At 43.5% G+C, this 96,826-nt stretch carries 89 protein-coding genes and 2 pseudogenes; 48 read left to right on the top strand and 43 right to left on the bottom strand.

What is annotated here, in order from left to right; all coding sequences use genetic code 11:
- Positions 1–216: 216 nt before the first annotated feature.
- The 3 genes from AB6E51_RS15810 to AB6E51_RS15800 form a co-directional block, all read right to left on the bottom strand.
- Positions 217–1,938 carry an ATP-binding protein gene (locus AB6E51_RS15810; protein WP_372058657.1) on the bottom strand — a complete coding sequence of 574 codons (1,722 nt, stop codon included), beginning with the start codon at positions 1,936–1,938 and terminating at the stop codon, positions 217–219.
- Complete coding sequence (locus AB6E51_RS15805) at positions 1,938–3,122, bottom strand: FIST signal transduction protein (RefSeq protein ID WP_017063855.1); 1,185 nt, start codon at positions 3,120–3,122, stop codon at positions 1,938–1,940. Before AB6E51_RS15805 ends, AB6E51_RS15810 begins: the two co-directional genes overlap by 1 nt.
- 114 nt (positions 3,123–3,236) lie before the next feature.
- Complete coding sequence (locus tag AB6E51_RS15800) at positions 3,237–3,602, bottom strand: hypothetical protein (protein WP_372058656.1); 366 nt, start codon at positions 3,600–3,602, stop codon at positions 3,237–3,239.
- Positions 3,603–3,854: 252 nt separating this feature from the next.
- On the opposite strand from AB6E51_RS15800, the gene ccoN reads away from it, so the two are divergent.
- The 10 genes from ccoN (at position 3,855) to uspE (ending at position 12,859) form a co-directional block, all read left to right on the top strand.
- Positions 3,855–5,288, top strand: a complete 1,434-nt coding sequence (gene ccoN / locus AB6E51_RS15795) for a cytochrome-c oxidase, cbb3-type subunit I (RefSeq protein ID WP_009846707.1) — start codon at positions 3,855–3,857, stop codon at positions 5,286–5,288.
- A gap of 11 nt (positions 5,289–5,299) precedes the next feature.
- Positions 5,300–5,920, top strand: coding sequence for a cytochrome-c oxidase, cbb3-type subunit II (ccoO, locus tag AB6E51_RS15790; protein WP_017059643.1), 621 nt, complete (start codon positions 5,300–5,302; stop codon positions 5,918–5,920).
- 9 nt (positions 5,921–5,929) lie between these two features.
- Positions 5,930–6,103 (top strand): CcoQ/FixQ family Cbb3-type cytochrome c oxidase assembly chaperone, encoded by a 174-nt coding sequence (locus AB6E51_RS15785; protein WP_004733679.1) that lies wholly within the window; start codon positions 5,930–5,932, stop codon positions 6,101–6,103.
- Positions 6,103–7,077 (top strand): cytochrome-c oxidase, cbb3-type subunit III, encoded by a 975-nt coding sequence (gene ccoP / locus AB6E51_RS15780; protein ID WP_017063857.1) that lies wholly within the window; start codon positions 6,103–6,105, stop codon positions 7,075–7,077. Before AB6E51_RS15785 ends, ccoP begins: the two co-directional genes overlap by 1 nt.
- A gap of 108 nt (positions 7,078–7,185) precedes the next feature.
- Entirely contained in the window at positions 7,186–7,665 is a 480-nt protein-coding gene (locus AB6E51_RS15775; RefSeq protein WP_017059641.1) for a FixH family protein, read from the top strand.
- Positions 7,666–7,670: 5 nt separating this feature from the next.
- Positions 7,671–10,043, top strand: a complete 2,373-nt coding sequence (locus tag AB6E51_RS15770; RefSeq protein WP_372058655.1) for a heavy metal translocating P-type ATPase — start codon at positions 7,671–7,673, stop codon at positions 10,041–10,043.
- Positions 10,043–10,279 carry a cbb3-type cytochrome oxidase assembly protein CcoS gene (gene ccoS / locus AB6E51_RS15765; protein ID WP_017059639.1) on the top strand — a complete coding sequence of 79 codons (237 nt, stop codon included), beginning with the start codon at positions 10,043–10,045 and terminating at the stop codon, positions 10,277–10,279. Before AB6E51_RS15770 ends, ccoS begins: the two co-directional genes overlap by 1 nt.
- Complete coding sequence (locus AB6E51_RS15760; RefSeq protein ID WP_371722254.1) at positions 10,269–10,943, top strand: sulfite exporter TauE/SafE family protein; 675 nt, start codon at positions 10,269–10,271, stop codon at positions 10,941–10,943. The genes ccoS and AB6E51_RS15760 overlap by 11 nt, the downstream gene beginning before the upstream one ends.
- An 86-nt stretch (positions 10,944–11,029) precedes the next feature.
- The gene (locus AB6E51_RS15755; protein ID WP_017059637.1) at positions 11,030–11,776 is read left to right on the top strand and encodes an FNR family transcription factor; all 747 of its coding nucleotides are present in this window, start codon (positions 11,030–11,032) and stop codon (positions 11,774–11,776) included.
- 132 nt (positions 11,777–11,908) lie between these two features.
- Positions 11,909–12,859: a universal stress protein UspE gene (gene uspE / locus AB6E51_RS15750; RefSeq protein WP_017070547.1), complete on the top strand. Its 951-nt coding sequence runs from the start codon at positions 11,909–11,911 to the stop codon at positions 12,857–12,859.
- A 103-nt stretch (positions 12,860–12,962) separates the two neighbouring features.
- Here uspE and ttcA read toward each other — a convergent pair whose 3' ends face one another.
- The 4 genes from ttcA to AB6E51_RS15730 form a co-directional block, all read right to left on the bottom strand.
- Positions 12,963–13,856: a tRNA 2-thiocytidine(32) synthetase TtcA gene (ttcA, locus tag AB6E51_RS15745; protein WP_017059635.1), complete on the bottom strand. Its 894-nt coding sequence runs from the start codon at positions 13,854–13,856 to the stop codon at positions 12,963–12,965.
- Between the two features lie 319 nt (positions 13,857–14,175).
- Positions 14,176–14,826 carry a DUF2987 domain-containing protein gene (locus tag AB6E51_RS15740; RefSeq protein ID WP_048612083.1) on the bottom strand — a complete coding sequence of 217 codons (651 nt, stop codon included), beginning with the start codon at positions 14,824–14,826 and terminating at the stop codon, positions 14,176–14,178.
- A 122-nt stretch (positions 14,827–14,948) separates the two neighbouring features.
- Positions 14,949–15,797, bottom strand: coding sequence for a glucosaminidase domain-containing protein (locus AB6E51_RS15735; RefSeq protein ID WP_372058654.1), 849 nt, complete (start codon positions 15,795–15,797; stop codon positions 14,949–14,951).
- Positions 15,790–16,617 carry a hypothetical protein gene (locus AB6E51_RS15730; RefSeq protein ID WP_372058652.1) on the bottom strand — a complete coding sequence of 276 codons (828 nt, stop codon included), beginning with the start codon at positions 16,615–16,617 and terminating at the stop codon, positions 15,790–15,792. Before AB6E51_RS15730 ends, AB6E51_RS15735 begins: the two co-directional genes overlap by 8 nt.
- Before the next feature lie 329 nt (positions 16,618–16,946).
- Between AB6E51_RS15730 and potA the strand changes: the two genes are divergently transcribed.
- The 5 genes from potA to AB6E51_RS15705 all read left to right on the top strand — a co-directional run bounded on the left by potA (position 16,947) and on the right by AB6E51_RS15705 (position 22,105).
- Positions 16,947–18,062: a spermidine/putrescine ABC transporter ATP-binding protein PotA gene (potA, locus tag AB6E51_RS15725; protein WP_017059631.1), complete on the top strand. Its 1,116-nt coding sequence runs from the start codon at positions 16,947–16,949 to the stop codon at positions 18,060–18,062.
- A complete protein-coding gene (gene potB / locus AB6E51_RS15720; protein WP_017059630.1) occupies positions 18,046–18,903 on the top strand; it encodes a spermidine/putrescine ABC transporter permease PotB in 858 nt (285 codons plus the stop codon). The genes potA and potB overlap by 17 nt, the downstream gene beginning before the upstream one ends.
- Entirely contained in the window at positions 18,903–19,673 is a 771-nt protein-coding gene (gene potC, locus AB6E51_RS15715; RefSeq protein WP_017059629.1) for a spermidine/putrescine ABC transporter permease PotC, read from the top strand. Before potB ends, potC begins: the two co-directional genes overlap by 1 nt.
- Positions 19,674–19,822: 149 nt before the next feature.
- Positions 19,823–20,857: an extracellular solute-binding protein gene (locus tag AB6E51_RS15710; RefSeq protein ID WP_017059628.1), complete on the top strand. Its 1,035-nt coding sequence runs from the start codon at positions 19,823–19,825 to the stop codon at positions 20,855–20,857.
- A gap of 210 nt (positions 20,858–21,067) precedes the next feature.
- Positions 21,068–22,105, top strand: coding sequence for an extracellular solute-binding protein (locus AB6E51_RS15705; RefSeq protein ID WP_017059627.1), 1,038 nt, complete (start codon positions 21,068–21,070; stop codon positions 22,103–22,105).
- 94 nt (positions 22,106–22,199) lie between these two features.
- Here the strand turns inward: AB6E51_RS15705 and cobB are convergent, their stop codons facing one another.
- From cobB to AB6E51_RS15650, 11 genes are all read right to left on the bottom strand, one after another.
- Positions 22,200–22,934, bottom strand: coding sequence for a Sir2 family NAD+-dependent deacetylase (gene cobB, locus AB6E51_RS15700; protein ID WP_017063867.1), 735 nt, complete (start codon positions 22,932–22,934; stop codon positions 22,200–22,202).
- Positions 22,935–23,190: 256 nt separating this feature from the next.
- Complete coding sequence (locus AB6E51_RS15695; RefSeq protein WP_102320202.1) at positions 23,191–24,411, bottom strand: ammonium transporter; 1,221 nt, start codon at positions 24,409–24,411, stop codon at positions 23,191–23,193.
- Positions 24,412–24,787: 376 nt separating this feature from the next.
- Positions 24,788–25,204 (bottom strand): hypothetical protein, encoded by a 417-nt coding sequence (locus tag AB6E51_RS15690; protein WP_017059624.1) that lies wholly within the window; start codon positions 25,202–25,204, stop codon positions 24,788–24,790.
- The gene (locus AB6E51_RS15685) at positions 25,188–26,261 is read right to left on the bottom strand and encodes a formate dehydrogenase subunit gamma (protein ID WP_102333340.1); all 1,074 of its coding nucleotides are present in this window, start codon (positions 26,259–26,261) and stop codon (positions 25,188–25,190) included. Before AB6E51_RS15685 ends, AB6E51_RS15690 begins: the two co-directional genes overlap by 17 nt.
- Positions 26,262–26,274: 13 nt before the next feature.
- On the bottom strand, positions 26,275–26,883 hold the full coding sequence (fdh3B, locus tag AB6E51_RS15680; RefSeq protein WP_004733723.1) for a formate dehydrogenase FDH3 subunit beta: 609 nt from the start codon (positions 26,881–26,883) through the stop codon (positions 26,275–26,277).
- 11 nt (positions 26,884–26,894) lie between these two features.
- The gene (locus AB6E51_RS15675) at positions 26,895–29,750 is read right to left on the bottom strand and encodes a formate dehydrogenase subunit alpha (protein ID WP_017063869.1); all 2,856 of its coding nucleotides are present in this window, start codon (positions 29,748–29,750) and stop codon (positions 26,895–26,897) included.
- Between the two features lie 10 nt (positions 29,751–29,760).
- Positions 29,761–29,961 (bottom strand): twin-arginine translocation signal domain-containing protein, encoded by a 201-nt coding sequence (locus tag AB6E51_RS15670; RefSeq protein ID WP_008217926.1) that lies wholly within the window; start codon positions 29,959–29,961, stop codon positions 29,761–29,763.
- A gap of 78 nt (positions 29,962–30,039) precedes the next feature.
- Entirely contained in the window at positions 30,040–30,678 is a 639-nt protein-coding gene (locus tag AB6E51_RS15665) for a molecular chaperone (RefSeq protein WP_017059621.1), read from the bottom strand.
- A 9-nt stretch (positions 30,679–30,687) separates the two neighbouring features.
- A complete protein-coding gene (locus AB6E51_RS15660; protein WP_372058650.1) occupies positions 30,688–32,355 on the bottom strand; it encodes a 4Fe-4S dicluster domain-containing protein in 1,668 nt (555 codons plus the stop codon).
- A 299-nt stretch (positions 32,356–32,654) separates the two neighbouring features.
- Positions 32,655–33,350 carry a DUF3306 domain-containing protein gene (locus AB6E51_RS15655; RefSeq protein ID WP_372058649.1) on the bottom strand — a complete coding sequence of 232 codons (696 nt, stop codon included), beginning with the start codon at positions 33,348–33,350 and terminating at the stop codon, positions 32,655–32,657.
- On the bottom strand, positions 33,340–33,801 hold the full coding sequence (locus AB6E51_RS15650) for a DUF3305 domain-containing protein (protein WP_102393730.1): 462 nt from the start codon (positions 33,799–33,801) through the stop codon (positions 33,340–33,342). The genes AB6E51_RS15655 and AB6E51_RS15650 overlap by 11 nt, the downstream gene beginning before the upstream one ends.
- Before the next feature lie 424 nt (positions 33,802–34,225).
- On the opposite strand from AB6E51_RS15650, the gene fdhD reads away from it, so the two are divergent.
- The gene (gene fdhD / locus AB6E51_RS15645; protein WP_102333408.1) at positions 34,226–35,047 is read left to right on the top strand and encodes a formate dehydrogenase accessory sulfurtransferase FdhD; all 822 of its coding nucleotides are present in this window, start codon (positions 34,226–34,228) and stop codon (positions 35,045–35,047) included.
- 222 nt (positions 35,048–35,269) lie between these two features.
- Here the strand turns inward: fdhD and AB6E51_RS15640 are convergent, their stop codons facing one another.
- On the bottom strand, positions 35,270–36,853 hold the full coding sequence (locus tag AB6E51_RS15640; RefSeq protein ID WP_009846736.1) for an ABC-F family ATPase: 1,584 nt from the start codon (positions 36,851–36,853) through the stop codon (positions 35,270–35,272).
- 462 nt (positions 36,854–37,315) lie between these two features.
- Here AB6E51_RS15640 and AB6E51_RS15635 point away from each other — a divergent pair, with 462 nt between their 5' ends.
- Both AB6E51_RS15635 and AB6E51_RS15630 read left to right on the top strand, forming a co-directional pair.
- Entirely contained in the window at positions 37,316–39,661 is a 2,346-nt protein-coding gene (locus AB6E51_RS15635; RefSeq protein ID WP_102428858.1) for an ATP-binding protein, read from the top strand.
- Between the two features lies 1 nt (position 39,662).
- A complete protein-coding gene (locus AB6E51_RS15630; RefSeq protein ID WP_017063876.1) occupies positions 39,663–40,550 on the top strand; it encodes a mechanosensitive ion channel family protein in 888 nt (295 codons plus the stop codon).
- A 127-nt stretch (positions 40,551–40,677) separates the two neighbouring features.
- On the opposite strand, the pseudogene AB6E51_RS15625 reads toward AB6E51_RS15630, so the two are convergent.
- The 3 genes and pseudogenes from AB6E51_RS15625 to AB6E51_RS15615 all read right to left on the bottom strand — a co-directional run.
- Positions 40,678–41,241, bottom strand: a pseudogene (locus tag AB6E51_RS15625) (methyl-accepting chemotaxis protein); the annotation flags it as partial.
- A gap of 281 nt (positions 41,242–41,522) precedes the next feature.
- Positions 41,523–43,550, bottom strand: a complete 2,028-nt coding sequence (locus tag AB6E51_RS15620) for a cache domain-containing protein (RefSeq protein WP_372058648.1) — start codon at positions 43,548–43,550, stop codon at positions 41,523–41,525.
- Positions 43,540–45,003, bottom strand: coding sequence for a sigma-54 dependent transcriptional regulator (locus AB6E51_RS15615; RefSeq protein WP_065584417.1), 1,464 nt, complete (start codon positions 45,001–45,003; stop codon positions 43,540–43,542). Before AB6E51_RS15615 ends, AB6E51_RS15620 begins: the two co-directional genes overlap by 11 nt.
- Positions 45,004–45,305: 302 nt before the next feature.
- Here AB6E51_RS15615 and AB6E51_RS15610 point away from each other — a divergent pair, with 302 nt between their 5' ends.
- The 6 genes from AB6E51_RS15610 (at position 45,306) to AB6E51_RS15585 (ending at position 50,790) form a co-directional block, all read left to right on the top strand.
- Positions 45,306–46,112: a substrate-binding domain-containing protein gene (locus tag AB6E51_RS15610; RefSeq protein WP_017059611.1), complete on the top strand. Its 807-nt coding sequence runs from the start codon at positions 45,306–45,308 to the stop codon at positions 46,110–46,112.
- A gap of 322 nt (positions 46,113–46,434) precedes the next feature.
- Positions 46,435–47,133, top strand: a complete 699-nt coding sequence (locus tag AB6E51_RS15605) for an ABC transporter permease (RefSeq protein ID WP_017068184.1) — start codon at positions 46,435–46,437, stop codon at positions 47,131–47,133.
- A 10-nt stretch (positions 47,134–47,143) separates the two neighbouring features.
- Entirely contained in the window at positions 47,144–47,863 is a 720-nt protein-coding gene (locus AB6E51_RS15600) for an energy-coupling factor ABC transporter ATP-binding protein (protein WP_371725352.1), read from the top strand.
- On the top strand, positions 47,841–48,425 hold the full coding sequence (gene mobA, locus AB6E51_RS15595) for a molybdenum cofactor guanylyltransferase MobA (RefSeq protein ID WP_004733776.1): 585 nt from the start codon (positions 47,841–47,843) through the stop codon (positions 48,423–48,425). Before AB6E51_RS15600 ends, mobA begins: the two co-directional genes overlap by 23 nt.
- On the top strand, positions 48,425–50,242 hold the full coding sequence (locus AB6E51_RS15590) for a bifunctional molybdopterin-guanine dinucleotide biosynthesis adaptor protein MobB/molybdopterin molybdotransferase MoeA (RefSeq protein ID WP_065584419.1): 1,818 nt from the start codon (positions 48,425–48,427) through the stop codon (positions 50,240–50,242). Before mobA ends, AB6E51_RS15590 begins: the two co-directional genes overlap by 1 nt.
- Before the next feature lie 281 nt (positions 50,243–50,523).
- Positions 50,524–50,790: a DUF2960 family protein gene (locus tag AB6E51_RS15585; RefSeq protein ID WP_004733780.1), complete on the top strand. Its 267-nt coding sequence runs from the start codon at positions 50,524–50,526 to the stop codon at positions 50,788–50,790.
- Between the two features lie 188 nt (positions 50,791–50,978).
- On the opposite strand, the gene nagK is transcribed toward AB6E51_RS15585, so the two are convergent.
- Positions 50,979–51,887 carry an N-acetylglucosamine kinase gene (nagK, locus tag AB6E51_RS15580; RefSeq protein ID WP_108214618.1) on the bottom strand — a complete coding sequence of 303 codons (909 nt, stop codon included), beginning with the start codon at positions 51,885–51,887 and terminating at the stop codon, positions 50,979–50,981.
- A gap of 163 nt (positions 51,888–52,050) precedes the next feature.
- Entirely contained in the window at positions 52,051–52,797 is a 747-nt protein-coding gene (locus AB6E51_RS15575) for a tRNA-uridine aminocarboxypropyltransferase (protein ID WP_017080483.1), read from the bottom strand.
- 68 nt (positions 52,798–52,865) lie between these two features.
- On the opposite strand from AB6E51_RS15575, the gene AB6E51_RS15570 reads away from it, so the two are divergent.
- Positions 52,866–53,675, top strand: coding sequence for a sterol desaturase family protein (locus AB6E51_RS15570; RefSeq protein ID WP_017070845.1), 810 nt, complete (start codon positions 52,866–52,868; stop codon positions 53,673–53,675).
- Positions 53,676–53,790: 115 nt separating this feature from the next.
- Here the strand turns inward: AB6E51_RS15570 and AB6E51_RS15565 are convergent, their stop codons facing one another.
- Positions 53,791–55,836, bottom strand: a complete 2,046-nt coding sequence (locus tag AB6E51_RS15565) for a methyl-accepting chemotaxis protein (protein ID WP_372058646.1) — start codon at positions 55,834–55,836, stop codon at positions 53,791–53,793.
- Between the two features lie 104 nt (positions 55,837–55,940).
- On the opposite strand from AB6E51_RS15565, the gene AB6E51_RS15560 reads away from it, so the two are divergent.
- Positions 55,941–56,426: a C40 family peptidase gene (locus AB6E51_RS15560; RefSeq protein WP_065584422.1), complete on the top strand. Its 486-nt coding sequence runs from the start codon at positions 55,941–55,943 to the stop codon at positions 56,424–56,426.
- Between the two features lie 107 nt (positions 56,427–56,533).
- Here the strand turns inward: AB6E51_RS15560 and AB6E51_RS15555 are convergent, their stop codons facing one another.
- Entirely contained in the window at positions 56,534–56,878 is a 345-nt protein-coding gene (locus tag AB6E51_RS15555; protein WP_010440912.1) for a DUF3802 family protein, read from the bottom strand.
- A 585-nt stretch (positions 56,879–57,463) separates the two neighbouring features.
- Here AB6E51_RS15555 and AB6E51_RS15550 point away from each other — a divergent pair.
- Together AB6E51_RS15550 and AB6E51_RS15545 are read left to right on the top strand one after the other, a co-directional pair.
- Positions 57,464–58,330: a fructosamine kinase family protein gene (locus AB6E51_RS15550; protein WP_048611040.1), complete on the top strand. Its 867-nt coding sequence runs from the start codon at positions 57,464–57,466 to the stop codon at positions 58,328–58,330.
- Between the two features lie 111 nt (positions 58,331–58,441).
- Positions 58,442–58,645, top strand: a complete 204-nt coding sequence (locus tag AB6E51_RS15545) for a CPXCG motif-containing cysteine-rich protein (RefSeq protein WP_004733789.1) — start codon at positions 58,442–58,444, stop codon at positions 58,643–58,645.
- 185 nt (positions 58,646–58,830) lie between these two features.
- Here the strand turns inward: AB6E51_RS15545 and AB6E51_RS15540 are convergent, their stop codons facing one another.
- Positions 58,831–59,439: a riboflavin synthase subunit alpha gene (locus tag AB6E51_RS15540; protein WP_372058645.1), complete on the bottom strand. Its 609-nt coding sequence runs from the start codon at positions 59,437–59,439 to the stop codon at positions 58,831–58,833.
- 161 nt (positions 59,440–59,600) lie between these two features.
- On the opposite strand from AB6E51_RS15540, the gene AB6E51_RS15535 reads away from it, so the two are divergent.
- On the top strand, positions 59,601–60,971 hold the full coding sequence (locus AB6E51_RS15535; RefSeq protein ID WP_017059598.1) for an MATE family efflux transporter: 1,371 nt from the start codon (positions 59,601–59,603) through the stop codon (positions 60,969–60,971).
- Between the two features lie 101 nt (positions 60,972–61,072).
- Here AB6E51_RS15535 and AB6E51_RS15530 read toward each other — a convergent pair whose 3' ends face one another.
- The gene (locus AB6E51_RS15530) at positions 61,073–61,915 is read right to left on the bottom strand and encodes a DNA ligase (protein ID WP_065584423.1); all 843 of its coding nucleotides are present in this window, start codon (positions 61,913–61,915) and stop codon (positions 61,073–61,075) included.
- 311 nt (positions 61,916–62,226) lie between these two features.
- Between AB6E51_RS15530 and AB6E51_RS15525 the strand changes: the two genes are divergently transcribed.
- The 17 genes from AB6E51_RS15525 to AB6E51_RS15445 all read left to right on the top strand — a co-directional run bounded on the left by AB6E51_RS15525 (position 62,227) and on the right by AB6E51_RS15445 (position 82,071).
- The gene (locus AB6E51_RS15525; RefSeq protein ID WP_102333326.1) at positions 62,227–62,556 is read left to right on the top strand and encodes an STAS domain-containing protein; all 330 of its coding nucleotides are present in this window, start codon (positions 62,227–62,229) and stop codon (positions 62,554–62,556) included.
- Between the two features lie 62 nt (positions 62,557–62,618).
- On the top strand, positions 62,619–63,455 hold the full coding sequence (locus tag AB6E51_RS15520) for an OmpA family protein (RefSeq protein ID WP_102428867.1): 837 nt from the start codon (positions 62,619–62,621) through the stop codon (positions 63,453–63,455).
- Positions 63,452–65,551 (top strand): SLBB domain-containing protein, encoded by a 2,100-nt coding sequence (locus tag AB6E51_RS15515; protein ID WP_372058644.1) that lies wholly within the window; start codon positions 63,452–63,454, stop codon positions 65,549–65,551. The genes AB6E51_RS15520 and AB6E51_RS15515 overlap by 4 nt, the downstream gene beginning before the upstream one ends.
- A complete protein-coding gene (locus tag AB6E51_RS15510) occupies positions 65,551–66,240 on the top strand; it encodes a chromosome partitioning protein ParA (RefSeq protein WP_171732995.1) in 690 nt (229 codons plus the stop codon). Before AB6E51_RS15515 ends, AB6E51_RS15510 begins: the two co-directional genes overlap by 1 nt.
- 554 nt (positions 66,241–66,794) lie before the next feature.
- Positions 66,795–67,787 (top strand): ABC transporter substrate-binding protein, encoded by a 993-nt coding sequence (locus AB6E51_RS15505; RefSeq protein WP_017063893.1) that lies wholly within the window; start codon positions 66,795–66,797, stop codon positions 67,785–67,787.
- A 147-nt stretch (positions 67,788–67,934) separates the two neighbouring features.
- Complete coding sequence (locus AB6E51_RS15500) at positions 67,935–68,834, top strand: proline/glycine betaine ABC transporter permease (RefSeq protein ID WP_017059591.1); 900 nt, start codon at positions 67,935–67,937, stop codon at positions 68,832–68,834.
- Positions 68,827–70,059, top strand: coding sequence for a glycine betaine/L-proline ABC transporter ATP-binding protein (locus tag AB6E51_RS15495; RefSeq protein ID WP_017059590.1), 1,233 nt, complete (start codon positions 68,827–68,829; stop codon positions 70,057–70,059). The genes AB6E51_RS15500 and AB6E51_RS15495 overlap by 8 nt, the downstream gene beginning before the upstream one ends.
- Positions 70,060–70,453: 394 nt before the next feature.
- Positions 70,454–70,858, top strand: coding sequence for an Hpt domain-containing protein (locus AB6E51_RS15490; protein WP_017066737.1), 405 nt, complete (start codon positions 70,454–70,456; stop codon positions 70,856–70,858).
- A gap of 223 nt (positions 70,859–71,081) precedes the next feature.
- A complete protein-coding gene (locus AB6E51_RS15485) occupies positions 71,082–72,593 on the top strand; it encodes a sigma-54-dependent transcriptional regulator (RefSeq protein WP_372058643.1) in 1,512 nt (503 codons plus the stop codon).
- Positions 72,574–73,680, top strand: a complete 1,107-nt coding sequence (locus AB6E51_RS15480) for a glycosyltransferase family 4 protein (RefSeq protein WP_102320216.1) — start codon at positions 72,574–72,576, stop codon at positions 73,678–73,680. The genes AB6E51_RS15485 and AB6E51_RS15480 overlap by 20 nt, the downstream gene beginning before the upstream one ends.
- A 252-nt stretch (positions 73,681–73,932) precedes the next feature.
- Positions 73,933–75,309, top strand: a complete 1,377-nt coding sequence (locus AB6E51_RS15475) for an O-antigen ligase family protein (RefSeq protein ID WP_372058641.1) — start codon at positions 73,933–73,935, stop codon at positions 75,307–75,309.
- A gap of 92 nt (positions 75,310–75,401) precedes the next feature.
- The gene (locus AB6E51_RS15470) at positions 75,402–76,187 is read left to right on the top strand and encodes a DapH/DapD/GlmU-related protein (protein WP_017063898.1); all 786 of its coding nucleotides are present in this window, start codon (positions 75,402–75,404) and stop codon (positions 76,185–76,187) included.
- Positions 76,180–77,298, top strand: a complete 1,119-nt coding sequence (locus tag AB6E51_RS15465; protein WP_372058640.1) for a glycosyltransferase — start codon at positions 76,180–76,182, stop codon at positions 77,296–77,298. Before AB6E51_RS15470 ends, AB6E51_RS15465 begins: the two co-directional genes overlap by 8 nt.
- On the top strand, positions 77,295–78,719 hold the full coding sequence (locus tag AB6E51_RS15460; protein ID WP_372058639.1) for a GumC family protein: 1,425 nt from the start codon (positions 77,295–77,297) through the stop codon (positions 78,717–78,719). The genes AB6E51_RS15465 and AB6E51_RS15460 overlap by 4 nt, the downstream gene beginning before the upstream one ends.
- 398 nt (positions 78,720–79,117) lie before the next feature.
- The gene (locus AB6E51_RS15455) at positions 79,118–80,218 is read left to right on the top strand and encodes a glycosyltransferase (RefSeq protein ID WP_017070860.1); all 1,101 of its coding nucleotides are present in this window, start codon (positions 79,118–79,120) and stop codon (positions 80,216–80,218) included.
- A complete protein-coding gene (locus AB6E51_RS15450) occupies positions 80,215–81,402 on the top strand; it encodes a glycosyltransferase family 2 protein (RefSeq protein ID WP_017059581.1) in 1,188 nt (395 codons plus the stop codon). Before AB6E51_RS15455 ends, AB6E51_RS15450 begins: the two co-directional genes overlap by 4 nt.
- Before the next feature lie 9 nt (positions 81,403–81,411).
- The gene (locus tag AB6E51_RS15445) at positions 81,412–82,071 is read left to right on the top strand and encodes a sugar transferase (RefSeq protein ID WP_017080501.1); all 660 of its coding nucleotides are present in this window, start codon (positions 81,412–81,414) and stop codon (positions 82,069–82,071) included.
- A 253-nt stretch (positions 82,072–82,324) separates the two neighbouring features.
- Here the strand turns inward: AB6E51_RS15445 and AB6E51_RS15440 are convergent, their stop codons facing one another.
- The 13 genes from AB6E51_RS15440 to artP form a co-directional block, all read right to left on the bottom strand.
- A complete protein-coding gene (locus AB6E51_RS15440; protein WP_372058638.1) occupies positions 82,325–82,840 on the bottom strand; it encodes a GNAT family N-acetyltransferase in 516 nt (171 codons plus the stop codon).
- A gap of 78 nt (positions 82,841–82,918) precedes the next feature.
- On the bottom strand, positions 82,919–83,200 hold the full coding sequence (locus AB6E51_RS15435) for a hypothetical protein (RefSeq protein WP_017059577.1): 282 nt from the start codon (positions 83,198–83,200) through the stop codon (positions 82,919–82,921).
- A gap of 194 nt (positions 83,201–83,394) precedes the next feature.
- On the bottom strand, positions 83,395–83,799 hold the full coding sequence (locus AB6E51_RS15430) for a DUF1801 domain-containing protein (RefSeq protein ID WP_102320222.1): 405 nt from the start codon (positions 83,797–83,799) through the stop codon (positions 83,395–83,397).
- A gap of 104 nt (positions 83,800–83,903) precedes the next feature.
- The gene (locus tag AB6E51_RS15425; RefSeq protein WP_102333316.1) at positions 83,904–84,356 is read right to left on the bottom strand and encodes a hypothetical protein; all 453 of its coding nucleotides are present in this window, start codon (positions 84,354–84,356) and stop codon (positions 83,904–83,906) included.
- A 26-nt stretch (positions 84,357–84,382) separates the two neighbouring features.
- Positions 84,383–84,805, bottom strand: coding sequence for a hypothetical protein (locus tag AB6E51_RS15420; RefSeq protein ID WP_102333315.1), 423 nt, complete (start codon positions 84,803–84,805; stop codon positions 84,383–84,385).
- A 198-nt stretch (positions 84,806–85,003) separates the two neighbouring features.
- Positions 85,004–85,495 carry an ATP-binding protein gene (locus AB6E51_RS15415; RefSeq protein WP_102333314.1) on the bottom strand — a complete coding sequence of 164 codons (492 nt, stop codon included), beginning with the start codon at positions 85,493–85,495 and terminating at the stop codon, positions 85,004–85,006.
- On the bottom strand, positions 85,492–85,698 hold the full coding sequence (locus AB6E51_RS15410; protein WP_102333313.1) for a hypothetical protein: 207 nt from the start codon (positions 85,696–85,698) through the stop codon (positions 85,492–85,494). Before AB6E51_RS15410 ends, AB6E51_RS15415 begins: the two co-directional genes overlap by 4 nt.
- Positions 85,699–86,341: 643 nt before the next feature.
- Positions 86,342–86,767, bottom strand: coding sequence for a hypothetical protein (locus AB6E51_RS15405; protein ID WP_372058637.1), 426 nt, complete (start codon positions 86,765–86,767; stop codon positions 86,342–86,344).
- Between the two features lie 144 nt (positions 86,768–86,911).
- Positions 86,912–87,943 (bottom strand): DUF5677 domain-containing protein, encoded by a 1,032-nt coding sequence (locus AB6E51_RS15400; protein ID WP_372058635.1) that lies wholly within the window; start codon positions 87,941–87,943, stop codon positions 86,912–86,914.
- A 311-nt stretch (positions 87,944–88,254) separates the two neighbouring features.
- The gene (artM, locus tag AB6E51_RS15395) at positions 88,255–88,923 is read right to left on the bottom strand and encodes an arginine ABC transporter permease ArtM (RefSeq protein ID WP_017068344.1); all 669 of its coding nucleotides are present in this window, start codon (positions 88,921–88,923) and stop codon (positions 88,255–88,257) included.
- Positions 88,920–89,606: an arginine ABC transporter permease ArtQ gene (gene artQ / locus AB6E51_RS15390; RefSeq protein WP_017078229.1), complete on the bottom strand. Its 687-nt coding sequence runs from the start codon at positions 89,604–89,606 to the stop codon at positions 88,920–88,922. The genes artM and artQ overlap by 4 nt, the downstream gene beginning before the upstream one ends.
- Positions 89,607–89,609: 3 nt before the next feature.
- Complete coding sequence (locus AB6E51_RS15385) at positions 89,610–90,341, bottom strand: lysine/arginine/ornithine ABC transporter substrate-binding protein (protein WP_017070691.1); 732 nt, start codon at positions 90,339–90,341, stop codon at positions 89,610–89,612.
- Positions 90,342–90,461: 120 nt separating this feature from the next.
- Positions 90,462–91,190, bottom strand: a complete 729-nt coding sequence (artP, locus tag AB6E51_RS15380; RefSeq protein WP_032545343.1) for an arginine ABC transporter ATP-binding protein ArtP — start codon at positions 91,188–91,190, stop codon at positions 90,462–90,464.
- 563 nt (positions 91,191–91,753) lie between these two features.
- Here artP and AB6E51_RS15375 point away from each other — a divergent pair.
- Positions 91,754–92,620, top strand: a pseudogene (locus AB6E51_RS15375) (ABC transporter transmembrane domain-containing protein); the annotation flags it as partial.
- A 418-nt stretch (positions 92,621–93,038) separates the two neighbouring features.
- On the opposite strand, the gene AB6E51_RS15370 reads toward AB6E51_RS15375, so the two are convergent.
- A complete protein-coding gene (locus tag AB6E51_RS15370) occupies positions 93,039–93,923 on the bottom strand; it encodes a hypothetical protein (protein ID WP_372050078.1) in 885 nt (294 codons plus the stop codon).
- Between the two features lie 124 nt (positions 93,924–94,047).
- Complete coding sequence (locus AB6E51_RS15365; protein ID WP_372050077.1) at positions 94,048–94,797, bottom strand: hypothetical protein; 750 nt, start codon at positions 94,795–94,797, stop codon at positions 94,048–94,050.
- Between the two features lie 206 nt (positions 94,798–95,003).
- Here AB6E51_RS15365 and AB6E51_RS15360 point away from each other — a divergent pair, with 206 nt between their 5' ends.
- On the top strand, positions 95,004–96,455 hold the full coding sequence (locus AB6E51_RS15360) for a P-loop NTPase fold protein (RefSeq protein WP_372050076.1): 1,452 nt from the start codon (positions 95,004–95,006) through the stop codon (positions 96,453–96,455).
- Positions 96,456–96,826: the final 371 nt, after the last annotated feature.

Below are 96,826 nucleotides of genomic sequence, written 5' to 3'. Positions count from 1 at the left end.
TGTATGAGCCTAGAAAGCCCCTCAAAATCAAACTAGCCTAAGTGCGTATTATGTATATTATGTTAAATGGTGTTTGGTATTTATAAGGCAGGTATCTTTGTGCGATGCCCTGCCTCTTGTTTATCTACCAAATCGATGTTCTATTTAACAGTAAGGCTATTTACCATAAAATACCTAATAAACATATTTCCTAATCTTCGATTAAGAATACGTTTATTAGACTTCAAGCATTAATCGATCAATTGCTTCTGTGATCTCTTTAGTTCTTACTGGCTTGGTCACGAAATCATTCATGCCGACATCTAAGCACGAACATTTGTCTTCTACTGATGTGTGTGCTGTTAGCGCAACGATTGGTGTTTTGATGTTTGCGTCTCTCATGTATTTGGTTGTGGTTAATCCATCCATGACCGGCATCGACACATCCATTAAGATAATGTCTATTGATTCGTTGCCTCTTTCAATAAAGCCAATCGCTTCTTCACCATTACTTGCGATGAAAACCTCGTGGCCTTGTCTTGTAAGGATTAACTTTATCACCATTTGATTCGTTGGATTGTCTTCGACAACTAACACTGAATAACGGCTTCTTAACTCTCGTGAAGATTCGTCTTCTTTGTTAGCCAGATTATTCGTAACTCTAGTAAGCACTGGCAACTGTACTTCGAATTTGGAGCCTTTTCCAGGCTCACTCTTTACCGATATGCGCCCGCGCATCAGTTCAACCAGTCTTTTAGTGATGGCCAAGCCTAAACCTGTGCCACCAAATCTACGTGTGATTGTGCTATCAGCTTGCACAAATGGACTGAACAGCGACGAAAGTTGTTGCGAGCTAATGCCAATCCCTGTGTCTTCCACCGTTATATAGAAAGAGCTCTGCTGGTACTTTATAGAAACATGGACATGCCCACGCTCAGTGAACTTAATCGCGTTACCGATCAAATTAAATAGGATCTGTGCCAAGCGACTTGGGTCGATGTAATGAAGTTCACCTTCAGGGATATCGCTAGTTACTGTTAGCGGCAAACCTTTATCGTCTGCTGTCTTCTTTTGTTCAGATAATACAAAAGTTACAGTGTCTCTTACGTTGCTCCATTGAGGAGCCAACGAGAAACACCCAGATTCAATCTTAGAAAAATCCAATACGTCACTGATAATTGCCAGCAATAGCTCAGATGATGTGCTCATATTAAGCAGTATAGACTGTTGTTCTTCGTTCAATGATGTGGATTTTAGGGTGTCTATTAGGCCAATTATGGCATTTAGCGGTGTTCTTAATTCATGACTCATCATCGCGAGGAATTCAGACTTGGCCTTGTTGGCTCTTTCTGCGTCTTTTCTTGCTGTGACAAGCTCTGCGGTACGTTCTCGAACGGTTGCTTCAAGCTTTTCTTTGTTCTCAATATCGAAAACAGCACGCTCTATCAACGGTCGAAAACGGTTTAGTGTGGCCTTAGTTTCAATACTAAAGTGCTTGGTATTCGAGTGGATAAAGATGATGACGGATTGTGTTAGTCCGCTATCGATACCAGTAATTAGAACAGAGTTGATTTGATCGAGGATAATGGGATGTAAGGAATTGAATTCACCCAGAGACTTGGGTTCAAAAAGGATGGCGCATTCTCCATTGATCACTCGAGATAACTTGCCACAATCACTCCAATTCATCTGTTCGAAGACTTTGTTATTGCTTAGCAGGGTTTTGAAACTGCCTTCGTTCCCTACCCTTGATACCACGATAAAGTCATCAAACTTAATGTATTTTTTGAGCACGAACTCGAGACTGGAGAATATCTCAGATATGTTACTTGCCTTACTGATCGCAGAGATGGTTGATAAGATCACCCTGTTCTCTTCAGCCAGCTTTCGCTCACGGGTTTTTAGTTTTTGCAGTTCAATACGTGCTTCTTGCAGCGCTTCTTGACCTTCAGAACCCATTACTTTTTCAACCTATAAAACGTTGCAGACGATACCATTAAATTCCCGTGTGCATTCTCGCCACCAGAGAGCCTGCCTTGTTCACCAAACGTAAATGGACATATGTATGGGAGCCCATTAAGTGCTTGATTTATTTGGTCACAAACCTCATCCATATCTTGTTTAAGGTTCAACATTGGGCCTGCACAAAAGATATTGATCGCCCCTAGTTTCTCTTCAAGATCCATGTCGTTGTAGTATGAGGAGTGAATGATATTCGCGGCGCGGCTAATCAACTGCTGCTTAGACCCTTGCATCAGGTAGATGGTGTCGCCTTCACTGATGTCTGTGAACAGCTCAATCCCATTACACTCCGTCTCTCTGATCGAATGAGACAATTTGAAATATGGGTAATCGTAAGAAGAGCCGACTTTCCTGCCTAATGGGTAGACTGACGACTTTTCGAATATGTAGCCATCATCACTGCCATCTAAGTGGAAATTAGTCCATTCGTTGTAAACGGTGACGGCTGGCCTGTGGTCTATCTCCAACAAAATTCGGTTTCTTACTTTGGTCACGGTGCCTGAATACCGCGTAGGCGTATGACCCGCGCTGAAAGAGGAATAGATGGACTGAGACGCAAACACTACCGTTAAAGACACACCATTTATAGACAGCGACTCTTCGGTGAAGATACTCCAATTTCCGGAAACCTGGTTGTCTGCAGCACTGCCACCAATAATTGGCACTTCAGTACCAAATTTCTTATCGATAGCCGCCATCACCTTTTCTTCGTTACCCGGTGTGGAATGCAGCAAGATAAGATCAGGAATTTCACCTTCTCGGTTGGCGTTCTTGAGTGCTTTGTCTATCGCGCTGAAGGTACTGCGGTCTATGGAGTCGCTGAAATGTTCGATTCCCGTACCATAGGCGTTGATCCCCGAGTCATGAATAATGAGGACGCCAATGACTGGACCAGAATGAAAACCAGTTTCGGTCATAATGCCGTGACAAGTAGTACAGCCATGTATGGGAGTGTTCGGGAGAGCATCTACGAAATATCTCTGCACAGCGAGTGTCGAATACTCTTCTGTGCAGTAGCAAATAAGACAAGCAATATCGTCAGGGTTTTCCACCCCGCTGAGCAACTCATCTACTGCGATTTTATCGTCTAGGGAGTAAGAGACTTTTGATAGAAATTTCATAGATTCTGGGTAACTTTATTAATGCTCTCTTTATAACACTTTAATGCATTGTGTTTCACTGATTTGGTACATGTTTCTATCAAAAGAACCGAGGTGTGCCCCAGTTTCTCTCTGTTACTCCTTAGAAAGGTTTACAGAAAACGTGCTCACCTGTTGTGGAAATGTAACCGTTATTGAGGAGGTCTTATCACTAGTTTGTAACAGCCAATTTGATGGTCCTTTTTCTTCCAGAATTCCGCTTTCATTATAGCTAATGATAAATTTGCCAGTTTTAGATGTTTCGATCGAATACCCTAGGTTATTGCTTAAAACTGAAACATTATGATTATCAATACGAAATTTACAAGGTTTTGAAACTATACAGTTTACTGTTTCGTTATTATCGTATGTTACTGTTCTCCAAGTAAATGCAGCTATTAAAATAACCAACATGACGATAATTTGAACAAGCCTGCCTTTTGTTAGCTTTTGTGCCGCCATTATAATCTTTACTCCTTGTTACAAAGTTCAAAGTTTTTAAATAAAAATCCAATTCCAGACCAAGCGTAAGGTTACTACTCTGTCATTGATTTGTTAATTCAAGTATAGTGTCGCGTTGAAAATGCCACTTTTTTTTAAAATCAGCAAGTGGAAATAAAGCCCTGAATAGGCTGAATTTCCTTTTCTAATTTGGGTGGCATTACGACGTGAGTCGTGTTGGAAGTAAAGTGTAGTAAATAAGAAATTGGAAGCATGCAAATGAGCCAAGAAAAGCAGCTTGAACAAAACTACAACTATACGGTCGTCCGTCAATTTACCCTAGTTACAATTTTGTGGGGTATTGTCGGTATGGGCGTTGGTGTTTTGATTGCCGCTCAATTAGTTTGGCCACAGCTAAACTTTGATACGCCGTGGTTGACGTACAGTCGTTTACGTCCCCTGCATACTAATGCGGTTATTTTTGCGTTCGGTACAAGTGCGCTGTTTGCAACATCATATTATGTTGTACAACGTACCTGTCAGACGCGTCTCTTTGGTGGCCCTCTCGTAGCCTTTACCTTTTGGGGTTGGCAAGCGATTATCCTGTCCGCTGCAATTACTTTACCGTTAGGTTTAACCTCTGGTAAAGAATACGCAGAACTTGAATGGCCAATCGATATTGCTATTACTCTTGTGTGGGTAGCTTATGCGGTCGTGTTCTTCGGAACCATGATTAAACGTAAGACATCGCACATTTACGTAGCAAACTGGTTCTTCGGAGCCTTCATTATCACGGTTGCCGTGTTGCACATCGTTAACAGCCTAGCTGTTCCTGTCTCTGCGTTTAAATCGTACTCGATTTATTCCGGAGCGATCGATGCAATGGTGCAATGGTGGTACGGACACAATGCGGTAGGCTTCCTATTGACAGCTGGTTTCCTAGGCATGATGTACTACTTCGTTCCTAAACAAGCTGGTCGCCCTGTTTACTCTTACCGTTTGTCGATTGTTCACTTCTGGGCTCTCGTGTCTCTGTATATCTGGGCTGGTCCTCACCACCTACACTACACTGCACTTCCTGACTGGACTCAATCTCTAGGTATGGTTATGTCTTTGGTTCTGTTTGCTCCATCTTGGGGTGGCATGATCAACGGTATTATGACTCTATCTGGTGCGTGGCATAAGCTTCGCTACGACCCAATCCTACGTTTCCTAATCGTTTCTCTATCATTCTACGGCATGTCGACTTTCGAAGGCCCAATGATGGCAATCAAAACGGTTAACGCACTATCTCACTACACGGACTGGACTATCGGTCACGTTCACTCTGGTGCGTTAGGTTGGGTTGCAATGGTTTCTATCGGTTCGGTTTACCACTTAGTTCCTAAACTATTTGGTCAAGAGCGTATGTACTCTGTATCCCTAATCAATGTTCACTTCTGGTTAGCAACGATTGGTACGGTTTTCTACATTGTAGCAATGTGGATCTCTGGCGTGATGCAAGGTCTGATGTGGCGTGCAGTTAACTCTGACGGTACATTAACTTACAGCTTCGTTGAATCTGTAGAAGCGTCTTACCCGTTCTACTTTGTACGTTTCTTAGGTGGTTTCATCTTCCTATCTGGTATGTTCTTAATGGCATACAACACGTACAAAACTGTTTCTGCACCTAAAGATAGCCTTAAAGCTATCCCTCAACCGGCTTAAGGAGATTTAGAATGAGCTCAAATTCAAATAATCGCCATGAGTTGGTAGAGAAGAATGTTGGCCTACTAGCGATTCTTATCGTTATTGCTATCAGTTTTGGTGCTTTAGTAGAAATTACCCCACTTATTTTCCAAAAGCAGACTACTGAACCTGTAGAAAATCTACGTGTTTACTCTGCTCTGGAAATGGAAGGTCGTGATATCTACATTCGCGAAGGTTGTAACGTATGTCACAGCCAAATGATTCGTCCTTTCCGCTCTGAAACTGAACGTTACGGTCACTACTCTGTAGCTGGCGAAAGCGTTTGGGAACACCCATTCCTATGGGGTTCTAAGCGTACTGGTCCTGATTTAGCGCGTGTTGGTGATCGTTACTCTGATGAGTGGCACCGCGTTCACCTTATCGACCCTCGCGAACTTGTTCCTGAATCAAACATGCCTGGTTTCCCATGGCTTGCTGAGAATGTACTTGATGGCAAATTGACTAAACAGAAGCTTGAAATCTTCCGTAATCAATTTGGTGTTCCTTACACAGACGAACAAATTGCTAACGCTAAACAAGATGTTGAAGGAAAAACAGAGATGGATGCAATCATCGCTTACCTTCAATCGCTTGGCCACGCAATGAAATAAGGAATAATTATGGACATTATTACATTTCAAAGTGTTTGGACTGTTACTGTTTTTGCTTGTTTCATCGGCATCGTTTGGTGGGCTTTCGGTAAAAATCGTAAGTCGCGCTTCGACGAAGATGCAAACCTAGTGTTCGCTGATGAAGCACCTGCGAAAGATAAAAATCAAGGAGTGACGAAGTAATGAGTACATTCTGGAGTATTTGGGTAACAGTAATCACAATCGGTACATTGATTGGCTGTGCAGCCTTACTTCGTTGGTGTTCCAACGATAAAACAGGTGTAGAAGAAGGTCAGGATATGGGCCATGAATACGATGGTATTCGTGAGCTTAATAACCCGCTACCTAAATGGTGGACATACCTTTTCGTTAGCACAATTGTGTTTGCAGCTGTTTATCTAGCTCTATACCCAGGCCTTGGCAACTTTAAAGGTCTACTAGGTTGGACGAGTTCAAACCAAACAGTTCGTAGCGTAGAAGAGTCTCGCTCTGCAATCGCTGCTGCGCAAGCAAACAAACAGTTAGACGCATACGCGAAAGAACTTGATGATGCTGACACCTACTTTGGTGAAGCTTTCAGAAAGCTAGCTCACGACGAAAACGGTCTACGTTCTGTCCCTGACATTGCATCAGATGCCGATGCAATCAAAGTGGGCCAACGTTTGTTCCTACAAAACTGTTCTCAGTGTCACGGCTCTGATGCACGTGGTCAGAAAGGTTTCCCGAACCTAACTGATGACGCATGGCTATATGGTGGTGAACCACAAGCTATCGTTACTACCATCATGCATGGTCGTGTCGGTCAAATGCCAGGTTGGAAAGACGCTCTTGGCGAAGAAGGCGTAAAAGAAGTAGTTAGCTACACGCTTAGCCTTTCTGGTCGTAGCGTAAACGCACGTGAAGCAGAGGCTGGTAAAGCGCGCTTTGTAGTGTGTGCAGCCTGTCACGGTACTGATGGTAAGGGTAACCCTGCTGTTGGCGCACCTGACTTGACTGACCGCGACTGGCTATTTGGCGATTCTCGCGCTGATGTGACGGAAACAGTCATGTACGGACGTTCTGGTGTAATGCCGGCTTGGAAGGACATCCTCGGTGAGGATAAGGTTCAGCTCGTCTCTGCCTACGTCTGGAGCCTCAGCAACTCAGATAAAGAGTAACATAATAATAACAGCCCCTTCTTAAGGGGCTGTCTTTCTTTTACAGTTATAACCTTAAGTGTTTGTAAAAATTAGTTTTATTTCATTGTATATATTGAGAATAATAATATGGAACAACCTTGGTATAAGCAGTTTTGGCCGTGGTTTTTGATCTTCCTAACCGTTGGCGTTTCTATGCTAACATTGGTTCGAGTCGCGATACTTACCAACCATTCAGTTAACGTTGTCACTGAAGATTACTATAAAAAAGGTAAAGGTATTAATGTCGACATTTCGAAAGTAAATGTTGCTAAAGAGCTTGGCTTATCAGCTTCAGTTAGCGAGAAAGGTAACTCAGTTATCATTACTCTCGACAAAGGCAAACTAGACCACTTCCCTGCTATTAGCGCAATGTTCGTGCACCGAACGCTGCCTGACCGTGATTTTACTCAGCTACTGACCGCTGATGCGAGAGGCAACTACACGTTGACTCTGGATCATGAAATGCAAGGTCCATGGTTTATCGAGCTTTCTCCGCATGATTCTGAATGGTTAGTGCAAGGTCGCATGAACTTCCCTATTGATACTCCTACTCAACTAACGAACTAAATCTTATGTGTGAATCCTGTTATCACTGCGGTGAAGATGTACCAGCGGAAACGGATTTTAAAGTAGAAATCTTAGGATCGGTGCGACCTATGTGTTGTCCGGGTTGCGAAACCGTAGCCCAGACAATCGTTGATAGCGGTCTGGTCTCTTACTACCAATATCGTACCGCTCCAGCTGAAAAAGCGGATCTCGTGCCAGAGCAACTTCTGGCACTCAGTCATTACGACAACGAAGATGTTCAATTGGAGTTCGTCCGTAACTCTGAAAACACCTCTGAAGTGACATTGTCACTAGAAGGTGTCTCTTGTGCTGCTTGTGCTTGGCTTATTGAAAAGCAAGTCTCTTCAAAGTTAGGGGTTGTTAGTATTCGTGTTAATACCACGACTAACCGCGCCCTGCTCAGTTGGGACAACACTCAGGCGAAACTGAGCGAGCTGTTGTCTGCAATCCATACCTTAGGCTACAAAGCCGCACCTTTTGAGGCTGATCAACAAGAAGCCGCCTATCATCGATCGATGAAGAATTATCTCTATCGTCTTGGCATTGCTGGTTTAGCAACCATGCAGGTCATGATGCTGGCTGTTGCGCTTTATCTTGAAGTCTTTGGTAACCTTGAGCCCGAATTCAAAAGCTACTTCCGTTGGGTGAGCTTAATCTTTGCAACACCGGTTCTGCTCTACTCTGCATTGCCTTTCTATATCAACGCGTGGCGTAGCCTCAAAGGTCGAACATTGGGTATGGATGTACCTGTGTCGATCGCTCTTTTGTTTGCCTACGTTGCAAGTTTGGTCGCAACGGTGACAGAGAAAGGTGAAGTATTCTTCGAATCTATCTCGATGTTTACCTTCTTCCTACTGCTTGGTCGTTTCCTTGAAATGCGCGCTCGTCGTAAAGCCGCCGCTGCTAGTGGTAACCTGCTTAAGCTCGTTCCTGCTATGGCAACAACGTTAGATGGCGAACAAGTTCCAGTCAAAACCTTAAAAGTTGGCGACCAAATTCGTGTTCTACCGGGTGAGCACATTCCTGCCGATGGCAAAGTATTGTCTGGCAGAGTTCATATCGATGAATCGATGCTGACTGGCGAATCTATCCATGTGGTCAAAAACGAAGGCGATACCGTCTTTGCTGGTACATTGAATGGTGATGAATCATTTGAATTGGAAGTAATGACGTCAAAAGCGGATTCGGTTATTTCCAATATCGTTCGCCTGCAAGACGAAGCGCAACTGTCTAAACCTCGCATTGCAGAAATTGCTGATGTTGTGGCTCGATACTTTGTTGCGGTTATCTTAATCATCTCATTCGGCACTTGGTTTTACTGGCACCAAACACGACCAGAAGACGCTTTCTGGATCATGCTTTCGGTATTGGTCGCAACGTGTCCTTGTGCTCTGTCACTTGCAACACCGACGGCGATTACCTGTTCCACTTCTCGCATGGGTAACTTCGGTATTTTGCTGCGCAAAGGCCACGTATTCGAAACCTTGTGCAAAGTAAATCACTTGATCATCGATAAAACAGGCACATTGACTGAGGGTGATATTCGTATCAGCCAAGTTGAAACCTTCGCTGAACTTGATAAAGACACTTGTCTCAAAGTAGCGGCGAGCCTGGAACAACACGCTAACCACCCTATCGCTAAAGCGTTCAAGTCTCATATTTCAGATGATATCGAAGTAGAGTCTGTCAATAACGTAATTGGTTCAGGTATTACTGGTGAGTGGAATGGTCAAGAAGTAGCAATCGGTAGTAGTGAATTCATTCTAGGTGAAGCTCAACCATCGGAAAGCAACGGCATTTACTTGTCGATGGCGGGTCGTCATATCGCTACATTTACTTATGAAGATCCAATCCGTAAAGAAAGCATCGAGTTTATTAAGCAATTTAAAGAAGCGGGCATCAAAACAACTCTGCTTACTGGCGATTCTTTGATTAACGCGAAGCCTGTTGCTGAAGAGATCGGTATTACTGATATTGTTGCTAACGCGAAACCTGAAGATAAACTTGCTTACCTGAATTCTCGAGATGCAAGTGACATCACAATGATGGTTGGCGATGGTATTAACGATGCCCCTATTCTTGCGGGTGCTCACCTTTCAGTTGCTATGGGCGGCGGTACCGATGTGGCGAAAGCCTCTGCAGATATGGTGTTATTGGGTGATAAGCTCGATAGATTACTTAAGTCGCGTACTTTGGCATTAAAAACGCGTAAGATAATCCGTGAAAACCTAGCTTGGTCATTAGGATATAACTTACTTATCCTTCCATTGGCTGTCGCGGGTTTGGTTGCTCCATACATTGCCGTTGTGGGCATGTCTGCCAGCTCTATTATTGTTGTGTCTAACTCGTTAAGGCTTTTAAAAGAGCAAGGTAAATAATGGAAAGTTTATACATTCTGATCCCCATTGCGATTGTACTGGTGTGCATCGCTGTTGGTATTTTTCTATGGGCGGTGAAGAGCGAACAGTTTGAAGACCTAGAACGTCAAGGTCACAACATTCTGTTTGATGAAGACGAAAAGGCTCACAACCATTCTGATAGCAAACCTGTCAAGAATGAGAAAGCTAACAGCGAAAGCCAAACTAACGTAGACAAAAAGAACGATGACGCCTGATTGGATCGGAGCCTTTGTTGTTGGATTGATCGGCGCAGGCCATTGCATGGGAATGTGTGGTGGTATTGCGTCGCTTCTTTCGATTGGCAACAGTAAACCTTCCCCTGTTATTCCCCTACTTTATAATCTAGGACGCTTGCTAAGTTATGCCGTGATCGGCGGTGTGATTGGCGGTGCGATCTCTACAATAGGTCAGCTAAGCGATTTTAACGCTCTGCTGGGTTGGCTGCGATTATTTGCTGCTGGTTTCATGATCGTCTTAGGTTTGTATATCGGTAAATGGTGGTTCGGTTTGTTGTTCTTTGAAAAAGTCGGACAGAAGCTATGGCGCTATATCTCACCTTTAGGTAAATCATTTCTACCCTTGAAGCACCCTAGCCACGCTTTGCCTTTTGGCTTTATTTGGGGTTGGCTACCATGTGGCTTAGTTTACTCAATGCTCACGTGGGCGGCGGTATCAGGAAGTTGGTACAACGGTGCAGGTATCATGCTTGCTTTCGGTTTAGGTACGCTTCCAGCAATGCTCACAGTAGGTATGGGCGCTAATTTCCTCAAAAAAATGCAACAAGCTGACTTATTTCGCCAATTAGGCGCAATTTTAATCCTCCTTTATGGTTTCTATACCGGATATATGGCATTGCAGCTCATTATTTATACCGTATAGGCAATCTTTAAATCCGGTTTTTTTACTACCCAACTGGATAAAGGAATGCTAAAATATTGACGTATATCAAATAGTGAAAGATTGTTATGATTTCTGAAAAGCCTGTGACGAAACGTGTTCAGTCTGGTGGCTGTGCGATCCATTGCCAGGATTGTAGTATTAGCCAGCTCTGTATTCCGTTTACTTTGAATGAATCTGAACTCGATCAACTTGATCAGATCATTGAGAGAAAAAAGCCTATTCAAAAAGGCCAAGAGTTATTTAAAGCCGGTGACGAGCTTAAATCTCTATATGCTATTCGCTCTGGAACGATCAAGAGCTACACGATTACTGAGCAAGGTGATGAGCAGATTACTGCGTTCCACCTAGCGGGCGATCTTGTTGGCTTCGATGCGATTACTGGTGACCAACACCCTAGTTTCGCACAAGCGCTAGAAACTTCTATGGTATGTGAAATCCCATATGAGATTCTTGATGACCTATCAGGAAAAATGCCTAAATTGCGTCAGCAAATTATGCGCCTGATGAGTAATGAGATTAAAGGTGACCAAGAAATGATTCTGCTTCTTTCTAAGAAGAACGCGGAAGAGCGCCTTGCTGCATTCCTTTACAACCTTTCTACTCGCTTCTCTCAACGTGGCTTCAGCCCGCGTGAGTTCCGCCTAACGATGACTCGTGGCGATATTGGTAACTACCTTGGTTTGACTGTTGAAACAATTAGCCGTCTTCTAGGCCGTTTCCAAAAAGCAGACATCTTGAGCGTTAAAGGCAAATATATCACTATCGAAGATCACGATGCGTTGATGGAACTTGCTGGCGTTTCAAAAGAATAGTCTAGATATCAATGATGTAGTTCAATAATGAGCTACATCATGTTTCTCTCTTAAAACCTCTTATATTTCTCTTAATCTCTCCATAACTACGCTACATTATTTATATGTTCGGTCTGAAAAGTAGGCTTAGTTATGAGTATCTATAACAAAATTTTAGTTGTCGCAGACATTAATCACGATGAGCAACCTGCTCTAGTTCGTGCTATCCAACTTGCTAAGAAAAGCACCTCAACAAGCCACATCACTTTCTTTTTGTCGATATACGACTTCTCGTATGAAATGACATCTATGCTCTCTATCGATGAAAGAGACGCAATGCGCAAAGGCGTAATTCATCAACGCGAAATTTGGATGAATAAAGTCGCAGAACCTTACCTAGATGATTCTATTGAATTTAATGTACAAGTGGTTTGGCACAACCGCCCATACGAAGCGATCATTGCCGAGGTTTACAGTGGTGAGCACGACATCTTAATCAAAGGCACGCGTAAGCACGATACCTTGGAATCTGTCATCTTTACTCCAACCGATTGGCATTTATTGAGAAAGTGCCCTAGCCCAGTGCTATTGGTTAAAAACGATTTCTGGCCAGATCACGCGAAGATTTTTGCTTCAGTTCATGTAGGTTCTGAAACAGAAGCTCATTTAGAGCTTAACGATACGATGGTCGACAGATTGCTAGAGATCACCGGTCGTTTGGATGCGGAACCGTTCTTGGTGAATGCCTACCCAGTGACACCTGCGAATATTACCATTGAACTGCCAGAGTTTGATCCAACGTCTTATACCGATGCGGTTCGTGGCCATCACTTAACGGCAATGAAAGCATTGCGCCAGAAGCACGGTATGTGTGAAGAACAAACTGTGGTTGAACAAGGCTTGCCAGAAGATGTTATTCCTCGCGTCGCTTCTGAAAATAACGCTGCGATGGTGATTCTGGGTACAACGGGTCGTACTGGCTTGTCTGCCGTGTTTATTGGTAATACCGCGGAACATGTTATCGATAAGATTAACTGTGATGTGTTGGCTCTTAAACCGTCTGGTTACGTCAGCCCACTAGACCCTAACCTTTCGAAAGGTTAGGTCAGGGATAGTTTAACTTATAAAAAAACGCCTCAAGCATTGCTTGAGGCGTTTTTGTTTGTCTGTTGTAGGCGCATCTATTGCTCTACAACGATTATTCTTATTATACGTTCGTTACGTCGATGAACATTGACTCATCGATGTTAGAAGATGAAATTTCAGCTTCTTCGAATTCGTACGCTTTGCGGTCTTCACTACGGTCTAGTGGAAGGTTCACGAAGTCAAACAGCTCGCGGTCAGCCAGTTGGCTTGGACTTACGTTCTGGATTGACTTGAAGATCTTCTCAACACGACCTGGCGTTTTCTTATCCCAATCAATTAGCATCGCTTTAATGTTCTGACGCTGTAGATTCTCTTGAGAGCCACATAGGTTACAAGGAATGATTGGGAACTCTTTATGTTCTGCGTATTTGATTAGGTCCGTTTCACGACAGTAAGTCAGTGGACGAATAACAACGTTACGACCATCATCTGAACGAAGCTTTGGTGGCATAGCCTTTAAGCGCGCACCGTGGAACATGTTTAGGAACATGGTCTCAACGATGTCGTCTAGGTGGTGACCCAGAGCGATCTTAGTTGCACCAATCTTCTCTGCGAATGAGTACAAAGTACCACGACGAAGACGAGAACATAGGCCACACGTTGTTTTACCTTCTGGCACTTTCTCTTTAACCACTGAATACGTGTCTTTATCTACGATGTAGTAAGGAATGTTCAGTGTTTCAAAGTACTCAGGAAGAATGTGTTCAGGGAACCCAGGTTGTTTTTGATCTAGGTTTACTGCCACAACATCAAATTTGATCGGTGCTGCTTCACGTAAACGTAGCAAAATATCTAACATCGCAAATGAATCTTTACCGCCACTAATACATGCCATTACTACGTCATTCTCTTCGATCATGTTGTAGTCGATGATGGCATTTCCAACATTTCTTCTCAGACGTTTCTGAAGTTTGTTGAATTCAAGTGTTTCTTTTCTATTATCGTTTTGGTTCATTGCGACTCTCACACCGTCGTATTACCGACTGTAGATTGCTAGTGGGACTGTTTTAGGGCGTGGATTATACGGATTTTTATTTGATGTTGAAATAGTAACGGCAGGATAAACAAGCTGAGTAATAGAAAGATTCTGCTTTTATTGTTCGATCAGCTCCCAGCTGGTAGAGAAACGCGGCTTTACATGCTCTCGGTTGGTATCGCAGATAAAGAAAAGCAGCCTTATCTAATTCGATGAGGCTGCTTTAAGATATGTCGTAAAAGCTTAGGGGAATGATTCCGCTAAGCTTTTACTTCACTAACAATGATTCCGTTAAAAATTATTGCGCGGGAATGTACGGCAATACGCGAACTGTTGGTTCTGGTAACGTGATGCTGTCACTTCCATTCAGTTCTTCTAAGGTGAATTTCGCTCGCCCTTCTTTGATTGGTAGTTGCTTACCATTTGAAAGCTCGATGTTACCTTCCAGCTTATTAGCGAACTCTAGCGTTAACCCTTGGATATCTGGTGTGAACCAACCAGAGAACATACCGCTGACGTCTTCAAGCATCGCCTGCATCTGTGGCAATAAGTTTTCTATCTGTGCAACTTCTACTGTGCCAGCTAAAGGCTCTTGAGTCATCACAACTAAAGAATACGCACACTCTTGTTCTTGAGTTTGTACAAAGATAAGAGGATTTGCTGAGCGTAGGTTTTGATCTACCGGTAGAAGCAGTTCATTGGCTGGAGAGACTTTTAGCTCTTCGTAGTGCTCTTCTTTTTCCATCCAAGCTTTGCTGATGTGACAGGTTTGCTGAGCTTGTTGATCAACAAAGAAGACCGCAACTTTGACATCATCATGCCCTTCTTTGGTGTTGTTTTTCAACTGAGTATAAAGCTTAGAATACGTGAACATGTATTCTTGCGCTGAAGCAGGAAGAGAAACCCCAAGGCTTAATGAGGCTAATAAAGCGAGTGCTGTCTTTTTCATTATTATAATCTTGTCGAAGTTGAGCGTTTATAAATAGAAAGAGCAGCCAATGAGCTGCTCTTTTTGTGATATTACTGGTATAAGCCGACTATCGAAGGCAACCAAGTTGGTATCAAAATGAGTTACTTTTTCCAGTATACCTCGTTGTGACGGATCATAGCTTGTAAATCAGTCACATAGTCGGAACCTCGCTCAGAATATTTTAACAAGCCATTGGTGAGCTCTGTCGCCGTTGCGGTTGTTAAAAGATCATCACCTTGCGCATCAAGTTTTGCACGAATCGCTCTTAGATCGGCGTAAGCACGATTACGGTTAAGGTTCATGAAATACCGATGTACGGATTCTTGGCTTGAAGAGAATGTGGCGACTTCATGCGAGCTACCTTCATTACGTTGTAGCGGAACAAGGCCACAACCTTTGGTATAACACCAGTGTCCAAAATAGTTGTTGGCTTTAGTAGCGAAACGCGACGTTCCCCAAGCTGACTCATTTGCTGCCTGTGTCAGTACAAGCGCCTCTGGCAGCACATTCACGCGGTTAAGCATCTCTGTCAGCCATGACTTATCCAAACCTTCACTAGGCACTGGCAGGCTGTACAACTTCCCTAACCTTTTCGCATAAGACGCATCTTCAGAATCAATACTGCTTAAACCAGACTCAGAGAGCTTAGTTAAAAACGCGCGCTCTTTGGTGATACGCTTGTTTTCGATATTGATGCTTGGACGTAGGAACGAAAAGAACGTGTCCTTTTTCTCATTCACATCTTCGATGGCCGCAAAGTTTGGTGTGCTCGAAGAAACCGTCAAGTCACCAAACTGGTCAGCTGAATTGGAGCTCTGTTCTGTCGTACGTCGACGCTCTTCTTCTTGGTAAATATAAGGACCAATCAGAGAAATAGAGCCAACAAGAGCCAGTGCTGTCACTTTAAGCGCAAGTGATTTGCTTGTGCTTGCCTGTGTGTCTTTATGCATCGAACACCTGTGGGTTTTTGTTATTGTCGTCGTTATTGCTATCGTTGTTATCGTCTTCGCTCTTTGGACGATCTGAAGCAATCAGTTTCAACTTGATGCCAAACATTTCACGGTAAAGGATTCCTTTCACGTGGAAGAAGAACGGAAGAACGAAGATTAAGCCAATGCCGTACATCATTGCCGCGACGATGAACATCAGCATTACTAATAGGTAGATAGAAGCAACGGTGAAGATTTTTTTGTTGACAGCACGCAGAGAAAGCAGAAGCGATTGCATTGGTGGTACTTTCTTATCGCAAATCAACAGGATTGAGTGGCTGAATGCAAGTGAGAAGTAAATCGACAGAAACGGCAGAATCATACCTGCAATACCTTGAAGCATCAGGCTGAACAGAGTCACAAGAATTACTGGAATCGTAAACTGCAAACCTTTACCGATGTGGCGTACTTTGGTTTGTAGGCCAGCGGCGTGACTCATTGCCATTAAACAGATACCCGCATAGATAGGCGCACTGATCACTTCATAGCTAAAGTTCGCGATAAAAATCGATCCAACGATTTGTGGCGTAAACGACTCTGGGTCGATAACTGCATCTAAGATAACCGCGGGATCACCAAGCTGTAGTTTTAGTGCGATATAAAAGATAGCGAGCTGCACAAACATCAAAGCAATAATCGCTGGGGAAAACGAAAGAAAGTGACTTATCGTATGTTTCCAAGCTTCTTGGAATACAGCCGTTGCTTTGAGCTCATAATCGCCAGAAAGTGCACGGTTGATACTCCCGCCCAAATTAAAATCTTTTTCGATGTCGTTGTTCATATTGATACCTAGGTGTGCCGATTAAGCGAAGCCACCTAACTTATTGATAAAAAATTACCTTCATTATACTCATATGTCGGATACAAACTAAAATATGAATCTGTAACAAGGCTTGCTTTTGCGTCTTGATGGTTAATAATTAGACACTTGTTAGGGTGTAAACCCAGTAAATAACAGTATGGTAAAGGATGTTTACTTTTACCTGCGAAATTTTTTATCTTCGAAAGGTAAAAAATGCTTTGAATTCACGTTTTTGGTGATTATGATGCGCGCCTTAAAGGTGTATAGCAACAGGTCTCAAATAGAACCAAGGTGGAGAAAAACAGACGTTGAACGCTAAAAAATCAGTAGGAAAGCCAGTAGTACAGCTAACTGGCATCAGTAAAAGTTTCGATGGTAAGGAAGTCATCGGCAATCTGGATTTAAACGTAAATCATGGTGAGTTTCTCACGATTTTAGGCCCATCAGGTTGTGGTAAAACAACCGTGCTAAGAATGATTGCGGGTTTTGAAACGGCAGATAGTGGTCAAATACTATTAGCTGAACAAAACGTAACCCAAGTTCCTGCTGAACAAAGGCATGTAAACACTGTATTCCAAAGCTATGCCCTATTCCCGCATATGACCGTTTTCGACAATGTGGCATTTGGCTTACGCATGCAGAAAGTTCCAAACAGCGAGATTGAACCTCGTGTAATGGATGCTTTGAAAATGGTGCGCCTAGAACAAATGGCACAACGAAAGCCACACCAGCTATCTGGTGGCCAACAGCAACGTATCGCAATCGCTCGTGCTGTCGTTAATAAGCCTAAAGTTCTTTTGTTGGATGAATCTCTATCTGCTCTGGATTACAAACTACGTAAACAGATGCAAATCGAGCTGAAACAATTACAACGCCAACTTGGTATCACGTTCATTTTTGTAACGCATGACCAAGAAGAGGCGCTGTCTATGTCTGACCGTATTATTGTTATGCGTGATGGCGTGATTGAACAAGACGGAACACCAAGAGAGATCTACGAAGAGCCTAAGAACCTATTTGTAGCGCGTTTCATTGGTGAAATTAACGTATTCGAAGCGACAGCGAAATCTCGTCAAGATGAAAAACGCATTGTTGCGACAATCGAAGGTGAAGAGTCCATTATCTATCACGATAAAGACGTAACACCGGGTCAAAAACTGCAAGTATTGCTTCGCCCTGAAGATCTTCGAATCGAAGAAATTAAAGAGTCAGAGCAACGCGGTATTGTTGGCCACATTGTCGAGCGAACCTATAAAGGCATGACATTAGATTCAGTCGTAGAACTTGAATCTGGTATGCGTGTCATGGTTAGCGAATTCTTCAACGAAGATGACCCTGATGTTGATCACTCACTGGGCCAAAAAGTTGCAGTAACTTGGGTTGAGAGCTGGGAAGTGGTATTAGAAGATGAGCAAGAAGTTTAATTTACAAAACGCAATTGTTGCTTTAATCACAGGTTGGTTAGTGTTGTTCGTGATGATTCCAAACATCATGATCATTGGTACTAGCTTCTTAACTCGTGATGAAGCGAACTTGATCGAGATGACCTTCACTCTCGATAACTACGTGCGTTTGGCTGACCCGCTGTATTTTAAAGTGTTGATGCACTCTTTCTATATGGCAATTGTCGCAACCCTACTTTGTTTGATTATTGGTTACCCATTCGCTTACATCGTGGCAAAAATGCCGGCGAAGTGGCGTCCAATCATGTTGTTCCTAGTGATAGTACCATTCTGGACGAACTCTTTGATTCGTACATACGGATTAAAAATTGTACTGGGTACGCAAGGTGTCTTGAACAAAAGCTTGTTAGCGTTAGATATCATTGATAAACCGCTACGTATCATGTACTCAGAAACCGCAGTAATGATCGGTTTAGTGTACATCCTACTTCCGTTTATGATTCTGCCGCTGTATTCAGCGATTGAAAAACTGGACGATACGTATTTAGAAGCGGCTAAAGATTTAGGTGCGAACAAACTGCAAACGCTATTGAAAGTGGTACTACCACTAACAATGCCGGGCATTATTGGCGGCTGTTTGTTAGTGCTACTGCCAGCGTTAGGTATGTTCTACATCTCTGACCTATTAGGCGGAGCTAAGAACCTATTGATTGGTAACGTGATTAAGAGCCAAGTGCTCAACGCTCGAGACTGGCCGTTTGGCGCAGCGACGAGTATCGCACTGACCATGGCAATGGCTGTGATGCTGTATGCCTACTACCGAGCAGGTAAGCTATTGAACAAGAAAGTGGAGCTAGACTAATGGGGCGCACAGTTAAGTTCAGCTTTATGGCGCTGGTATACGCCTTTCTATACCTACCTATTATCGTATTGATCGCTAACTCGTTTAATGCCAATAAGTTTGGTATGAAATGGGGTGGCTTCACCACTAAATGGTATGACGCGCTTATTAACAACGACAGCCTAATGCAGGCTGCGTGGCACTCGATCAACGTAGCGGTGTTCTCAGCAACAGCCGCAACGATTGTCGGGAGCCTTACAGCAGTAGCCCTATTCCGTTACCAATTTAAAGGTAAAGGCATCGTAAATGGCATGCTGTTCATCGTAATGATGTCTCCAGATATCGTAATGGCGATTTCGCTTCTTGCGCTATTCTTGGTAATGGGTGTTCAACTTGGGTTCTTTACCCTACTTGCTGCTCACATTACCTTCTGTCTACCGTTTGTTGTAGTAACGGTATACAGTCGCTTGAATGGCTTTGATGTGAAGATGCTAGAAGCAGCAAAAGACTTAGGTGCAAGTGAATGGACGATTCTAAAACAGATCATTCTGCCTCTTGCTAAGCCAGCGGTTGCTGCGGGTTGGTTATTGAGCTTCACTCTGTCTTTGGACGATGTAATCATTAGCTCTTTCGTAACCGGCCCAACGTATGAAATCTTACCACTGAAGATTTACTCAATGGTTAAAGTGGGTATCTCTCCTGAGGTAAACGCCCTAGCAACAGTGATGTTAGTGGTGTCGTTAATACTGGTGATCATTTCTCAGTCATTAGCGAGAGAAAAAATCAAGTAAGTCTCCTACTCTATATAGAGACTGGCTTGATTAAGAAGTTAAGAGACTTCAAGTTCAAAAAAAGTGTTAATCATAAACAGAATGGTAAATTGCCATTCTGTTTTTCTATCTACTGCCTTCGGGCAACGTTTAGTTTGGAGCTAACGTCAATGAAAAAATGGGCTACTCTATTAGCTGGTAGTGCATGTGCGCTTTCAATGTTATCTGCACCATCATTTGCAAAAGATAACAAAGAATTGGTATTCATGAATTGGGGACCTTACATCAACAGTGAGATTCTAGAACAGTTCACTGATGAAACTGGTATCAAGGTGATCTACTCGACTTACGAGTCGAACGAAACCCTGTACGCAAAGCTAAAAACACACAACAAAGGCTATGACCTAGTTGTGCCGTCGACTTACTTCGTATCTAAGATGCGTGACGAAGGTATGCTACAAAAGATCGACAAAACTAAGCTGAACAACTTCAAGAATCTAGATACTAACTATCTAGATAAGCCGTACGACCCAAGCAACGACTACTCTATTCCACACGTAGTTGCGATCACAGGTCTTGCTGTTAACACTGACATGTACGATCCAGAAGATTTCCAAAGCTGGGCTGATCTATGGAAGCCAGAGCTTGAAGGTCAACTGATGATGATGGACGACACTCGTGAAGTGTTCCACATCGCACTGCGTAAGTTAGGTTACTCTGGTAACACAACCAACGAAAAAGAGATCGACGAAGCGTACGCTGAGCTACAAAAGCTTATGCCAAACGTTCTAGTATTTAACTCAGACAACCCAGGCGCGCCTTACATGTCTGGTGAAGTGGGTCTTGGTATGCTGTGGAACGGTTCTGCTGCTGCAGCGCAAAACGAAGGTCTACCAATCAAACTGGTTTTCCCTAAAGAAGGCGGTATCGGTTGGGTTGATAACTTTGCGATTAGCTCTGGTGCGGTAAACGTAGAAGCAGCTCATAAGATGATTGATTTCCTACTTCGCCCTGAAATTGCTGAGCAAATTTCTCGTGACACAGGCTACCTAACGGCCGTTAAAGCGTCTAACGAGAAGTTCAAAGATAGCCCTGCGCTATTCCCATCGCAAGAAGACCTTGATCGTGTTGAATGGCAAGCTGCGGTTGGCGATAAGACAGTGAAGTACGAAGATTACTTCATGAAACTTAAAGCAGGTCAGTAATTTAGCTTATTATCTAACTGTGGCTAAGTAACCAGTTTACTTAACAGGTCAACGTAGATAATCAATAAGTTAAAAATAAGAATATCAATGAATAGGCAGCTTAGGCTGCCTATTTTATTATATCGCTGCTATAATATAGCGCGATTTTTCGAAATCCTTTACCTTGGGTTCACTACCCAGCTCCAAATCAAACAAATGAACGGAACAGTAATGAAAAAAACACTGTATACCGGCGCATTGTGTGCTGCTACTTTACTTTCTACACCCTCTTTCGCAGCTGACCAAGAACTGTATTTTTACAACTGGTCTGAATATATTCCAAATGAAGTACTAGAAGACTTCACAGAAGAGACGGGCATTAAAGTCTACTACTCAACTTATGAGTCTAACGAAAGCATGTACGCTAAGTTAAAAACTCAAGGTACGGGTTACGACTTAGTGGTTCCTTCTACTTACTTCGTTTCTAAGATGCGTAAAGAAGGCATGCTTCAAGAGCTTGATAAAACCAAGCTAAGCCACTTTGCAGATTTGGATCCAAATTACTTAGATAAGCCATTTGACCCAAATAACAACTACTCAATCCCATACATCTGGGGTGCGACGGGTATTGGTATCAACTCAGACATGCTAGACAAGTCTTCAGTTAAAAACTGGGGCGATCTGTGGGATACGCAGTGGGAAGGTCAACTGATGATGATGGATGACTCTCGTGAGGTTTTCCATATCGCTCTATCTAAACTGGGCTACTCTCCAAACACGACTAACCCTGAAGAAATCAAAGAAGCCTACGAAGAACTTCGTAAGCTAATGCCAAACGTATTGGTATTTAACTCAGATTTCCCAGCGAACCCTTACCTAGCAGGTGAAGTGTCTCTTGGTATGCTTTGGAATGGTTCTGCTTACATGGCACGCCAAGAAGGCGCAACGATTGACATTATCTGGCCAGAAAAAGGCGCTATCTTCTGGATGGACAGCCTAGCAATTCCAGCAGGCGCTAAGAACACTGAAGCGGCTCATAAGATGATCGACTTCCTTCTTCGCCCAGAGAACGCTGCGAAAATTGCTCTAGAGATCGGTTACCCGACACCAGTTAAAACCGCTTACCCTCTTCTTCCTAAAGAATTTGCTGAAGACAAGAACGTTTTCCCACCACAATCAGTGATGGATAACGGTGTGTGGCAAGATGAAGTTGGTGAAGCGAGCGTTATTTATGACGAGTACTTCCAAAAACTTAAAGTAAACAACTAAGTTATTGTTAGTTAAGAAGTTAAGTAAATAAAGCGGCGTAAGCCGCTTTATTTTTTCAGATTCAGAAACTGATGTGTGTTATTAAAGACAAGGCTTAGGCCGTTAAAGAACCTTTCTCTGTACATAATAACTCGCCAACCAGTTTAGGCACCTCGATACTCGCCTTGCCGTAGCGCTTCTCTTCAAATTCACTTTCAACCGCACTTGGTTCGAGGTTTATCTCGATAGTATGTGCACCATGCATTTTCGCATCGTGAACAAAGCCTGCCGCTGGATAAACAACACCTGAAGTTCCGATAGAGATAAACAGATCCGCTTCTTCCAGTGCGGAATAAATGTCGCCCATTCTTAGTGGCATTTCGCCAAACCAAACAATATGTGGACGCATTTGTGCAGGGATTTGGCAGCAATGACAAAGTTCACCCGTTTCAATATCGCCTTTGTGCTCTACAACTTGATTGGATTCACTGCAACGCGCTTTTAAAAGTTCACCATGCATGTGAATAATGTTGTTGCTACCGCCTCTCTCGTGCAAATTGTCGATGTTTTGAGTAATGATGGTAACTTTGCCATCAAGCTTGTCTTCGAGCTCTCCTAGCGCCTTGTGGGCTGAATTGGGCTGAATGCTCTCACTTTGCAGGCCGTGACGACGCTTGTTATAGAAGGCTTGTACCAAGTCAGGATCTTTTGCGAACCCTTCAGGCGTCGCTACATCTTCGATTTTGTGGTTTTCCCATAGCCCGTCTTGTGCTCGGAATGTTTGTATCCCCGACTCTGCAGAGATGCCAGCGCCAGTAAGAATTACGATATTTCGATATGGGAAATGCATATAACGTCCTTTTAGATATGTCACTTTGTAACAGCTTAGCACTGTTCAAATTCCAACAATAGTTTTGGGGATTAGACCATAGTCTTAGGCAACTGAATTCATTGGCTATTTGTGACATAACTCGCTTGATAGTTGTGGTTGTTGTTACTCAAATTCTCTGTTTTGCTATCCATAGAAACAAAAAAGCGACCGAAGCCGCTTAGTTCTGTCCAACAGTTGTCTACTTGATGTGCTTTACCCCACCAAGTGAACAACGTTAGTCTTCGTTGATAGAAGAGATCTTATGGATAGAAAGATCCGCACCGTTGAATTCATCTTCTTCACTTAAGCGTAGGCCTGTTAGTTTGCTCAACACACCATAAACAATCATTGCGCCAATCAAAGCCACAGCAATGCCCGCTAGTGTACCGACAACTTGAGAAGCAAAGCTCACGCCCCCTAGCCCCCAGAATGTTTGCGAGCCGAAGATACCCGCTGCAATGCCACCCCAAGCGCCACATATGCCGTGTAGAGGCCATACACCTAATACATCATCAATCTGTGTTTTGTTTTGCATATAAGTAAATAGGTAAACAAACAGCGCACCTGCCACACCGCCCGTCACCAAAGCGCCAAGTGGGTGCATCAAATCTGAGCCCGCACAGATAGCGACGAGACCAGCCAAAGGACCATTGTGGATGAAGCCCGGGTCATTTTTACCTGCAATTAGAGCCGCAAGAATACCGCCAACCATGGCCATGAGAGAGTTCATTGCCACGAGACCGCTGATGCCATTGATCGCTTGAGCTGACATCACGTTAAAGCCAAACCAACCCACACATAAGATCCAAGAGCCTAGTGCTAAGAATGGGATATTCGATGGTGCGAAGTTGGTGTGTTTGCCTGCACGGATTCGACCTTTACGCATCCCTAAGAAGTAAACTGCGACCAAAGCAATCCAACCACCTACGCCGTGAACCACTACTGAGCCTGCGAAGTCATGGAACACGTAACCAAACTGACCTTCTAGCCAATCTTGGAATCCAAAGTTGCCGTTCCAAATGATGCCTTCAAAAAATGGATAGATGAAACCAACCGTAAACAGTGTCGCAATCAAAATTGGATAGAAACGAGCACGCTCTGCGATACCACCAGAAACAATCGCAGGAATTGCCGCTGCGAATGTCATTAGGAAGAAGAACTTAACCAGTTCATATCCGTTGCCTTGCGAAAGTGTTTCTGCGTCTGCAAAAAAGTGTGCACCGTAAGCAACCCAGTAACCGATAAAGAAGTAAGCAATGGCGGAGACACCAAAGTCGGAAAGGATCTTAACCAGCGCGTTGACTTGGTTCTTCTTTCGAACGGTACCGACTTCTAGAAATGCAAAGCCAGCGTGCATCAAGAAAACCATGATGGCGCCGAGTAATAGGAATAAAGTATCTGAACTTTGGGTAAGGGTTTGTACTGCACTATGAACTTGAGTCACCGTTTCACTCATTAAAGCATTCTCCTTCGCTTTATTTGATTTGCACTGATATCGTGCGATTCAATGTTGTAATTAATTAAAGACTCAACAGTGAAAGCAAGATGCGTTCCAAGTGTGTGGTGTAATTTTCGTGCAACAGTTTTTGCTTTTAACTTACTGATTAATTGATAATAAATTTATCGGTGCACTTTCTTGGTTCTTAATGAGCGTGAAAATGGAAACAAGAATTGCACCAATTAAGGGAGTTGCACCATATTGAAGCGGTCAATACTATGCTTCATTAAGTTTCGTTGCTGATTAGAAACAAAAAGCCCAATGACCGAAATCATTGGGCTTTCAAAAGGACTATTGTGCTAGATAATTCGCTATCTAGTGAGCCGATACTCGACTACAAGTTTGGACCTGTTGTCGGGTTTTGCGGTAGGTTTTGACTTAAACGCTGCATACCTTGATACATACGAATAAACCAAACCACAATCGCAACACCACCGAACAACATGCCTACATACGGTATGTAGTAAGCGATGTCATCGATAATATGATTTTGATACCAGTAATCGTTCACACCGATCAACACGCCATTAGAGGTCGCTACTGTCACGATAAGTACAACAAAGAACGTCAAGTTCAAGAAGAACGAGCGAATCAAGCCGTAGTAATGGGTATCCACTACTTCACCATCTTCGCCTTTATCTAAACGATAGCCCGCGTAGATGATGGCAACCACACCAGAGAGAAGACAAGTAAATGGCGTAAAGCAGCTTAGTATGTAAGCGACCCAAATACCTTTATGAGGTTTGTTCATTCTTATTCACCCCTTCCGTTTTCTCTGTTGCTGCGTTAGCGCTTTGTTCAACGCCGTTTTTCTCTTGTTCCATCACTTCTTTGTACCAAAGATCATGGTGCTCTTTAGCCCAAGTCTCATCAACTTCGCCTGTTACCATGCCTTCTAGTGCCCCTTCCATACCGAACAAGCCGATGTAGATGTGGAACACGAAACCACAGATAAGGATCAAAGCAGCCAACATGTGGACTAGGTTTGAGAGCTCCATATCTCGACGGGTTTGACCGAAGATTGGGAAGTCTAAAACCAAGCCACTGATCGCAGCCACACTACCCATAACAATCAATAGCCAGAACAGTGCTTTTTCACCCGCGTTCGAAAACTCTGCAGATGGATGAGAACCTTTATGTTTCCCGACCATACCACCCAGTTTCATGAACCACTGTACATCGACCATCTTGAAAATAGACTTGCGCCACCACTTGATGAGAACAGCCATCAACAGCACATAGAAAATCGGGCCGATGTAGTTGTGGTATTGCTTCGCCAATAGAACGATGAAGCCCCAAAGGTCTGTTGGAATGTACGGCTTCAAGAAGTGCTTACCGTAAACCAACATCAAACCACTGAACGCCAGTGTTAAGAAGGTAAACGCCATACTCCAGTGCAAGGCACGGTCTAGTCGAGACCAACGTTTGATCTTGCGGCCTGTTCTTGGCGCACTCAGCATTAATGGGCCAATCACAACGTACATTAGAGTAACGAAAGCAATACTGCCAAAGATAGCGACAGCACCGGCTGGTGACATCCACTTCTCTTTCAATATGTACCACGCTTGACCTGGGGTACTGATCAACACACCGTGCTCAGCCGATTGAGATGTGGTGTAACCTTCTTCACCGTTTCTTACTTGTCGCCAAAAATCAGCGCCAGCAAGTTGTGTGATTTCTCTTTCAGCAGAGCTCGATTGAGTTTGTGATGAGTTCGTCTCAGATGCATGACTCAAAGGAGACAGCATTGTTAGTGCTGCCAACATTGGCAGCACAACAAGGAAGAGACGCTTAAACATTGTAAGCATATGTCTCTCCTAACTAGCTCTTCATCGCATCGTAAGAAAGGTCATTGCCGTCTGTCCAGCCTGCACCCTTCGCACCACGTTCAACAACACGCTGGCGGAATACATCAGAGACTTTCTCTGCATCACCCGCTAGCAGTGCTTTGGTCGAACATAAAGAAGCACACATTGGTAGCTTGCCTTCAGCAATACGGTTCGCACCGTACTTCTGACGTTCTTCCACAGAACCTGGCTCTGTTTCTGGGCCGCCAGCACAGAAGGTACATTTGTCCATTTTACCGCGCTCACCAAAGGCTTCCTGTTTAGGAAATTGAGGTGCGCCAAACGGACAAGCAAACAAGCAGTAACCACAACCGATACACAGATCTTTATTGTGAAGTACGATGCCGTCTTCCGTATGTTCAAAACAGTCTGCCGGGCAAACTGCCATACAAGGGGCATCAGTACAGTGCATACACGCTACTGAGATAGAGTTTTCACCTGGTTCGCCATCGTTCAGTGTCACAACGCGACGACGTTGAATACCCCATTCCAGAGCATCATCATTTTCATTCTTACATGCAGTGACACAACCGTTACATTCGATACAACGCTTGGTGTCACAAAGAAATTTCATTCTAGCCATTTTAAGACTCCTTACGCTTTACGAATATTACAAAGGGTTACTTTCGTTTCCTGCATCAACGTGACAGGGTCGTAACCGTATGTGGTTGCTGTGTTAGCAGCTTCACCAATAACGTAAGGATCAGTGCCTTCTGGGTATTTAGAACGCAAATCTTCGCCTTGGAACTTACCACCGAAGTGGAATGGGATGAATGCCAGACCCGGTTTCACACGACGTGTAACCATCGCTTTCACCTTAATACGGCCCTTCTCTGCACCCTCAACCCAAACATCGTCACCGTCTTTAAAGCCGATGTCGTTTGCATCTTTCGGGTTCACTTCAACAAACATCTCTTGCTGTAGTTCTGCTAGCCAAGGGTTAGAACGGGTTTCTTCACCACCACCTTCGTACTCAACCAAACGACCAGAGGTCAGGATAATCGGGTATTCGCCAGATTTGTCTTGCTCTTGAATCGACTTGTAAAGCGTAGGAACACGGAAGATAGCTTCTTTGTCGTCCCACGTTGGGTAATCAGCAACTAGGTCGCGACGTGGCGTGTAAAGTGGCTCACGGTGCAGTGGTACACGGTCTGGGAATGTCCAAACAATCGCACGTGCTTTCGCATTACCAAATGGGATACAGCCGTGTTTAATTGCCACACGTTGGATACCACCTGAAACGTCAGTCTTCCAGTTTTTGCCTTCAGCAGCCGCTTTCTCTTCTGCAGTTAGATCATCCCACCAACCCAGTTGTTTCAGTAGTTTGTCACTGAACTCTGGGTAGCCGTCTTTGATCTCACAGCCTTTCGAGTAGCTGTCTTCTGCCAGTAGGCTTTGACCTTCAAACTCAACACCAAAACGAGTACGGAAGTTACCACCACCTTCAGCAACCGTCTTAGACGTATCGTAAAGGATGTGTGTACCCGGATGTTTCATCTCTGGTGTGCCCCAACATGGCCAAGGTAGACCGTAAGTCTCGCCATTTGCTGGACCGCCTTCTGCTTCTAGAGACGTTTTGTGGAATGTGTGCCAATTCTGTTGGTGTTCTTTCAAACGCTCAGGGCTTTGGCCTGTGTAGCCGATTGTCCACATACCTTTGTTGAATTCACGTGTAATATCTTCAATCAGTGGTTGGTTGTTCTCAACACGGATGTTTTTGAACAGCTGATCAGAGAAACCAAGCTTCTTAGAAAGCAGGTACATGATTTCGTGGTCAGGTTTAGATTCGAATAGAGGATCAACAACCTTGTCACGCCACTGTAGAGAACGGTTTGACGCCGTTACACTGCCGTAGGTTTCAAACTGAGTCGTTGCTGGTAGCAGGTAAACGCCGTCGGTACGATCATTCATTACCGCTGCAACCGTTGGGTATGGGTCAACAATAACCATCATATCCAGCTTCTGCATCGCTTTTTTCATCTCTGGACCACGAGTCTGAGAGTTCACCGCGTGACCCCAGTAGAACATGGCACGGATGTTTTCGCGTTGGCGAATCTTGTCTTTGTCTTCAAGTACGCCATCAACCCAACGAGATACAGGAATACCTGCACTGTTCATTGGTTTTTGACCGCCGTATGCGTTGTCGTCGAAACGGCCTTTCACCCAGTCAAAGTCGATATCCCAAACTTTTGACCAGTGACGCCAAGAACCTTCAGACAAGCCGTAGTAGCCTGGAAGTGTGTCTGACAGTACGCCAAGGTCAGTTGCGCCCTGTACGTTATCGTGACCACGGAAGATGTTTGCACCGCCGCCTGATTTACCGATGTTACCTAGCGCAAGCTCAAGTACACAGTAAGCGCGTGTGTTGTTGTTACCAGTCGTGTGCTGAGTACCACCCATACACCAAACGATACAACCCGGACGGTTTTCAGAAAGTAGTTTCGCGGTGTGGTATACGTCTTTTTCACTAACACCAGTTACGCGTTCAACTTCTGCTGGGTTCCACTTCGCGACTTCTTCACGGATCTCGTCCATGCCGAATACACGTTGTTTAATGAACTCTTTGTCTTCCCATTGGTTTGCAAAGACGTGCCATAACACACCCCAGATAAACGCAACGTCAGAACCTGGACGAAGAGAAACGTAGTGATCTGATTTCGCAGCAGTACGCGTACGACGAGGATCCGCAACAACGATCTTACAGTTGTTCTTCTCTTTCGCGATTAAGATGTGCTGCATCGCAACCGGGTGAGCTTCTGCTGGGTTCGAACCAATGAACAGCATCGATTTACAGTTGTGCATGTCATTGAACGAGTTTGTCATTGCACCGTAACCCCAAGTGTTCGCAACACCGGCTACTGTGGTTGAGTGACAAATACGTGCTTGGTGGTCAACGTTGTTGGTGCCCCAAAGCGAAGCCATCTTACGGAATGCATAAGCTTGCTCGTTACTGTGTTTCGCACTACCTAGGAAGTAAACTGAATCAGGGCCAGACTCTTTACGAAGTTCTAGCGCTTTGTTACCGATCTCTTCAATCGCTTGTTCCCAAGAAAGCTTCTTCCACTTACCGCCTTCCAATTTCATTGGGTACTTAAGACGACGTTCACCGTGGCCGTGCTCACGAAGTGCTGCACCTTTCGCACAGTGTCCACCAGCGTTGAATGGGTGATCGAATGCAGGCTCTTGACCTGTCCATACGCCATTTTGAACTTCAGCGTAGATACCACAACCCACAGAACAGTGAGAACAGATAGTACGTTTCACTTCTGTTTTCGCTTCTGGATCGACTGATTTAGCCTGTGCTTTCTTCATCATACCTGGTGCAAATAGACTTGCGCCTACCACTGCGCCACCAGCAGCTAATGAAGTGTTTTTCATGAAGGCACGTCGAGACACACCTAGCTGATTGGTTTCTTTGCTCACACTATCGGAGCGTTTGACAAGTTTCATCCGTTATCTCCTAAAGTGTGTCGTAGTAATCGCGAATGTGTTGCGTCTCACGATACCCTGTCTTCTTCACGTCTTCTTTCGAAATTTCAACAGTTTCTGAAGCGGTTGCCACTTTAGTTGTACCAGCGACAACGGCACCAGCAACGGCTGCAGTCGTCAAGCCTTTGAGTAGATCCCTACGGCTTGTATTTATATCTTTATTATCTTTCATCATTGCTTCCTTACCTTACGGTAGATCTTTTTTTGGAGGCTTAATGCCCCTCTATCGATATAATCGCGTACTGCTCGATTACTCGTAATCAGTGACGTTTTTCACATCAATCTTTAATTTGTGCTTACTGCTTTTTGTATTCACGCTAAAACGCACTTGTTCTAACGTTAAGAATGCTTCACACAGTTGAGCGGCCGATTTGTAGAAGTTCGCGCTTTCTGCCCCTTCAAGCTGACGCGTGAAAGAGTTAAACCAAGGGCCAAGATGCTTATTGAATACCGCCTGTTGCAGTGCTTCTTCTTCAGCCGTTAGCATCGCCATCACTTCACACAGTGCTGCGATATGATCTTCCGGCTCTTTCACTTGATCGTCACGCTCAATGCCTAAAAGCTCTAAGTCATGACGAATCTCTGCCAATGGTTTTTCCATCATGGCGCCAGTGCGATGCCAAGAACCAAATGGAACGACTTCTCCACGCCCAATACCGATGAACAAATCTTGATATTCGTCTTCAAGAGCTTCACGGTTTGATTCTGTTGCCGCTTGTTGAATGGCAATCCAAGCCTTTTGCATTGCGCTTTCAGACGCTTCAATATCGAGTGTTTTTAGAAAGTCGATCACCTCTTCAGAAGGTGCGCTGCGAAACAGTGCGGATAGAACCAAATAGATCTCAGTTCTTAGTGTCTGTTCTTGTGCCTGATCCAAATTCGTTTCCAAGGCTAACTCCTAGTATTTCAATTGTTTCAATGGGTCTTGAGCCATTGAATCGAACATATCCACCACACGGCAGTCTTCACACATAGCAATACGATTAATCGCTGCTTCATCTGAAAAGTGAGAGTGACCGCGTAACTTGTTCTGTAACATGTCAATCATAGACTGAGGTGCGAATGGTTTATGGCAACGTACACATTCCGCAGCTTTCTCTTCATGAATCACAACTGCTTTTTGACGTTCTTCTTTTACCCAGTTCATACGAGGCGTAAGAGTCAGAACATTTTCAGGACATGCCTTTTCACACAAGCCACATTGAATACAGTCTTGTTCTACAAATTTAAGTGATGGAGAAGCCCCGTCGGTATGAAGTGCACGTGTCGGACACACAGCCACACAGCTCATACATAACGTACAATCTTTGCTATCACACGAAACGTTGCCGTAAGGTGCGTTTGACGGAAGCTCAACAATATTTTCAACAGGAATACGAGCTGAAGACATCGCATCAAGTGCTGTAAATAGACGTTGGCGCTTGTTGCCTTGAAGATCGCCAAGTGCAAGGTCGAATGAATCCACACAAAGTGTTGGAGGACATTCACGTAGAGATTCTAAGTACAGAATATCGATGGTTTCTTTTGGAATACCGATTTGATCTAGTAGTTCTTGAGCAATCCCTACTTCGTTATTCAGAACACGAATGATCGTTTCTGGCATAAAGCGAGATGCGGCAAACAGAACCTGAGTTGCGCCATTAACTAAAGCTGCAAACCAAGTATCGATACCAATAGATGGCAGTTCTTCTACGACAATTGGAATCACGTTATCTGGTAGCGCTTTAAGAGCCATCACGTTGTAAGTCTCATGACGTGAGCTACAGATAAGTACGATTGGATCCAGACCCCCCGCTTGCTCGTAGTTAGCTAGCGTACGTTCAATGAATTTTTGAGTATCGTCAGGGTTAGGTAATGCGTAAGAGATAGCTTCTGTCGGACAGCTCGTTGCACACGTACCCACGCCTTGACATAGGTAAGGGTTAATCTCGATCTTATGACCCGTCTTATCTGAGCCTTCACTTGAAAGTGCACCAGCAGGACAAGCATCAACACAACGCTCACAACCTTTAACACCACGAGAACTGTGTGCACATAGGTCTGTGTCCAAACGGAAGAACTTAGGCTTATCAAACGTGCCCATTAACGTAGGAATTTCTTCTAACGCTTCAGCCAGTTTTGGATAACCACGACCTACTGGGTAATAACCAGGAACAGGCACTTCTTCAGTCATGCAGCTATTCAGACATAAGTCCAAAACCACATCAAAACAGTCATGATTGATTGCTACTTTTGCAAGGTTATTGGTTCGGCCTTTGTTTTCGATTAGAACTTCGAACGTACCAAGGAACCCTGAAACCTGAACAGCATTTGCGTAGTAAAGCTCTGACTCAGTATTCGTTGCCTTCACACCATCTGTCGAAAGCAGTGTTAGGCTTGTTAACTGAGGTAATTGCGCCGCAGCACTTTCAATGATCGCAGTTGGACCAATAACAAGTGTATTACCGCCGCTTTCGTAGCTAACAGTAGGTGGAATCAGATTTGTTAACTCAACTGTATTTTCAAATGCATACAGTCTTGCTTTAGCGTTATTTGAATTTGCTTGTTCTAATAATTGTTTAAGCATTGCTCAGTTCCATCTTTGGACATGGATAATCTGTTCAACCTTTATTGTAGTAAGCGAGAGAGAACTTGCTGAGTAATCCGTTAACAACTAACCCTTTAGCCAGTGTGTCGTTCGTCAGACCGTGAACTCATCTATCTACAAAAAAGTTGATAATGAACGTTATTTTGCAAATGCCATGCCAATTTAATATGCCTTATATTTCAGTGATTTAATCCTATATAACGTTTATTGTGCGTATAAAAAAACCGCTTGGGACATTTTGTCGCAAGCGGTTCATTGAGTGTTTAGTCAAAATGTACCTATTCTTTGTGTGGTATATTTTGTCCCACCTCTTTCAGGTCTGCTTCGTCTGACATTGTAGCGTTATTATCCGGTACTGTGTTTTTATACAGTTCTTTTTCTTTTTCTTTTTCTTTTTCGGTTATTTCGGCACTTTCTGACGTTTCAAGTTTATTATCAGATACCTCAAGATCGCTTTCAGAATTTTCTAAAACTTCACCTTCGTCTTTATTATCAATGATTTGCTCTTCTTCTGGCGCAGTTTCTTCTTCCGTTTTGTCTTTAACCCAATCACGCAAGGTTTCCGCAACCCCTTCAGAAAGAGACTTCAAATTACTGTAATCGTCGTCGTAATCATCTAAACCATCACGAACGTTGAATTCTTCTGAGAGGAATAATTTACGCAATGCCGCTTTTTTTACGCTTTCTGAAGCTTCTGACACCAATAATTGAGCAACAGACAAGTCTTCAGTCGTTTCTGATGCTATCTCCTGAGAGTCAATAGTTTGAGAATCGACAGCGTGTTCTGGAGACTCTTTTTCCAAAGTTCCACGTTCTAGTGACTCCGATGTTTCTGCGTCTATAGATGAAGCAGCAGACGAAGCCTCAGTGGAAGTAAGCTCAGTTTCCTCAAGCGTTTGTTGCGCTTCTAAAGGTTGGTCGGTTGATTCATCAAGCTTTCGTTGAGACCAACGGCTAAAAAAGTTAGTTGCCATTAGAACGACCTGCCCCTTTGCGCTTCTTGCGTCTTGCTTCTAATAATTCACCATGACGACCGATAAAGGCTTCCATCCAAGCTTGTACAGGCAATGGCATGTCGTAAGACAATACTTGGTTATCTCCGTCCATGTATTGGCCTGCGACTGTTTGTGATGCTGTCAGTAATTGAATAATAGGTTTACCGGAGTCAACATTATCCATAACTAAGAATAGCTTAGGTTGCTGAGAGCTTAGATTGAAGCGGTAGTCGGTACGTTCGTCTTTGTGCAACTGAAGCAAACATACGTCTGGGGTTTCATGTTCAGGTGATAATTCAAAACCGATGAGTTCCCATTGAGTTGTTACCCAAATGCCAGTTTTGATCTCTTTCTCTATTCTTTGGACACCGATTGGCCAAGCTGCTTCTGTTTTTTCATATTGTTCTTGGAATTCTTTTATCTCAGACATACTTCACCCAATTGATTTTCTTTGGTCTGAAAGCACTTAGGACATTTTGTACTGTGCGCAATCATATACACCCCATAAAGCAATAAACACGCCAATACGGATTACCTACGAGAGCGTATCTATAGCGTTCGTTATCAAGTTGTCATTATAACGTTAGTCGATACTGGTTATTTCAGACAACTCCACCCAGTGAACTCTCATATTTTGCGCTATTTTAATCTAATGCTTCATGTTTCCATCAATCCCCGTTATTTTGGAATAAGATTTGCAGACTCTAGTCTCAGAGCTATGGCATGTTCGAAACGATAATCGAAACCTAAGCTATAGCGAACTAACAAACTAGCGCATTGATGAATGAGAGCCTTATTGCTCTTGTTGACTTCTTATCTCATAAAATCGCTATCTCATTAAGTAGGAAATGACTGTGGTAAAACCAAACATAATAAAAACCAGTGAGAACCCACTTCAGACAATCGAAGTTGAAGTGTTTGATGAATATGGCGAAAAGCTAACGAAACAGATCGCGTGTGAGCGCCCTCTTACCGTCATGTTGAACTGGAAAGAGATCGTAACCCTGATGACGCTCGGCTCACGCCCTGAATCTTTAGTCTTGGGTTATTTGAAGAACCAAAGCTTCCTTTCTGATCCAGAAGCCGTTGAATCAATCATCATCGACTGGGAAACCAGCTCAGCAGCGGTTATCACCAAAGAAGATACGAGCCAACTTGAGCAAGCGCTTAAGAAGAAGACAGTTACCTCTGGCTGTGGCCAAGGTACCATGTATGGCAACGTGATGAAGCAATTGGAAGATTACCAAGTGCCTCAAACCAAGATTAAGCAATCTGAAATCTATACGGCTCTAGAAGCGCTGACTCATTATAACGACACCTACAAGAAAGCGGGTGCGGTTCATGGCTGTGCTGTTTGCAAAGACGACAAGGTTCTATCGTTTGTTGAAGATGTTGGCCGACACAATGCCGTTGATACATTGGCTGGTGAGATGTGGCTTAACAAAGAGACAGGTGAAGATAAGATCTTCTACACCACAGGCCGTTTAACGTCTGAGATGGTGATTAAGGTTGCGCAGATGGGAATCCCTGTTCTACTGTCACGCTCTGGCGTTACACAAATGGGCTTAGATTTAGCGCAGAAGTTCGGCATCACTACGATTGCTCGCGCTAAAGGTTTACGCTTCCAAGTGTTCACGGGTGCAGACAAGATTGACTTTGATGTGAAAGGTGAATAATCAGCAGTCGGAAAAAAGCGTAGGTTTGATTGGTGATTCACTAACCGCTTCTAATTGTAAAGTTCTGATGTAAATAGTTAGTGACCCATCAAGGATAAATACATAGAAACTTAGCTAGATACAAAAACGCCGTCATGCTTTTTAGTATGACGGCGTTTTTAATTTTCAATTTATAGCTTAATTTCCAACGCATAGAGTTGAAAACTAAGGCTAACTTAAAGCTTAGCCGCGTGCTTTCAAGAACTCAGCGTAAGTACCGCGGAAATCGTTGATCTTGCCATCTTTGATTTCAAGGATACGAGTTGCAAGCGAGTCTACGAATACACGGTCGTGAGATACGAAGAACAATGTGCCTTTGTAGTTCTCAAGAGCCAAGTTAAGCGCTTCGATAGATTCCATATCCATGTGGTTTGTTGGCTCATCCATTAGCAGGATGTTTGGTTTATGCATCATGATCTTACCAAGAAGCATACGACCTTGCTCACCACCAGAGATAACCTTTACAGATTTCTTAATGTCGTCTTGACCAAATAGCATACGACCTAGGAAGCCACGAACAACTTGCTCGTCTTCGCCTTCTTGGCGCCATTGGCTCATCCAATCAAACAAGTTCATGTCTGTCTCGAAATCGTGTGCGTGATCTTGAGCGTAGTAACCGATGTTTGAGTTTTCAGACCACTTGTACTCACCTGTGCGAGGCTCAAGAGCGCCAGCTAGTGTGTTAAGTAGTGTTGTTTTACCCACACCGTTCTCACCGATGATAGCAACACGCTCACCTACTTCGAAAATACCGTCGAACTTGTTGTATAGGTCTTCTTCAAAACCTTGAGATAGGTTTTCAACCACAAGTGCGTTACGGAATAGCTCTTTAGACTGTTCGAAACGGATGAATGGGTTTTGACGGCTAGACGCTTTAACTTCGTCTAGTTGGATCTTATCGATCTGCTTAGCACGTGACGTTGCTTGCTTCGCTTTAGATGCGTTAGCAGAGAAACGAGATACGAACGTTTGAAGTTCAGCAATTTGTGCTTTCTTCTTAGCGTTGTCAGACAGTAGACGCTCACGAGCTTGAGTCGCAGCCGTCATGTACTCATCGTAGTTACCTGGGAATAGACGAAGTTCGCCGTAATCAAGGTCAGCCATGTGTGTACAAACAGAGTTTAGGAAGTGACGGTCGTGCGAAATGATGATCATTGTGCAGTTACGTTGGTTTAGCGTGTCTTCCAACCACTTGATGGTGTCCATGTCCAGGTTGTTCGTTGGTTCGTCAAGAAGCATGATATGCGGGTCTGCAAACAGTACTTGAGACAATAGAACACGAAGTTTCCAACCCGGTGCTACTTCGCTCATCAGACCGAAGTGCATTGATTCTTCAATACCTACCGCTAGAAGAAGCTCACCAGCTTTAGCTTCTGCCATGTAGCCGTCCATTTCAGCGAACTGAACTTCAAGGTCAGCCACTTTCATGCCGTCTTCTTCGCTCATTTCTGGCAAAGAGTAAATGCGGTCACGCTCTTGCTTAATAGCCCAAAGCTCTTTGTGACCCATGATAACCGTGTCGATTACCGTGAATTCTTCGTAAGCAAACTGGTCTTGGTTTAGCTTAGCAACGCGCTCGTTTGGATCGTAGCTTACGTTACCAGCACTTGGCTCAAGTTCACCAGATAGGATCTTCATGAACGTCGATTTACCACAGCCATTCGCGCCGATTAAACCGTAGCGGTTGCCTTCGCCGAACTTAACTGAAATATTTTCGAAAAGTGGCTTAGCGCCGAATTGTTGGGTGATATTTGCTGTGGAGATCAATGCCATTACCTTTTTAATGTGAAAAACGCCGCAACGTTACTTGTTCAGGGCTTTAACTGCAAGTATTGATTGCAATTACTGGCCATTAAGTGAGTGATAACCTAGCCAAATCATAGTTTGAACTGACTCACATTTTTGGTTTTCTATTTATCGCCGTAAAACCGTCGATTTTAAGGAAAAACAAAATATCGAACAGCGCACCATAATGGGCGGTATATAACGTCCCAAATCATGCCAACCATTGAATATATCGTATGCTGATTGGTCACAGTAAAAGCCAACCCGATCAACGCAACAGAAGACATAATAAAGATGCTCAAATACTAGCCTAATCCCTGACAATTTCATGACAAAATCGCTCGAAACAGGAATAAAGTACTCGCCCCCGACACGGGGTTGGATTTCACAAAGTCAGATTATCTAACTATAGTAATCCTAACCTCATAATTCTAAGAGACTTTTATGCGTTCACTATCGCGCTTCTTAATCCTCACTTTGGCCATTCTCTCTTGGCCTAGTCATGCCAACTTGGAATATGACTTACAATCTCAGCCGCAGGTATCCGATTCTGCTGTTGATCTCGATGATCGAATTGATTCGTTACCCGACCCCCTCTTTATGGAACCGTCGGACAGACGCCAAGTCAATATATTGCTCGCTGAAGTGCTACAAGTTCAAAAGCAGGAAATCAAAACCTTCGAGCAACAGATAAAAGCCTACAGAGCGAACAACGACGCCGATCAATGGTTTGCCGTTCAAACCAGTTACGTCACTTTGAATAGCTTGAATGTGAGCAAGCAACACCTGTTAGAGCAGACGAATTCCGCTAATAAAGAGCGCCTAACGGGTTTTGGCCCCTACGGCGTAACTCAATTTAAGCAAGAGTGGGAATTAACCAAGCTCAACATTGAGTATCTTGTTTATTTCCAAATTCGTAGCTTTAAAGCGCTTGTTAAAGACATCTTTATTTCGCCAGTGCCAGTGATTGGTGCCTCACTAAAAGTGTTATTCATCTACTTCGGTTTAGTGTGGTGGCTTGCCAACAGCACCCGCTTGATTGAACTGTTTCGAATTAACTTTCTTGAAGCGAAAACGAACCCTCCTTTTCTGGTTCGCGTGATTTGGTATATCAGCCGCGCTGATCGTGCGATTGCTTGGCTAATTGCCATCACATTGTCATTGAGAGTGCTTTCTAGTATCCCTAGTCTTCAACATTTGATTTTCCTGGAGATCTTCACTTGGTGGATTCTAGGTGGTTCGATTGCCATCAGCTTTATTTTGGAATTTGCCTACCGTTTAGGTCGTACATCAAATCAAGAAGTGATAGCACTACGCCTATCGACTATTCGTCGTTACGTGTGGAGCTTCATCGTTGCGGGTGTGATTCTCCAGATATCAAGTATTACGCTAGGCAAAGGTACGATTTACAGCTGGATTTACAGCGCTCTGTTTTTCTGGTTTGTGCTGGTCACGATCTCAGTTCTCAGACTATGGAGAGCGAAGGTCTTCGATACGTTGCAACACATCTCTGATCGCCCGGTTTGGGTGAATTGGGCAGTAAACCGCAAGGATACCTTCTTACTTAATATATTGGCGACGGCCATTGGCATCGTGTGGTTGAGTGTTTACAACTTTCAACATCGAATTATGGCCCTGCTATCCAATTACACTTTGTTTAGCCAGGCCTTAGCTTATCTATTTAGAATTGAAGTTGCTAAACAGTCTGACCTTGATAAGAATCAGCAAAACTTGGTTCGAATCAAAGGCGATCAAACCTATGAATACATTCTTCCGGGTAATATCGACAGTACGTTGATAGATTACGCGGGAGATGAAATTAAGCAGTTATCACGCTACTTAATGTCAGACAGCCCGGCTATCTGTATTGTGTCTGGCGAACGTGGTGTCGGCGCGACAACGCTGCTATATACCTTACTGCACAAAGTCTCTAACGCTGAGCCTGTATACGTGAGTTGCCCTTATGCGGGTTACCAAGAGCTTTTAGCGCATTTAGCCGTGAGCATTGGCTTGGACGAAGAAGCGACTGAAATTCAAATATTAGCGCATCTTCGTAAGAGCAATACCACTTACCTTATCGCGATTGATAACGCACAACGACTGGTGCAACCAATGGTCGGTGGCCTGTCTGATTTGATTCGTTTGACCAACCTTCTGCGTCGTTCTAAAAAGAACCACCGTGTCGTGATATCGATCGCCAAATCAAGCTGGCGATTTGTGGATAGAGCGCGTGGCGAACGTTTGCTGTTTGACTTGGTGTGTTTCCTTCCGCGTTGGACAGAGAAACAAGTGGGTGAACTTCTAAATAGCCGTATCAATACGGAGCTTGAGAAGCCGTTGTCTTTTGATGGTTTAGTAGTCCCTAAGCAATGGGACCAAGATGATATGAGTGAAGAAGAACGTGCACGCCAAGGTTTCTATCGAATTTTGTGGCACTATTCTGATGGCAACCCTACCGTTGCGCTGCGTTTCTTCCGACTCTCTTTGAACCGAAACAAAGAGACAGATCAAGCAGTGGTGCGTCTGTTCCATGTTCCTGAAGCCCAGGAGCTGGAAAATATGCCGAAACCTATGCTGGCTGTGCTTCGTTCTATCGTACAACTGGAAATCGCTTCTCCGGAAGTATTGTCTGAATGTACACAGCTGAGCACGGCAGAGATAACGGGGATTCTGCGTTACTTTGAAAGCCGTGGTTATATTGGTTGGCATGAAGAAAAGGCTCGGATTTCTGAGCACTGGTTCCGCCATATTACGAACGTTCTCGACCGTCAACATCTACTGGTGAAGTAAAATGAAGAAGTTATTTATCCTACTATTTGTTGGCTTGGCAAGTGCTGTCAGTTTCCCGACCTTTGCGACGGAAGAGTTAGCTAACGTAGAAAACATCTCTAAAATAGCGAGCCTTGTGCGATGGAGCGGCGTGTTCTTCTCCATGATCGTTATTGCTGCGATGTGGTTATTGCTTAAGTTCATCAACTCGTTAGTGACCAGCTTTGGTAGTCAGTTCGTGCAATATCGAATGCTACTACAAAAACTGCAGTCGTTTACTCAGTTCTTCATCTATGTGAGCACCGGTCTTATCGTGTTCATGATGAGCTTTAGAATCAACGACCAAATACTGGCTTTGATTGGTGGTACCCTCGCCGTGTCAGTCGGCTTTGCGCTTAAAGATTTGGCAGCTTCATTCATCGCGGGCATCACGGTAATGATTGATAGACCCTTTCAAGTTGGTGACCGCGTCACGTTCGAAGGCAACTACGGAGATATCATTACCATCGGTTTGCGTTCAGTGCGAATGAGAACGCTGAACGATGACATCATTACCATTCCTAACAACAAGTTCTTAAATGAAGTGACCACCAGTGGTAACTACGGTGCGTTGGACATGCAGGTGGTGATTCCGTTTTACGTCGGTATGGATGAAGACATCACCCTAGCCCGTGACTTAATTCAAGAAGCTGCGTCTTCGAGTCGTTACATCCACTTACCGAAGCCTGTCACGGTTTTGGTTAAACAGACGATTACCGATAACTACCTAGCGATACAGCTAACCTGTAAGGCTTATGTTGTGGATACTGCGTATGAGAAGCTGTTTGAAACCGACATTACCCTGCGTGTGATGAAAGAGTTTAAGAAGCACAACATCAACCCACCGAAGATTTCAGTGGCAGCGCATTAGGCTTGATGCTTTTGACGTTAGTTTCTTATAGCAAATGACTAACCATAAATAAAAACACCTCCGAACTTATCTCAAGTGCGGAGGTGTTTTTTATGGGCTTTTTATCTTCAGCTCAGTTGTATTTAGGCTAAACCTTAAAGTATTTCAATTGCTCAGTAAGGTGCTCTGTGGTGTTCGCCATTTTCTGACTGTCTTCTGCGAGCGATTGTGAGGCCTGCAGCACTTCATTTGCAGCGAGATGAATACCAGTGACACTTTCACTCATTTCAGTGGCTACCGTGCTTTGCTGTTCCGAGGCCGCGGCGATCTGCGCGACCATGTCGTTAGCGTTATGCAGTTCATTCACAATCACATCGAGTTGTTGGCGAGTTTCGTTAGACGCGACAACGCTGTGGTCAACCTTCTCGTTACTGCTTTGCATTGCCTCAAAGGTACGTTCTGCTTGTTGAGTCAGTTTCTCAATCGTGGATTGCACTTCGTTAGTTGAATTTTGAGTGCGGCTAGCAAGATTTCGAACTTCATCAGCAACCACTGCGAATCCTCTGCCTTGCTCTCCTGCACGTGCCGCTTCTATTTCTGCGTTGAGCGCTAACAAGTTCGTTTGTTCTGATACATCACGAATCACACCAACGACTTGGCTTATTTCAGTCACGCCTGATTGCAGATCTCTGACTAAGTTATTCGCGTTACTTAATTTCATAGCTGACTGACTTTATTATTTGTTTTGATTATGGATTTCGGTCAAGGTATCAAAATTTCGTACGGTTCGGATGATATGCATCAAGATCAAAAGATATGCACTGTGCTACATAACCAAAAAGAGGTGCTCGTCAAACCGAAAGAGGTTGAGATTTGGTTTGCGATATATTAGTAGTGCAGAATTTTCGTGCTTGGGCTAAAACGTTCGTGTAATAGCCCAAGCGCGTTAGAAATATTATCAGATGATAATATCAGTGAATGAGTTCTTAGAACTTATAGGTTTGATACAAGCAATTGAGGTGTCGCTTTCTGTTGAAGATAGATACTAAAGCAACTTCCCTTACCTACCTCAGATTCAACTCGGATCTCGCCGCCAGTTTGGCTCAAGATACTCTGAGATACTGACAACCCTAAGCCCGTGCCATCTCGTTTGGTGGTATAGAAAGGCGAGAAGATACGTTTCAGTTGTTCTTCCTTAATACCGCAGCCTTCATCTTGAACATGAACGATAGCGCCATGAGACACACCATTTTCAACCCAGTCTTCACTCGAAATGGTTAACGTGCCCTGACCGTCCATTGCATGAATCGCGTTCATTTGTAGGTTAACCAGAATCTGTAGCAATTGGTTTCGATTGACCTCGACTGAGGTTTTAGCGTTCAGCTGCGTTACGTACACAATGCCTTTCTTCTTCGCACCTGTTTTTACGAGCGTAATACTTTCATCCACTATTGGGTTGATATGTTGCCACGTAATTTCGTCTTGTACGCCGCCGTGACGGCTGTATTGAAGCAGGCTTCGTGTGATATTTCGAATTCGGTCAATCTGCTCCATGATCGCGTGGACTTCCTCATTTACACGGCTCACTTCATCGCCCAGTTCAAACTTCATCAGTTCAACGTTGCCAAGAATCACGGCGGTTGGGTTATTGATCTCATGAGCAATACCTGCCGTTAATTCACCTAACGCGGCCAGTTTTTCATTGACCACCAGCTTATCTCTGGCTTGATTGAGAAGCTTGATGTGCAGTTCAAGTTCTTCAGTTTTCTCTTTCAAACTCGCGGTACGAGAATGCACTTTGCACTCTAGTTCAGACGCCGCTTGTTGAATCTCTTGATTACGCTCGTGCAGTAGATCCAACATCTTATCGAACTGTTTAGCGAGCAGTGTCAGTTCGTGTTGATCATCCAAACCTAGCGTACCAATTCGCTTGTCTTGCCCCATCTGTACTAGCTTCACCACTTTATGAATGCGTTCGATTGGGTTGAAAAGATCACGTGCGCCACGGTGAACGATCAAACCGGATGCCAACAGAAGCAACACAATGGTAATGCTAATTTCGCCAAGGTTGGTTAAGTACGTTTCTATCAGCGGCCAAATCAAATAACCGGTGTAAAGCATACCAATCACATTATTAAACTGGTCATGGATTGGTTGGTAAGCTGTGATGTACCAAGCATCGTAAACATACGCTCGATCTAGCCACTCTTTACCTTCATTCAAGACTTTCGAGTGAACCTCGTGAGAAACACGTGTACCAATGGCGCGCCCTACACTGTCTTCACTGCTCAAAGGCACGTTGGTGCTAACACGAAGATCATCAAGGAAAACCGTGACCGTTCCTATATGACGATTAAAACCTTCTCGTTGTGGATAGATAAGGTTACTGATTTGGTCAACAAGTTGAGTACTGTTATTCAGTAAGATCCCACCATCCAGAAAACCAATCACATGATCATGTTCATCTTTGATGGATACAACGGTTCGGCTTACCAATCCGCGAGTCTCGACCTCTTGCCCGTTGAGCATCGGAACTTCCGCTTTTTTAGCGAGGTCACGATCGAGATAATTGAGTTCATTACGGCTTAAGACACTGAAAAATGAAGGCTTGTGAGTTAAGTTTAGATATTCGAGTTTCTTTTCCATGCTCTCGACACTGCGCCAGCGCAGAAAATCGAGCTCATAGCGAGATTTGTTCTCAGACACCCAGCGAGTTAGCTCTTCGTGTGAAAGATCACTCGCGAGTTTGGTTCGAAAGTTATAAGACTCGGCGAACGCACGAACGTTGTATGCTTGCTGATTTTGGATCAGGTGAATACTGTTATCGGCAACATCCAAGCGTTCATCAACATCAATCAGAGCGCCCTGCCACGTGTAACGTATTGACCAATACAGTGTGATAGCCACAAGCGCGCACAAGGTCAGAATGATCGGAGCTGATGTTAGGAATAATAATCGGTAGCGAACCATGGTTTTGAATCGGAACGCCCACTTTGACCACCAACGACGTCTAATCGGCATATTCAGAGCCTTCTGTGTTCCAATCTTTGTACTTACGCTCTAGCGTTTTACGTGCGACGCCAAGATCTCTTGCAGCTGCCGATTTATTGCCATCATGAAAACTAACCAGCTGTTCTATATGAGATTTTTCTACTTCTTTGAGTGTCCAAGTGTTTGGATAACCCTCGGCAGCGTCTGCATTATTCAAGTTTGGCATTTCCGCACCATGTGACACCGTCACTGAAATGCTAGCGGGAACAGGATCACCATTAATCTCGCGCCAATAGTGTGCTGGTGGCTTGTCTAAAAGAATGCATCGTTCGACTAAGTTTTTAAGTTCACGAATATTTCCCGGCCATTCGTATTCGTTCAACGCCAAGATATCTTCATGTGCCCAATTTGGAACTGGCATGCCAAGCTCGCTCGATAAAAGACGAGTAAAGTATGGAACAAGTTCAATCAGGTCTGACGGGCGCTCTCTCAATGGCACCACATCAATCTTAAGTACATTGAGTCGGTAGAACAGATCGCGGCGGAAGTGCCCTTTATCGACCTCTTCTTGAAGATTTCGGTTGGTCGCCGCCACCACTCGTACGTCAACGGAAATTTCCTTTTCGTTACCGACTGGACGAATGGTTCTTTGCTCTAACACGCGTAGCAATGCAGCTTGCATTGGCAGTGGCATTTCACCAATTTCATCAAGGAACAAGGTGCCACCACTTGCGACTCGGAAAAGACCTTCACGGTTTTTCTTCGCACCAGTAAATGCGCCTGATGTATGTCCAAACAGTTCACTTTCTAGAAGCTCTGGAGCAATCGCACCACAGTTGATTGGCACAAATGGACCTGTGCGTTTACTGGCTTCATGTACACCACGAGCAACCAGCTCTTTGCCGGTACCCGACTCACCTTCTATCAAGACGGACGCTCGAGACGGTGCAAATTGACTGATCAGCAATTTAAGTTGTTTGGTCTTGTCTGAATTGCCAATCAGTTCAGTCTTGATATGACGACTCACATCACGCTTCAACGCGTACTGCATTCTTTGGTCGAGTCGCTTATCCATACAACGCAGAACCGCTTGTATCATCTGTTCGAGGTTGAACGGCTTAAGAATAAAATCTGAAGCACCAAGCTTAAGCGCGGATATGGTCATCTCTAGATCGGCATAACCCGTCATGAAAATCACATCGGCGCGTTTGTCGTTGTCGTTAAACGCCTCTTCCCACTCAATGCCAGATCGGCCTGGTAGGTTGATATCAAGGACAATCAGATCAAAATGTTCGCTCGAACGCAGCGTTTCAGCCTCTTCAACCGATCCTGCGCTCGACACCTTGCCAAAGAACTTACCTAGTGCTTTCTTTAAGATAGCCTGCATACCCAATTCATCATCGACGACCAAAACGGAAAAGGCCTGATACTGAGTCAATGTGTTCGGGTTGAGATTGGATGCAGATGAACTAGGTAAAGACATAATGATTAGCCGGTGAGAAAAGTTGGGACAGAGTGTACCAATTAACCTTTTCTCCAACAGGGACAATGTGCGACATTTTGTCCTAGCTCATGTTTTGATTCATTTTAACGGGGTAAAAGACTCAGTTTTGTCCGAAATAACAGCAATTTAATGAAATCTGATGCATTATTTGTTGGCATTAAGATTGCTTATAAGGTGTAGATTTCTAATTACAACAATTAGCGTCTTATGCACATGCCCTCTTTGAGCCCTTTAAAATTGAAGGCATGTCATTCATTTATAACAGAATGGACATAATAATAATGAAAGCAATTCCCCTAACTATTGCAGCTCTATCTATCGTCAGTTACACGGCTAGCAGCGCGGAAGACACCACTCATATTAAGTTGGCGACAACCACAAGTACTTATCACTCTGGTCTACTGGACTACTTATTGCCTGAGTTCGAAAAAGATTCTGGTATCAAGGTTGATGTTCTAGCTGCGGGTACCGGTAAATCACTTCGCATGGGCGAAAATGGTGATGTTGATTTGGTAATGACTCACGCACCAAAAGCTGAAGCGAATTTCGTAGAAAAAGGCTACGGCGTTTTACCTCGTAAGCTGATGTATAACGACTTTGTCATCGTTGGTCCACAAAGCGACCCTGCAAAAATTGAATCTCAAAAAGCAGTGGCAGATGTGTTCAAAGCGATCGCGACTAATAACGTGACGTTTGTGTCTCGTGGCGACGACTCTGGTACTCATAAGAAAGAGATGGGTATTTGGGCGCAAACTAAAATTGAACCAAACTTTGGTGGTTACCGCAGTGTTGGTCAAGGTATGGGCCCTACTCTGAACATGGCGTCAGAGATGCAAGGCTACACCATGACAGACCGTGGCACATGGTTGGCTTACCAAAACAAACTGGATCTTAAAATCCTTTTCCAAGGTGACAAGAACCTATTCAACCCTTACCAAGTAATCCTTGTTAACCCAGAGCGCTACCCAAGCATTAACTATCAAGCAGCGAAAGTATTCAGTGATTGGTTGGTGAACCCTAAAGGTCAGAAACTGATTAACGACTTTAAACTGCATGGCAAACAGCTGTTTGTTGCAAGCGCAGAATAGTTTGTTGTAAGTGAACCGTCGTTTTCTGTAAGTAAAAGTAGCGCTAAGGGTTCAACCCGAATCAATTAGCGCTACGCTTAACTAAACAGTTAACGAAGCACCTAAGCAATATCGCTTTAATAACTATCTTGTTTAACAGCAGGTCGCTATAAAGCTGTCTCGCTTTAATAGCGTTCACGCTTAACAACACATTCATGCTTAGAAACACAATCATGCTTAAGAGCAATCGCTGACCAATACACACTCAAATAGTTTGGGTCAGCTATGATTAACATCAGTCATTACCGATAAAGACCTATTATCGATTCACACGAGATACTTCATGACCCTATGGCAAACAACGATTGATGCAATGAACCTACTAGTGAGTTTTGACCACGAATTGTGGAAAATCGTCGCGGTATCTTTCAGCGTATCTTTGTCCGCCATCTCATTAGTGATTGTTCCTGCAATCCTTATGGCTTTCTTATTGGCTTATACCGAGTTCCCCGGGAAGTGGGCATTGTTATCGGTGATCAACACCCTGCAAGCTATCCCAACCGTGGTTATCGGTTTGTTGATGTACATGATGCTCTCTCGCTCTGGCCCGTTAGGTGATTGGGAATTACTGTTCACCCAAAAGGCGATGATTCTAGGTCAGATGCTGATCTGTTTCCCAATCCTAGTTGCGATGATGCATGGCGCTCTGCAGGCCAGTGACCGCCGAGCGGTAGAAACCGCGCGCACGCTTGGCGTATCAACGACTCGTGTGGCGTGTACGTTAATTTGGGAAACGCGCTTCCCTCTTTTAGCTGCAACTATCGCTGCCTTCTCTCGTATCGTCACTGAGGTTGGTTGTTCAATGATGGTCGGTGGCAACATTATGGGGATGACAAGAAACATCCCAACAGCTATCGCTATGGAAAGCCACAAAGGCGCATTCGCTCAAGGCGTCGCCCTCGGTATGGTGTTATTAGCATTGGCATTAGCCCTTAACTTTTTCCTTTCCAGTGTGAGAGGAAAAGGCTATTTAAGAACTTAGGAACGCTGTCATGAGTATAAAAATAACAACGCAGCAAATTTCAATGCGCTACAAAGAGCGTGTTTTGTTCCATATTCCCGAATTGTCGATCGGCCCCAACGATGCCATTTATCTCAAAGGAGATAATGGTGTGGGTAAAACGACCCTACTTAAAATATTGTCTGGATTGATTCAGCCCAGCTCTGGCCGCATTCAGTCTCCGACACAAAGCTGGCAGCAGATCTTATTCCCTAGGCTCAAGTTCAAAGACATTATCTACCTGCATCAAACCCCCTATCTTTTTGATGGTTCGGTGTACCAAAATGTCGCTTATGGCATTCGCTTTAACAAAGAGAGCCAAAAAGATAAGCGAGCTCAAATAATTAATGCATTGAGAATGGTAGGTTTAGAAACCTTGGCAGATGAACACATTTCTGTGTTGTCTGGTGGTGAGCGTCAACGCGTTGCAATGGCACGAGCCTGGATTCTTAAGCCGTCAATCTTGCTTATGGATGAACCAAGTGCCTCTTTAGACAAAGAATCTATTGAAAGATTGGTGATAATGGCCGAAGATCTTCTTCAAAGAGGCGCGAGTTTAGTCATCACTAGTCACCAAACTAACGCGTTAACCGACTTATGTAAGAAGCAATGGTGGATCAAAGACAATACTTTGACCGAATCCCCGCTTTTTCAAGTTATTAAGAAAGATAAAGCACAAGAGAATATTTATGCTGCTTCCAACGCAAACTAGTTGGGTTATTTTGGCTGGCGGGCAGGCCAGCCGTATGGGCGGAAAAGATAAAGGACTCGTTGAGCTCAACGGTTCTCCGCTTATTCAATACGTTATAAACAAGCTGTCACAACAAGATGTCAGCATCACTATCAATGCCAATCGTAACTTAGACAGCTACCAAGCATTTGCTCCGGTTGTTTCCGATTCTTTCCCTGACTACCCAGGTCCGTTGGGTGGCATTCATGCTGGCCTTAAAAACGCGAGCACAGACTGGGTTGGTTTTGTCCCTTGCGACAGCCCACAAATCAGTGACGACCTTGTTGAGCGTTTTTGTTCTGCAGTAAAAGAAGACAGTGACATTCTTGTCGCGCATGATGGCGAATTTAAGCAACCTGTATTCACCCTATTCCACAAACGTGTTCTACCAAAGTTAGAAGCGTTTTTGGAACGTGGTGACCGTAAAATCATCTTGCTATACAAAGAGTGTGTTACCGAATACGTTGATTTCAGCGATTCTCCTAACTGCTTTGTTAATCTCAACACGCCAGAAGAACTCACCCAATTCGGAACGCTTCAATAATGAAAGATTCTAAACAACGCCCTAACCTTCCTTTATTGGGCTTTGCTGCTTATAGCGGTACAGGCAAAACGACCGTACTTGAAGCCCTGCTTCCTCTGTTGACTGATGCGGGTTTAAAAGTTGGCGTGTTAAAACATGCTCACCACGATTTTGATGTCGATAAGCCGGGTAAAGACAGTTACCGCTTGCGTAAAGCGGGCGCAAACCAAATGTTGATCGCTTCTCGTAATCGTCACGTGATGATGACAGAAACACCAGAAGCCGAAGCCGATTTTGATTACCTGCTGACTCGATTTGATACCAACACGCTTGATCTGATTTTGGTTGAAGGCTGTAAGAACATCGCCTTCCCTAAAATTGAACTGCACCGAGATGAAGTGGGCAAACCTTGGTTATATCCAAACGATAACAACATTATTGCTATCGCGGCAGACAGCCAAGTTGAATCAGAACTGCCACAAATGGCGATCAGCGATTTAGAAGCGATTCGTGATTTCATCATCAATTACGCGCAGTCCTTTGACCTTGCCTCTACAACAGGCAAAGCAGTGTCATGCTCATCTTCAAAAGACGCTGCGCCAGCTGTTTGTTGTGATTCGTTCTCTCCTGCAGGTTTAACCGTTACTCAAGGTCAGCAAAAGATTGTTGATAGCATTGACGCACTCGATCTCACAGAGAGTGTTGAATTACTGCAAGGCTACGGCCGTGTGCTGGCTGAAGATGTGATTTCGCCAATCAACGTTCCTCAGAATACCAACTCTGCAATGGACGGTTATGCAATTCGTAGTGAAGATCTAGAATTGGACAGCTACAACATCGTTGCTGAAGTCATGGCGGGTCACAGCTACGAGCAAATCGTTCAACAAGGTGAAGCGGTTAAGATCATGACGGGCGCACCAATGCCAGAAGGCGTTGATGTTGTCGTGATGCGTGAACAAGCCGTCCGAGATGGCGATAAAGTTAGCTTCCCTGATGCTAAAATCTCGGTCGGACAAAATGTCCGTATGGCAGGTGAAGATTTAGAAATCGGCCAACCTGTCTTTACACGTGGCACACGCATTGAAGCGCCAGAAATGGGCATGATGGCGTCGTTAGGTTTTGGTACCTGCCCTGTTCTGCGTAAAGTGAAAGTGGGTGTGTTCTCTACGGGTGATGAAGTTCAAGCGCCGGGGCACGAGCAAAAACCAAACTCTATCTATGACTCAAATCGTTTTACTATTATCGGCATGCTTCAAAAGCTCGGCTGTGACATCGTCGATTACGGCATCATTGAAGATGATGAGCAGAAGATGATGGATGTGCTGCATTCTGCGTCGCTTGAAACCGATATGGTTTTGACTTCTGGTGGTGTGTCTGTTGGTGATGCGGATTACATCAAGCTTGCGTTAGATAAACTGGGTGAAATCAACTTCTGGCGTATCAACATGCGTCCAGGTCGCCCATTGGCTTACGGTAAGATTGAGAACAAGCCGTTCTTTGGTTTACCGGGTAACCCTGTTGCTGTGATGGTGTCGTTCATTAACTTTGTTGAGCCTGCGATCCGTAAGCTTCAAGGTCAAACGAACTGGACACCAGTAAAAGCAAATGCTGTAGCAACTGAACAACTGCGCTCACGCCAAGGCCGTACTGAATTTAGCCGTGGTGTGTTCTCGATGAATGAATCTGGCGTGCTTGAAGTGAAAACAACGGGCAAGCAAGGTTCAGGTATTCTGCGTTCAATGAGTGAAGCGAACTGCTTAATCGAAATCTCTCCAGCAGTTGATACTGTGAAAGTTGGCGAGACAGTGACGATCATTCCTCTGCAAGGTCGTGTTTGATTCAAAGCTCAAACACCTAAATTGACTTAGCTGCTTTTTAATTGACTTAGAAGCTCATTGCTAAGACATAGACGAAGCCCCTTCTATCGAGCTTTCGATGTTAAGGGGCTTTTTGTTCTTTTCGTTTCGTGAAAGACAACCTGTTCGTTGCCTAAAAGACAAATAGCTTAAATTACGCTAAACGTTAGAACGATAATCTTAAGATTTCTTATCATAACCTTGAGCCACGTACTGTTTTTATGTAGAGTGCGCGCAAAGTAATAATTCTATTGGAGAGCATCATGGCTCGTACCATTCTGTACACTTACAAAGACGAAGACAAAGAGTTACTGTTTTCGAAACAAGAACACCGCACGATCCAAGAAGCTGTAGCTGCAGCCGAAGGTATCGACATCACTGAGTACCTAAAAACTGAGCAACAGCTTGAGTTTATTTCTGATACTAAAGCGGTTCGTAACTACCAAGACAACTATTTCCGCAAGCTTGGCTTTACTAAGCTTACGTTGAAGCAAAAAGACAACCTTGGTGTTGGTAAAAAGAAGAAGTAAGCCCTCTGGCTTCTTTTTCTCGTTCTGTAGTTTCTAGCTTTTCGTTTGCACTTGAGAGCTAAGAAGTTAAGAGCTAAAGAAACGGAAACACCGAACAATAAAAAATGCCGCAACCTCTTTTGAGATTGCGGCATTTTTATTTATGCTTTTAACTATCTAACCTTAATTAGCTTAACGGTAAGTAATGATTACTTAATGTTAAGGAATGCTGCGCCACGAACGCCACCTGAATCACCGTGCTTCGCTTTGATGATCTTTGGACATTTCGCTACAGACAATAGGTATTTAGGAACACGCTTTGGCATCTCTTCGTAGATAAGTTCGAAGTTTGAAAGTCCACCACCTAGTGCTACAACATGCGGGTCAAGTGCAGTAAATAGGTTTGCGAAACAGATAGCCAATAGTTCCATGAAACGGTCAACGTGCTCAGCTGCTTTTGCTTCGCCTTCGTTGTACGCTTGGATGATTTCAATCGCTTTCTTTTTCTCACCGAAGTAGTGCTCATAAATCAGTTCAAAGCCGCGACCAGATAGGTAGCTGTCTAAACAACCTTTCTTGCCACAACCACAGCCTAGTAACGGTGCGTTGTCGCCAAGGTGGAACCATGCATCAATAGGAAGACGAATATGGCCGAGCTCGCCAGCAACGTGGTTACGTCCTGAAAATACTTTGCCATCAAAAACCAAACCACCACCAAAACCAGTACCTAGAATTAGGCCAGCTACTGATGGTTCATCTTTCAATTCATCATCCCACGCTTCAGACAGCGCAAAACAGTTCGCATCGTTCTCGATTTTAACACTACGACCAATCAGCGCTTCTAAGTCTTTGCGTAATGGCTTACCTGTTGAAGCCGGTACGTTAACAACAAGCATAGTGCCGTCGTCCGCATCTTCCATGCCTGGAAGACCAAGGCCAATTTTGCCTTCGCAAGAGAATTCGCTATCGTATTTTTTTACCAAACCGGCAATCGTATCAAGTAGCAGTTGATAATCTTCAGTAGGCGTTGGTACGCGTTCGGTTGCTACTCGCTCAAGTTTTTCATTGAACGCACCAAACTCAATTTTTGTGCCGCCAACATCAAAGCCGTAATACATGAAATCTCTCCAATTTTTCCCTAAATTCGGGCAAATAAAATTTTTAAATTAAACAACTAGGAAGCATTATCCATAACACTCCCCCTACAAACCGTGATAGATAACAAACTTATCTCGTGTTCGAATCTGTTTGAACAACAAGTCAGCACAAAGCGGTTAAAGGTTAGAGTGACGTCTCACTTTTAGTATGCTCTATGAAAGCATTCAGGCTTGGTTTGGTTGGATCCGATTTATAACGTGTCTTACTCAACATGTAGCTTTCACGAAATGCTTCAAACCATAGCTGTAAAGTCTTAGCGCCCTGTTCTTCACCGGCTTGTTTCAAAACTAAGCTCGCTACTTCGGCCGTTGATAGATGTTGTTCGTTGTCTGACTTACGCATCATGTATTGAGAAACCGATTCCGGCTCAATCGACAACACCGGTAAATCTTGCAGATACTCTGAGCGACGGAAGATACGTCGTGCTTCGCGCCAACTGCCATCAATGAAAATCAGCAATAGTGTTTTGTTTGGGTCACGCATTTGTGGCAGATCTTGAACTACGCGCGTTTTGTCGTCGGTATAGTCTTCAGGGAATACGATCACAGGTTGGTATTTGTCATCTTTGAGGACATCCAACATCTCTTGATTTGGCTCAGTACGATGCCAAAGGTAGGCGTAACTGTCTTTAACCGTATCAACAATCAAACGACCAGTGTTACTTGGCTTTAAGATTTCGTTGTCTGACAAGATCAACATAGTCGCGACGTTCGTATCAACGTTAGGTTGATGTTCACAGATACAGCTGTCTTGTTTGATTTTACAGAATTCACATCGCACGACTTTACACCCGCGCGCATTAAACGGTTTGGTAGCAATGGACAAACGATGTTGATATAAACGGTGAAAAGCGTGGATTCTCATGGACAATAACGATAACTCTAGAAAAGTGGCACGATTGTACTTACAGTGTCCTTAGAATGATAGAAGGAATTCCCATGCAAGACCCATCACTGCTTCGCCTTGTTTGTTTTATTGTCGTTTTTGGATTGTGTGCGCTTTGGGAATACCGTTTTCCACGTAAAGCACTGACTCAAAGCAAATGGTTTCGCTGGGGAAACAACTTTGCGTTAGTCGCTTTGAACAGCTTTCTATTGGCCACTATAATTCCTATCGCAGCATTTCAAGCGGCGGTTATCGCACAAGAAAACCAATGGGGTCTGTTCAATACCCTGTCACTTCCGAAAGAATTGACCATTCTGATCTGTGTATTGCTCTTGGATTGTGCCATTTACCTACAGCACTTGGTGTTTCACCGTGTTCCTTGGTTGTGGAAGCTACATCGAGTTCACCATGCGGATCTAGATATCGATGTCACAACCGGAACGCGCTTTCACCCTATTGAGATGATTCTTTCTATGCTCATCAAGGTGAGTTTGGTGATCGCACTTGGTGTGCCTGTCATTGCTGTCGTGATCTTTGAAATTGTTCTTAATGCGAGCGCGATGTTTAACCATAGCAATGCACGTCTTCCGCTATGGTTCGATAAACGATTGAGAAAAGTGATTGTGACACCAGACATGCACCGCGTTCATCACTCGGTCATTGTTAAGGAAACGCACTCAAACTTTGGCTTCTTTTTATCAGTGTGGGACATCTGGTTTAAGACTTACCGCGCCCAACCCAAGCTTGGTCATGACAAGGTGCATATTGGTGTTCCCGAGATTCAAGATGGTAAAGAGCAACGGCTAGATTTAATGTTACGCCAACCATTCGCTTCCTTCCCTCATTCGAAAGACAAGACCTAACGCCTCAAGAAAATAATAAAAAATGGCGCAAACTCATAAGAGATTGCACCATTTTTATATGCGTAGCTTCTCACCTTTCAGCGGCAATTCCCACTTCCGGACGACGTTGACACACTTACTTCAATACGTACTTATGAAGCATGGCTTGTTGGTGCCCTGCTATCTCTCCGACTTGCTCTGAACTCTCGATCATAGATTCAAGTTGCAGCTTAGTATTCTCGCCCTGCTCAGATACTCGAGTGATTGAATGGGTAACATCGACAGTTGCACGAGCTTGTTCTTCGGTAGCCACCATGATTTGCTCAACACGCCCTTTGATCTGGCTAACCGCAAATTCGATTTTCTCGAAGGCTTGTCTTACATCGCCACTGGTTTCCAGTGCATTGGCCATCTCACTTCTCGATTCCGTTACAGAAGCACGTGAGCGATCGGCTGCCGCTACTAGCTCGTTCATCATGCTACGAATATTGGTGGTTTGCTGGGATGTGCCGCTCGCCAATTTACGCACTTCGTCTGCAACTACCGCAAAACCTCGACCTTGTTCACCTGCTCGCGCTGCTTCTATCGCAGCGTTCAGTGCCAATAAGTTGGTGTTTTCAGCGATTCCGCTGATCATATCGACCATTTCACGAATCTGTTTCACTCGACCATCCAAGTCAGCCATCGACTCTTCACTCATGCTAAGAGATTGCTCAAGCGCTTGTAATCGTTGTTGGTTAAGGCCAACCACTTGGCTGCCATTCACTGACTCATCTTCTGCTATTTGAGCATCGTCGTTCGATGCGTTAGAAATACGAGCAATCTCACCAATCGATGCTTCCAGCTCAGTAATGGTGGTGATCATATTCTGAAGTGATTCGTTCTGTTCGTTCAAGCTCGAATTGGTTTGCTCTGCAGCGTCATGGCTTACTTCAGCCGTTTGATAAAGCGTCTCACAGTTACGCGTTACTAAACGAACCGAGTCCGCGGTGGAATCAACGACCGTATTGAGTTTTGAAGTGATAACTTGAAGCTCTAGCGGCCCAAGCAATTCACTCTGTTTAGAGAAGTCATGATCTGCAAGTGAACTCAACTGTTGAGTAATGTTTTTTAGCCCTTTATTCATCCAACGGCGTAACACGAACCATGAAATCACAATGATTACGGCAATAACCAGCCCGCTGATAAACAACACTCGAACAATATTGGTGATGGTTTGATTTACAATCAGTTCACTTTCATCAATCAGGTGGGAAGCGGTAGAAGACAGCTGATTCAATGTGCTAATGACGGTGTTCGCTAAGTTAATGACTTGCGTTAAGTTCTGCTCTTGCTGCTGAACCAGTTCGAGTTTCAAGAGGATTTGTTTGATTACGCCTTCTTCGGTAAAGCCTTCTTTGACCATCTCGTAAGGCGCCGTTAAGCTCGCGAACTCAGCGATGTCTGGGTGCCAATCAGAAAAATCGCTGTAAGCCAAGTTAAGGCCTGCGATTCGGTTTCTCAATTGACGGTATTCGTCTTGTGCTTTATCAATGTCAGATTGCATCATCAGCATCAAGAAGGTGTTCGCCATAGCAGACGCGCTGGATGTAAATCGGTTCGCTGCATCGCTCGCTTCTGGGTTGTCTTCAACCAAGAATGAGCTGATTCTATTCATTTCTGGTCCGATAGACCCAACGCCATAACGGAACTCGCCCATTTTACTGTCGATCAGATTTTGCTTACTTTGAATTTCGATCTGCGCCAGCAGTACCGTGTTGGTCATGGTTTGCAGTTGCGCCATGTCATCGACAAGGTTTTGTTGTTGCTCTACAGAGATTGCATCAGGAAAAGATTGGGAGATAAAAAGGAGTTCCTCTAGCGTGGTATTGCTCTCTGTCGCGAGTTGGTCAATTGAGCCCCTTGTGGCATTCAGTGTATCTAAGTCGGTTGATTGGGTGCTGTAAGTGAGAAGTTTTACTTGTTCTAATACGCTTTGCGTTAATTCGGCATTATGTAGAGCAAGGGGTAATGCTTGTTCCGAGAGTGCATCAAAATGTCCCCCGACCCGTTCAACGCCCCGAATGCTAACCATTGATAAAAAACTAACAAGTAAAAGAATGGAAATAAATACAGCAGTGACGGTTTGAATGAGCGAGAATGTATAACGTGAGGGTTTTATTGATAAATTTGTGTCGGGCATGTGAAATCCAGTTTGACTACGAAAAGAGATATCCTTAAGTTAGGTCGTATACTAGAAGTCCTTGATGACGTTTTTATTTCAGTTTTTTGTCAGAAGAGTTACATATGAAAATCAGAAAAATGGCTGTAGTTACAATAACTTTAGCAACATTGGCTGCTTGTAGCTCGTCACCATCGCCTTCTCAGCTCAGTCAAACCGCACAGAGACCCTTATCAAAATCAGAACAATTGACTACAAACGCTTATATGAGCGTGTATGAACAGTGGAAAGGTGTGCCATACCATTTCGGTGGGACATCATTTCGAGGTATAGATTGCTCTGCTTTTGTTCAAATCGCCGTGCAAAATGCGACTCAACAAGCTCTACCAAGAACCACAAAAGACCAGAGTAAAAAGGGAAAAGAAATTGCGTATGGGCAGGCAACAAGCGGTGACTTGGTGTTTTTCAAGACTTCGATGACGGTGCGACATGTAGGCGTTTACTTAGGAAACAACCAATTTCTACATGCCTCGACATCGAAAGGTGTCATTATTTCTAGGTTAGATAACCCTTACTGGGCATCCAAGTTTTGGCACTTTAGGCGTTTATAGCGGTTCGAAAGATAAACCGCTGAGCGAGGTAACTCTAGAAAGATACGACTTAAACGCCCGTTGTTATTATGCTGATTAATTACGACGATAAATGAGCAAACAAACCGTTAATCGTATTTAGCAACAGCAGTATCAAACAGGTTCTTCACTAACGCGATGTACTCATCGAGGAATACAATTTGTTCGTTAGTCGCTTTCTTAGCCCACACACCCGCTAATACTTCACCAAGATCCGCTACTACGGCATCTGCTTCTTTCAAAAGTTGAAAACGAACGCTCGAATGCAACTCTGGGTTTTGCTCGAAAATAGCCATGATGTTTGTTGAAATCATGTCGGTAACAATGTCTTCGACACTTTCGTTTCCAGTATCACCATTACTATTGGTAAACACATCAAGGTTGAATGATAGGTGCTCGATTAAAGCCAAATAGCCATCGGTTTCTACAACCACAATAATTCTCCGTTTTAAGCTCTAGAGCAGATTAATACGTACTTGCCTAATACTATGTAAATGAAGCTATTTGTCATCACTTTATTGCCCAAAACCACATTTAAATGATCCTAGTTAGTATTTCAGCTTAAAATTAAATCGATATAGCTTTATGTGGTATACCTGCCTACTTACGACATAAGTAAATTCACGCTAAAGAAGTGTAAGACAAACTTTGAAGCAAAGTATTGCGCCAGTTAACAATAGCCCTTTCAATTAACTTTAAAAGCTCATTTAATTTAGTCGCTAGACAATAACAAGCTCAAATCACTTTTCCAGTTTGTTGCGTTCAAAACCGTTTCGATTGTGAGACCAGTTCCAAACTATTTCATCACGTCAGGTTCTCAATTTATGTTTGTATTTCAAAGAGCTTGAATCAGTTCGAGTTCACAATTCGGCCAATTGATTCTGCGTAAGATGAAGAAGAGCTAAGAACATTGACGAGTGCGTCTATAAATTGTTCAGATTTATCCTAGACTATTGCTATTAAACAAACAGTATTTCTAACCTTCAATCTTTTTAACTTTCAGTCTTTGAGGATTTCCTATGTGGCAGGCCATTTCTCAACAACTTTCAGATACTCTTCTATTTAACTTTCAGATTACTGAACGTACCAAGGTTTCTGGTGGCGACATTAACGATTGCTATATGATAAGCGATGGTAATGAACGTTACTTTGTGAAAGTGAATCAGCGAGAATTTTTACCTAAGTTTGAAATTGAAGCTGAGAACTTACGCTTGTTAAGAGAAACTTCCACCGTTTACGTTCCTGAGTTGGTGCTTATTGGCAAAACCAAAGAGTGCTCTTTCATTATTCTCAACTACTTACCAACCAAACCGCTTGAGACGGGCAACAATAGCTTCGATTTCGGCGTTCAGCTTGCGCAGCTTCATCAATGGGGCGAGCAAAAAGAGTTTGGTTGCGACCAAGACAACTATATCGGCAGCACACTTCAACCCAACCCTTGGCATAAGAAATGGGGTCGCTTTTTCTCCGAGCAACGCATTGGTTTCCAACTGCAACTGCTCAAAGAGAAAGGCATCGAGTTTGGTGATATTGATGACATCGTTGATGTGGTGAATATGCGCCTTGCTGGCCACAACCCTCGCCCTTCTTTGCTTCATGGGGATCTTTGGAATGGTAATGTAGCAAATTCAGCCTTTGGGCCAATCTGTTACGACCCGGCTTGTTATTGGGGCGATCATGAATGTGATTTGGCATTAACGGAATTGTTTGAAGGGTTTCCAAAAGAGTTTTATGACGGTTACCAGAGCGTCAATCCACTCGACGTTGGCTATACTGATCGGAAAGACATTTACAACTTGTACCATCTTCTTAACCACTGCAATCAATTTGGCGGCGAATATTTAGCACAAACTGAAGCATGTATTCAGAAGATACAGGCTGTTTAATACCAATCACAGCGAGCTAAGTCGTTCTATAAAGCTACTGCGGTCTATACAAGCTGCAGCGATCTATAAAGCGACTACGATTGGAACAAGTTACAGTGAGGAGAATTCGCGATGCATAAATACACAGAGAAACATGTCTCCTGCCCCCACTGTGGGCATGCCATCAGCATAACGCTTGATGCTTCTAATGGGAGCCAAGATTTTTATGACGATTGCCCAGCATGTTGCAATGCCATTCACCTCGACATGCAGGTAGATGAAGTAAGAGACAGGATTAATCTCTCGATTGATGCAGACGACGAACAAGTCTTCTAACACCTACTCTCTTGTCGAGTTGGATCTACACCCCGATTTAAAGCTACCCTCGATTTTGAGGCTAGCCTAGAAAAACGCAGATACATACAAATAGAAAAAGAGCACTCAATGTGCTCTTTTTTAATGTCTTCGAGGTTTACTTAGTCAGCGCTTTTTAAGCAAGTGCTGTTGATAAACCGCAACTACTATTTTTGGTTTGCTAGTACGCGTTCAACAGTATCAACAATCGCTTGTGTTTGAGGATCAAACTCAATGTTTACTTGGTCGCCTACTTCACGGGCGCCAAACAGAGTGCGATTCAGCGTTTCTGGGATCAGGTGAACAGAGAAACGGTTCTCTTCCACTTCACCAATCGTCAATGAACAACCATCAACGCCGATGTAGCCCTTGCTCAACACATACTTCATTGATTCTTGAGGCAGCTCAAACCAAAGCGTGCGGTTGTTTTCTGTCTTAATCACATCAACGAGATTAGCCATCAAAGTAATGTGGCCAGACATGCTATGCCCGCCAATTTCGTCACCAAACTTTGCTGCACGCTCAACATTCACTTTGTCACCAACATTCAGCTTGCCTAAGTTCGTCAATCGCAATGTTGCTTGCATTAAATCAAAAGCAATCTGGTTGCCAGAAATTTCCGTTACCGTTAAGCAACAACCGTTATGAGCTACTGAAGCACCAATTGCTAACCCCTCAACCATTTCGTCACTTAACTCAATGGTATGAGTTTGAAACAACTCTTTTTTGTTTATAGCAACCAGTGTTGCCATGCCTTGAACGATACCTGTAAACATAAGATTCCTATTTAGCATTCTAGTAACAGTTTTTCATAGCAGTTATTGTGACATTTCTTTATGATTCGTCCAGTGGAAGCTTAAGATCATTGTCTCTGATTCCTTCAGAATGTCCTTTCCTACACTATTATTCTAATTTTCCCTCTTATTTGGAGTTGTTTGTGCATCGTTACAAAGAAGAATCCTCGAATCTAATCAAACTTGCGACCCCAGTATTGATCGCATCCGTTGCACAAACTGGAATGGGTTTTGTTGATACCGTAATGGCTGGTGGCGTAAGTGCTATCGATATGGCGGCGGTTTCTATTGCAGCAAGTATCTGGCTACCATCAATCCTATTTGGTGTTGGTCTATTGATGGCGTTGGTTCCTGTCGTTGCACAACTGAATGGTTCTGGTCGACAAGTAAAAATTCCATTTGAGATTCAACAAGGAGCGTTTTTAGCGCTCGTCATTTCCCTTCCAATCATTGGCGTACTGTTCCAGACACAATTGATATTGGAGTGGATGGACATTGAACAACTCATGGCGGAAAAGACCATCGGCTATATGAATGCGGTGATGTTTGCTGTACCTGCATTTTTGTTGTTCCAAACATTGCGAAGCTTTACCGATGGTATGTCTTTAACCAAGCCTGCGATGGTGATTGGTTTTATTGGCTTGCTATTAAACATCCCGCTGAACTGGATGTTCGTATACGGAAAACTTGGTGCTCCTGCTCTGGGTGGTGTTGGCTGTGGCGTTGCAACGGCTATCGTATATTGGGTGATGTTTGCTCTGCTGTTCGCTTACGTTTTAACATCAAAGCGTTTGGCGAAAATTAACATCTTCGGTACGTTCCATAAGCCGCAACTTAAAGCTCAAATTCGTCTGTTTAGACTTGGTTTCCCAGTGGCGGCCGCTATCTTCTTCGAGGTAACTCTGTTTGCGGTGGTTTCTCTGTTAGTTGCACCATTAGGTTCATTGATTGTTGCCGCGCACCAAGTCGCGATCAACTTCTCTTCGCTGGTTTTCATGATTCCGATGAGTATCGGGGCAGCCGTGAGTATTCGTGTTGGGCATAAGTTGGGCGAAAACAACACCGAAGGCGCTAAGATAGCGACACACGTGGGTATCATTGTTGGTTTAGTGACAGCCTTAATGACAGCGGCGTTAACTGTCCTGTTCAGAGAACAGGTTGCATTACTTTACACAGAGAACACCGCGGTAATTACCGTTGCAATGCAGTTGCTGTTGTTCGCGGCGGTTTATCAATGTACTGACGCCATCCAAGTTATCGCTGCGGGTGCTCTGCGTGGCTACAAAGACATGCGTTCAATCTTCAACATCACCTTTGTGGCTTACTGGTTGCTTGGTCTTCCTATCGGTTACATCTTGGGTATGAAAGATTGGATTGTTGACCCTATGGGTGCGCACGGCTTCTGGATTGGTTTCATCGTCGGTCTAACGTCAGCCGCGATTATGCTGGGTATGCGTCTACACTGGATGCACAAGCAGGACGATGACGTTCAGTTAGAATTTAGTTCTCGCTAGATTCGTACTCGCTAAGTCGGTCTATCTGATTTCGAATAAAAAAAAGAGCTCTGATTTTCAGGGCTCTTTTTCGTTTAATGGTCAGGTAGATCGTATCTGCCTTAATATTCACTCTTCTCTCGAACAAAGCGCGCAAACTTGGGTTTTCCGTTTTGAGTAAAACCATTGTAACGAAAGGTAATACGGCTGCCGATCTCTGGCGGTGCGAGTCTCATTTGGTCACTGAACCCGCTGCCTATATAAAATTCCACACCCTCTTCTGTGTGAACCAAGATTGAACCCATCATCCCTTTATACTTCCCTGTCCCACCCTTGTAGCCAATAACTGTGGCTTCGGCATCATGATGCCTTTTCAGTTTTAACAAATCATTACTTCGGCCTGCTTGATAACGACTGGTGATTTTTCTAAGCATCAAACCTTCGCCATTACGCTCATCGACATTATCAAGTTGATGAAACAAAGCCTCTTCACTGTGAATTGGTACATGTTCTATGTAGCTGACATGAGATTCTCCAATCACGCTTACCCAATGCAAAATGTTGTAATAGCGCTTTTGATAATCTCCTGCGGCGCCTGGCATATCAAACAGCATGAAATCGATTTGGCGCCATGCTGTGTCACTCGGAGTATGGTCGAGAACGGTAGATTGAACAAGGTGGAACTTGCCCCTTCCTGCCCACAACTCTCCTTCGAGATGGACCTTAGGCAAGTTTTCAGTAAACCACTTGGGTGAGTAAATGCGATTACCATTGCGTGTATAAAGATGTTGTCCGTCCCAAAGAGCCCGAATTCCATCAAGCTTTTCACTCTTCCAGTATTCAGAAACATCAATGCCTTGTTGGTATGTATTGGCCAGTACCAAATGGTCGGGAGGTAAATAGGATGAATGAGAAGAGAGCGAACACGCCCATAGAGTTGCTATCGCCAATTTAGTTAATCTCATCATCTGCTCCGTATTGATATCTGTAGTGGTCAACAAACGCCTTTAATCCTAAGCGTTCTGACACGTAGGTAGACAACCTTTGCTAGAAGATGCGATCCACTCATCAACCTTATCTAACCTTTTCATTTATTCATTAAATTAATGACCTATAACTCTCATATATTCCGCCGTTTTTAGTTCTCATATTGAGAAACGTCTTTTCTCAATTTGAGATAGGAATTCGTACTAAACATAACTTATTGAAAAATAACAACATAAAAGTTGGCACATTCAGTGCAGTTGTCCATACATACTTAAAAGGAGATATCGCTATGGAACTACGTAAGATTGATTTAAACACAACGACACTGATACTTTCTATTTTCGGTGATCTGGATGCAGCAGGCAGTCGTGATGCACAAACCGACATCGATGATGTGATTTCTAACGATGGCCACCCTGAAATCGAAGTTGATTTTAGCCAAGTTGAGTTTTTAGATTCATCTGGGGTTGGCGCAATTGTTTATATGTTCAAACGTCTGACTGAACGCGAGCGCAATATGCGACTTGAAAATGTGACGGGGCAACCGCTTGAAATTATGAGCTTGCTGCGTATTGGCCACGCTATCCCAGTAAATTCAAAAAATCCTGCAAATTCATGAAGACCCACTAAGCTAGAAGTAACAAAAAATAATAAGAAAAATTAGAAACATAGGACGTTGGCATGAAAACACTGAAAAACTACATAGCCCTTTCTCTGTCCGCTCTCGTTCTGGGTGGCTGTACTAGCTATCCTGAACAAGGCACAGGGGGTTTGGCTGAAAGTTACGATTCTATTAACTATCAAAACTCAGACTTCTCTCCTGTCATGCCAGACGAGCCTCTTGGTCCAGAACATGGATTACGCTTTGATTGGCAGCTCGCTAAATTGCACCTTGATGCTTTGATCCAAGAAGGTGCTCGTTGGTGTTTCCCAGCTGCTGTTGTTCAAGCAATCGAAAAGCAAAATCGTATTGCTCGTGAACTTCAAGGCGGTCTACTACTGGATGCAGCCAACGACTTAGTGATCCAAAGAAAACGCCTAAATGAACTTGAGGTCCAACTGGATTACGTAACTTCACAAGCCCGCTGTGAGCCACCAAAAAATGAAAATCAATTTAGAATGCAACTGTCGGTTATTGAACAGTTGTATGACCTGCTTAATGTTGACAACCAATTTGCGGAAAACTCGACTGAAGTAAATCCTAAATATATGGGAAGACTGGCCGAGGCGACCACTTTACTTAAAGAACACAAATCCCTAGACCTTGTTGTTACCGGCCATGCTGATGCAACGGGTGCCGAAGAATACAACGACAAGTTAGCACTTGGACGAGCGAAACAAGTCGAACGCTACCTGACTATTTTTGGACTAGGCGCTCAACGAATCAAAGCCGTCTCTGTTGGCGAAACCGTCCCTCTTTTTGAAGGTGAATCCGACGGCACGCGTTTAACGAACCGCCGAGTAAGTATTGAAATTGTCTCGCCTAAGAATGCCGAGAAAATGGGAGGTGGATTATGAAATCCTTGATCGCTTTTATCATCACCCTATCGTTATGCTTTGCGAATGTCGTCAATGCTAACGATGAGTTTTCAGACGCGGTTCAAGTCGGTGACCTTATCCAAGTTAACGTACCCGGTGAAAGTACCTTAAACACGGGGTTCCAAGTGGATAAGCGTGGCCGTATTACCCTTCCTGAAGTAGGCGCTGTGTTTGTTGCAGGTTACGACAGTGAGCAGCTTAACAAAGTGGTTCTAGAGTCGCTGGCAACCGCCTATAAAGATCTTTCGAACGCTTCAGTGTATGTAAAAGAGCAGCAAATCATCATCTACGTACAAGGTTATGTAGAACAGCCTGGTGAATACACTCTCGCATTAGGTTCTAGCATCCAAATGGCACTTTACGCTGCGGGTGGTTTACGCCCGGGCGCGCAACTGGATAAGCTGATTCTTAAGCGAGGCGCAGACAAGAAAGAGTTTAACTACAAACGATTCCTTGATTCAGGAGACGAGTCAGCATTACCTACTCTTCAATCACTGGATTCACTATTCGTTCCAGCTTCTCCATTAGTCGGTAACATCGAGCAAGAGTTTGACGCAGCAAAGCTTGCTAACTCAGGTGACAGTGCTGATTCTCGTAACTCCATCAAAGTGTTTGGTGAGGTGAACGCGCCGGGTTCGTTCACTTACAAAGAGAACACCGACCTTGTCGACGTACTTATGCGTTCGGGCGGCGTAACTCGTTATGCCAGTGTTGAGCAAATCCGAGTGATTTCGAACAACACCCCAACGCTATTCAACCTAAAACGTTACTTAGATTCTGGTGACGAAAGTCTGCTTCCAATTTTACGCCCGGGTGCGACCATTTTCGTTCCCAAGCAAGAAGAAGAGATCAAATCCGGCGCCAACATGGTTTACGTAATGGGCGAAGTCGCAGCCCCTGGTGCTTTTGAAGGCAAAAGAGACGCGACCTTTATGGATATCTTGGCGAATGCGGGCGGCCCAACTCGATTTGCAGAGTCACGACAAATCCGTGTTATCAAAGCAGATGGCAGAGTGCTTAAATTCGATTTAGCGGCTTACACTGAAGGCTTACCTAACTCTAACCCTCCTAGCATCAAAGCTGGTGACGCGATTTTCGTTCCCGAGAAAACCGACATGAACGAGAAGTCTTGGTTGAAAATTACGCCAGACCGAGCGGTTAACGTGATTGGTGAGGTGAATCGACCTGGTCGTATTGAATGGTCAGATGAAATGAACTTCATGGGGCTATTGGCACACGTCGGCGGCCCTACGCTACGCGCAGACACATCAAAAATTGAAGTCGTGACTGGTAGAAAGTTGGTTGTGTTTAACCTTGATGATTTCATTCGAAATGGTGCGCCACGTGACCAAATGCCGCAAATTCGCGCGGGTTCTATCGTGCGCGTTCACGACTTGCCACAAGATCCTTCAGACAATAAATCACAATGGGTTCGTCAAAGCTCTGATGCTTCGATCTACATCTTTGGACAAGTGAATGCACCCGGTCGTTACCGCTTCACCAAAGACATGCACTTCCTTGATATCTTGTCTGCGGCTGACGGTCCAACAAAGGATGCCGACATCCACAACGTTCGAGTAACGCATCGTGACAAAACCTATTCGCAAGTAAGCAAACTTAACTTATCACTGTACTTCGAAACCGGTGACGAATCGTTACTGCCAAACGTAACCACTGGCGACACGATTTACATCCCAGAGAAAGGCAAAAACTGGTTAGATACACCGAAAGAAGAAACCGTTCGTGTGCTTGGTGCGATTAACAATCCGGGGCGTTATGTGTTCAACGACAACATGACCATTCTAGATATTCTGGCAGAAGCAGCAGGACCTACCGACAATGCTTATGTAGAAAAAATTACCATCGTCAATATGTCTTGCTGCCAAGGTCAGGCTCGTACTTTTGACCTTGTTGAATTCAGCAAAACGGCGAACATTTACAACTTGCCGGTGCTACGCGCTGGTGACACGATTTACATCCCAGACCGTCGCGAAAGCTTTATTGAAAAAGCACGCGTCGGACTTGATGACATACTGCGTATCACCACCACCATCGTATTAATAGGAGCTTTATAATGACAATTTCAGCGACCCATGCCGAAGTCGAGCAACTGTATTTAGCTTCTGAACTTAACGGCCAAAAATCAATATGCGTCACCGCCTGCCATTCAGGTGACGGAGTAACATCTATTGCAACCGCACTAGCTGAGCGTTTTCTTCTTGCGGGTCATTCAACGCTTTATGTTGATCTCAACTTATTCAACCCTGCTTTCAAAGATTTGAATATGCTAGAAGATAATCAGCAAGGTCAATTGATTGAACATGTTGAATCTCAGCGTACGTTTATCGGTGTACCTGCTCCACAAGTTGCTTCAACGCAATTGGCTTATAAAGATCCGACAACGTTACAAAACGTGGTCAACAAATGGTTAGAGAAATACGACAGAGTCATCATTGATACCTCACCGCTTCTCAACATAAACAAAGGCAACATTCCGGCTCAGTCTGTGGCGAGTGCTTGTGACAGCACATTGATGGTTGTCGCCTATGGTGAAACGTCGAGTCACCACCTAGAACAAGCGAAAAAGCTGCTTGATGCACAAAGTATCAACCTAATGGGCTGCGTGATGAACATGAAACAAAAGCCTAGCTTTGCACAAGAGTTGGTCAGACAAATCAATCGAATGAAATTCATCCCCGCTAAGCTTCGCGATAGCTTGGCAAACAAGCTGTATCAAAATGAGTTTTTGAACCTTCCGATGTAACTTTCTTTTGCTACTTTCTGGCTGTCATTAAACCATGACAGCTACCTATCCTATTAGACTTCAAGCTCTAAAAGCTCTGAATAACTCAAAACCAAATTGGGTATTTTTGGCGAAGTTATTATTAAAAATAAGATTTTAAAAACCATTCAACGCATTTCACACACATCAATCATGGTCTTACCCCCTTTAAATCCCTTCAAAAATCAACAGCCCCACGCCTAACTTTAGCGGTAATGTGACACAGACGATTAAAGTGCCATGTAAATCGCATCAAAGATGGAATTCGTACGATTATTCCCTAAGATTATAAATAGAGGTGGTTTTTGACGAATTTGTAATAGTTTGACAAAGTTATCCGATGGCTGTTGAAACACAGTGGATGAATTGGCAAATCACACTTCACTGACTTTGCACGTTTATCTATTCAAACTTCACCCATCCCTCCTTCTGCTCAAATGGTTCAAATACACGGAAAGGATCACCATCGAGCAATTTAGATAATCAATTTACCTTGGTTACCTTAGTTGTATTATTAAAGAGAAAGGAAACTCAATATGAAATACAAGTTAAGCTCCGTATTTTTGTTAGTAGCAGCAGCCAGCGGTAATGCTAACGCTGGAGAATGTGGCAGCGTAACAATCGCAGATATGAACTGGAACTCTGCAACACTGATCGCCAATATCGACCAATTCATCCTTGAACATGGTTATGGGTGTGATGCTGAACTTATCCCTGGCGACACTATGCCAACAGGCACGTCTATGATCGAAAAAGGCCAGCCTGATGTTGCACCTGAACTTTGGAGCAACAGCTTAAAAGACGCATTAGATAAAGGTGTTGAAGAAAAACGTCTTCGCTACGCAGGTAAAGCACTTGTGAACGGCGGCGAAGAAGGCTTTTGGGTTCCAGCTTACCTAGTAAAACAGTACCCTGAAATGGCAACCATCGAAGGCGTACGCAAAAACGCAAGCTTATTCAAACACCCTGAAGACCCAGATACATCTGCATTCTACAGCTGCCCTGCAGGCTGGAACTGTCAGATCAGCGCCGGAAACCTGTTTAATGCTCTTGAGCTAGAAAACAGCGGTTTCACGATTGTTGATCCAGGCTCGAGTGCCGGCTTATCTGGCTCTATCGCAAAAGCTTATGAACGTGAAGAAGCTTGGTTTGGTTACTACTGGGCACCGACCGCTGTTCTAGGTAAATACGACATGGTTAAAGTCGACTTTGGCAGTGGCGTTAATGAGGAAGAGTTCCTTAACTGTACCACCAAAGAAGATTGTGAATCGCCAAAAGCAACCATGTACCCGCCTTCACCTGTCCACACGATTACCACTGAAAGTTTTGCGTCACGTGCTCCTGAAGCATACGACTACTTTACTAAACGTGGTTTCACGAACGACAAAATGAACTCGCTACTTGCTTGGATGGAAGACAACCAAGCTGATGGCGAAGAAGCGAGTCTGCATTTCTTAAGTGAATTCCCAGAAGTATGGCACCCATGGGTTTCTGAAGAAGTGGCTAAGAAAGTTGAAGCAGAGCTGTAAGAGCTTGATTTAATAACAAGTAATTACGCTTCAACAATAAAACAGAAATAACGTCGCTATACTTGATGTTATTCATGATTCGGAGCCCTTTTCATTAGCGATTTTCTTATCGCATGGACAAGTGGCTCCGAACTATAAGGATATAAAATGGCTGACAGCAATTGGTTATCAAGCTTTCCAGAGATGGAACGCGGTGATTTACGAACCATAAAAAAGACGCTAGATGGCGCATACCGTGAATTTTCCCGTGAATACGGCGAAATGATTGAATCTCTCTTTGACCCTCTTCTTTCATTCCTCGTTTGGTTTGAAAAACTCCTTATCTCAACACCTTGGATTATAGTCCTGGCTGTGTGTACCAGCCTTGTCTACGCAGCAAGCCGTTCTTGGAAACTGGCTCTAGGCTGTGTTGCTTCTCTACTTCTCATTGGTTACTTTGGAATGTGGGAAGACACCATGCGGACGCTCAGTATCATCACTGTATGTACCTTGGTTTCAATATTCTTGGGCATTCCGATTGGTATTGCGATGGCTCGTTCAAATCGAGCTCAGTCAATTGTTACACCGATGCTCGATATCATGCAAACCATGCCTGCGTTCGTTTATTTGATTCCAGTGGTAATGCTACTGGGCATCGGTAAGATTCCAGGGCTAATCGCCGTGGTTATCTACGCGATCCCACCTGTAATTCGTCTAACTAACCTAGGCATACGCTTAGTTGATAAAGAAGTCCTTGAAGCCGCTACCGCTTTCGGTGCGAGCAAAAAGCAACGCTTATGGGGTGTTCAACTTCCTCTAGCAATGCCAACGATCATGGCGGGTATTAACCAAACCATCATGATGGCACTGTCTATGGTTGTTATCGCATCCATGATTGGTGTGAAAGGCCTAGGACAACCGGTTCTCAAATCGATTACTAACCAGTACTTCACATTAGGCTTGATGAATGGTTTCGCCATCGTTGCCCTCGCAATCCTTTTTGACCGCGCTTCTCAGGCGTACGCAAGAAGAACTAATGCGCATTTAGGAGGATTCAAGCATGACTAAACCATTGATTGAAATTAGTGGTCTGTACAAGGTGTTTGGACCGAAACCAATGTCTGTTATGAACCGAGTTCAAAACGGCGAACACAAAGATCAGATTCTTGCGGATACGGGTCATACCGTTGGTTTAAAAGAGATCAACCTTGAGATTAACCGTGGTGAAATCTTCGTTATCATGGGGCTTTCTGGCTCGGGTAAATCGACGCTGATCCGCCACTTCAACCGTTTGATTGACCCGACTCAAGGTAAAATCATGGTTGAAGGCATTGATGTGATGAGCCTCAACACTAAACAGCTAGAAGAGTTCCGTCGTCATAAAATGTCGATGGTATTCCAACGCTTTGGCTTAATGCCTCATCGCACTGTGGTTGAAAACGTTGCGTACGGGTTGGAAGTACAAGGCATCAAAAAAGAAGACCGTTTAGCAAAAGCCAACGAATGGTTAGAAACCGTGGGCTTGAAAGGTTACGGCAAGCAATACCCTGCGCAACTTTCAGGTGGTCAGCAACAACGTGTTGGCCTTTCGCGCGCTCTGTGTACTAACGCTGAAATCTTGTTAATGGATGAAGCCTTTTCGGCACTCGACCCTTTGATTCGAAGTGAAATGCAAGACCAGCTTATTGAACTTCAAGAGAAGCTTCATAAGACGATTGTTTTCATCACACATGATCTGGACGAAGCACTCCGCCTAGGCGATAGAATCGCAATTTTGAAAGACGGCGAGTTAGTACAACAAGGCACACCACATGAGATTCTGCTAAATCCAGCCGATGATTACGTGGAAGCGTTCGTGAAAGACGTAAACCGTGCTCGTGCACTGACCGTTGAAACCGTTATGCAGCCTCCTCTGTATCGAATCACATCAGAAACAATTGAAGGTGCTTTGGCACAAATGAAGATGCTTAAAAACGATTACGCTTATCACGTAACAGATGACGGCTATCAAGGCCTAGTCACACAAGAAAGTCTACAAGACGCCGTTGAAGATTCATCGGTACATGATTTTAGTGATGAGATATACGAAGAAGTCCCTGCCATCTTACCAGATGCGGTGATTGAAGAAGTGCTACCGGACACTATGTCTTGTGACTACTCTCTTCCAGTTGTTGATGAAGACGGTAATCTAAAAGGTGAACTCGAGAGAAGCGCTGTTGCTGATATCTTCTCAGAAAGTAGCGAGGAAGAAGTAGAAGCCGACCCAAAGCCAAAAATTGATAAAGCTTCGTAGTCCTACTTTTCGTGATTTAAAGCACGGCTGTTTAAATTATCATTGTTTGGGTTATCGTTATTTGAGTTATTGCTATTTAGATTAGCCTAAACTACATAAACCGCTCTAAGACCACTGTTGTTATTTCACTGCAGTGGTCTTTTTTATTTGTATCGGGCTCGTTTTCTTCTGAGATCTACCCGCACCTTAGGCTTTATAGGCACCTAAGTTTATATTTCATAAGAGAAAACAAAATAAAATCAGTCCGTTAGGTTTGTCACAAACCCAATAGCAAGATGAGTGAGATGCCAATTAAATGCTCTATTTGTACGGCAACCAGTTGAAATTATTCTAGAAAATGACTAAAACTTAATAGTATTAACAGATATTAAGCTCAATAAAAGGACTTAGTTTGATGAATTCTACTTTAGCGTCAGACGCAGCTACAAATCTAAACTCACAACAAGTGAGCAAGCTTGTCGATGAAAGCGTTCTGGAGCAAATGATTCGCGATACAAGTGCGGACATTATCCCTATCTTGATCGACCATTATGTCGAAGAATCACAAACACGCTTGGTCGCTATAAAAGAGGCAGTCACGCAGAAAGACGCTCAAACACTTGAGTTCGAGGTCCACACTCTCGGCAGCACAGCGCTTTCGTTAGGTAATCGCCCTTTGGGTGAATTAGCTCGAGCTTTAGAAAAGCTATGTTTAGAACAGAGTCATGATGCGGCATTTCGACAAGTTGATGAATTACTAGAGCTCGCAGAGCGTTCAATAAAAGCCTTGCTTGAAAGGAAAGAGGCAGGCTTCAGCTAGCTTTGCATGTTCATTATCGGTATCAGATTAAAAACTCAAAACAGTCGTTATTAATATAGTCGCCATAAGATGGGCTCCATCATGAACAGCAATGCGAGAAGTTATACAGGCCACTTCTTAAAAGATTGCATGTGGTAGATAACAAATACACAAGACTCGTATTGATGGTTGCATATCACTATGTTATTGATTGGTTAGGATAAAGTTTCAAAAGGAATACACAATGCGCCCTAAGGTATTGTTAGTTGAAGACTCCACCTCACTCGCCGTACTCTACAAGCAGTACGTAAAAGACGAGCCCTATGATATTTTCCACGTCGAAACCGGCGCGGAAGCTAAGACCTTCATTGAAAGGCACTCTCCACAGCTTGTGATTCTCGACCTTAAGCTTCCTGACATGCCAGGCGAAGAAGTCTTAGATTGGATTACTGCTAACGAAATACCGGCCGCTGTCATCATCGCGACAGCGCATGGTTCAGTAAACATCGCGGTAGACCTTATCCAACGCGGTGCAGAAGACTTCTTAGAGAAACCCATTCAAGCCGATCGACTCAAGACCTCTGTTAGCTTGCATCTAAAAAGAGCGAAACTCGAAAACCTCGTCGATAACATGCAAAGCAAATTCGATCGTGATCGTTTTCATAATTTCATTGGCTCTTGCCTACCCATGCAGGCGGTTTACAAGATCATTGATTCGGTAGCACCAACCACTGCCAGCGTGTTTATTAACGGCGAAAGTGGTACAGGTAAAGAAGTGTGTGCGGAAGCGATTCACCAAGAGAGTCAGCGTAATGGTAAACCCTTCGTGGCCATTAACTGCGGCGCTATCCCTCGAGACCTAATGGAGAGTGAAATCTTCGGTCACGTTAAAGGTGCGTTTACCGGTGCGACAACCGACCGTAAAGGTGCAGCAATGCAAGCGCATGGCGGTACCCTATTTCTCGATGAGCTTTGTGAAATGGAACTGGAGATGCAGAAGAAGCTCCTCAGATTTTTGCAAACTGGTACGTTTACTCCACTCGGTGGCAACCGCGAGATTAAAGTGGATGTCAGAATTATCTGTGCGACCAACCGCGATCCACTGGTTGAAGTAGAAGAAGGACGTTTTAGAGAAGACCTTTACTATCGTGTTCACGTTGTGCCTATCGAGATGCCACCGCTTCGCGAGCGAGGGAGTGACATTGTCACTCTTTGCAATCATTTCTTGAAGCTGTACGCGAAGCAAGACAAGAAGAAGTTCAAATCAATAGACAAAGAAACGCAGAATCTACTTAAACGTTATGCGTGGCCAGGCAATGTGCGTCAGTTGCAAAACATCATCCGTAACATCGTGGTGTTGAACAATGAAACGAGCGTGACTAAAGACATGTTACCGCCTCCGATTAATAAAGTAGATGCCGCTCCATCATCTAAATCAGTGACACCAATTCGAGTAACTGCGCCTCAACCTGCAGTTGTTGAAGCACCAGAAGCTAAGTTGCCACCGATTACTCCGGAAGAGTTGGAACAATCGTCAGTTGCTCAAGCTCACAATGAGCCGATGACGCCTGCATTTACCACAAGCGAAGGTGCTATTCGTCCAATGTGGCAAATAGAACGTGAAGCCATTCAACATGCCATCAATCATTGCGATGGGAATGTGTTAAACGCTGCTGTGCTGTTAGAACTTAGCCCTTCTACTGTTTATCGTAAGAAACAGGCTTGGGAATCGGAAGATGAGTACAATCAAGCCTAACCAAGGTATACTCGACATAAACCTTCATGAGATTTGGCTGTTGATCGACAGCCAAACTTTTGGAGGCATAGAAACGCATGTTTTAGAATTAGCACAAGGCCTGATATCGGAAAGCGCTCAGTATTCAGAGGCTGTTCGTATCGTTCTTTTGACTAAGTTTAATCCTGAAGCGATCATCGTTGAAAAGTTGAATGCGCTAAACATCCCTTTTAGTTACCTCTCCGATTTAGCCTCATGTTCTGTAGATTCAAATGGCAATAGCGCGACACAGCTGAAACGTGCAGTTCAACATTATCAACCAAGGCTTATCCATGCTCATGGTTACAAAGCCAGTTTGGTCAGCAAGTTAATCAAGCTTCCGCCTCGTTTCAACAACACAAAGCAAATCACCACTTATCACGCAGGTGAAACCCCAACAGGCAAAGTATGGCTTTATGATTGGCTCGACCGTTACAGCAGTTTTCTTTCTGATCAGTCGCTCGTGGTCAGTGAAAAGATTAAAGCGAAAGTGCCGAGTCAAACCCATCAATTGAATAACTTTGTTAAAATGCCAACCGGGTTAACAAGCTCCCCTTCATCAAGCCCATTCCATGTTGGTTTTGTGGGGCGATTGAGCCATGAAAAAGCGCCTGATCGATTTGTTGCATTAGCCAAACAGTTTCCTGATGTTCGGTTTGAGCTTTTTGGTGACGGGCCAGAAATGGACATCTTAGTTAAATCGCAGCCTGATAATGTGACCTTTCATGGGCATCAGACCAATATGGACGACGTCTGGAGCCAAATCGATCTGTTAATCATCCCTTCTCGCTTTGAAGGCTTACCTATGGCGGCATTAGAAGCCATGATTCGTGGCATTCCCGTTCTCGCCACCTCAGTTGGTAACTTGCCTCAACTCATCGAGCATCAAGTTAACGGCTACCTTGCAAATTCAGAAGCTGAGCTAGAACAGTTTTTATCTTTGTGGATGTCATTGACGAACGAGCAGCGTGACTCTCTCAAGAGTCACGCGATAGAAACCGTGAAAAACCAATACTCTCCACAAGCCGTTGTCCCGCAGTTGTTGGAAATCTATCAACTCGACCGTTAATTCTAGCCTTAGTCGATAACTGGTTATTTGGGCTTGATGATTTAAGTACTTTAGTCAGTTTTATACTGATTCTCAAAATGACAAAACTCACCTCAAGGCTACGCCCTCACTTAATAATCCAACATTAAATCAGTAAGTTAAATAAAATGCATAACTGGCACTCACTTTGCAATCTTTAACATCAGGCGTAACTACGTCTTAAAAAGATTACGAGCCGAGTCCTAAAGAGTTTATTTGCCAATAGAGGTCACAATGGTCAACCCTGAAGCCAATAGATTGCCAGTCATCATCACGATCAGCACCTTGTGTGTTGGGCTTGGTGTTGTTTGGTACTTTGTGCCTCACCCTGCTGTCATTGTGGCGCTCGCTCTTGTGCCATTGGCCGGGTTATTCGTGTTAAACAAAACATTCTGGTTAGTTCTATTGTTCGTTGTCTTTTCATTTTTCCGAATTCACGAAGCTATACCTCAGCTCTATTCGCTAAAAATACCGCTGATGCTTTCATTAGGCGCTCTGTCGGCTCTTCTATGGCATGCATTAATCAGTAAAGAACTTAAAATCTTCTGGCACCCTTGTTTAAATTGGCTCGCCATATTTTGGGTATTGGTTTTCATTGGTATTATCTTCGCGTCCAACAGGCCAATAGCACTAGCAGAATTCAAGGGCGTTTATTGGAAAATTATAGTGATGACGCTTGCGATTACTTGGCTAGTAAACACCACGGAAAATCTCGCAAAAACCGCGATGACGATTATCTACGCTGGCGCTTTAGTCAGCTCTATTGCCGTGTACAACTCAGTAAATGGTATTGGGCTTGTCGAGGGCTCACGCGTGACTATTGGCCGCGATTTTGGCTCTATGTTAGGTGACCCGAACGACCTAGCACTGGTACTGATGTTCCCACTCGCCTTTACAATAAGCCAAGCCACCACGACTGGCATCTCACGATCCAAACGTTTAATCAGTGCCTTAGTTTGTCTGTTACTGCTCGCCGCCATTATTGCCACTCAAAGCCGTGGCGGATTACTGGGTTGTATTGCGGTGATTGGTATTTTTGCGTGGAAGCTAGTGCGCTCTAAAGTTCTCTTAATCTCAGTGGGAACTGTCGCGGCCGTGGTGCTCTATTTAGTTGCTGGTATCTCAGACAGATCTTCTGGTGGTGCCGCTGAACAAGGTATCGATGAATCTGCAATGGGTCGAATCTATGCTTGGGAAGCAGCAATAAAGATGGCAGTTGAGAATCCACTGACCGGCGTAGGGTTGAACAACTTCTACTCGAACTACTTCTTTTACAGTTCGCATTGGGACGGACTGAATCACGCCGTTCACAGTACCTGGTTTGGTGTGTTGGCAGAAACAGGCTTTATTGGTCTGATCATTTTTGTCTGCCTTATCGTTGCTTTGATCAAAACCTCTCGCTCTACGCTAACGAGGTTAAAAAACTCGGCCACAGAAATCGCCCCCGAACTCAATGCGGTCGCCTATGCGATCTATGCAGGTCTGATTGGAACAATCGTGTCGGGTACATTTTTGACTCAAGGCTTCAACTGGCCGATTTATATCCTCGCAGCACTCACAGTTTGCGTCTCAAATGTATCTCAAACTGCCTGTCAAAATGAGAAAACCTAAAAGCTATATTTTAACTCATTGAAAATATTATATTTATTAAATGGCACAGTATATGAAAGTACTTCTATATAACAAAACAGAGGATTTTCATTATGACGTCAGTATCTATACATCAATTCAAACATTGGCTTAAGTTTCATCCTAATTCTCGAATTAGAAATGTGTTTTTCATTTTGAAAGACATCAGAAGCGCAGAGCTACCTACCCCTCAAGTACTTAATCGCTGCCTATATCAAGCGCACAAGCTAGTGGTGAATCTGGTTTCTGGCTTTACGCGATTCTTTTACTGGACTCCGGCTTTCAAAGGTCGTGTGGCTCAATGTGGCAAACGCCTGTATTTGTATGGTGGACTGCCTTTCGTCAGCGGTCCGGTGCAAATTACGATTGGCGACAACTGCCGTATCTCTGGCCACACGACATTCTCTGGTTGTACTCAACAACTTGAAGGCTTGGAACACCCACTATTGTCGATTGGCAATAACGTCGACATTGGTTGGCAGTCGACTATCGCTGTTGGAGGTAAAGTGGTTATCTCTGACAACGTACGAATCGCAGGCGGCGCTTTTCTATTTGGATACTCTGGACACCCGCTTGATGCAAAACGCCGAGCGCTAGGTGAAGGTGACGACCCTCAGCAAATCGGTGACATCATTCTTGAACCCGATGTTTGGTTGGGCACGAATGTGACGGTCAAAGGTGGCGTAACCATCGGCGAAGGTGCCGTAATAGCCGCAGGCAGCGTAGTAACAAAGAATATTCCTGCCTTCGCAATCGCAGGTGGCAACCCAGCTCGAGTTGTCGGTCACATCAAACCCGTTGAAGTGACAGAATCCGATATGTTCGATTCGTTAGAGACTCATGGAGGTGACCATGCGTGATTTAATCGTATTTGGTGAAGACTTTGGTGGCCTACCTTCATCGACTCAACATTTAGTTCGTCACCTTGCTAAGCAGCACAAAGTCTTATGGGTCAACTCAATTGGCTTAAGACAACCGAAGCTGTCCGCCAAAGATGTTAGCCGAGCGTTCAACAAGTTGTTTGGTAAAACCAAGGCCGTAACTCAAAACATGCTCGACTCTGAGGGACACGACAACATTACTATCGTTAACTTAAAGACAATCCCTGCGCCTGCTTCTAAATTTTCTAGAAAGTTGGCTCAGCAAATGATGTTGCACCAACTAAAACCGGTTATTGCAGAGCTTAATCTTAACGCGCCTATCCTATGGACTTCTCTTCCGACCGCTGTTGATTTGTGCGGACACTTAGGCGAGTCATCTGTGGTCTATTACTGCGGTGATGATTTTAGCGCGCTGGCTGGTGTTGATCATGACACCGTTGCACAGCACGAATCAGAGCTAATCGAAAAATCAACGCTTATATTCGCGGCTAGCAAAAAATTGATGGGTAAATTTCCAAAGCATAAAGCGCACTTGCTACCACATGGTGTCGACGTAGACCTATTTTCAACACCCGCACCAAGAGCAAAAGATTTACCAAGCAACCACCGCCCTATTGCTGGTTTTTATGGCAGCCTTTCTAAGTGGCTTGATTATGAAATGATTGATCATGTTGCGAATGCGATGCCGGAATGGGACTTTGTTTTCATAGGTCCAAACGAGCTTGATACGCTCATGCTGCCTAAGTTGAGTAACGTACATTACCTTGGCCCTCGTCCACACCACACGCTACCAAGCTATTCTCAACACTGGGATGTGAGCTTGTTGCCGTTTGTTGATAACGAGCAGATCCGAGCGTGTAGCCCACTCAAACTAATGGAATACCTTGCGGCGGGCACACCCATTATCACAACACCGTTCCCTGCTTTGGTTCCATATCAAGGGCACGTAACCACGGTTGGCAGTGCCAACCAAATGATTTGGGCGCTTGATCATGCACGCGAGCTAAGCAACTCACCTATCTCTGTCGTCGAACAAGAGAGCTGGCAGAACCGTGGTAACTTCGTACATTGGATGTTGGAGCTATTATGAATAATCTGAAATTGCGGTTATTAGTCATCATCAATGCGATGTGGCGCCAACGCTACGTTATCGTTCTGCCAATGCTTATTTTGCCCTTTGTAGGCTTTGGTGTGAGCAAGTTGGCTCCAACTAAATATGACGCGCATACCAGTATGTTGCTTCAAGAAACGGCCAAGATGAATCCATTCTTGGAAGACATTGCCGTTTCGACGATGCTCAAAGATCGACTTAACGCATTGAGAACACTGCTTCACAGTCGACATGTGCTTTACTCGGTCGCTGATGAACTGCAATTAACCACGCCAGATATGCCTGAAATTGAGAAACAAGAGATCATTACTGACCTGTCTCAACGTCTAACGGTGACTCAGCTTGGAAAAGATTTTCTAAAGATAAGTCTAACGTCGAACACACCAAATGGAATGGAAGCGACGCTGCGCTCGGTAAGTGAACATTTCATTGAACAGTTACTCGCACCGGAACGTTCATCGATTGAAGATTCAAGTAACTTCTTGAAAATCCATATCGACAAACGTAGCGCAGAGCTTGCAGAAGCAGAAGAAGCGCTAGCTGCATACATGAATGAGAATGTTCATTCGACGCCTGAGGTACAGAGCCAAAGTTTGAATCGCTTAGCTTCACTCAAACAAACACTGGCAGAAAAAGAGGCCGAGTTATCGGGTGTCGAAAAAAGTTTAGGGTCAATCGACCAACAACTTTCAAGAACCAACCCTGTGATCGGTAAATTAGAAGACCAGATCATCGACATTCGTAGCGACCTTACCTTGTTACAAGCTAAATACACGGACAAGCACAGTGCTGTGCAAGCTAAAGTGCGTGAGCTAGACAGACTAGAGAATGAACGTAAGAGTTTGCTCGAGGTAACCCAGCCAACGATGAACAGCGACCAGCTTTGGGACATCGCAAGTAGTACGACACTGAACAAACTTTCTGATACCCAACCTCTTCTGGTCACTCAATTACACAGCCTACAGCTGGTTCGTGCTCGCTTTGAGTCTTTAACTGAAGAGACCAAAAGCCTTCGAACTATGATTTTCGAATTAGAACACAAGGCCAATAACTTCGGCGAAAATGCAAAAGAGATGTACCGCCTTAAACGTCAAGTTGAAATCAAACGTCAACTATATGATGAACTGACAGAGCGTTATGAAATGGCTCAACTAACGGGTTCGCTTGGTGTATTCGAGCAAAACAAACGTGTGAAGATTATCGATTTGCCTTTCACACCGAGTGTCAAATCTAACATGCCGACTTTTGTTTTTATTCTGGCTGGATTCGTTGCAGGTATCGGTTTGGGTATTGGTTTAGCGGTATTGTTTGAACTGTTTGATTCTTCAATCAAACGCAAAGACGAAATCGAAGATATCTTGGGTGTCCCTGTGATAACGGTGATCCCTAAAATGAGCTAGTCAGCCTCAAAGCCATTTTTGACTTGCTAGATTCACAGCTTTCTAATTTCCTAGCTTCGTGCTTCCTAGCTTTCTAGTTTCCAAGCTTCGTGCATCCTAGAGCAAAACGCCAACACTCGGTTGGCGTTTTGTTTATTTAGAGCCCCAAGTTCTAATGCTACTTTCGATTTACCCAAGCCCTATGATTCAAACTGCCATTCAATTGTATTTTGTTTTGATTCCCATTTTGAGAAATGAAAACTGCCCTAGAATTAAATAATCTAAACAACTGAAAAATAACGGTTATTTAATTGGCACAACTCCTGCAATCTCCTTGTGTAGTTAAACGTTTTAAAGAAGTTACTTCAAGAGAAACGTCAGAAAGGCGAAACAACAATTATAAAGGCAGGGTCCAAACTATGAATACGCATTTAACGAAGCATGGCAAAAAGATCATACACGTTGTTCAGCACCTTGCACCGGGTGGATTAGAAACCCTAACTCTGGATTTGCTCCGCCTTGCTAAACCAACAGACCAAGTGTTGATTGTCAGTTTAGAGGGTACTAAACAAGAGTCTATAAACAACTGGCCGAAGCTAGAGCCATACAAAAAGCAAATCGTCTTTTTGGATAAAGCACCAGGCGTACAATTCAATATCATTATTAAGCTAATTAAAGCCTTCAACGCGATTCGCCCTGATGTGGTTCATACCCATCATATTGGCCCACTGTTATACGCTGGTTATGCCGCTCGCGTAACCGGGGTTCCAACTCGAATCCATACCGAACATGACGCTTGGCATCTGAACAACAACAAACGTCGTCGATTACAAGCGCTTGCTTTAAAAGCTGCTCAACCAACGTTAGTTGCCGACGCGACACGTGTTTATAACCAACTACGCACTGCTTTTTCTTATGAGAACATCATTACCATCAAAAATGGCGTTGATTGTGAGAAGTTTAAGCCAATGTCGAAAGAACACGCGAGAGCAAAACTAAACCTGCCGACAGACAAACACATCATCGGTTGTGCAGGTCGACTAGAACATGTCAAAGGCCAAGACCAACTTATTAAAGCACTGACTCTTTTACCTGCAAACATGGTTGTCGCATTGGCTGGCGGCGGTACTAAACGCAATCAACTAGAGCAACTGACTAGCCGCTTGAATCTGAGTGACCGAGTCATCTTTCTTGGCTTAGTTGAAGACATGACCACGTTTTACGGAGCGTTGGATACGTTCTGCCTACCTTCACGCCACGAAGGGCTGCCGCTTTCTACACTTGAAGCTCAAGCATGCAATATTCCAACCGTCGCAATGGACGTTGGTGCCGTCGATGAAACCTTATGTCCAGTCAGCGGCGCCCTCGTCAAAAGCGGCAGCATTGTGGGGTTAGCTAGTGCGCTATTAGAAAAGCAAAATGAACGCTTTTTGTCACCTCGTCGCTACGTACTCGAAAACTTCGACATCATCAAAATGGTTTCGTCTTACAACGATATATCAGAAGGAGCTTACGCATGATTGATTGGTTGCTTGCGGGACTTTGTTTGTTTTCAGGTGCGTTGATTGTCTATCATCACGCAGCCTACCCTTTGTTACTGCGTTGGTATGCGAAAAGCCACCCCGCACGCAAAGTTGAAGAGAGTCATCGTTGCTACAAAGAGGAACAGCAAGATTGCACGTTGCCGACCATCACCGTTCTTGTTCCTGCATTTAACGAAGAACAGTGGATCGCAGACAAGATTCGTAACCTTGCTTCACTCGATTACCCAAAAAAGAAGTTGGAAGTCATTATCGCTTGCGATGGTTGCACTGATAACACAGTCGCCATTGCACAAATGACCATACAAGAAGCGATGTGCAGTGATGTCTATTTTGAGATACATGACCATCAAGTAAACCGAGGTAAAGTCGCGGTTGTTAATGAAGAAGTGACACGTATAACCAGTGATATCACGGCGATGAGTGATGTTTCTGCCCTTATTTCATTGGATGCTTTGCTTATAGCTGCCGCTCATTTTGAAAGTGACAAGGTTGGAGTGGTAAACGCAACGTATCAACTTTGTCCAACAGGCAATGAAGGCGAAAACACGTATTGGCAGTACCAAACCGCGGTTAAAGAGTCTGAGGCTTCGTTAGGTTCTAGCTTGGGTTCTCATGGCGCTTTCTACTTGTTTAGAACACACCTGTTTGAACTGCTTCCACTCAACACTATTAATGATGATTTCATCTTACCGATGCAAATCGTTAAACAAGGTTACATCGCCGAATACGAAACCCAAATGGTTGCATTAGAGCTAGAAGAATCGAACCTAGAAACAGACTTCAAAAGAAGACTTCGTATTTCAGCGGGCAACATGCAACAAGCGATTCGATTATTTGCCTTGTTCAGCCCGAAGTTTAAAGGCATCGCGTTTGCGTTCTTTTCAGGAAAAGGACTTCGCCTACTCACTCCATATTTAATGATTGTGTGCTTAGTGTGCTCAATCTTACTTAGCAACTACTTGGTATTTGAAGCGCTGTTATGGGCTCAAGTTGCCGTTTATACCATTGGCGTCCTTGGCTGCATCTTACCAAAGCGTCTAGTAAACAAACCTATTTCATTAATCTCTTATTTGATAGTTGGACATTATGCCAACTTCATTGGTGGCATTCGTTACCTAATCGGACTAGAAAACTCACCTTGGACACGAGCGAATCATTAAGGACTTATTATGATGAACATTGAACAGCTATCTACCCAAAACCTATACCAATACAAAATCTCACGTGCTAAACGTACTTTCGATTTCGTAAGCTCACTGATTGCTTTGATTTTGCTAGCGCCCGTATTTCCGTTGATTGCGATGGCGATTGCACTTACGTCTCGTGGTCCTATTTTCTACCGTCAACTGCGTGTTGGTAAATCGACACCGGAGAAAATGGCAATCTTTGAGATCATGAAGTTCCGTAGCATGTACGAAGATGCAGAAACTCGCTCTGGTGCAGTTTGGGCTACCGCGAATGACCCACGAATCACACCCGTTGGCCGCTTTTTAAGAAAGACACGTCTTGATGAGCTGCCACAACTGATCAATGTATTGAAAGGTGAAATGTCTCTAATTGGCCCACGTCCTGAACGCCCTACTTTTTACACCAAACTAGAGAACGAAATACCTTACTTTGCCGACCGCACATACGGTGTGATGCCTGGTATTACAGGGCTCGCACAAGTGAATCAAGGTTACGACACCTGTATTGATGATGTACGTCGTAAAGTAGGTTTTGACCACAGTTACGCACTAAGCCTATGTTCTGTTAAGTCTTGGATTGCCGCTGATCTGAGCATCATCTCTAAAACCATCATCGTAATGGTAGATGGTAGAGGTCGCTAAAACAGTATGGTCTAATGTGGATACAAAGCCTGTTTTCTATAAAGCCTTAGGGGGCGATTGGAAAGTCGCTAATGAAACACATAGTGCCGAATTAGCCCACGTTAACTAGACTCGCTGCTCTCGGTTCTCAGTTGAATGGTGTAATAAGGTTTCTTCCCTATCAATTGACGTAAACATTGGCAATGAATGTATAACGCAGATGTGGCTTGAGTTAGGGATTAGAAATTAAGAGCTGAGAGCTCAGAGTTAAGAATTAAGAGTTAAGACGAGAAAGCTTATATTCATAGAAAACCACAGCACTTTCGTCAGAGGCTTGCTCAACAAAACCTAGCTTTTTAAGTAAGTTGGCAGAGGCTATGTTTGAACGATCGACACCGCCAATCAGTGTGGACCATGACTCCGTTTTTGCGACTTCTGTGATGAAACTCTTCAGTAACTCACTCGCTAAACCCTTGCCCCAGAACTCTTCTGCAAGCAAGTAGCCAATATGAGCATCACTTTCGTCTTCTACATAAGCGAACAGAAAACCAATCAATTGATTATCGTTGGATTTCACTTGAAGTAAGCGGCTCTCCGACAACATTCGGTCGAGCCAAATTTCAGCCAATTCACGTGACACAATACCGTGAAAGTATGGTGGAAGGTTTTCAACAACTGATGGGGTTAGAATGCCAGGTACTCGCTCAAGTAGAGCCGAACGTTCAGGAACAGTAAATTCACCTGCAACTTCTTCTACTTTTAGTCTTTGAGTTTCAAACGAGATCGCCATGTGTCCTGCCTACTTCGATAAAAATGTGGATTATAGACCTGAGTACTCGTATTGGCTTCGTTTCCAAACCAAAGCAAACTAAAGAACAGCCACGCCTTCAACTTCAATCACTGAGTTAACATTTGCTCGCTCGATTATCTTGAGTAACGTCGTTTGAACTAACTCATTATCTCGGATTTCGGTTTCACAAGAAAAACGCTCTTCTTGAACACCATCGCCCTCACCCAGCATAAATTGAACCGCGACTTCCGTTGCGAGATCTTTGGTCGTCCCGTAATACGCTAACGTGATTTTTGGGTATCCGTGGTCGCCTTTTTTAACCTGCTTTGCGATACGTTTTTTGGCTTTATCTAAATTCATACAACTTCCTTTTAAGTTTGAAATACAAGGTGACTAGAACACCTTTTTAAACGGTAAGCAATACAATCAGCGTTGGTTATAGAGATTCCCTAGCCTCTTGATACTAATCAAGATGGTACAGTCTTAGCACTTTAAAGAGTGATAGCTAGAACACAGAAAACCTGTTTAAGAAATATAATGACAACACATAAGAATTACGCGCCAAGAAGCGGTAGATGTTTTCGTTGTTGATAAGTTAAGGCTAACTCTAAGCACTGCTTGATTGGTGCTTTGGGAAGTGGTTCAGTTAGGTTCAAGACGATTGCCCGATTACCTTGAAATACCAATGTGCCATCGTGCAATTCTCTGAATGTGTCGACTAGCTTCGTTTGACAGTTAAAGAACAAGTAATAGTTGTTTGGTGACTTCAATTTCCAGTCGATTCGAATTGGGCTGCCCGTCTTAACGCTGTAACTCGGCTCGCCCCATTTCAGAGACTCTTCGACTTCAGCTAGTTCCAAATCAGAGCAAAGCTCAAAGATTAATGAACGCAACTCTTCAAGCCGAGCTCGAACATCATCGGGATACTCGTCGAAATGTGTTTTGATTGCTTGGTCCATTGAACCTCCGATCCACTTGTTGAGATATTAAAATGCAGCTCACTTAAAGCATACAGCCTTAAAAATTAGTCCAACTCAAAACGAAAAGTGCCAAGCCTCGTAAATCACTTTTGCGTTATCTGTTCGTTAGCGGTTTTCAACGCCAGCTTTAAACCGTCCGTATCCTTACAACCAATGTAAACATGCTTTCCATTGCTTAGGCTTAACTTAAGCGCTGAACCTATCGATGCATTATACAACCAACCATCGCTCAGCATTCGGATACCAATACCTTGATACCACTTGCTTTGATAAAACGATGTCTCTGTAATGTCTGACACTTCTACATTCTTACGCCAAAAACCAAAGCCGAAATACCAGCTTAGTACATTGTCTTTAACCTCAATTGTCATGGAGAAAAAGAGCAAAGCAATTAAACCATTGATGGCGTGAGCGATTAATGTCCCAGGGTTATTATCCGAGGTAACGACAATGAAAGCACTTATCGCAACAAGGATGAGCAGCAATCCCTTGTTGGATTCCTTACTATAAAACACAGTGGCAACTCCTATAGACAACGAACAATCAACTAACTAGCCAACAGTTATCTTACTGCAGCCTTTCTAAAAAATCGTAGCAAGTAATGCAGGCATACTCCCACAACCAAACCAAGTAGCATCGCCTTGATACTACCAACCCAAAGTATCAAACCAGAATAACCTTGTCCCGGACCTAAGCCTTGTTTATTAATCACATCGACAAACATAAAACCGTTCCACAGCACATGCAGTGAGGCTGTAAATCCATGCACACAAATTGCGATGGTTCCAAGTAACTTGTACTTGTTAATAACTGGTGCGCCACAAAAAATGACAACAAGCGCAAATGTAAAAATCAGAGGGCCAGACAGTACTAAAGTGAGTGTAATTACTTCAACGTGGCTCTCTATGCCATAACTGTATGTACAAAATACCATTGTCATTGAAAACAAAAGCGAAATGAGTGCGAACCATAGCGTTCTATTCATTGGGGTTCCCTGCCTTAATAGTGGGTTTAGGACAAATTCGATAATCGACAGGAAGAACTAATTACCAAAAATACGGCATGAGAAATGCCCTTGTTACTCTACTATTCGATGGACGACTCAGACTTTCATAAACCCAATGTAACGGAAGACTTAGAACACAAGCTAGATAACAAAAACACCTCTCACCTGCGCGCCTAACTACATACCTTTTTGAGCTTCCTGTTGAACCCAAACAACATTTTCGTTTGAAGTTGGAACCTCAAACCAAGACCAAAACAGATCTAACATTTCAGGTGTCATTTCATAAGACCTACCATTCAGTTCCGAGTTACGGCTGAATGCTCTCTCCTTGCAAGTCTCAAACGGAACATCAAGATAGTGAACTTCGCTGTCCACACCTAGGTTTGATGCCCAGCTTGTAAAAGAATCCCGATCAGACTCACGCCAAAAACCAAAGTCAAAAATCACAGGGACACCCAAAGAAAAGAGCTGCATTGCAGAGTCCTTGAATAAACCTTGTAACGTAGCCAGCCGGCTATCAAAAACCTCACGCTCCATATGCTCGCCATACAAAGGAATCATCCACTCATCGATTGAGAAACGAAAGGCGCCATGCTTTTCTGCAAGCGCTTTCGAGTAAGTCGTCTTACCCGAACCGATAAAGCCACATACGAAATAGATTTTAGTCATGATTCCCCTTTAGCCTCCCTGTTACGCATGATTCTTTCTATTAGAAGTGTACCAATGCTGCTCACTACAAACGTAAAAGCAAACGCCACAATTGGCCGATAGAAATCAAACGTACCATCCGTCATAAAAAAGTACTGATGAATTGCGACACCAAAGCCAATCCCTAATGCCAGCTTCAAGTTCTTGAAAATTCCTTTTTTCATGTTCATTCCCTCGTAGAAAGCAAAACAATGTATAGGTGTGAGTGACGTTACGAACAGATCTTAAATCATTGCGACGTAAACACTGAAATTGAAGTAAGCCGAAAATAACGCCGTTGAGCATCCGTTTTCAGTGCTATGTCAGGCTAATTTTTCCTGACGTTCTTGAGTGCATGTTTGACCTTGTCGTAAATAAAACTAAGAAGTGCACCGACAAAGACAAATAAACCAAGGTCAATCAGAGCAAGTTTAAGACTGAACGGGTCTGAAAACAGGTTATAGGTGAATCCCATTTGCAAACCAATAAATTTAGTTAAAAAAACTGTAGGTATGATCAGAAGTATATTCACGTATTACCTGAAAAATTGACTAAAGAAGTAGAGTTCTAAAGCACATACTACTTTTGCTCATTTCTCAGGCAAGGAAATAGGTCTCGATTTACCCTGAAACGGGGATGCAATATGAATTTCAACACGATGAGTGGTGCGCCCTGTTCAAGGCGGAGTAACGCAATGCCGAAGCAGCCTTATACTTCTTAAATGGCTAATACAAAGGCATAGTTAAAATGCCGTGTGTTGTGAATCACTCTTGAACAGCTCGGATGGATAATAAGCACTCCAATCTAGTAAGATGAGGCTCAGACTTGCTATACGTTACTTCCAAGCTCAGAATTTGGCCTCAACTTATTGCTAAAAACGAACAGGCAACTAACCAAAATGCCTATCTCGAAAAGCTGACATAGAAAAGATGCTGTCTTAAACACCAGACCAGATTCCATCCAGGGCATCGCTATTTCCATTAGCACAGCGGCAAAAACCAAAGCATACCCAACCCATTGATGCCACTTACCTAACATGGGTGAAAAATGATAGAAAGCTAACAAATAGAGCACCGAAAAAAAAGGCATTATAAACCAAGTGAAATATTCAAGAATTTCAACTAACGAGCGACCAACTTCGCCCAAAATCGCCATTAGAATCGGGATAATAAAATTGAGTATCATGTAAAGAAACGGGTAGATAAGAATACCCAAGGTAAGATACCGAACCGACTTTTTAACTCTAGTTTCCACTTGTACTACCTTCTCAAGTTGGAGTAGCGCATGACTCCCAATTAACTTGCTTAGCAATACAAAGATTCAGCATTGTGCCATAAACACTAAAACTGGAGTAAAAGCAAAAATGCCAAGCGTTGGGAATCCCTCTTAAATTGCTTGTTATGAATCAGAATTTCTCGACAACTTGAGAAACTCACTACCAATATCATCTGAATAGCATGTTGCAATTTGCATCATTACAATTGCATCCATTGACGGTCTTAACATAAGTAACGCACTCGTCACTTGAAGTAGACTAATTGCAGTCGCATGAGCAGGGTCAGTCATCCCCGAATTACTCTGCCCCACAACTAATATATCTTCTTCACATTCTTCGAGAGCTAAACGATTTCTTAATCCTTTTGAGCCAGCGTGAATATTTTGGCTTGCCCATTTATAGTAAGGACGTAAGTGCTCAAGACCAACGTCTTTTTCAATTGCACCAAAGCCAACACGATTATGCGCAGGAAACAAATAAGCGGCCCATCCGTAGTGTCCTGAGTAACCTTTTCCGTATTTTTTAATTAGGTCATCGTAGACCTTTTTTACTTCTTGTATTTCTGTGTCTGTTGGTGCTTTTGCTTGAAGTCTGCTTTCATATTTCCGGTGCTCTTTCATGGCATCGTAGGAATCCACAACATCATGAAAGTAAAATCTTTCTGCACACTCTTGACCATGTTTAGCGATAAACAATGCAGTAGCACTCACTTCATGCAACGCCCTCCAGCGTGAATGCGCTGCATCAGGGAAACCATTTTTCATTAAGCATAAAATTTCATTTGCGATGTGGCAGGCTCTCGCATGATGACGAACTAAAAGATCAAATACCAAATCTCCTTGTTCCGCTGCTTGAGGGCGATGTTCAGAGTTTAAGGTTTCACCTGCTTCAGTACAAATCACGATATGAGTTTCTAGAAGATCAAAGCCTGACTTCCACCTGTCAACGTTCCTATCAGCAAATGAATTGTAGTCATACCTGCGATTTGAAAGCATTTCTGGCATCGAACTGGCCAATGATGCACGTATTGCATCTACGAAATCAGGTGTTATATCTGCTATTAGCATTTCTATATCCAAATCTTTAGCTTTATCTGGATTTTCGGCAATCAAATCTTCAATGAACTTCTCGAATTGTTCTTGAATAGTGCTCATAAGTCTCCCTGATTCATAACAGCTATTAGACTGAAAAATTCTGCATTCAAATACAGAATCATTCTATCTAGTTTCATATGCATATTAATTTACCACGATTAATCACAGCAATTCAGTGACTTAAAACATAGATAGACTCATTGAATGACAAAATGCAGAATATTTCTATATAGTATGAATTTCGCAAAAACCCCGCTCTACTAGATATAAAAACAGTACCTCTGCGCATACCCCAAAAACAAAAAAGCCTGCCATTTATGCGAACATAAATGGCAGGCTTTATACGTTAATTAAATTTGTTTGTGGCTAGCTTACGCGGCTTCGAATGCGAGGGCTTTCTTCTCTACTTGGCGGAAGATCAGCGTTAGTATGCCGTTTACTGCTAAGTAGAATGCGCCGGCGATACCAAACACAGTAAGTGTGTCGTAGGTTTGGCCGTTGATACGCTGAGCGTAACCCATCAAATCCATGATGGTGATGGTGCTTGCCAGTGACGTACCTTTGAAAACTAGAATCACTTCGTTCGAGTAAGCTGGAACGGCGCGGCGTAGTGCATATGGCAGTAACACTTTCAGCGTTGCGATTTTGTCCATACCAAGTGCGCGACATGCTTCCCACTGCCCTGCTGGAATGGCGTTGAATGCGCCTCTGAACAGTAGCGTGCTGTATGCCGCGGTGTTCAAAGCTAATGCTAACATTGCGCAGAACCAAGGTTGGCTTAACCAAGTCCACATGAAGCTTTCACGAATCCAATCGAACTGACCCGGGCCGTAATACACCAAGAAGATTTGAACCAACAATGGTGTGCCAGTGAACAGCGTGATGATGCCACGAGTGAACCAGTGAATCGCCGGTATTCTTAGAATTAGCGTTACCGTCATCAGCAGTGACAAGATACAACCAACAAGCAATGAAGCGCCTGTGAGTTGAAGACTGGTCACTAAGCCTTCAAGCATTTGAGAGAGGTATTGTTGATTCATGCCATTGCCCCTTTGTTACCCAAACCTTGAATAGAGAACTTACCATCAATCACTTTTACCAATCTTTGTGTGATTAAAGTGATGACCAAGTAGATTGCTGCTGCTGTCGCGTACCAAGTAAATGCTTCGTGCGTTGCAGCGGATGTTAGTTGTGCTTGTTTCAACAAATCTGTTACGCCAATTAGCGAAACTAATGCAGTGTCTTTCAGTAACACTAACCATTGGTTGGTTAACCCTGGTAGTGCGTGTCTTACCGCTTGAGGTAACACGATACGAAAGAATGAACGTGATTGAGAGATACCAAGCGCGCTTGCTGCTTCTCTCTGCCCTTTGCTTACTGCTTTTAATGCACCACGCAAGGTTTGCGAAGCGTAAGAAGCAAAGATAAGTGACAGTGCAACAACACCAGATAAGAACGGGCTCACTTCTATGAAGTCGCCAGTGATCATGAACAGAACTTGTGTCGAACCAAAGTAGATAAACAGTACGACCAGAATTTCTGGTAAACCACGAACAATCGTCACAAATGCAGTCGTTGGCCATTTGATTGCAATACGACGAGACATCTCACCACTTGCAAACAAAACTGCTAGAACCAATCCAACCAATAGGCTTACGAACGCAAGCTGAACAGTCATCCAGCTTGCTTCGACGAGCCCTAAAGAGTAACCCGTTAATTCCATAAATTACTTACCGAAGTACTTGTTGAAGATCTTGTCGTATTCGCCGTTCGCTTTCACTGCTGCAAGTGCAACGTTAAGCTGGTCTACAAGTTCTTGGTTGCTCTTGTTTACTGCGATACCAAAGCCGTTACCGAAGTACTCTTGGTTTGTTACTTGATCGCCAACGTACGTTAGGTTGTCTTCTTTCTTGAACCATTCTGCTACAACGGCTGTGTCACCGAATACAGAATCGATACGACCGTTTTTCATGTCGATGAATGCATCTTGGTAGCTTGAGTAAGGTACCGCTGTTACGCCAGTCATTTGCTCAAGTAGGAAGCTCTGGTGAGTAGAACCGTTTTGAACGCCAACACGCTTACCTTCTAGTGCTGCTTGGTCTGCGACTTTGCCTTCGAAAGAAATGAATGCTGCAGAGTTATCGTAGTATGCGTTAGAGAAGTTCACTTGTTTAAGACGCGCTTCTGTGATGTCCATTGCCGAGATAGCCGCATCGTAACGTTTGAATTTAAGTGCAGGGATCAAGCTATCGAATGCTTGGTTGTGGAAAGTACACGTTGCTTTCAGCTCTTCACAAAGTGCGTTTGCTAAGTCTACGTCAAAACCCTGAATTTGGTTGTTCTCATCCATGTATTCGAATGGTGCGTACGTTGCTTCCATCGCGAATTTGATTTCTTCTTTAGCCGCTGCGTTAAAAGAAGCAAGGCCGATAAGTGAAGCTAGTAGAATCTTTTTCATTTTGTTACTCCGAATACTGTGTAATAGCGGCCTGTGGCCATTCTTATAATTTGATTGTTTTAATTGATGTTGTGTTTAGCTAGATCTAGTGAGTCAACTTTCTTTTAATAAGTGACTTACTTAATGAGTCAGATACTCGGCAAACTCAGGTGTCTGCGGATTAACGAATGAATCGCTGGTGCCGTGTTCAACGATGTACCCTTTCTCTAGGTACAGAACGTGGCTAGCAATCTTCTTCGCGAAATCGACTTCATGCGTCACGACCACTTGGGTAATGCCCGTTCCGCTCAATTCTTTAATAATGCTCACGACTTGGTTGGTGATCTCAGGATCAAGCGCCGCTGTTGGTTCATCAAACAACAACACATCCGGTTTCATCATCAGCGCACGTGCAATCGCAACACGCTGTTGTTGACCGCCAGACAGTTGAAGTGGCCAAGCGTCTGCTTTGTCGGCAAGTTGAAGTGTCTTTAGGACTTCTTGCGCTTGCTTAATCGCTTCTTGCTTATCCAAACCCGCCACTTTGGTTGGTGCTTCAATCAAGTTTTCCATCACCGTCATGTGTGGCCATAAGTTGTATTGCTGGAACACCATGCCGACTTTACGACGAAGTTTAAGCCCCTGCTTCTCTTGGATTTGGCTTGAAAAATCGAATTGCTCATTCGCAATGTCTAATTCGCCGTTGTCCGCGATTTCAAGCAGGTTCAATACACGCAGTAATGAACTCTTGCCCGCGCCGCTTGGGCCAAGCAATACCAAGGTTTCGCCGCTCTCACAGTCGAAACTGATGTCGTGAAGAACTTGGGTATCACCGTATGATTTGTTGATGCTCTTTACTTGAATACTCATGCCACAATACTGCATTAATTGTCATTTATTGGTTATTCTATTCAATCCGAGGTTTTATGCAAGAAAAATGTATAAAAAACTACTTTGTTGAATTTTTGTAACAAATATTGCACAAAAAACAGTCGCTATAACTGGTCTTACAACCAAAACTCGCAAGCCATTGATAAAGCTAATATCGAGATAAAAAGCAAACGTTTTGCTATCAATTTATAAATCATCGCATGGTTGCTTGTTTATATGTGCACTCTCCTATCAACGCTAATTTACTTGCATAAAAATTAAGGTTAAATAGCTTGGTTCCCTATCCAACTGACTGGATCAAAATGCTTAGTTTTCCTTTAAGGTCGCTTCGAATTATTCACTTAGTGTTGATGAAATATTGGAAATTGAGTTTCCTGGGGAGCGTCACAGCGCAATAAATGCTTTAATGGGTTCGATTCTCAACAACAATTACTGCCCAGCGAATAACGCGCAGTACAGGCAATAAGTCATAAAGCAATTAGCCATAAGCAACAAGCAACAAGCCATCTATTTTTAAAGCGACAACACATTAAGGCAGTCATATGCAAAACGATGTCTCTTCTACGCTCGACTCAAACCAGCGACAGACTCAAAAGAATCCCGATGCCAAACCTGAGAAAAAAAGCCTCAGTATTTTGTTTGAGCTGAGTAAATTCATTCAGCCTTATCAAGGTCGTGTTATTGCTGCGTTGATCGCGTTGATCTTCACAGCGAGCTTAACCCTCTCAGTCGGACATGGTATTCGTCTTCTCATCGACCAAGGTTTTAGCCAACAATCACTTTCAGATTTAGGCAGCGCGATTCAGTTCATCATGGTCGTGGTCGTGTTGATTTCGATTGGTACTTTCTTCCGCTTCTACTTGGTTTCTTCTGTTGGGGAACGCGTGAGTGCAGACATTCGCTTATCGGTTTTCAATCATGTCGTGACGCTGCATCCGAGTTACTTCGAAACCAATGGCAGTGGCGACATCATGTCGCGCATTACAACGGATACTACTCTGCTTCAAAGCATCATAGGTTCATCGTTCTCTATGGCGATGCGCAGCGCGTTGATGTGTATTGGTGCAATCATCATGCTGTTTGCCACCAACATTAAGCTGACGTTGATTGTATTGGCCTCGGTGCCATTTATCTTGATCCCGATCCTTGTCTACGGGCGTCGTGTCAGAGCCCTATCTCGTCAAAGTCAGGATTCGATGTCTGATGTGGGTTCTTACGCAGGTGAAGCGATTGAACACATTAAAACGGTGCAAAGCTACAGCCGAGAAGAGCAAGAGAAAGCGTCATTCGCGGTTGAAGTTGAAAAGGCATATGAGATTGGTCGCCAACGTGTAAAACAGCGCGCGATTCTTATCTCTGGCGTTATCGTGATTGTATTTAGTGCTATTGCAGGCATGCTTTGGGTTGGTGCTTACCTTCATAAGGTATTGCATTACTTTCTATTACACACCGCTAAGAATCAGGCTTGTGAGCTAGGTAATAAAAATGGCCCTTTTCGCACGGAATTATGGTTTGGATAAACCCTGTACTGCAACAAAATATTACCTTATACAACCTTATCTGCCACCGTTATTTAGTTACAAAACACCAATTGTTTAAGGAAGACTAAGATGACGGACAGTAAATATATCAAGAGGTGTAGTAACGGGAGCAAGGGTTATTGCCTAAATCATTTCTGGCGGGCGGACGACTCTTGTTATCAAGTGCCGTCTCCCTAAGAGCCTAGTGTGCAATGAAAATTGAGCCTAAATTAACCACTTAACACGCTAAACCAAAAGAAATCTAGAATGCCGAATGTAGCAAATCGTGTTGATGCATTTGTTATATTTAATCTTCGACTGTGCAGTTAAAACAAGTGTCCTCTATCAGATACCCACCGCAGTCATCACATGGAACCATGTCTGTTTTAATTGATTCCATACAGTCGGCACATCGATACCAAAGACACATACCAGCTCCCAGCTTTTCATCATAAATTACCGAAGGAGCTGAACACTCAGGACAGTCATAAAACTCTGACATATCAATATTAGTACGTTCAAAACCACATGTCGTGCAATAGCAAGCAATTGGAAATGACTCGCCATCGTAGATTACGAAGAGTGAATAGTTCTCGCAGTGACAGCAACCACCTTTTGTAAATTCATCTCTCTTGTTAACGTTTAAGAATGATTCTTCTACATCTGTTGCTTGTTCATCAAAGTTTATTCTATTGATCCCTTCGACAAATGTATCCAATGCAGCTTTCTCGCCCGCTATTTTCATAGCTGGTTTTATAACCATTAGATAGAGCTTAAGTAATGATGCTTTCAAGTCATTTGGGGTAGTTTCAAACGCAAAGTGCTGAATTTTATTGCGCTCTTTAGCTAAATCTTGAATAACTTTCAGATTCGCTCTTTGAAATTGTTCCGGATAATGTTTTTTTAGTTCTTGGCAAATGCCATTAATATCATTGGATTTGCAGTCGAATAACTCCTCTATGGTTGGCTGAAGTGGTGATTTACAATTACGGAACAATGAGTTTTTATCAAAAATAATTATTGGGTCTATCTGTACTAAGATTTCTTTAAGAATTAACTCTGCACCTTGAAAAAGTGAAAGAAGAGCCTTTTTATAGTGACTTGGGCTTTGTTTCTGCTCTGCATAGTCAAGGTAATCCATACCAGACTTGATGGAATCTAATGAATTTTCTATCAATGTAAACTTAATCATTATTTACTCTTTGCTTACTTTTTAAATATAACTCTGGGCATAAGGTGCGCCACTATGAACTTACCAAGCACACCAGACTCCATACCAAAAATGCCGAGTGTCCAGCGTCACCTTGATGCCATTGTTATGTACGTTTTCTATACTCAGTTGCAATTGCTTCAACGTACGCTTGAAATGCTTCAATCACAAAATTTAAGCATCCCGCCTCAAATATCACATACTGACCACATCTTCGCTCGCTTCCATCAACATACTTTTTCACTTTTCCATTCTCATCCATAGCGACTAACCCATCATGGTGAAACAGAGTTGGGTGGCTTTCAATTAATCCGTCTATTTCAGCAATCGGATTACCACTATTCTTGTATGCCTTCCCATCATGGTGAATACATTGATTTCTTAATTTTCTAAGTACATCAATTAGCTGCTGTTCTGGCTTATTCTTCAACTGAGGAAAATGACGATTTACAAAGTTATTTACTTTTACCAAACCTAAGCCCGGGTACTTATCAAATGACTTCCCACCAAGCTTTTTCTTTTGGTAACGACTGCACAAGGTTTGAAGCTCAACCTCGTAAGTACTGTAAATAGTTTGAAATGCAGAGCGTCGGTGCAGACTTGGAAAGTACTCTTTAAAGATCTCGTCCAACATCACTTCTGCATCAGAAAGTCCTTGATAATGCTCTACATAACTATAGATCCCTTCTTCAGCACTTAGCTCTATTTCGTGTGTCTCAGGCCCATTCTCTATGAACTTTCTAATTTCCTCTTCGATTACCTCTTCGGTCTGCAACACAAATGAAGACATTAGGTTATCCGTAAATTGAAGAGGTGAAACATGGGGGATGTGTAGTAAATCTGCTACAAGTGCCATTAATTACTCCTAAATGACAATAAAATTTTCAGCTTGTACAAGTAGCCGCATTAAGGTGTGAGCAGCGTTTGGCTATACTTGAGCGAAGCGAAACTGCCAAGCGTTGCGAATCACTCTTAAATGCTTTGTATGTGTATAAACTCAGTGCAACTATACTAAACCGATTTTTAAGGTACAATAGCCTTTATTTTAGGCGGACTAAAGCATTGAGTATATTAGATAAAGCAAAATACGAGCATTGGGGCACTACGCACAATTTTGCAAACTGCAAACTGAACCGAAAGGAATATGGTGAGTTTTTAAGCAGTTATTTGGTTGGCGAGACCAATGGATTCGTTCTTAATTTAAATGGAGCTTGGGGAGCAGGTAAAACCGAATTTCTTAAGCGCATTTATACTCACCTGCTTCAGGAGCGCCACCCAGTTATATATATTGATGCTTGGGAAAGCGATTTCTCGAAAGAGCCTTTAACTGTTATTACTAGCGAGTTACTAACCCAATTAGAATCCTTTAATAACGGTATTGGTAGTCAAGAAAACACTAAGCGCCTAAAGCAGTTTCTAAGCAAAGCTATAAAAGCCACAGCTGTTGGTGTAGTCGGCTACGCTTCAAAGAAATATTTGGATGACTCAACAATTGGCTCGAATGCCATGATGAAGTATTTTGATGAAAGCCCAGCCGATTTTATGAAGCAGCTAACATCTGAGTATTCGCAACAAATTGAAGCTATTCAAAAAATCAGAGAATGTTTGTCTCAACTAGCAGAGGTGCTGAAGTCAACTTATGGAGCGGAAATCCCTGTTGTTGTACTGGTAGATGAGCTAGACCGATGCCGACCTACTTATGCAATTGAAATGCTCGAAGTCATTAAGCATTTTTTCAAAACAGACAACTTCGTTTTCCTTATTGCGACCGATACAGATCAATTATCACACTCAATTAATGCAGTGTACGGGTATAACTTTGATTCAAAGCAGTACCTCAAAAAGTTTTTTGATCGAAAAGCAACACTGCCTTCACCTGACATTGAAGCATACCTGAATGCAGTTGGGATAAACTATGAGCAATATAGTCGCCTACGACTATTCCCTATTATGTTTAACGGCAGATTAGAGGATTCAATTAACAAAATTGTTAGCTTGCTTGCCGTTGGCTACGACTTGCACATTCGGGATATTGACCAGTTGATGAACAAGTTTCAATCTTGTTTACGTTCCGCCATGAATACGTTGGAACGAACTGGTAATTCGCAATACATAAACTTTCCTGCTTTGCTCATCGGTTTGATTGAGCACGAAAAATCGCAAGACATATATAACAAGCGTACCCAACGCTATTCCCCTGAGCCTACGTTATTGGGAATGAACTATGAAATTTCAGAAGATTTCACTCTTTTGGATCTAATTAAGCAATCTATGAACAATATCATCTATACAAGGCATGTTGGACAAGATCAATGGGGAGAGCCTATAACAACTTACAGGTTACCTAGCCGCTCAGCATACCGTGATGAATTGCAGTCGAGTATTAGTGAAGAGTATCAATCATTTATACTTGAGACCATTAACAATATGGATAATGGTAACAGACAACAATGCAAGTATTGGAACTGGGATGATATGAAGAAAGTAATTGAGTTAGCTGGCACTCTCGAGTAGTAAAAAAGTGGCGACATTGTGTAACAAAGCAGTGTCGCTGATGTTCTGGACAATACACATAACATTTTAATATCGTGCCAGCGCGAATTGATGTATTAAGCACACCTCAAAAACCATACCTAACGAACTGAAAAGTATACATATAATTCAGTTTAGATCTAATTTTTAGTTGAAAAGCGTGCAAGCACACATTGTTTCCGATTCAAGGCACGTTATCAATCCAAATCTTCTCTTTTTCTCAATTATTCAATGACTTATAAATATCCGAACACCATATTCGTGCGTAACTGTGATTGAAGGTCAGTCTATTGTGGATTCATAGACAGGATCTTAAGAGCTAACTTGTTTATTTAGATAGAAAAAAGGCTTCA

It is taken from the genome of Vibrio sp. 10N.247.311.47, from assembly GCF_041467535.1.
Classification (GTDB): Bacteria; Pseudomonadota; Gammaproteobacteria; order Enterobacterales; family Vibrionaceae; genus Vibrio; species Vibrio crassostreae_C.
Note: the sequence above shows the minus strand (reverse complement) of the source record. Positions and strands in the feature narration are given on the sequence as shown.

Bases quoted from the DNA above. Each gene is read 5' to 3' on its own strand.
- AB6E51_RS15810 (WP_372058657.1), bottom strand. From the start codon at position 1,938: ATGGGTTCTGAAGGTCAAGAAGCGCTGCAAGAAGCACGTATTGAACTG.
- AB6E51_RS15805 (WP_017063855.1), bottom strand. From the start codon at position 3,122: ATGAAATTTCTATCAAAAGTCTCTTACTCCCTAGACGATAAAATCGCA.
- AB6E51_RS15800 (WP_372058656.1), bottom strand. From the start codon at position 3,602: ATGGCGGCACAAAAGCTAACAAAAGGCAGGCTTGTTCAAATTATCGTC.
- ccoN (WP_009846707.1), top strand. From the start codon at position 3,855: ATGCAAATGAGCCAAGAAAAGCAGCTTGAACAAAACTACAACTATACG.
- ccoO (WP_017059643.1), top strand. From the start codon at position 5,300: ATGAGCTCAAATTCAAATAATCGCCATGAGTTGGTAGAGAAGAATGTT.
- AB6E51_RS15785 (WP_004733679.1), top strand. From the start codon at position 5,930: ATGGACATTATTACATTTCAAAGTGTTTGGACTGTTACTGTTTTTGCT.
- ccoP (WP_017063857.1), top strand. From the start codon at position 6,103: ATGAGTACATTCTGGAGTATTTGGGTAACAGTAATCACAATCGGTACA.
- AB6E51_RS15775 (WP_017059641.1), top strand. From the start codon at position 7,186: ATGGAACAACCTTGGTATAAGCAGTTTTGGCCGTGGTTTTTGATCTTC.
- AB6E51_RS15770 (WP_372058655.1), top strand. From the start codon at position 7,671: ATGTGTGAATCCTGTTATCACTGCGGTGAAGATGTACCAGCGGAAACG.
- ccoS (WP_017059639.1), top strand. From the start codon at position 10,043: ATGGAAAGTTTATACATTCTGATCCCCATTGCGATTGTACTGGTGTGC.
- AB6E51_RS15760 (WP_371722254.1), top strand. From the start codon at position 10,269: ATGACGCCTGATTGGATCGGAGCCTTTGTTGTTGGATTGATCGGCGCA.
- AB6E51_RS15755 (WP_017059637.1), top strand. From the start codon at position 11,030: ATGATTTCTGAAAAGCCTGTGACGAAACGTGTTCAGTCTGGTGGCTGT.
- uspE (WP_017070547.1), top strand. From the start codon at position 11,909: ATGAGTATCTATAACAAAATTTTAGTTGTCGCAGACATTAATCACGAT.
- ttcA (WP_017059635.1), bottom strand. From the start codon at position 13,856: ATGAACCAAAACGATAATAGAAAAGAAACACTTGAATTCAACAAACTT.
- AB6E51_RS15740 (WP_048612083.1), bottom strand. From the start codon at position 14,826: ATGAAAAAGACAGCACTCGCTTTATTAGCCTCATTAAGCCTTGGGGTT.
- AB6E51_RS15735 (WP_372058654.1), bottom strand. From the start codon at position 15,797: ATGCATAAAGACACACAGGCAAGCACAAGCAAATCACTTGCGCTTAAA.
- AB6E51_RS15730 (WP_372058652.1), bottom strand. From the start codon at position 16,617: ATGAACAACGACATCGAAAAAGATTTTAATTTGGGCGGGAGTATCAAC.
- potB (WP_017059630.1), top strand. From the start codon at position 18,046: ATGAGCAAGAAGTTTAATTTACAAAACGCAATTGTTGCTTTAATCACA.
- potC (WP_017059629.1), top strand. From the start codon at position 18,903: ATGGGGCGCACAGTTAAGTTCAGCTTTATGGCGCTGGTATACGCCTTT.
- AB6E51_RS15710 (WP_017059628.1), top strand. From the start codon at position 19,823: ATGAAAAAATGGGCTACTCTATTAGCTGGTAGTGCATGTGCGCTTTCA.
- AB6E51_RS15705 (WP_017059627.1), top strand. From the start codon at position 21,068: ATGAAAAAAACACTGTATACCGGCGCATTGTGTGCTGCTACTTTACTT.
- cobB (WP_017063867.1), bottom strand. From the start codon at position 22,934: ATGCATTTCCCATATCGAAATATCGTAATTCTTACTGGCGCTGGCATC.
- AB6E51_RS15695 (WP_102320202.1), bottom strand. From the start codon at position 24,411: ATGAGTGAAACGGTGACTCAAGTTCATAGTGCAGTACAAACCCTTACC.
- AB6E51_RS15690 (WP_017059624.1), bottom strand. From the start codon at position 25,204: ATGAACAAACCTCATAAAGGTATTTGGGTCGCTTACATACTAAGCTGC.
- AB6E51_RS15685 (WP_102333340.1), bottom strand. From the start codon at position 26,261: ATGCTTACAATGTTTAAGCGTCTCTTCCTTGTTGTGCTGCCAATGTTG.
- fdh3B (WP_004733723.1), bottom strand. From the start codon at position 26,883: ATGGCTAGAATGAAATTTCTTTGTGACACCAAGCGTTGTATCGAATGT.
- AB6E51_RS15675 (WP_017063869.1), bottom strand. From the start codon at position 29,750: ATGAAACTTGTCAAACGCTCCGATAGTGTGAGCAAAGAAACCAATCAG.
- AB6E51_RS15670 (WP_008217926.1), bottom strand. From the start codon at position 29,961: ATGAAAGATAATAAAGATATAAATACAAGCCGTAGGGATCTACTCAAA.
- AB6E51_RS15660 (WP_372058650.1), bottom strand. From the start codon at position 32,355: ATGCTTAAACAATTATTAGAACAAGCAAATTCAAATAACGCTAAAGCA.
- AB6E51_RS15655 (WP_372058649.1), bottom strand. From the start codon at position 33,350: ATGGCAACTAACTTTTTTAGCCGTTGGTCTCAACGAAAGCTTGATGAA.
- AB6E51_RS15650 (WP_102393730.1), bottom strand. From the start codon at position 33,801: ATGTCTGAGATAAAAGAATTCCAAGAACAATATGAAAAAACAGAAGCA.
- AB6E51_RS15635 (WP_102428858.1), top strand. From the start codon at position 37,316: ATGCGTTCACTATCGCGCTTCTTAATCCTCACTTTGGCCATTCTCTCT.
- AB6E51_RS15630 (WP_017063876.1), top strand. From the start codon at position 39,663: ATGAAGAAGTTATTTATCCTACTATTTGTTGGCTTGGCAAGTGCTGTC.
- AB6E51_RS15620 (WP_372058648.1), bottom strand. From the start codon at position 43,550: ATGCCGATTAGACGTCGTTGGTGGTCAAAGTGGGCGTTCCGATTCAAA.
- AB6E51_RS15615 (WP_065584417.1), bottom strand. From the start codon at position 45,003: ATGTCTTTACCTAGTTCATCTGCATCCAATCTCAACCCGAACACATTG.
- AB6E51_RS15610 (WP_017059611.1), top strand. From the start codon at position 45,306: ATGAAAGCAATTCCCCTAACTATTGCAGCTCTATCTATCGTCAGTTAC.
- AB6E51_RS15605 (WP_017068184.1), top strand. From the start codon at position 46,435: ATGACCCTATGGCAAACAACGATTGATGCAATGAACCTACTAGTGAGT.
- AB6E51_RS15600 (WP_371725352.1), top strand. From the start codon at position 47,144: ATGAGTATAAAAATAACAACGCAGCAAATTTCAATGCGCTACAAAGAG.
- mobA (WP_004733776.1), top strand. From the start codon at position 47,841: ATGCTGCTTCCAACGCAAACTAGTTGGGTTATTTTGGCTGGCGGGCAG.
- AB6E51_RS15590 (WP_065584419.1), top strand. From the start codon at position 48,425: ATGAAAGATTCTAAACAACGCCCTAACCTTCCTTTATTGGGCTTTGCT.
- AB6E51_RS15585 (WP_004733780.1), top strand. From the start codon at position 50,524: ATGGCTCGTACCATTCTGTACACTTACAAAGACGAAGACAAAGAGTTA.
- nagK (WP_108214618.1), bottom strand. From the start codon at position 51,887: ATGTATTACGGCTTTGATGTTGGCGGCACAAAAATTGAGTTTGGTGCG.
- AB6E51_RS15570 (WP_017070845.1), top strand. From the start codon at position 52,866: ATGCAAGACCCATCACTGCTTCGCCTTGTTTGTTTTATTGTCGTTTTT.
- AB6E51_RS15565 (WP_372058646.1), bottom strand. From the start codon at position 55,836: ATGCCCGACACAAATTTATCAATAAAACCCTCACGTTATACATTCTCG.
- AB6E51_RS15560 (WP_065584422.1), top strand. From the start codon at position 55,941: ATGAAAATCAGAAAAATGGCTGTAGTTACAATAACTTTAGCAACATTG.
- AB6E51_RS15550 (WP_048611040.1), top strand. From the start codon at position 57,464: ATGTGGCAGGCCATTTCTCAACAACTTTCAGATACTCTTCTATTTAAC.
- AB6E51_RS15545 (WP_004733789.1), top strand. From the start codon at position 58,442: ATGCATAAATACACAGAGAAACATGTCTCCTGCCCCCACTGTGGGCAT.
- AB6E51_RS15540 (WP_372058645.1), bottom strand. From the start codon at position 59,439: ATGTTTACAGGTATCGTTCAAGGCATGGCAACACTGGTTGCTATAAAC.
- AB6E51_RS15530 (WP_065584423.1), bottom strand. From the start codon at position 61,915: ATGAGATTAACTAAATTGGCGATAGCAACTCTATGGGCGTGTTCGCTC.
- AB6E51_RS15525 (WP_102333326.1), top strand. From the start codon at position 62,227: ATGGAACTACGTAAGATTGATTTAAACACAACGACACTGATACTTTCT.
- AB6E51_RS15520 (WP_102428867.1), top strand. From the start codon at position 62,619: ATGAAAACACTGAAAAACTACATAGCCCTTTCTCTGTCCGCTCTCGTT.
- AB6E51_RS15515 (WP_372058644.1), top strand. From the start codon at position 63,452: ATGAAATCCTTGATCGCTTTTATCATCACCCTATCGTTATGCTTTGCG.
- AB6E51_RS15510 (WP_171732995.1), top strand. From the start codon at position 65,551: ATGACAATTTCAGCGACCCATGCCGAAGTCGAGCAACTGTATTTAGCT.
- AB6E51_RS15505 (WP_017063893.1), top strand. From the start codon at position 66,795: ATGAAATACAAGTTAAGCTCCGTATTTTTGTTAGTAGCAGCAGCCAGC.
- AB6E51_RS15500 (WP_017059591.1), top strand. From the start codon at position 67,935: ATGGCTGACAGCAATTGGTTATCAAGCTTTCCAGAGATGGAACGCGGT.
- AB6E51_RS15495 (WP_017059590.1), top strand. From the start codon at position 68,827: ATGACTAAACCATTGATTGAAATTAGTGGTCTGTACAAGGTGTTTGGA.
- AB6E51_RS15490 (WP_017066737.1), top strand. From the start codon at position 70,454: ATGAATTCTACTTTAGCGTCAGACGCAGCTACAAATCTAAACTCACAA.
- AB6E51_RS15485 (WP_372058643.1), top strand. From the start codon at position 71,082: ATGCGCCCTAAGGTATTGTTAGTTGAAGACTCCACCTCACTCGCCGTA.
- AB6E51_RS15480 (WP_102320216.1), top strand. From the start codon at position 72,574: ATGAGTACAATCAAGCCTAACCAAGGTATACTCGACATAAACCTTCAT.
- AB6E51_RS15475 (WP_372058641.1), top strand. From the start codon at position 73,933: ATGGTCAACCCTGAAGCCAATAGATTGCCAGTCATCATCACGATCAGC.
- AB6E51_RS15470 (WP_017063898.1), top strand. From the start codon at position 75,402: ATGACGTCAGTATCTATACATCAATTCAAACATTGGCTTAAGTTTCAT.
- AB6E51_RS15465 (WP_372058640.1), top strand. From the start codon at position 76,180: ATGCGTGATTTAATCGTATTTGGTGAAGACTTTGGTGGCCTACCTTCA.
- AB6E51_RS15460 (WP_372058639.1), top strand. From the start codon at position 77,295: ATGAATAATCTGAAATTGCGGTTATTAGTCATCATCAATGCGATGTGG.
- AB6E51_RS15455 (WP_017070860.1), top strand. From the start codon at position 79,118: ATGAATACGCATTTAACGAAGCATGGCAAAAAGATCATACACGTTGTT.
- AB6E51_RS15450 (WP_017059581.1), top strand. From the start codon at position 80,215: ATGATTGATTGGTTGCTTGCGGGACTTTGTTTGTTTTCAGGTGCGTTG.
- AB6E51_RS15445 (WP_017080501.1), top strand. From the start codon at position 81,412: ATGATGAACATTGAACAGCTATCTACCCAAAACCTATACCAATACAAA.
- AB6E51_RS15440 (WP_372058638.1), bottom strand. From the start codon at position 82,840: ATGGCGATCTCGTTTGAAACTCAAAGACTAAAAGTAGAAGAAGTTGCA.
- AB6E51_RS15435 (WP_017059577.1), bottom strand. From the start codon at position 83,200: ATGAATTTAGATAAAGCCAAAAAACGTATCGCAAAGCAGGTTAAAAAA.
- AB6E51_RS15430 (WP_102320222.1), bottom strand. From the start codon at position 83,799: ATGGACCAAGCAATCAAAACACATTTCGACGAGTATCCCGATGATGTT.
- AB6E51_RS15420 (WP_102333315.1), bottom strand. From the start codon at position 84,805: ATGAATAGAACGCTATGGTTCGCACTCATTTCGCTTTTGTTTTCAATG.
- AB6E51_RS15415 (WP_102333314.1), bottom strand. From the start codon at position 85,495: ATGACTAAAATCTATTTCGTATGTGGCTTTATCGGTTCGGGTAAGACG.
- AB6E51_RS15410 (WP_102333313.1), bottom strand. From the start codon at position 85,698: ATGAAAAAAGGAATTTTCAAGAACTTGAAGCTGGCATTAGGGATTGGC.
- AB6E51_RS15400 (WP_372058635.1), bottom strand. From the start codon at position 87,943: ATGAGCACTATTCAAGAACAATTCGAGAAGTTCATTGAAGATTTGATT.
- artM (WP_017068344.1), bottom strand. From the start codon at position 88,923: ATGAATCAACAATACCTCTCTCAAATGCTTGAAGGCTTAGTGACCAGT.
- artQ (WP_017078229.1), bottom strand. From the start codon at position 89,606: ATGGAATTAACGGGTTACTCTTTAGGGCTCGTCGAAGCAAGCTGGATG.
- AB6E51_RS15385 (WP_017070691.1), bottom strand. From the start codon at position 90,341: ATGAAAAAGATTCTACTAGCTTCACTTATCGGCCTTGCTTCTTTTAAC.
- artP (WP_032545343.1), bottom strand. From the start codon at position 91,190: ATGAGTATTCAAGTAAAGAGCATCAACAAATCATACGGTGATACCCAA.
- AB6E51_RS15370 (WP_372050078.1), bottom strand. From the start codon at position 93,923: ATGATTAAGTTTACATTGATAGAAAATTCATTAGATTCCATCAAGTCT.
- AB6E51_RS15365 (WP_372050077.1), bottom strand. From the start codon at position 94,797: ATGGCACTTGTAGCAGATTTACTACACATCCCCCATGTTTCACCTCTT.